The organism is Cryobacterium sp. M15 (assembly GCF_002929675.1).
Lineage (GTDB): Bacteria > Actinomycetota > Actinomycetes > Actinomycetales > Microbacteriaceae > Cryobacterium > Cryobacterium lyxosi.
The window spans coordinates 1-85,847 of sequence record NZ_PJJW01000027.1 but is presented as its reverse complement, the minus strand read 5'-3'; the positions used below and the strand labels follow the sequence as shown (position 1 = coordinate 85,847).

69 protein-coding genes and 4 pseudogenes are annotated in these 85,847 nt (G+C 64.8%); 29 read left to right on the top strand and 44 right to left on the bottom strand.

Annotated elements, in window-relative coordinates; translation table 11 throughout:
- Positions 1-359: 359 nt before the first annotated feature.
- Positions 360-737 (top strand): TM2 domain-containing protein, encoded by a 378-nt coding sequence (locus CXY83_RS02425; RefSeq protein ID WP_198416577.1) that lies wholly within the window; start codon positions 360-362, stop codon positions 735-737.
- Positions 738-836: 99 nt separating this feature from the next.
- Here CXY83_RS02425 and CXY83_RS02420 read toward each other — a convergent pair whose 3' ends face one another.
- Positions 837-1,604 (bottom strand): SDR family oxidoreductase, encoded by a 768-nt coding sequence (locus CXY83_RS02420; protein WP_104195822.1) that lies wholly within the window; start codon positions 1,602-1,604, stop codon positions 837-839.
- Between the two features lie 143 nt (positions 1,605-1,747).
- Between CXY83_RS02420 and CXY83_RS02415 the strand changes: the two genes are divergently transcribed.
- The 4 genes and pseudogenes from CXY83_RS02415 to CXY83_RS02400 form a co-directional block, all read left to right on the top strand.
- On the top strand, positions 1,748-2,629 hold the full coding sequence (locus CXY83_RS02415; RefSeq protein ID WP_104195821.1) for a helix-turn-helix transcriptional regulator: 882 nt from the start codon (positions 1,748-1,750) through the stop codon (positions 2,627-2,629).
- Positions 2,630-2,703: 74 nt separating this feature from the next.
- Positions 2,704-3,006, top strand: a complete 303-nt coding sequence (locus CXY83_RS02410; protein WP_104195820.1) for a hypothetical protein — start codon at positions 2,704-2,706, stop codon at positions 3,004-3,006.
- A 31-nt stretch (positions 3,007-3,037) separates the two neighbouring features.
- A complete protein-coding gene (locus CXY83_RS02405; protein ID WP_104195819.1) occupies positions 3,038-3,340 on the top strand; it encodes a hypothetical protein in 303 nt (100 codons plus the stop codon).
- A 74-nt stretch (positions 3,341-3,414) separates the two neighbouring features.
- Positions 3,415-3,669, top strand: a pseudogene (locus CXY83_RS02400) (hypothetical protein); the annotation flags it as partial.
- 793 nt (positions 3,670-4,462) lie between these two features.
- On the opposite strand, the pseudogene CXY83_RS17305 reads toward CXY83_RS02400, so the two are convergent.
- The 18 genes and pseudogenes from CXY83_RS17305 to CXY83_RS02310 form a co-directional block, all read right to left on the bottom strand.
- Positions 4,463-4,843: pseudogene (locus tag CXY83_RS17305) on the bottom strand (site-specific integrase); the annotation flags it as partial.
- Between the two features lie 133 nt (positions 4,844-4,976).
- Positions 4,977-6,179, bottom strand: coding sequence for a flagellar hook protein FlgE (locus CXY83_RS02390; protein WP_104195817.1), 1,203 nt, complete (start codon positions 6,177-6,179; stop codon positions 4,977-4,979).
- 80 nt (positions 6,180-6,259) lie between these two features.
- The gene (locus CXY83_RS02385; protein ID WP_104195816.1) at positions 6,260-6,742 is read right to left on the bottom strand and encodes a flagellar hook capping FlgD N-terminal domain-containing protein; all 483 of its coding nucleotides are present in this window, start codon (positions 6,740-6,742) and stop codon (positions 6,260-6,262) included.
- Between the two features lie 12 nt (positions 6,743-6,754).
- Positions 6,755-8,368 (bottom strand): flagellar hook-length control protein FliK, encoded by a 1,614-nt coding sequence (locus CXY83_RS02380; RefSeq protein ID WP_104195815.1) that lies wholly within the window; start codon positions 8,366-8,368, stop codon positions 6,755-6,757.
- Positions 8,365-9,048: a C40 family peptidase gene (locus CXY83_RS02375; protein ID WP_104195814.1), complete on the bottom strand. Its 684-nt coding sequence runs from the start codon at positions 9,046-9,048 to the stop codon at positions 8,365-8,367. The genes CXY83_RS02380 and CXY83_RS02375 overlap by 4 nt, the downstream gene beginning before the upstream one ends.
- Entirely contained in the window at positions 9,045-9,509 is a 465-nt protein-coding gene (gene fliJ, locus CXY83_RS02370) for a flagellar export protein FliJ (RefSeq protein ID WP_104195813.1), read from the bottom strand. Before fliJ ends, CXY83_RS02375 begins: the two co-directional genes overlap by 4 nt.
- Entirely contained in the window at positions 9,506-10,843 is a 1,338-nt protein-coding gene (locus CXY83_RS02365) for a FliI/YscN family ATPase (RefSeq protein ID WP_104195812.1), read from the bottom strand. Before CXY83_RS02365 ends, fliJ begins: the two co-directional genes overlap by 4 nt.
- Complete coding sequence (locus tag CXY83_RS02360) at positions 10,840-11,457, bottom strand: FliH/SctL family protein (protein ID WP_104195811.1); 618 nt, start codon at positions 11,455-11,457, stop codon at positions 10,840-10,842. Before CXY83_RS02360 ends, CXY83_RS02365 begins: the two co-directional genes overlap by 4 nt.
- On the bottom strand, positions 11,447-12,463 hold the full coding sequence (gene fliG, locus CXY83_RS02355; RefSeq protein WP_104195810.1) for a flagellar motor switch protein FliG: 1,017 nt from the start codon (positions 12,461-12,463) through the stop codon (positions 11,447-11,449). Before fliG ends, CXY83_RS02360 begins: the two co-directional genes overlap by 11 nt.
- Positions 12,460-14,076, bottom strand: a complete 1,617-nt coding sequence (gene fliF, locus CXY83_RS02350; protein WP_104195809.1) for a flagellar basal-body MS-ring/collar protein FliF — start codon at positions 14,074-14,076, stop codon at positions 12,460-12,462. The genes fliG and fliF overlap by 4 nt, the downstream gene beginning before the upstream one ends.
- Positions 14,076-14,390 carry a flagellar hook-basal body complex protein FliE gene (gene fliE / locus CXY83_RS02345; protein ID WP_104195808.1) on the bottom strand — a complete coding sequence of 105 codons (315 nt, stop codon included), beginning with the start codon at positions 14,388-14,390 and terminating at the stop codon, positions 14,076-14,078. Before fliE ends, fliF begins: the two co-directional genes overlap by 1 nt.
- Positions 14,390-14,779 (bottom strand): flagellar basal body rod protein FlgC, encoded by a 390-nt coding sequence (locus CXY83_RS02340; protein WP_104195807.1) that lies wholly within the window; start codon positions 14,777-14,779, stop codon positions 14,390-14,392. The genes fliE and CXY83_RS02340 overlap by 1 nt, the downstream gene beginning before the upstream one ends.
- Positions 14,776-15,117 (bottom strand): flagellar basal body protein, encoded by a 342-nt coding sequence (locus tag CXY83_RS02335; protein ID WP_104195806.1) that lies wholly within the window; start codon positions 15,115-15,117, stop codon positions 14,776-14,778. Before CXY83_RS02335 ends, CXY83_RS02340 begins: the two co-directional genes overlap by 4 nt.
- 157 nt (positions 15,118-15,274) lie before the next feature.
- The gene (locus CXY83_RS02330) at positions 15,275-15,646 is read right to left on the bottom strand and encodes a hypothetical protein (RefSeq protein ID WP_146069825.1); all 372 of its coding nucleotides are present in this window, start codon (positions 15,644-15,646) and stop codon (positions 15,275-15,277) included.
- Positions 15,627-16,055, bottom strand: a complete 429-nt coding sequence (fliS, locus tag CXY83_RS02325) for a flagellar export chaperone FliS (protein ID WP_166786207.1) — start codon at positions 16,053-16,055, stop codon at positions 15,627-15,629. Before fliS ends, CXY83_RS02330 begins: the two co-directional genes overlap by 20 nt.
- Before the next feature lie 11 nt (positions 16,056-16,066).
- A complete protein-coding gene (gene fliD / locus CXY83_RS02320) occupies positions 16,067-17,446 on the bottom strand; it encodes a flagellar filament capping protein FliD (protein ID WP_104195804.1) in 1,380 nt (459 codons plus the stop codon).
- 163 nt (positions 17,447-17,609) lie between these two features.
- Positions 17,610-18,788: a flagellin gene (locus CXY83_RS02315; protein WP_104195803.1), complete on the bottom strand. Its 1,179-nt coding sequence runs from the start codon at positions 18,786-18,788 to the stop codon at positions 17,610-17,612.
- Positions 18,789-18,978: 190 nt separating this feature from the next.
- Entirely contained in the window at positions 18,979-19,803 is an 825-nt protein-coding gene (locus tag CXY83_RS02310) for a sigma-70 family RNA polymerase sigma factor (protein ID WP_104195802.1), read from the bottom strand.
- 290 nt (positions 19,804-20,093) lie between these two features.
- Between CXY83_RS02310 and CXY83_RS02305 the strand changes: the two genes are divergently transcribed.
- Genes CXY83_RS02305 through CXY83_RS02290 form a run of 4 tightly spaced genes read left to right on the top strand, consistent with a single transcriptional unit; the run spans position 20,094 to position 23,384 of the window.
- Entirely contained in the window at positions 20,094-20,579 is a 486-nt protein-coding gene (locus CXY83_RS02305; RefSeq protein ID WP_104195801.1) for a flagellar protein FlgN, read from the top strand.
- Between the two features lie 40 nt (positions 20,580-20,619).
- Complete coding sequence (gene flgK, locus CXY83_RS02300; RefSeq protein WP_104195800.1) at positions 20,620-22,068, top strand: flagellar hook-associated protein FlgK; 1,449 nt, start codon at positions 20,620-20,622, stop codon at positions 22,066-22,068.
- Positions 22,069-22,071: 3 nt separating this feature from the next.
- Positions 22,072-22,989, top strand: a complete 918-nt coding sequence (gene flgL / locus CXY83_RS02295) for a flagellar hook-associated protein FlgL (RefSeq protein ID WP_104195799.1) — start codon at positions 22,072-22,074, stop codon at positions 22,987-22,989.
- On the top strand, positions 22,986-23,384 hold the full coding sequence (locus CXY83_RS02290) for a flagellar assembly protein FliW (RefSeq protein WP_104195798.1): 399 nt from the start codon (positions 22,986-22,988) through the stop codon (positions 23,382-23,384). Before flgL ends, CXY83_RS02290 begins: the two co-directional genes overlap by 4 nt.
- A 30-nt stretch (positions 23,385-23,414) precedes the next feature.
- Here CXY83_RS02290 and sufU read toward each other — a convergent pair whose 3' ends face one another.
- Together sufU and CXY83_RS02280 are read right to left on the bottom strand one after the other, a co-directional pair.
- The gene (sufU, locus tag CXY83_RS02285; protein WP_104195797.1) at positions 23,415-23,894 is read right to left on the bottom strand and encodes a Fe-S cluster assembly sulfur transfer protein SufU; all 480 of its coding nucleotides are present in this window, start codon (positions 23,892-23,894) and stop codon (positions 23,415-23,417) included.
- The gene (locus tag CXY83_RS02280) at positions 23,891-25,231 is read right to left on the bottom strand and encodes a SufS family cysteine desulfurase (protein ID WP_104195796.1); all 1,341 of its coding nucleotides are present in this window, start codon (positions 25,229-25,231) and stop codon (positions 23,891-23,893) included. The genes sufU and CXY83_RS02280 overlap by 4 nt, the downstream gene beginning before the upstream one ends.
- 96 nt (positions 25,232-25,327) lie before the next feature.
- Here CXY83_RS02280 and clpS point away from each other — a divergent pair, with 96 nt between their 5' ends.
- Together clpS and CXY83_RS02270 are read left to right on the top strand one after the other, a co-directional pair.
- Complete coding sequence (clpS, locus tag CXY83_RS02275) at positions 25,328-25,612, top strand: ATP-dependent Clp protease adapter ClpS (RefSeq protein WP_104195795.1); 285 nt, start codon at positions 25,328-25,330, stop codon at positions 25,610-25,612.
- Positions 25,609-26,145, top strand: coding sequence for a DUF2017 family protein (locus tag CXY83_RS02270; RefSeq protein ID WP_233200529.1), 537 nt, complete (start codon positions 25,609-25,611; stop codon positions 26,143-26,145). Before clpS ends, CXY83_RS02270 begins: the two co-directional genes overlap by 4 nt.
- Here the strand turns inward: CXY83_RS02270 and CXY83_RS02265 are convergent.
- Complete coding sequence (locus tag CXY83_RS02265; RefSeq protein ID WP_233200528.1) at positions 26,127-27,620, bottom strand: NAD(P)/FAD-dependent oxidoreductase; 1,494 nt, start codon at positions 27,618-27,620, stop codon at positions 26,127-26,129. The two genes, CXY83_RS02270 and CXY83_RS02265, sit on opposite strands and share 19 nt — an antisense overlap.
- A 264-nt stretch (positions 27,621-27,884) precedes the next feature.
- Between CXY83_RS02265 and CXY83_RS02260 the strand changes: the two genes are divergently transcribed.
- The 4 genes from CXY83_RS02260 (at position 27,885) to CXY83_RS02245 (ending at position 33,817) form a co-directional block, all read left to right on the top strand.
- Positions 27,885-28,706, top strand: coding sequence for an FAD binding domain-containing protein (locus tag CXY83_RS02260; protein WP_104195794.1), 822 nt, complete (start codon positions 27,885-27,887; stop codon positions 28,704-28,706).
- A 35-nt stretch (positions 28,707-28,741) separates the two neighbouring features.
- Positions 28,742-31,558: a molybdopterin cofactor-binding domain-containing protein gene (locus CXY83_RS02255; RefSeq protein WP_104195824.1), complete on the top strand. Its 2,817-nt coding sequence runs from the start codon at positions 28,742-28,744 to the stop codon at positions 31,556-31,558.
- A gap of 129 nt (positions 31,559-31,687) precedes the next feature.
- Positions 31,688-33,100 carry an amidohydrolase family protein gene (locus tag CXY83_RS02250; RefSeq protein ID WP_104195793.1) on the top strand — a complete coding sequence of 471 codons (1,413 nt, stop codon included), beginning with the start codon at positions 31,688-31,690 and terminating at the stop codon, positions 33,098-33,100.
- A 48-nt stretch (positions 33,101-33,148) separates the two neighbouring features.
- Positions 33,149-33,817 (top strand): NTP transferase domain-containing protein, encoded by a 669-nt coding sequence (locus CXY83_RS02245; protein ID WP_104195792.1) that lies wholly within the window; start codon positions 33,149-33,151, stop codon positions 33,815-33,817.
- Between the two features lie 12 nt (positions 33,818-33,829).
- Here CXY83_RS02245 and CXY83_RS02240 read toward each other — a convergent pair whose 3' ends face one another.
- From CXY83_RS02240 to CXY83_RS02230, 3 genes are all read right to left on the bottom strand, one after another.
- Positions 33,830-35,167 (bottom strand): nucleotide disphospho-sugar-binding domain-containing protein, encoded by a 1,338-nt coding sequence (locus CXY83_RS02240; RefSeq protein ID WP_104195791.1) that lies wholly within the window; start codon positions 35,165-35,167, stop codon positions 33,830-33,832.
- Positions 35,164-37,512 (bottom strand): glycosyltransferase, encoded by a 2,349-nt coding sequence (locus CXY83_RS02235; protein ID WP_104195790.1) that lies wholly within the window; start codon positions 37,510-37,512, stop codon positions 35,164-35,166. Before CXY83_RS02235 ends, CXY83_RS02240 begins: the two co-directional genes overlap by 4 nt.
- 399 nt (positions 37,513-37,911) lie before the next feature.
- Complete coding sequence (locus tag CXY83_RS02230) at positions 37,912-39,306, bottom strand: OFA family MFS transporter (RefSeq protein ID WP_104195823.1); 1,395 nt, start codon at positions 39,304-39,306, stop codon at positions 37,912-37,914.
- Between the two features lie 208 nt (positions 39,307-39,514).
- Between CXY83_RS02230 and CXY83_RS02225 the strand changes: the two genes are divergently transcribed.
- Positions 39,515-41,815, top strand: coding sequence for an FdhF/YdeP family oxidoreductase (locus tag CXY83_RS02225; RefSeq protein WP_104195789.1), 2,301 nt, complete (start codon positions 39,515-39,517; stop codon positions 41,813-41,815).
- Positions 41,816-41,958: 143 nt separating this feature from the next.
- Here CXY83_RS02225 and fdhD read toward each other — a convergent pair whose 3' ends face one another.
- The 7 genes and pseudogenes from fdhD to CXY83_RS02190 form a co-directional block, all read right to left on the bottom strand.
- Complete coding sequence (gene fdhD, locus CXY83_RS02220; RefSeq protein ID WP_104195788.1) at positions 41,959-42,810, bottom strand: formate dehydrogenase accessory sulfurtransferase FdhD; 852 nt, start codon at positions 42,808-42,810, stop codon at positions 41,959-41,961.
- A 49-nt stretch (positions 42,811-42,859) separates the two neighbouring features.
- The gene (gene moaA, locus CXY83_RS02215; RefSeq protein ID WP_233200530.1) at positions 42,860-43,876 is read right to left on the bottom strand and encodes a GTP 3',8-cyclase MoaA; all 1,017 of its coding nucleotides are present in this window, start codon (positions 43,874-43,876) and stop codon (positions 42,860-42,862) included.
- A 232-nt stretch (positions 43,877-44,108) separates the two neighbouring features.
- A complete protein-coding gene (gene fdhA, locus CXY83_RS02210) occupies positions 44,109-45,326 on the bottom strand; it encodes a formaldehyde dehydrogenase, glutathione-independent (protein WP_104195786.1) in 1,218 nt (405 codons plus the stop codon).
- Between the two features lie 181 nt (positions 45,327-45,507).
- On the bottom strand, positions 45,508-47,538 hold the full coding sequence (locus CXY83_RS02205) for a PhoX family phosphatase (protein WP_369831116.1): 2,031 nt from the start codon (positions 47,536-47,538) through the stop codon (positions 45,508-45,510).
- Positions 47,539-47,778: 240 nt separating this feature from the next.
- A pseudogene (locus tag CXY83_RS02200) lies at positions 47,779-49,136 on the bottom strand (GntP family permease).
- 35 nt (positions 49,137-49,171) lie between these two features.
- On the bottom strand, positions 49,172-50,344 hold the full coding sequence (locus CXY83_RS02195) for a glycerate kinase (RefSeq protein WP_104195784.1): 1,173 nt from the start codon (positions 50,342-50,344) through the stop codon (positions 49,172-49,174).
- A 75-nt stretch (positions 50,345-50,419) separates the two neighbouring features.
- Positions 50,420-51,457, bottom strand: coding sequence for a sugar diacid recognition domain-containing protein (locus tag CXY83_RS02190; protein WP_233200527.1), 1,038 nt, complete (start codon positions 51,455-51,457; stop codon positions 50,420-50,422).
- Between the two features lie 420 nt (positions 51,458-51,877).
- On the opposite strand from CXY83_RS02190, the gene CXY83_RS02185 reads away from it, so the two are divergent.
- Complete coding sequence (locus CXY83_RS02185; protein WP_104195782.1) at positions 51,878-52,150, top strand: hypothetical protein; 273 nt, start codon at positions 51,878-51,880, stop codon at positions 52,148-52,150.
- On the top strand, positions 52,147-55,581 hold the full coding sequence (gene dnaE, locus CXY83_RS02180; RefSeq protein WP_104195781.1) for a DNA polymerase III subunit alpha: 3,435 nt from the start codon (positions 52,147-52,149) through the stop codon (positions 55,579-55,581). Before CXY83_RS02185 ends, dnaE begins: the two co-directional genes overlap by 4 nt.
- Positions 55,582-55,644: 63 nt before the next feature.
- Here the strand turns inward: dnaE and CXY83_RS02175 are convergent, their stop codons facing one another.
- Both CXY83_RS02175 and CXY83_RS02170 read right to left on the bottom strand, forming a co-directional pair.
- Positions 55,645-57,969, bottom strand: a complete 2,325-nt coding sequence (locus CXY83_RS02175; protein ID WP_104195780.1) for a transglycosylase domain-containing protein — start codon at positions 57,967-57,969, stop codon at positions 55,645-55,647.
- 379 nt (positions 57,970-58,348) lie between these two features.
- Positions 58,349-59,935 (bottom strand): flotillin family protein, encoded by a 1,587-nt coding sequence (locus CXY83_RS02170; protein ID WP_104195779.1) that lies wholly within the window; start codon positions 59,933-59,935, stop codon positions 58,349-58,351.
- A 206-nt stretch (positions 59,936-60,141) separates the two neighbouring features.
- Between CXY83_RS02170 and CXY83_RS02165 the strand changes: the two genes are divergently transcribed.
- The gene (locus tag CXY83_RS02165) at positions 60,142-60,996 is read left to right on the top strand and encodes a TIGR00645 family protein (protein ID WP_233200526.1); all 855 of its coding nucleotides are present in this window, start codon (positions 60,142-60,144) and stop codon (positions 60,994-60,996) included.
- A gap of 195 nt (positions 60,997-61,191) precedes the next feature.
- Here CXY83_RS02165 and CXY83_RS02160 read toward each other — a convergent pair whose 3' ends face one another.
- Positions 61,192-62,895 (bottom strand): AMP-binding protein, encoded by a 1,704-nt coding sequence (locus tag CXY83_RS02160; protein ID WP_104195777.1) that lies wholly within the window; start codon positions 62,893-62,895, stop codon positions 61,192-61,194.
- Between the two features lie 239 nt (positions 62,896-63,134).
- Here CXY83_RS02160 and CXY83_RS02155 point away from each other — a divergent pair, with 239 nt between their 5' ends.
- Both CXY83_RS02155 and CXY83_RS02145 read left to right on the top strand, forming a co-directional pair.
- On the top strand, positions 63,135-63,635 hold the full coding sequence (locus tag CXY83_RS02155; RefSeq protein WP_104195776.1) for a GNAT family N-acetyltransferase: 501 nt from the start codon (positions 63,135-63,137) through the stop codon (positions 63,633-63,635).
- 689 nt (positions 63,636-64,324) lie between these two features.
- The gene (locus tag CXY83_RS02145) at positions 64,325-65,866 is read left to right on the top strand and encodes a phosphotransferase (protein ID WP_104195774.1); all 1,542 of its coding nucleotides are present in this window, start codon (positions 64,325-64,327) and stop codon (positions 65,864-65,866) included.
- A gap of 86 nt (positions 65,867-65,952) precedes the next feature.
- On the opposite strand, the gene CXY83_RS02140 is transcribed toward CXY83_RS02145, so the two are convergent.
- Positions 65,953-66,792, bottom strand: coding sequence for a Ku protein (locus CXY83_RS02140; RefSeq protein ID WP_104195773.1), 840 nt, complete (start codon positions 66,790-66,792; stop codon positions 65,953-65,955).
- A gap of 71 nt (positions 66,793-66,863) precedes the next feature.
- Here CXY83_RS02140 and CXY83_RS02135 point away from each other — a divergent pair, with 71 nt between their 5' ends.
- From CXY83_RS02135 to CXY83_RS02125, 3 genes are read left to right on the top strand one after another with little or no spacing between them, the layout of a single operon-like run.
- A complete protein-coding gene (locus tag CXY83_RS02135; RefSeq protein ID WP_104195772.1) occupies positions 66,864-69,356 on the top strand; it encodes an ATP-dependent DNA ligase in 2,493 nt (830 codons plus the stop codon).
- Between the two features lie 36 nt (positions 69,357-69,392).
- Positions 69,393-69,707: a hypothetical protein gene (locus CXY83_RS02130; RefSeq protein WP_134573073.1), complete on the top strand. Its 315-nt coding sequence runs from the start codon at positions 69,393-69,395 to the stop codon at positions 69,705-69,707.
- A 42-nt stretch (positions 69,708-69,749) separates the two neighbouring features.
- On the top strand, positions 69,750-70,751 hold the full coding sequence (locus tag CXY83_RS02125; protein WP_104195770.1) for a glutathione S-transferase family protein: 1,002 nt from the start codon (positions 69,750-69,752) through the stop codon (positions 70,749-70,751).
- Between the two features lie 59 nt (positions 70,752-70,810).
- Here CXY83_RS02125 and CXY83_RS18510 read toward each other — a convergent pair.
- Both CXY83_RS18510 and CXY83_RS02115 read right to left on the bottom strand, forming a co-directional pair.
- Positions 70,811-70,906, bottom strand: a pseudogene (locus CXY83_RS18510) (ATP-dependent DNA ligase); the annotation flags it as partial.
- 43 nt (positions 70,907-70,949) lie between these two features.
- The gene (locus tag CXY83_RS02115; RefSeq protein ID WP_104195769.1) at positions 70,950-71,783 is read right to left on the bottom strand and encodes an aldo/keto reductase; all 834 of its coding nucleotides are present in this window, start codon (positions 71,781-71,783) and stop codon (positions 70,950-70,952) included.
- A gap of 397 nt (positions 71,784-72,180) precedes the next feature.
- Between CXY83_RS02115 and CXY83_RS02110 the strand changes: the two genes are divergently transcribed.
- Together CXY83_RS02110 and CXY83_RS02105 are read left to right on the top strand one after the other, a co-directional pair.
- Positions 72,181-72,669 (top strand): DUF427 domain-containing protein, encoded by a 489-nt coding sequence (locus tag CXY83_RS02110; RefSeq protein WP_104195768.1) that lies wholly within the window; start codon positions 72,181-72,183, stop codon positions 72,667-72,669.
- A gap of 98 nt (positions 72,670-72,767) precedes the next feature.
- Positions 72,768-73,085 (top strand): DUF6457 domain-containing protein, encoded by a 318-nt coding sequence (locus CXY83_RS02105; protein ID WP_104195767.1) that lies wholly within the window; start codon positions 72,768-72,770, stop codon positions 73,083-73,085.
- Between the two features lie 9 nt (positions 73,086-73,094).
- Here the strand turns inward: CXY83_RS02105 and CXY83_RS02100 are convergent, their stop codons facing one another.
- Positions 73,095-75,386 (bottom strand): FdhF/YdeP family oxidoreductase, encoded by a 2,292-nt coding sequence (locus CXY83_RS02100; protein WP_104195766.1) that lies wholly within the window; start codon positions 75,384-75,386, stop codon positions 73,095-73,097.
- A gap of 158 nt (positions 75,387-75,544) precedes the next feature.
- On the opposite strand from CXY83_RS02100, the gene CXY83_RS17785 reads away from it, so the two are divergent.
- The 3 genes from CXY83_RS17785 (at position 75,545) to CXY83_RS02090 (ending at position 76,926) form a co-directional block, all read left to right on the top strand.
- Entirely contained in the window at positions 75,545-75,709 is a 165-nt protein-coding gene (locus CXY83_RS17785; RefSeq protein ID WP_166786205.1) for a hypothetical protein, read from the top strand.
- A gap of 172 nt (positions 75,710-75,881) precedes the next feature.
- Entirely contained in the window at positions 75,882-76,358 is a 477-nt protein-coding gene (locus CXY83_RS02095; RefSeq protein WP_104195765.1) for a DoxX family membrane protein, read from the top strand.
- A gap of 34 nt (positions 76,359-76,392) precedes the next feature.
- Positions 76,393-76,926 carry a GNAT family N-acetyltransferase gene (locus CXY83_RS02090; protein WP_104195764.1) on the top strand — a complete coding sequence of 178 codons (534 nt, stop codon included), beginning with the start codon at positions 76,393-76,395 and terminating at the stop codon, positions 76,924-76,926.
- Positions 76,927-77,009: 83 nt separating this feature from the next.
- Here CXY83_RS02090 and CXY83_RS02085 read toward each other — a convergent pair whose 3' ends face one another.
- From CXY83_RS02085 to CXY83_RS02065, 5 genes are all read right to left on the bottom strand, one after another.
- On the bottom strand, positions 77,010-77,627 hold the full coding sequence (locus CXY83_RS02085; protein WP_146069824.1) for a hypothetical protein: 618 nt from the start codon (positions 77,625-77,627) through the stop codon (positions 77,010-77,012).
- Between the two features lie 214 nt (positions 77,628-77,841).
- Positions 77,842-81,213 carry an ATP-binding protein gene (locus tag CXY83_RS02080; RefSeq protein ID WP_104195762.1) on the bottom strand — a complete coding sequence of 1,124 codons (3,372 nt, stop codon included), beginning with the start codon at positions 81,211-81,213 and terminating at the stop codon, positions 77,842-77,844.
- The gene (locus tag CXY83_RS02075) at positions 81,210-81,893 is read right to left on the bottom strand and encodes a DUF4194 domain-containing protein (protein ID WP_104195761.1); all 684 of its coding nucleotides are present in this window, start codon (positions 81,891-81,893) and stop codon (positions 81,210-81,212) included. The genes CXY83_RS02080 and CXY83_RS02075 overlap by 4 nt, the downstream gene beginning before the upstream one ends.
- Entirely contained in the window at positions 81,886-83,433 is a 1,548-nt protein-coding gene (locus CXY83_RS02070) for a DUF3375 family protein (protein ID WP_158251808.1), read from the bottom strand. Before CXY83_RS02070 ends, CXY83_RS02075 begins: the two co-directional genes overlap by 8 nt.
- 59 nt (positions 83,434-83,492) lie before the next feature.
- A complete protein-coding gene (locus CXY83_RS02065) occupies positions 83,493-85,655 on the bottom strand; it encodes a prolyl oligopeptidase family serine peptidase (protein ID WP_104195759.1) in 2,163 nt (720 codons plus the stop codon).
- Positions 85,656-85,847 lie beyond the last annotated feature (192 nt).

The following is an 85,847-nucleotide window of genomic DNA, read 5'->3' as shown; positions in this document are numbered from 1 at the left end:
CTGACCATCCCACGGTGGCTCCTCGCGTTGGCGAAGCAACGCTCAAGGCCGGGAAACTCCACCACTCAATGGGACATGACCGTCGCGAAAGCCCAAATACGGGTTCAGAGTGGTCATCGAAATTCTCCTCGGTGAGTGTGCGCTGACTGCTGGATTCAGCCATTATGTCCCGGTTCCCCCGGTTTTTCAGCGCGTGGCCGAGCGCTCATTGCGCTGCGCACGCGGTGAATGAAACCCGAGTCTGAGGGTCGACAGGCACCAGCGGAGTGGCCAGAATAGGGGCAACGTTTTGCTCGTCGTTGACGTGCCTGTGTCGAACCGGCGGCGGCAACGGCGTGGTCCCGAAGACGAGAAGTCCGATGAGCACAGGAAAAGCCGACCGCGCCGCGCGCAATCTGTCTGCGAGTCACCCGCCGTACCCCGCATCTTCCGGCTACGCCCCCGTGTCGGATCGCTCCTTCGTAGCAACCTGGCTGTTCTCCTGGTTGCTCGGATTTCTCGCCGTGGACCGGTTCTATCTGGGCAAAGCAGAGACCGGAACACTCAAACTGATCACTCTGGGAGGCTTCGGCCTCTGGTGGCTCATCGATCTGATTCTCGTGCTGACCGGTTCACAGCGTGACAGGCAGGGCCTGCCCCTGTCCGGTTTCGACGCGAACAAAAAAAACGGCCTGGCTGGTCACGGTGGTGGGGGTCCTCGTGTCGGCCGCCGTGTCGGGCCTCAGCGCGATCTTTGACGTGCTGGTGGGAGGCTGACTGGCTCACCTCACCCATCACACCGAAACGCCCCCGGCCTCGGTACAGGAGGTCGGGGGCGTTTCGGTGCTGCGGCTGCGTTACGAGGGCTGTCCGGTGGGAAGGACGGCGATGTGCTGCAGATTCACGTGTGCGGGGAGGCTCACCGTGAAGGTGATGATTTCGGCGATGTCTTCAGCGTTGAGCAGTGTGATGCTGTCGTCAGCACCGGCAATCCAATCCGACACGCCGGCGTCGGTCACGTGACCGGCCAGTTCGGTCTTCACAAGCCCCGGTGCGATCGATCCCACGCGCACGCCCTGTGCACCGAGCTCCACACGCAGTGTGGTGGTCAGGTGCGTGACGAACGCCTTCGTGGCGGAGTACACCGAGAAGTTGGGAAAGATGTTCTGCCCGGCGATGGAGCTCGTGTTGATGAGGTCCGAGGGGCCGCCCTTCGCGGCACTGACAACGAGCTGGTCGACGAACGCACCGATGGTGGTGACGAGCGCCGTGACGTTGAGGTCGATCTGGTGCTTCCACTGATCGACGGCGTGCTCCTGCATGGGGGCGGGGAGCATGATGCCGGCGTTGTTGAACAGGATGCTCGTGGTGCCGAGCTCCTTCTCAACGGTGGCGGCGGCGCGGCTGATGGCGTCGGCATCCGTCACGTCCGCGACGATCACGAGCGCGGTTCCGCCGGCGGCGGTGATCTCAGCGGCGAGCGCTTCAAGCTTGTCAGCGCGACGCGCGATCAGTGCAACCGATGCGCCGCGGGAAGCGAGCTGACGTGCAGTTGCCTCACCGATTCCGCTCGACGCGCCGGTGATGACCGCGACGCGGCCGTTGAGGTTTGCGGACAAAGTCATGGTGTTCCTTTCGTGCGGACGTGAATGCCCACACCTAGGGGAACCATCGGAGCGCCCGGATATGCCCGCACAACCGCGCCCCCGTCTTCCTAGGACAAGTTGTCCCCGGCTGATGTGCAGCCGGCCTGGGCGATACTGGAGTCATGGACACCGCTGGCACCCTCACTGATTTTCTGCGCTCTGCCCGGGCTCGGCTTGCGCCCGGCGACGTGGGACTGCCCCTGAACCGGACCGTGCGGCGGGTGCCGGGATTGCGCAGGGACGAAGTTGCCGGAATAGCCGGGGTGAGCGTGGATTATTACGCCCGCATGGAACAGGGCCGCGTGACCCAGGCATCCGACGCGGTGATCAATTCCCTGTCCGTGGCCCTGCGCATGAACGAGACCGAGCGCACCTACCTGTTCACGCTGTTGTCAGCGTCGACGGGTGGGCGGCTCGACGTGCGGGGACGCACGAGCACGGTGCGCGCGCCGCTGCAGGGCATCATGGATTCCCTCACCGGCTCCCCCGCCTTCGTGCTGGGACCGGGGATGCAGGTTCTGGCCATGAATTCCCTCGCGGTGGCGCTGATGGCCGACTTTGGCGCTCGCACGGGTCACCGGCGGAGCCTGGCGCACTGGACCTTTCTCGACCCGTCTGCACGGTCGTACTACCAGGACTGGGACCTGATCGCAGCGGATGTGGCCGCGATCCTCCGACGGGACACGTTGAGGCACCCGCACGACCCCGCCATGACAATGCTGATCAAGGAGCTGATGGAGCAGAGCCCCGAATTTGAAGCGATGTGGGCCGAGCATCGGGTCTACGAGTGCACCTTCGGCATCAAACGGCTGGTGCACCCCGTCGTCGGGCGCATCGATGTGGACTTCGAGAACTTTGCCGTTGCCGGAGAACCGGATCAGGAATTGTTTGTGTACAGCGCCCCGGTCGGCTCGCCGTCCGCCGATGCGCTGAGCATTCTGGCCGCCTGGAACGTGCAGCAGACACGGCCGGCGCGGAGCCCAGAAACCACCGTTGCCGGGTGACCGGGCACCAGCAGCGCTAGGGTCAGGGTATTCGGCTCGACCGCGTTGATCAGACGCGTTATCAGAGGAGACCCATGCGCTATCAGGCAACGATCATTGTGGTGGCGGCCGTGACCAAGCCGGAGGCGCTGAGCGCGATTTCTCAGGTTGTGGGCCGGCCCGTGCAGGGTAGCGCGGCGCATCCGTTCGTCGCGTTGCCCGACGGGGGTCGCGTCACGGTGGAGGTACCGAAGTTCGGCGAAGCGCCCCCGTTGGCCATCGACGTTACCGATCCGCGGAGTGACAGCGACGCCCGGGCTGCTGCTGAGACGCTGCTGGTCTCCCTCGGCGGCGCCACCGGGTGGGCCATTCATCATCTGCAGGCCTCGGCCGAGTAGCCGATACAGTGATCTTCATGGAACGATCATCATGAAACTCACCGACGTTGGCGCCCCGGATCGCAGCTTTTCGCGGTGGCTGAGCGACGACGAGATCGGCCAGGTGATCGCGCATAAGCGCGGCTGGCGGCTGGCTCCAGACGGGCGGGTCATTGCCGGCAAGATTTTGCACCGCACCATTGCCTCATCGCTGGCCGCGTTGAGCAGCGCGGCGGTCGCGAACCGTTGGGCGTCTCGCCCGGCCGAGCCGCGCAGCGACGGCAGCGGCCCCACCCACATGATGTGGGGCATCGTCGACGCCCGTTCCGACGCGGAAATCGCCGAACAGATCTAATCACCCGGTGCGCTACGCACCGGCAGGCAGGAACACACCGGCTGGCACGGAGGCATTCGTTGTAGCGTGAGAGCATGACCAACCTGACGCCCCGTTACATCGAACCCGGCCAGCCCTTCGATCGCGACACCAACTACATCGAAGATTGCATCACCCGTGACGCGCGGGACGGCTGACCCGTCGAGACCGGTCGATATCGCCTTGTGGCCGCGCGGGCATGCCCCTGGACGAACCGCACCGCAATCGTGCGGCGGTTGCTGGGTCTTGAAGGGCGCTGCGGATGTCGACGCGTTGGGGGTTGCCGTGCATGTCACGGCCGGCGCCGGTGGCGACGCCGAGGAAGAACAGCGCGGCGAGATGGGTGGCGTAGGTGTGGCGGAGGTCGTGACTGTGGACGTGCGGGAAGAAGGTGCCGCGCTTGTGGGCGTTTGTTTCGGCCATGGCGGACACGTCTCCGGTGATCTCTTGCGCGGTAGCGTATTGCAGTGGTGCGCCGTCGCGGGTGGAGATGAAGAGCATGGCGGGTTCGCCGCTGGGGGTGACGAGGCGGCGGCGTTCGCTGGCGGTCATGGTGTTGAAGAGCCGGGCGGTGCCGGTGGTGTCGATGATGCCGCGGAAGGTGGGTGTGGGCAGTTCGGCGACGTGGATGGGGTCGGCTGGTGTCCAGCCTTTGAGAAGTGCGTTGCGGGAACCACCGTCGGGGTTGGCGTAGTCGTGGACGCGTTGTAGGTGGTGGCGGAAGGCTGGGAGGCGCACTTCGCGGCGGATTTTGCTGGTAGCGCCGGGGAGGTACATCTCGACGAGGTCGCCGGGGCGGCTTTGGTCGGGGAGTTCGTAGATGGTGAGGTGGGCGAGTGTGTCGACGCGGCCGCCGCAGGCGACGCCGAGTGCGATGAAGGCGGCGTCGCGGGCGCCGGTGAGGGTTCCGGTGGTGGCGCGGTTGGCGCCGTGGATCCAGGCGGTGCCGAGGAGTTCGTCAATCTGTGGTGGCTCAAGGGGGGTGCCGGCGGCGCTGGCCTTTGGTACGTTGCGGCCTTCACGCATGGAGGTTACGACGCCTCGGGGCGTCCGGATGTTGTCGAGGGTGATGGGGACTTGGATGCGGTGGGTGTCGCGCAGCCACACGTAGAACTGCTTAATGGCTGTGCGGTCGCGGCTCCAAGTTGTTCCGGCGACGCGGGTTTGGTCGTTGACGGTGCGTTGGTTGACGTAGGCCGTGATGTGGACGTTGGTGGCGCCGCGGAGAGAAGTGTTTCGGTCGACGAGGAAGGCGACGTACTGGGAGAGGCTTTCGGCGTAGCTGACGGACGTCTTCGTGCTGTAGGGACCGCCCGTGCGGGCGGCGACGTAGGCGAGCCATGCTGAGGCGTCAGGTTCGATGTGGCCGTCGATGGTGAGGACGGGGGCGAGCAGGGGTGGGATGTCGAGCGGGGGTTGGCCGAGGTCCTGTTCGATGAGGTCGGGGTCCCAGACGCCGCCTTGTTGGATCCGAACCCGTCGCATTTGGAGCCTCTCGTTCTGAGTGACACCAGTATGACGTGAAGCAGAATTGAGGGATAGTCGTGGTCCCGGTATTTACCCGGGACCATGACTTGGAGCAGCTCTGGATTAGGAGACAGACGACATTCCCGGAGATTTACCGCTTCAGGTTGGTGAGCTCCTGCAAGACCTCGTCTGAGGTGGTGATGATTCGGGCGTTGGCCTGAAAGCCGCGCTGGGCGACGATCAAGTTGGTGAATTCCTGCGACAGGTCAACGTTGGACATTTCGAGTGCACCGCTGGTGAGGGAGCCGAGGCCAGCCGCGCCCGGGGTGCCCAGTTCGGCGCCACCAGAATTGAAGGTCGCGCGGTACGCGGAGGAGCCAGCCTTCTCGAGCCCGCCGGGGTTGACGAAGGTGGCCAGGGCTATGCGACCGATGGCCTGCTGTTCGCCATTGCTGAACAGGCCGATGAGCGTGCCGTCGGCACCGAGCGTGTAGCTGTTGAGCGTGCCGGCCGCGCTGCCGTCGTCGGTGTTGCCGGCAACGGTGGGGAGACCGGCGAAGCCCTTGAGGTCGTTCAAGTTCATGGCGATCTCGTCAACCGTCAGGTTATTCAAGCTGGTGAAATTACCCGTGGCCTTGCCTTGCGCGTCGACCTCAGCGGTGAGCTGCAGGGTTTGAGCAGCGTCGTCATTCGTGTTCGACACAATCCAGCCATCAGCGCCGGGCTGGCCGGTGCGGGTGAACGTCAGTGACACCGTTCGGGAATTGCCGAGGTCATCGTAGACATCGACGGTGCGTACAAGGGACTCGCCAACCGGGGAATCCGCTGGCAGGTTTCCGGTGAAGGTCGCGCTGAGTGACCTGACCGCGGGAACAATCGCGCCGACGGGTAGCGTGATGTTGCTGACCGGTCCGCCAGCGTTGACGACGCCGTTGACGGCGCCCCAACCCTGTACGATCGCGCCGTCGGGCGAGACCAGTCGGCCGGCCGAGTCGAAATTGAAGGAACCGGCGCGGGTGTAGAGGCTTTCACCGCCGAGAGACGTGATGAAGAAGCCATCGCCGGAAATCATAAGGTCGGTGGTCTTGCCGGTAGATTGCGCGGAGCCCTGGGCGAAGTTCGTGGAGATTCCAGCGACCTGCACACCGAGGCCGACCTGGGCCGGGTTGGTACCACCGGTGGTGGCCGTGGCGCCGCCGGCGGCCTCGGTCAGCTGCGACAGGGTGTCTTGGAATTGAGTGGCAGACGCCTTGAACGCCGTCGTGTTGACGTTGGCGATGTTGTTGCCGGTCACGTCGAGCATGGTCTGGTGTGAACGAAGGCCAGAGATACCGGAGTAGAGAGAACGAAGCATGAGATGCAAGCCTTTCGAGAAAGAAGGAGTACGCGGTGAAGTTGGTGAAGTGACGGGATCGCTGAGCTTGGGGCCGGGGGTCAGGCCGCGGTGGTCGACTCCGCGGGGTCTTTAGCGACTGCGGTGTCGTCGGTGACCGTGGGGCTGGTCACGCCGGAGATGACGTCGAGGGCCACCGGTTCACCGTTGACGGTGACCGTGGGAATGGGGCCGGCGAATGATACCGACGAAGCGAGCCCTGTGATTTCGACGCCGTCGGCGTCGGTATAGGTGACCGTCTCCCCCACCAGGGCTGTCGCCGAGGTGCGCATCTGCAGGGAGAAGCCCTCCTCGCTCGCGGTGGCCATTTCGGTGAGCTTTTCCATCATGGCGAGCTGGGTAGTCTGGGCGATCATCTCGTTGGTATCCATCGGGGAGCTGGGATCCTGGTTTTGCAACTGCTTCACGAGAAGCGACATGAACACCTCCGAGTCCATGGACTGTTTGGGGGTGCGCGTCGTAGTTGTAGACGAGTACATTCCGGTCGGAGCGGCGGCAGTGGCCGCCAGGGCGTCGATAGTCACGGTTTTCTCCTTCTAAGCCAGTACGTCAATGGTGTGGGTAGATCCGAATTGGGGTGGTCGTTGCTCGCGCGGAGTATCCGGTGCTCGGCCGTCTGGGCTACGAGCGTCGCTATTGCGTGCGTTAGCCTCGGAGCGCGGCTGACGGGTGGCGCTCGGATCGCCGGCCTGGCTATCGGACGACAGGTTGAGCTGGGCGCTCAGCCCGGAACCGGCGAGGTCACGACGTAGGTCGGGCAAAATCACGCGCAGGGCGTCGCGGGCCAGGTCTGTAGGAGCGAACAGCTCCACCCGAATACCCTCCCCCGTCACATGCGCCCGCACGGTGACCGGTCCCAGATTGTCGGGCGACACGCTGATGGTCAGCACGTGCTCACCGGGGGCCGCGGTGGTGAGCGAGAACAGTGGCTTCATGATCTGGGCGGTGAGCGGCATGGCGTTGACCGAAGCGGGCGCGGCCACTACAGCGGTTGTGGGGGTCGACACCACGGCCGGCAACCCGATGGGCCCAGCAGTGGGCAGGGCGGATGCCGCGGGCGCCAATGATGCCGAGTGCGCGACGGCGTCGGTGTCGGTGTCGGCAACGGCGTCGGCGCCTCGCCCGGTCAGCCGCACGGAGTCGGGCACCGCGAAGCCAGACGCCCCCGCGATGGTAACCGCGGTGTTCAGCGTGGCAGTGTTTCGCACCGCACCGGCCTGTGCCGCACCAGCCTGCGCCGCACCACCTGCCGCAGTTGCCGGGACGTCTGCCGCAGTTGCCGGGACACCTGCCGCAGTTGCCGGGACACCTACCGCAGTTGCCGGGACACGTGACGCAGTTACCACTCCGGAGATTGCTGAGGCGGGCGGCGGAGTCGTCGACGCTGTCACAGACGCTGTGACATCCGCTGTGACTTCAGCCGTGGTGAACGCCGTGGGTGTGGCATCAGCCGCGGACGCTGCCGTGACGGTGGCACGGCTCGAGGCCGCCGCCGCTTGAGCCGCAGCGGTCGGAGCTGCGACGACGACGACGGAGGCGAACGTCGTGGCGGTCGGGGCTGCTGCGCCCGCATCGCCGGTGGGGAGTACAACAGCGATAGTTCTTGTTGCAGGGTCGGGCGTACGAAGTGCGGGGATCGTTGCTACGGCGGCCGAAGCAATCGACGCCGCTGAACCCGCCGTGACACCGAACGTACCTGCCGTTGCGGCCAGTGCCGCAACGGCCGCCGTGACAGGTGCCGCCGCATCGAGTGCGTTCCAGTGAGCAGCCGAAACGGAGGTTACCGAATGGCCAGTGCCGTCGGCTACCACTGCGGCCGTGTTATCCCACGCAAAAGCCGCCGGGAACGACACGGGGACGACCGGAATGGTGGCATCCGCTGCGACGAAATCAGGGTGCACTACGGACAACGACGACGTCGAACCGGCTGTGGAATCCGCAGCATGATCCCCCGTCGGCTCCGGCGGCTCCGTCGACACCGGCGGCTCCGTCGGCTCCGGGGCCGATGAAGCGCCAGTGCGCCCCGCAAGGGCGTCATCCATGATCGACCCGAAGGCATCGGCGCCCGGCGACACCGACCTCGTCTCGCGCGCGGCGACGGGCGCAGACGGCGCTGCGGCTGGGCGAAAGTGACCGAGAATGAGAGTCATTGTGCGCTTCCCGTGACTGTTGGGTTCTGCTGGGCGAAAGCGGTAAAGGCTGCGTTGAGCATGTCGGCAGGGCCGGCGCCCGTGACAGCGGTGTCGGTCGGAATGATGCGGCGGATGGTGGTGATGTCGGCATCCGTCATATACGCCTCGCGCAGGCAGACGGTGCGGCCTGGATACGGCGCGTGAATGACCTTGTTGTCGCCGGCGTAGATGAGAATGTGGTCGCCACCACTGGTGACGATGAGGTCGCCCGGCTGGGCTTCCGCAAGGGAAGCGACCTCCGTTCCCATCTTCATCTGCCCCGACACGAGTCGCGGCAGTTCTATACCGATATCGGCATAGACGGTCTGCACGAGTCCGGAGCAGTCCATTCCGCTGGAATCTTCACCACCGAACACGTAGGGCACGCCGAGGTATTTCTGTGCGGAGGCGACCACGTCAGTGCCGCTTGCGCCCGTGCCCGATCCGGTCACGCTGGTTGCGGTCGTGCCGGCAGTGCCGAGCGCCGCCGCCAGGGTCGCTGCAAAGCTACCAGCCGAAGCGGATGCCGCACCGGTCGTCGCCGCTGTGGCCGTTGTCGCTGTAGCCGTTGTCGGTACCCGGTCTGAAGCCACGCTGGAGAGCTGCTGCAGTGTGGCCTGGATCTGGCTGATTCGCCCCATGGCCGCGATCATCGTCATGGTGTCTCCTCCTCGTTCATCGTGGCGGTATTGTTCGTACCGGGATGGGAGCGGTGCCACCGCGCCCCGGCAATTTCGTCGAGCACGGTCTGCTCGGCGTGCAGGTCTTGCGCCAGCAGCGCGGCAGCGTGCCGCTCGTGCAGTTTTTCGAGCGCGACCGACTCGGCCCTGGCCGCGTTGTACGTAGTCTGGGCCGAGTCCAGGCTCTCCTGGTGGTTGCGGCCAACGGCTTCAAGCTCGGCAAGCATGCTGCGCGACGACGACCGCGCCGCGGCCATGGCGTTGAGAGCAGCGATGGTCTGCGGGGAATTGCCGAGGGAACCGAGCGCAGTGCGGGCGCGCCCATGGCGGGCCTCGATCGCCGCCACCCGGGCGTTCGCTTCGGCCAGGTCGAGGGCAGCCTGGTCCTGCTGCAGCTTGCGCAATCGCAGCAGTCCGGCAAGAGGAAAGAGGCGGCTCATGCGACAGACCCGAACGCACGGGTCAGTCGGGTGAGCTGGGCCCAGGCCTGCTCGCTGGGAGTCTGGTCGTTCATCCGCTGCTTTAGGAAAGCTTTGATGGCCGAGTCATTCTCAACGGCCACATCGACCATTGGGTTGGTGCCGGCCCTATACGCTCCGACGTCGAGCAGGTCCTGGGCGCCCTGACGGGCCGCCATCACCGTGCGCAGGGCCGTCGCGATCGCGTTTCGTTCCGGACTGTTCACCCGCGAGGCAACGCGAGAAATGGAGGCGAGCACATCGACCGACGGAAAATGGCCGGTGACGGCAAGCTTACGGTCGAGCACAACGTGACCGTCGAGAATAGACCGCGCCGCATCTGCAATCGGTTCGTTGTGGTCATCGCCGTCGACGAGCACGGTGTAAATTCCAGTGATCGAGCCGGTTTCACCAGTTCCGGCGCGTTCGAGGAGTCGGGCCAGCACCGAGAAAGTCGACGGCGGATAGCCACGGGTAGCCGGCGGTTCGCCGACCGAAAGGCCGATTTCGCGCTGGGCCATGGCGACGCGGGTGAGCGAGTCCATCATGAGCATGACGTCGGCGCCCTGATCGCGAAACGATTCGGCGATGCGGGTCGCGGTGAACGCGGCGCGTAACCGCATCATTGCGGGTTCGTCTGAGGTGGAGACCACGACGATGGAACGGGCCAGGCCTTCCGGGCCCAGGTCGTCTTCGAGAAACTCCCGAACCTCACGCCCGCGTTCCCCCACCAGCGCGATGACCGATACCTGAGCATCCGTTCCACGAGCGATCATCGACAGCAATGACGACTTTCCCACGCCGGAACCGGCGAACAGTCCCATGCGCTGGCCGCGACCGACCGTCGTGAGCGTGTCGAGTACGCGTACGCCCAGGTGCAGCGGGGTCGTGATGCGTGCCCGGTGCATGGCCGACGGGCTGTCGTGTTCGAGCAAAACGGCACCGTCGGAATCGAGCGGTCCCTTGCCGTCGATCGGGCGGCCGAGACCGTCGATGACGCGCCCGAACAGGCCGCGACCGGTGGGCACGAGCAGGGACGAACCGGCTGATCGCACCCGGGCCCCCGCCTGCAACCCGGTGATACGGCCAAGCGGCATACACCGAATGCTGGTCTGGGTCGTGGCGACGACCTCCGCATCGATTCCTTCGTGGCCTGGACGGGCGTCGAGAGTGACAATGTCGCCGATTGCCGAGCGCAGGCCACGCACCTCCACGCCGAGCCCGACGATGGACGACACGATACCGACCCGCTCAGGGCGGCCGGCTTCGATCGCTTGTGCGAGCTGCGCGGTGCGTGGACGCCAGGCTGTGATCATGCTTCGACCTCGGCAAGGGCGGCCTTCGCGCGGGCGAACGCCGTGCTGATGCGTGCGTCGAGAAACCCGTCACTGAATTCCGTGATGGCGTCCCCGCGCTTGAGCTCGGAATCGGCGACGAAGCGGATGCTCTCCAGCGCCCGCGTCTGCGCGTGCAGCACGACAAGGTCCTCCGGGTGCATGCGAATGCTGTGGACCTCGCTGCGATCGAGTTGGTCAGGCTGGTACAGGGCGCGTTCCAAAGCCCGGCGAGCCGACGGCTCGGTGTGGCTGAGTTCGCAGCCCAGAATGGCTTCGGCCAGTTCGAGCGACGTGTTCACGAGGGTGGATTCCGCCTGCTGAATAAGTGGGATGCTGCGTTCGTCGAGGGCTCGGGCGGCGGCAGCGAGCAAACGCACCACGTGGTCGATCTGCGTTTCACCGTAGCGTTCGTTTTCGGCGTGTTCGGCGTTGATCTCTTCGGCGCGGCGCGCGACATCCCCTGCGGCCAGGCGCAGCCCTTCGGTATAGCCGGCGGCGTGGCCTTCTGCGCGCGACTGCTCGGCAGCACGGTCCTGTTCTTCGTCGTGCAAACGCGGAAAGGCCATACGGCCGAACCCGGTGTCAGTTGACATATTCGTCCTCGGCACCGCGCTGCACCGTGATATTTCCCTGCGCTTCCATATCGCGAATAGCGCGGACGATTTCGGCGCGGGCGTCTTCGACCTGGCGCATGCGCACCGGACCGAGGCTCTTGGTCTCGTCGTCGAGCACATCGCGGTTGCGCTCGGAGAGGTTGGCCCGAATGACCTCGATGACGGCGTCGGTGCTGCCCTTCATCGCCAGGGCCAGCACATTCGTGTCGATTCCGCGTAGTACCTGCTGCACGTCCCGGCTTTCGAGCTTGACGATGTCGGCGAAGGTGAGCATGCGTGAACGAATCTCTTCGGCGAGGGCGGGGTCGCGTTCTTCGAGACTTTCCAGCAGCGCCCGCTCGGTAGCGGCATCCGCTCGATTGATGATGTCAACGAGCGGCTGGATACCGCCGATGACTTCTGCGCTCGCGCGCGCCACGATCTTGCCGGTGCGCAGTTTGAGTGTGTCTGTGACGATGCGGATGGCCTCGGGGGTTGCGCTGGACATCGTGGCGATGCATTGCGCTACGTCGGTGCGCAAACTGGCTTCCATGCCGGCCAGAACAGCCGATGCCTGATCGCGCCTCAAGTGCGCCAGAACGAGAGCGACGGTCTGGGGCATTTCGCCATCGAGCAGGGTGAGTACGTCGCCGGGCTCTGATGGGTCTAGAAACTCGAAAGCTTTGCCGGCCATCGACGTGGCGACCCGGTTCATGACACCGGCCGCGCGCTCAGCGCCGAAGGAAGCCTCGAGCAGGCCGATCGCGAAGTCGTGCCCGCCCCTGGACAGACGGCGGCCCTTGAGGCTAATTTCGTGAAACTCGTTCAGCGTGGCTTCGGCCAGTGCCGGATCGACGTTGCGCAGTTGAACGATCTCGCCCGCGATGACCTCGGCTTCGATATCGCTGAACTCTTTCATGACCTCGGTCGCGCGCTGACGGTCCATGTTCATGAGCACGACGGCGACCTTCTGGGTGCCGCTCAAGACCGTAAGTACATCGCTCATGCTGGCTGCCTGTCATCCATGAGTCCGCGCAGGAACTCCGCGGTGCTGCGCGGGTCGCTCTGGGCGAGGGCGTCAATTTCTGCACGACGGATGTCGGTGTCGCTGGGCACGAACGCCACGGTCGGGAGGATCTGGGTCGGGGTGTCATTGCCCTGGTCAAGGAACAGGGTTGCCGGTGACGCGGTGACCGACAGCGGTGTCGGTGCTTCACCGAGCGCGTCCTGCACTGGGGCAAGGTCACCGATCTCGACCGATTCCCGGCTCTGGCGCCGTGATCGGCGTGCATACAGAATCAGGCTGACAACGAGCGTGATGACAATGCCGGCGGTGATCACGGACACCCGCAGAATATCGGCGAACCGTTCGGCGGCCGCGGCATCCGCTGCCGCTTGGAGCGCCGCCGCTGCCGCTGCCGCACCGGCGGTGTCAAAGGCCATGACCTCGACGGTGACTGCGTCACCGCGAATGGCGTCGATTCCAGCAGCGGAGGTGACGAGGGACGTGATGTCGACCACGTTGAGATTGGCGGCGGCATCCGCGTCGACGGCCACGGAGACCGTCTGTCGGGTGATTGCCCCGGCCGGGATAGTACGGCTCTCGGTCACTTTATTGACCGCGTTATTGCGGGTGGTCGATTCGCTCGAGAACGTGCCGTCGGTGGCACCATCGGCCGCGACGGCCGCCTCTGCACCGAGCACACCGGCGGCGTTGCCCCCGGTTCCCGTATAGGTTTCCGTGTCAACGGATTCGTTGAGGGCCGGAGTCTCGATCGGGGCGGTGAACGACTCTTCCACCCGTTCGGCCGATTCATAGCTCATGTCGGCAGCAACGACGACGGTGGAGTTGCCGGCACCGACGACCTTGTCGAGCATGGCCTGCACGGCGTTACCGACACGAGATTCATAGTCAGAGGCCTGTTGCTCCGCTCCCCCCGTGGCGCCGATTCCAACGGCGGAGAGAACGGCGCCGGTCGAGTCGACGACAGCTACGTCGGCTGCGGCCATGCCGTCGATCGAGGCGCTCGTCAGGTGGACTATCGCCTGCACCTGGTCGTTGGAGAGCGAAACGCCGTTTTCAGTTTCAACGAAAACGGAGGCCGTCGGGTCGTTCTTTTCCGATACGAACACACTGTCTTCGGGGATCGCCAGCCGTACCGAAGCAATCTGAACGCCGTCGAGCGCACCAATGGTCTTGGCAAGTTCGCCCTCGAGTGCGCGCTTATACGTTACCGACTGCTGAAACTCGCTCGACGTGACACCCATGGTGTCGAGCAGGGAATATCCCCCGGTGCTCGATGTGGGCAGGCCGGCCGAAGCCGCCTTGATGCGTTCGTCGTAGACGTTCGCTTCGGGCACCAGAATGGTGGAGCCGCCATTTGCCAGTTCGTACTCCACACCGTCAGTCCTCAGCTGTTCGACGATGCTATTGGCGTCCTCGCCGCTAAGACCGGAGAACAGGGGCGTGAAAGCCGGCTTGGTCACCCACATGCTGAGCGCGGCTATGCCGAGTACGAGTACCGCGACGCCAATGATGGCGACTGTGCGCTGGGCGATGGTGAACTCGCGAATGGCGTTTCCGAAGCGCTTGAACACGCTGGTGACCTGCCGGGGCATCAGGCCTGCATCCTCATGATCTCGTTGAACGCGTCGACGCCTTTGTTACGCACGGCGGCGACGAGTTCCATGGTCACCTGCGCGCGAGTAGACGCAATCGTGGCGGTGTGAATGTCATTGAGGTCACCGGTCACGGCCTGAATGGCGAGGGCGTTCGACGTTCCTTGCAGCTGCTGCAGGTTATCGACGGCGCCCGAAAGCGCGGTGCCGAAGCCGGAGCCATCCATGCGCTGCGTGGGGGTCGTGGCAGAAGTGCCCATGACGCCGGAGAGCGACGTTGCGGCGGTGGTTGCGTTGATAGCGCTGAGCGGCATCAGCCACGTCCGATCTGTAGTGCGGCTTCGTAGGCAGTCTTGGCCCGGTCGACGACGGCGGCGTTGGCCTGGTAGCCACGCTGGGCCATGATGAGGTTGCCCATCTGCTTCGCCAGGTCGATTTCGGGGTACCGCACATAACCGTCGGCATCGGCCAAAGGATGCTCCGGCTCGTAGACGAGGGTTCCCTCGGCACCGCCAAATGCGGCGCTCGTGCTGGCTCCGACGTTGCCGACACCTTCCTGCGCCACGACGTAGCGTTCCTGGAAAGCAGCGTCGTTGGTTGCCGTGGCGGTATTGGCGTTGGCGAGGTTGTCGGCGATGGCGTCGAGCCATTTGCGGTGCAGGGTCATTCCGCTTCCGGCGATACCGATGGCGTCGACCATCAGGCGGTCTTCATCGCGGCGCGCATTGACGTGGCCGGCCCCTCGACTGCCCGAGCCGCGAACTGGTAGCGCAGCAACGCGTCGAAGTTGGCGAGGGTCTCGGTGTCGAGGTTGACATTGTTGCCGTTCAGCAGGGTCGGATCGAGTGAGCGCTCGGTTGTGGCCGCCGCCAGGCCACTGCCATCGGCGACTGACTGGGCCAGAGCGCTCTCGAAGGAGACGACCTTTGCGTGATAGTTGGGCGTATTGATATTCGCGATGTTGTTCGCGATCGTGCGCTGGCGCAGGGCCAGACCGTCCAATGCGCTGGTGAGGGCTAGGGAGGTCACGGAATCAAGCATTCGTACCCGCTTCGTCGACGAAAGACACGTCGGCCGATCCTTGGCCTGATTATGAGCACTCCGTGCTCACCACTTGCTATCGGTCAGCCCGACAGAACCGTAAGCAGTTCGTGAGAACATTCTCCCGGATTGTTGCGCTACGGATGATGGCTGTTGTTCAACCGGCAACATCCAGATACACGGATGCCCGCGCGTCGCGCTTGGACGGTACCAACCGTACGGCCGTGAGGTGTTTGAGTGTGAGGCTTCGCGCCTGTTCGAGTTCGATGATGAGTTTTTGCTGGTTGGAGAGCAAGTCACTGGCTCGAACGACGAAGTCGGCAGGCAGGGTGCCGAGGCCGACCGGCGGTGTCCAGGTCGTCAGTGCCGACGCGAGTTCCCCCTCTGCGCTGGTTGACCCTGACATGGTTGACACCGCAATGGTTCGCGCCGCAGCATCAAGCGAGAGTTCGAGCGCGTCAAGGGCGGCCGCCCATGCAACACGAGCGGCGGCATCCGTTGTGGCGGTCTTAGCCAATGCCGAGCTCACCGCTTCGGCCTGTGGCTGGCGCTGGCGTGGCCGGCAGCAGATCGGCCGCTTCGTGCCAGGTCTGCCGCAACGGCTCGAGCAGCACGATGCACTCGTGCGTACGGGCGGGATTGCGGCTGGTGTTCGCGCTGACCATAGCGGTGGAGACATAGGTATAGAGCGAGAAGAGTCCCTCGCCGCCGTCCCACGCCTCGACGATGAGCGACGTGCTCAACTCCGACACGATTGCCTGGGCGTGCAGCAGATTGTCTGACGCCGTCTGCCAGTCCTGACGCTGCTGGGCCGCTTCGGCGCGGTTCAGGTCGAGCAGCAGGCGGTCGTAGAGCATCGTGAGCAGCCGAACCGGGGTGGCTGAGAGCACCGCGTCGCGGTTGTAGCGCGAACGCTGGGCATTGGATCCTGCACTCATGGTCATCGTCATCATTTCGAGGTGGAGCTGGTTAAGGCGCTGACCTGGGCGGTGAGCCAGGCCGACTGAGCGTTCATGTTGCTGAGCTGCACTTCCATCGCAGCGTAGGTGCGTTCGAGGGTAGACCGGCGCGATGCCAGTCGAAGGTCCCAGCTGTCGATCTGGGTGCCGAGGCTCTTCACCAGAGACTCCTGCCCGGTGATCTTCGACGTGATCATGCCGTCGTACTTGTCGGAAGCACTTGTGGCAGCAGTAGCGACGCGACTGGAGATCTCACTGAGCACCAGCTTGACGAACTCGGGGTCGTTCTTCATCGCCGTGGCGAACTTGTCGGCATCGAATTCCAGGGTGCCGGTCTTGGTGATGCTGATGCTGATTTCACTCGGTGAGCGGCCGTCGACTGGAGCCGACGCCGCGTTCAGAATGAGCTGCTTGACATCGCGCACGGTGCTGTCACCGCTGAACACGCCGCCCGAGACGATAGCTTTTCCGGTGCTGTCGGTGCTGTTCACAACGGCAGACTTCGTCGAGATGAGCGCGAAGACACCGTTGAGTGAATCGACGAGACCCTTGGCGAGCGAGCTGACCGCTGCATCATCACGACTCACCCTCACCGTGACCGGGTCCGTCGACACGGCCGACACCGTGACCGCAACGCCCGGCAGCAGGTCGGCGAAGGTGTTGGTGGATGACGTGATCGCCTGCTCGGCGGCGGTGCCCTTCCACAGGGTGACCGAGGCGTCTTGGGCGGTGCGAATCAGTGCGGCACCGGGTGCCGTGAGCATATTGCTCGAGGTGCCATCGGCCACCATGGCGGAGGTTCCGGCATGCAGCGCGAAGGCGCCGCCCCGGCCGGTCTCGTCGGCAATCAGCTGGAGACGGTATTGCGTCACGCCCGCGGCGTCGGTGCCGGAGGCGATCTTGGTGGCGGTGATGCCGGCCTCTGCCGCATTGATGGCCGTGACGACGTCGTCGAGCGCGGTCGTGGCGGCGGTGATTGCTGTTTCGGTGCCGTCGTTTGCGACCAGGGTGTAGTCGACGGTCGATGCTTCGGTCATCGCGGCGGTGACGCCCGACTGCGCCTGTGCGAGCTGAGCGACGACGATGTCGAGCGAGCCGGTGGCGGCGTTGCTCGACGCGGAGGTCGTCACCGTCGCGGAGCTGCTCGTGGCAGCGTAGATATTGAGGGAGTCGGTTGTGGCGCTCTTGTTGGCGAGCGTGGCGAGCGAGGCGATTGAGGCGTTCAACCCCTGGAGCGCGGTTACCAGGGTGTTCGAGCTGGAAACCCTGGCCTTCAGCTGATTTTGCGGGCCGGCCTCGAGGGTCATCAGCGAGTTGATGAGCGCGGTGGTGTCCAGGCCGCTGATCAGGCCATCGACTGCGAGAGACATTGCGTGACCTTCTCTGGGTTTAGTGCTCTGGTGCATTCTGACAGAGCAGATGCCCGTGCTGGTGTGAAAAAAGCCTGGGGCTGCCGAGGCGCGTATCCAAAACGCGCCTCGGCCGCCACCAAGCTCAGATCAGGATCGATCTGGTCGTGCGATTCAGCGGGTGTTACTGGAGGAGCTGAAGAACGCCCGAGTTGCTCTGGTTCGCCTGCGCGAGCATGGCGGTACCGGCCTGCGACAGGATGTTCGCACGGGTGTACTTGACCATCTCTTCAGCCATGTCGGTGTCGCGAATACGCGATCCAGCAGCGGTGAGGTTCTCCTTGGAGACGGCCAGGTTCTTGATGACGCTCTCGAACCGGTTCTGGTTTGCACCAAGGTCGGCGCGAGCCGTGGAGACCGCGGAAATCTCCCGGTCGATTGTCGTGATAGCCGTCGCCGCGTTGACCGCACTGGAGAAATCGAGATCCCCTACGACTGCATTCCCGGCAGCACCTGCCGTAAATCCAGCAGCCGTTACTGCGGTGTCGGTAGTGCTGGCGGCGACCGAAATGGCGCCAGCCGCAGTCCCATCCTTCGACACGATCGTGTACTTGCCGGCTGTTGAATCGGCGGTTACTGTGAAAGCACTTCCCACTGCAGTCTGCAAGGTGGACAGCACTTCTGCATCGGTGCGGGCGGCCTTGGCTGCCCCAAAGACAACCGCAACAGTCTCACCACTTGCCTGCTTGATATCGAATGTTCCGGCAACGGTGGCGGCAGCGAACGTAACGCCAGAGGACAAAGCGGCACCCTTGAGCGCAACACCGTTGGCGTCCAATCCGCTGAGCGCGTTCGTGACATCTCCAACGTCGGTCAGGTTGACCGAGATCTGGCTGCTAGCGTCGCCATTTGCGCCGACCTGAAAGCTCAGCGAAGTCTTGCTGCCGTCCAGCAAGTTGGTGCCGTTGAAGTTCGTTGAATCGCTGATACGAGTGAGCTCCTCGCGAAGAGCGTCTACCTCGGTCGTGATCGCCTCGCGCGACTCGACGTTGTTCGAGTCGTTACCGGCCTGAACGGCGAGGTCGCGCATCCGCTGCAGGATCGAGGTGACCTCGTTGAGCGAACCCTCAGCGGTCTGGATGACGCTGACGGCGTCCTGGGCGTTGCGGGCGGCGACGGTGAGGCCACCGACCTGCGACTTCAGGCCTTCCGAGATTGCGAGGCCGGCTGCGTCATCCGCTGCACGGTTGATACGAAGACCACTGGAGAGCTTTTCCAGCGACTTCGACAGGTCGTTCTGTGTTGTTGCGAGGTTGCGGTACGCGTTGTTCGCCGCAATGTTTGTGTTTACCTGCATGGCCATGATGAATCCTCCGTGATTGGGTCGAATACACCGGCCCATCCATGGGCCAGCACTTTGAGCTATCGGCCAGTTTCGGAGGCGGGTTAGAAATCCGCAGGGACTGTTTTGTCAGCACCGTGCGTGGGCTCACTGGGGAGCGTGCGCGATTGCGGCGCCACAACAGGCGCCGCCGTGCAGCGTCAGGAAAGAGTCAGGATGCAGCGCGGGCGGTGTCGAGACGTTGGGGTTCCTGCGCGGTACGAGTCATTCCCACGCTTGCCAGGCCAGCGAGGCGGGCCAGGTAAGCGCTGCGGCGGGCCGGCGCGATGCGGGACTCCGGCTTGAACTCTGCCACGGTCTCGTCGGAGTAGTGCGTGACCAGCCCGTCGCGCAGCAGGCGAATCGCTTCGGCGCGCGTTTGCGACACGGCGGAGTGGGTGGTGCCTAGCTCAGCCGCGATGTCCTTGACCGAGCGATCATCGAAATAGACCTGCTCGACGATGGCACGCATCTTGTCGGGCAGGGCGCCGACCGCTGCACGCAGGTAGACCAGGCGTTCGGTGGAGAGCAGTGATTCTTCTGGCATGGCCGTATCAGCCACGAGAAACTCGGCGGTTGTGTCGTCGAGAGCTGAGAGGGTCCGGGCCGCATCGGCCAGGCCCGCCGCTGCGGTATCGCGGTCGACGCCAAGAGCGTCAGCGATCTCGTTCACACGGGGGGTGCGCCCGAGCGCTGCCGAGAGCGTGTCCTGCACGGCGAGTGTTTCTTTGATGCGACGGCGAGCCGAGCGGGTTGCCCAGTCGCTCGAGCGCATGTCGTCGGCGAAAGCGCCGATAATGCGGCGGCGAGCGAAGGCACCGAAGGGAACTCCGAGAGCGGGATCGAAGGCATCCGCGGATGTGATCAGTGCCAGGGCGCCGGCCGACGCGAGGTCGTCGCGGGAAAGGTGACGAGCTTTGGCCCAAACCTCGGATACGAGATAGCCGACAAGCGGCAGGTTCTCCACGACAAGCGCATTACGGTCTTTCCGATTCACAGCGGCCCCCGAAACATGTCACGTGTCTCCAGCGTGGGGAGATGACCTGATCACCCCAACGCGAGGCACATCGGCCTCAGGGTCAAAGCTACCCCAGTTGTGGGCAAATGGGGACCACTTAATGCCCATTTATGGCATAGTTTCGTCCTCTCTTTAGAGGACACGCTCGCTATTCTCACCGTGAATTCCCTAACCGGCATGACACGGTGGCCGATAGTGTTCACGAATGAACCGGACGGCACGCATTGGTGTGACGCTGGCCTAGGCCAAAAATGATGGGTGGAGTGGTCATGGGCGCCAATGAACTGTCTGCGCTGCTGTGGCGCGAACGCGAGCTGTTGGAGCTCCTCATCTTTAAACTCCAGGAGGAGCAGTTGTTGCTCCAGGGCGGCAAATCGCGCTGGCTGCAATACGCCACACGGGAAGTCGAACAGGTTTTGATGTTGGTACGGGAAGCAGGGCTCGCCCGCACGGTCGAAGTCGCTGCGCTGGCCACCCAGTGGGGCACTTCCGAGGACGCCACTCTGAGCGAACTCGCTGCACACTCCCCGGCCGGCCCGTGGGGCGAAATCTTTGCCTCTCACCTGAAGGCCATGGGCGATCTCACCCTGCAGATCAGGGAACTGCGGGACACGAACGAACGATTTATTCGTGCAGCCGTTCGCTCCACTCAGGAGACTCTGAGCACGTTGAACGTCAACACCCGTACCTATGATGCGAGTGGCGCAACCGCCGCTCCCGAAACCGTCGCTCGCATCTTCGACCGCAACCTCTAAGGCACCTTATGACCTATAAGCGACAGGACTGGACCACCCGGTGAGCACTTTCGGCGGTTTGAACACCGCGTACACTGGCCTCGTCGCCGCGCGGCAAGGCCTGAACGTGGTCGGGCAGAACATCGCCAACGCCAATACAGACGGCTACACCCGGCAACGCGTGTCAACCTCTGCTCTCGGCGCCACGGCATCGACCGGCGTCTTTTCGCAGGGCGCTCGAGTCGGCGAAGGGGTAGCCCTGGTCGGGATCGAACGCCTCGCCAGCACCCAACTCGACTCGCGGGTGCGAGCCACTGCGGCAACCGCCGGTTACACGGCGGTACGTGCGAATGCGCTCGCCTCGATCGAAGACTCGCTGAATGAACCCGGCGAGAATGGCATCTCCGCCAAGCTCGACGAATTCTGGGCCGGCTGGCAGACACTGTCCAATGGCACGGACACAGCCGCTCCCGCCGCGCTGCTGCTTGGAACCGCCGGCGAACTGGTCACGCAGATCTCGGAGGGCTACCGGGCCGTCTCGACTGAGTGGACTTCGGTGCGCACCGACCTAAACAATATGGTCTCCGAACTCAACGGCGCGGCCACTCAGGTCGCCGCACTCAACGTGCAGATTCGTCAGAGCCTCGCCACGGGCGGTACGGCCAATGAACTGCTCGACCAGCGCAACTCCCTCACCACCACGATCGCCGCCCTCACCGGAGCCACCGTCACCGAGCAGGCCGACGGCACCGTCAACGTGCTCGTCGGCGGTAACGCGCTCGTCTCCGGGGAAACGGCTCATCAGCTAGACGTCACTGGTGCACGGGTCATGCAGGACAACGTGTCCGTGCAGCTTGAGTGGAGAGGCAGTGCTCGGACACCGGTCTCAGTAGACGGCGGCGAAATCGCCGGCGCGCTGTCATTGCTGGGCCCAGCCAGTCAAGACACTCTGGCCACGGGTGGTGCTTTGGCCGAAGCCGCAGATGCTTATAATTCGTTCGCCCAGGACCTCGCCAAAAAGGTCAACGATATTTACGAGACCGGCTTCACGCAAGCCGGCGAGACCCAGCAAAAGTTCTTCGCCATCGCGGCGGGCACACCGGCCGCGCAGGCTCTCAGTATTGTGCCGAAGGCATCCGCTGATATGGCCGTTCGCGCGTCAAATGATTCTGGCGCGTACGACAGCACAATAGCGGATGCAATCGCCCAGCTGGGCGCCGGATTCGCTCCGGATGGCAGCGTCATCGTCTCACCGAGCACGGTCTGGTCGGACTTCGTGACGAAGACCGGCGTGCTCACGCAGAGCGAGCTGCAGTCGGCAGCGCTGGCCAGCTCGACGTCGTCGGGGGCCGCCAACCAACAACTCGCCAACTCCTCGGTCGACCTCGACGAAGAGAACGTGAACCTGCTCATGTTCCAGCACGCGTACCAGGGGGCGGCTCGCATGATGACGGCCGTCGACGAAATGCTCGACACCCTGATCAACCGCACCGGATTGGTCGGGAGGTAGATCATGATCGATCGGGTGACCAACCAGACCCAGATGCGCGCGGCCCAGCGCAATCTACAAGAGAACCTGAGCCAGCTGGCGCGCTTGCAGGAACAAGCCAGCACGCTGAAGACCATCAATCGTTCCTCAGACGACCCGACCGCCGCCGCGGCAGCGATGTCGGTGCGGGCCGAGATACGCGCGGTCGACCAGTACAGCGCCAACGCTGACAACGGCAACAACTGGCTGACCACGATCGACTCCGCCCTATCTTCGGCCACCGACATCATGAACCGCGTGCGCGACCTCACGGTGCAGGGCGCGAACTCCGGAGCGCTCACGGCTGCCGCGAAGGAGGCGATCGCCGTCGAGTTGGAAGGTCTCAAGACCGACCTCGCAACCCAGGCCAACACGACGTTTCTCGGCCGTAGCGTCTTCGCCGGTAATTCGGATGATGCCACGGCGTTTATCGCGCTGGGCACGAACCCGGAGACATACGACTATATGGGTGGCACGGGCAGCGTCGAACGGCGCATCAGCGCCACCAGCACCGTACGGGTCGACGCCGACGGCGGCGCGATCTTCGACGCTCCGACCAGCCCGGACTCCGGCTCGGTGTTCGACCTGCTCGACGACATCGTGCGAGACTTGCGCTCGACGACGCCCGTTGATGTGGGAGCACGTCTTACGACTATTGATGAACGGATGGCAGTCATGGTTGGTCAGCACACAGAAATCGGCGCCCGCCAAGTACAAATTGAACGCGCCCAGTCCACCCTGCTCGAAAAAGCCGGCACACTGGATGCCCAGCGCTCCGGCATCGAAGACGCCGACCTCGGCCAGGTCATCCTCGATTTGAAACTCCAGGAAATGACCTATCAGGCTGCGCTCGCTGTCACTGCCCGTGTACTCCAACCGACCCTGATGGACTTTCTCGCATGAGCAGTACTCTCACCAGTCCGACTCTGAGCTTTGTGTCTCCCCCACCCGGGTTGGCTCCGCTCACCGACTTTGTGCTCGACGAGATCGACGGAGCCGCTGGTCTGTACTCGCTGCAGGCATCCGCTCAGCCGACCACGCGCCTGTTCGTGCTCGACGCGGCCATCTTTCTACCGAGTTACACCCCGGCGATCTCCAGCGAGCAGTCCATGGCCCTGTCGCTGACGACGCCCGACGACGCTCTCGTGCTCGTCGTCATCAACCCCGGCGAGAGCACCACGACGGTGAACCTGATGGCTCCCATCGTGGTCAACGCCCACACCGGTGCCTGCGCCCAGGTCATCCTCGATGACCAGGACTGGCCCTTGCACGCCGAGCTCGGCGCCCTTGCCGCCTAGCTTCGACTGGTTACCCGGTGCACGACTCGGCTAGCGCGACTCGGCGTCGATCAGCGCAGCCTCGAAGGCGACCCAGGGCAGCATGGCGCACTTGACCCGGGCCGGGTAGCGCGACACTCCCCCGAATGCGGCGGCATCACCGAGAATCTCCTCGTCGGGCTCGATCTTGCCGCGGGAACGCAGCATCTCGCGAAAGTTGTCGAGCAGGGCGCGTGCCTCGATCGTGCTGAGGCCGCGCAGGGTGTCGGTGAGAATAGAAGCGGATGCCTGCGAGATCGAGCAGCCCTCACCGGTCCAGACCAGGTCGGTGACCGTCTCGGCGTCGATCGAGACACGTAGGGTGACCTCGTCACCGCAGGTGGTGTTGATCTGGTGCGATTCGGCCACCCGCAGGGCACTCGCCGTGCCGATCGCTATGGCGTCGGCCAGCGGCGTGAGCTCGACCGCCCCGTGGCGGGCCTTCGCGTGCTCGAGAATGATCGTCTGGTAGAGCTGCTGCAGGTCACTCATGGCTTGACACCGAAGAAGGGGGCGACTTCGGCGAGGGTGGCCAGAAACAGGTCGACCTCGTCGGTGGTGTTGTAGAGGTAGGTGCTTGCCCGGGTGGATGCGGTCACACCGAGCCGACGGTGCAGCGGCTGGGCGCAGTGATGGCCCACCCGCACGGCGATGCCGGCATCGTCAAGAAACTGGCCGACATCGTGGGCGTGTACTCCGGCGACATCGACGGCGGCGAGCCCGAGCCGTTCCACGCCGAGCCCGGGGCCGAGCAGGCGTACGCCGGAGATCTCGGCAACCCCGGCGACCAGGCGCTGGCCCAGCTGGGCTTCCCAGGCAGCGACCCGATCCATGCCGGTTTCGCTCAGGTAGTCGACGGCCGCCGCCAGCGCGATCGCCTGCGAGATGCGCTGCGTACCGGCTTCGAAGCGTTGCGGCGGCGCGAGAAACTCGGCAGTGTGCATGTCCACGGTGGTGATCATCGATCCGCCGGTCAGAAATGGCGGCATGTCGGCGAGCAGCTCGGCCCGGCCATAGAGCGCGCCGATGCCGGTGGGGCCGAGCATCTTGTGGCCGGAGAAGACGGCGAAGTCCACATCGAGCGCTTTCACGTTGACCGGCAGGTGCGGCACGGTCTGGCAGGCGTCGAGCACGACCAGTGCCCCGACTTTACGAGCCAGCGCCACGAGTTCGGCGACCGGGTTGATGGTTCCGGTGACGTTCGAGCCATGGGTGAAGGCGAGGAGCTTCGTGTGTTGACCGACGATATCCGCTGCGGCCAGCAGATCGAGGCTGCCGTCATCGAGCACGGGAATGAAACGCAGGGTGGCCCCGGTGCGCTGCGCCAGTTGCTGCCAGGGAATGAGATTGGCGTGGTGTTCCATCTCGGTGACCACGATCTCGTCGCCGGTGCCCAGGCTGAACCGGCGCGCGGCCGGGCCGCCGAGGCCGAGCGAGGCGTTGGAGAAGCTGTAGGCGAGCAGATTGATGGCCTCGGTGGCGTTGGAAGTCCAGACGATCTCATCGGTCCCTGCGCCGACGAAAGCGGCTACTTTGTCGCGGGCGGCTTCGAACCCCTCCGTTGCCTCGACGGCGAGCGTGTGAGCTCCGCGGTGCACTGCGGCGTTTCGCTGCTCGTAGTATTCCTGCTCGGCTTCCATCACGCTGATCGGGTTCTGCGAGGTCGCTCCCGAGTCGAGATAGACGAGCGGATGCCCATTCACCGTCTGGTGCAGCACCGGAAAGTCGTTGCGAATGCGTTCAACGTCAATGTTGGTCAGCGGAGCCAATTTTGGGTGCTGGGCGGCATGGGCTGGGGAATTGGCGGACGATGGGGCAAAAGACGTCATACCCCAAGGATATTCCCTCGCCCCGAACGTGGGCACCGCAAAGCGGAGTATGACACAGCGGTGGAAAACCCGGCGGTAGCATGTGAGGCTTGAGGGATGACCAAGACTGCCGAAAACACCGAGCTGCGCGAGGAGGTATCACTCGACCGGCCGTGGGTGACCCTGGTCTGGGACGACCCGGTCAACCTCATGTCGTATGTCGCCTACGTTTTTCGCAGCTATTTCGGTGTCACCCCCAAGCAAGCCGAACGACTCATGCTGCAGGTTCACAACACCGGCCGGGCCGTCGTAGCTACCGGCAATCGCGAATCCATGGAACGCCACGTCGAAGCCATGCACGGTTATGGTCTCTGGGCGACACTCGCGAAGGCCGACGAATGAGCGTGCCCCGGCGCTTCATGCCGCAGCAGGACGGCCGGTTGCTCGGCCGCTTCGAACCGATCGAAGCAGACCTCCTACGCCTGGCCACCACCCAGCTTCTCGAAATGCTCGACTCCGGCACCACCGACCCGCAGCTCGCCGCGAGCGACGGAGTCTTCGGCCGGCTGCTGCCCGACGCCTACCGAGATGACGACGAAGCGGCGGCCGAGTTTCGCCGCTTTACGGCGACCGGCCTGCTCGAACGCAAAGCCCTGAATGCCCAGATCGTGCTGGACTCATTGGGTGCCAGCGAACCGGATACCGCCACGCCCGACAGCGGCGATCGCCAACCGGTCGTGGTCAGTATCGACTCCGACGCCGTGCAGGCCTGGCTGCGCAGCCTCACCGACCTGCGCCTGACCCTCGCCGATCGATTGCAGATCTCCCCAGACGGAGTCGTGCACCTCGCCACCGAGGACACTCCGTTTCTGCGCGAACTCTATGAATGGCTGGGCATGCTGCAGGAAGAACTGGTCTACGCGATCGACGTCTGACCGTCCAACGTGACCGCGCTATCGGCCTGCTCGGCCAGCAGGGCTCGGGCAGCGAGCCCGATCACGGCGCTGTAGGTGGGGTAGGCGAATCGCACGTTTGCCAGCGTGGCCAAGTCGATCCCGGCGGCCATCGCCGTCGTGACGGACTGGATGACCTCGACGGCGTTCTCGCCGACCGCGTGGGCGCCGAGAATCTGCTCCCGGCGGCGGTCGGCGATGAGCTTGAGAAATCCCCGCTGTCGATCATCGATCACCGCCCGATCCAGCAACGAATAGGGCACCACCGTGACGACACACAGCTCGTCGCGACTCCGGGCGTCAACCTCGGTCAGGCCGACGCCCGCGTAGTCCGGATCGGTGAACCCACCCGCAGGAAGCAGGTGGTGCGGGGTTCGTCGGTTGGCATCCAGCACGGCGTTCTCGGCTGCGGCCTCTCCTTCGAATTGTGCGGCCTGCACGAGCATGTCTTGGCCGTTGGCGTCACCAACGGCGAAAATGTGCGGTATCGAACTTCGAAAATTCGCATCGACGGGAATGGACGACCTCGTCGTGACCACACCGGTATTTTCCAGTCCGAGGTCACCGATATCTGCCGGCCAGCCGGTTGCCATGATCACCGCGTCGTAGCTGCCTGTATTTTCGAGTCCATTCTCACGCCAGGTAAGGGAGATCGAGCCGTCAGGGGCGCGTTGCAGTCCGTCAATACCGTCAATGCCCAGTCGGACAATGACACCTTGCTCGACGAAAGCCTGGGCGACAGCCTGCGAAACGGACTCGTCAGACGTTGCGAGCACGCGGCCGGCAACATCGAGCAGGGTCACAGCCGAGCCGAAGGAACGAAACACAGTGACCAGTTGGGCTCCGGTGTTTCCGCCACCGATCACGGCCAGGCGAGCGGGAACATTCGGGAGGTCGAGCACGTGCTCTGGTACCGTTGCGAGCTCGGCTCCGGCAACCGGCAGCCGCCGGGAGTGACCACCGACGCACACGAGTACGGCACCGGCCGTCACCCGGCGCCCAGACTCCAGCCTGAGCGTGGAGGCATCCAGAAACCTGACGCGTCCCTCAAGAATGAGTTCCACACCGGCGTCAGCGAACCGCGTTGCCTCATTTTTCATCACACGCACCCGGTCGACTGTTTGCCGTACGCGGGCGACCGTGGCCGGCCAGTCGATCGGGCGTTCAGTCACTGAGATGCCATAGGCGTCGGCGGTGCGAATCTCTCGCATGAGCCGAGCCGTTTTCGCCAGCACGCGGGTGGGTACGCATCCAGTGTTCACGCACGTGCCGCCCAGGCGGTCAGATTCGCAGACGGCGACGGATGCGCCGAGCTCCGCCGCACGCAGGGCTGCAGCCGTTCCAGCCGGGCCGGCACCGATCACGACCACATCGAAATGATCAGGAACGAGCCCGCTCACATCAGCATGCTGCTGTTCGAACGGCATCGTGTGTTCGGGGGTTGGGGCAGCGGTCATCTCGGTCTCCCACCGTCGTAATCGACGAAATACTGACAGTGTCGGCTGGGAATCAACCTGCGCCAAAGTGACCGAGACACCCCTGTTTGGGGGTGCTCTCTTCCCTGCTAATCCCGGGCCTCCACAGGTAGTCTGGTCGCGACCCGGTGGGGCACCCGTTACCACGGCTGGTTCGCCCCGGGCCGTCAAACCGTGTGCCAGTGACGCTTGCGCGGATGCGCCACCGCCTCTCAAATTGGCTTCACGACATGCCACGGAAGACATATGGACCTCAGCACCCTGACCCACATCACCGCAGCACGGCAGCGCAGCGACCTCATCGCGCTCGGGCCGAGCGTCGTACCGCTAGCCGGCGGATCCGAGCTGTTCGCCGACCCGCGCGTGCACCTCACGGCACTCGTCGATTTGCTGACCCTGGGGTGGCCGGCGCTCACGATCACCGAGGATGGTCTCGAGATTGCCGCCACATGCACCTTCGCCGAGCTTTCCCGGCTGCCGATGCGGGTGGGCTGGGCGGCGCATCCGCTGTTCTACCAGTGCTGCACGGCCCTGTTCGCTTCCTTCAAGGTGTGGAACGTCGCGACGGTCGGCGGCAACCTGGCCACCTCACTACCGGCCGGCCCCATGACCACCCTCGCGGTCGCCCTCGACGCCGAACTGCTGGTCTGGCGGGCTGACGGCAGCGACGCCATCGTGCCGGCCCGTTCGTTCGTGACCGGCAACATGACCAATGCGCTCGCCGACGGCGATGTGTTGCGCTCCATTCACGTGCCGCTCGCCTCGCTGCAGGCGCAGACGGCGTACCGCAAGATTGCCCTGTCGCCGCTCGGGCGCTCGGGCGCAGTGCTCGCCGGCCGACTGGACGCGCTCGGTGCTTTCGTGCTCACGGTGACGGCAGCGACGCTGCGACCGGTGCAGCTGCGCTACCCGGCGCTACCCGCCGCCCACGTTCTCGCCCGTGATATCACCGCGATCGACTGCTGGTTCACGGATGCCCACGGCGCCGCCGACTGGCGACGCGCGATGGGTCTGCTGCTCGGCGAAGAGATTCGCGTCGAACTCGAACTGGCCGGAGGCCGCCAATGACGCTGGAACAGGCGAAAATCGAGGCTGTCGGCGCCATGACCTTTGAGGTCAACGGCACCCGGGTCGAGGCGACGCCGCCTCCCGGTCAGTGCCTGCGCACGCTCCTGCGCGAGCACGAACACTTCGAGGTGAAAACGGGCTGTGATACCGGCGACTGCGGTGCCTGCACGGTGCAGGTCGACGGCACGCCCGTGCACTCCTGCATCTTTCCCGCGTACCGAGCCGCGGGAAAGCACATCACGACGGCGGCCGGCCTCGGCCAGCCGGGCACCCTCTCGCCCCTGCAACAACGTTTTGTCGACTCCGCTGGCTTTCAGTGCGGCTTCTGCACCCCGGGCGTGATCGTCACCGCCACCGCCATCGAAGCGGATACCGGTCTGAGCGTCGACGACCTGCCCCGTCTCTTGAAGGGAAATCTCTGCCGGTGCACCGGCTACCGCTCGATTTCCGATTCGATCGTCGGCGAGCACACCCCGCTGGACGGGTCCTGCCACACCGCGCCGGGGCGCGAGCACACCGAGACGTCGAGCCTGGGACCGGTGCGGGCGACCGGGCGCACCGGGGCTTCGCGCGCCGTCGGCCTGGTCGGCACCTCCCCCGGCGCGATCGCCGGGGAGCGCGTGGTGAGCGGCCTGGAGCCCTACACCCTCGACGTGGCCGTCCCCGGCCTGCTGCACCTGGCCGTGCTGGGTAGTCCGCACGCCCACGCACGCATCCGATTTCTGAATGTCGCCAAAGCTGCCGCGCTGCCGGGCGTGCACCGTGTGCTCACCCATGCCGATTCCCCCACCACCCTGTTTTCGACCGCGCGACACGAGAGCAGGTTCGACGACCCCGACGACACCCGGGTCTTCGACCAGACCCTGCGCTTTCGCGGCCAGCGGGTGGCGGCAGTCGTGGCCGATTCGGTGGCGATCGCCGAGGCGGCCTGTCGGTTGATCGACGTTGAGTACGACCTCCAGGACGCCGTGTTCGATCCGAAGCTGGCCCGACAACCGGGGGCTCCCCTCGTGCACGGCGATAAAGATCCGGTCGTCTCGCGCCTGGCAGATCCCGGGCTCAACCTCGTCGCTGAGCTGCACGGCGAATACGGCTCCGTCGAAGCCGGTCTGGCCGAGGCCACTACCGTCGTCTCGGGCAGCTGGCAGACCCAGCGCATCGCGCACACCCACCTCGAGACCCACGCCACGATCGGCTGGCTCGACCACGGCCGACTGGTATTGCGCACGAGCTCGCAGGTTCCGTTTTTGGTGCAGAAGGAGATCTGCCGCCTGTTCAACCTCGACCCGGCCGGGGTGCGCGTCTTCACCGCGCGAGTCGGCGGCGGCTTCGGCGGCAAGCAGGAGCTACTCACGGAAGACCTCGTCACCCTCGCCGTGCTCGCAACCGGCCGCCCGGTGCAGTACGCGTTCACCCGCACCGACGAGTTCACCATCGCCCCGGTACGACATCCGATGACGATCGATGTCACTCTCGGAGCAGGGCGGGACGGCCGTCTCACCGCGTTGAAGCTGGGAGTGCTCGCCGATACGGGCGCCTACGGCAACCACGCACCCGGCGTGATTTTTCACGGTACGAGCGAATCCGTCGCGCTCTACAACGTGCCCAACAAGAGAGTGGATGCCCAGAGCGTCTACACGAATAATCCTCCATCGGGTGCCTTCCGCGGCTACGGTCTCGGCCAGATCACCTTCGCAATCGAATGCGCCCTCGACGAGCTGGCCCGCGAACTTGCTGTGGACCCATTCGAACTACGGCGGCTCAACTCGGTGCAACCCGGAGATCCGCTCGTCGTCACCCACGAAGAAGGCCCCGACCTCGTCTTCGGCAGCTATGGCCTCGACCAGTGTCTCGACCTCGCTGAAGCGGCCCTGAAGCGCGGCAATCGGGTCGTCCCACCGGCCGGGTCACAGTGGCGGTTCGGTACCGGCATGGCGTCGTCGATGATCGCCACGACACCGCCGCGCGGCCACCGCTCGCAGGCATCCGTTCAATTGATGCCCGGTAGCCGTTACCTGGTGCGGGTCGGCACGACCGAATTCGGCAACGGCACCACGACCGTGCACGCGCAGATCGCCGCGACGGCGCTGTGCACGACGATCGACCGAATCGATCTGGTGCACTCCGATACTGACGCCGCCGGGTACGACTCGGGTGCGTTCGGCTCGGCCGGTGTCGTCGTTGCCGGCAAGGCCGTTCTGGCCGCGGCGTCGGCGCTGGCCGAATCGCTCGCCGAGGCCGCGGCGTCATGCACCGGGGTTGACTCAGCGGTGGCCTGGCAGCTGGAGCGCGACGGACTCCGAGCCGTGGAATCAGACTCCGGGCTTCTCTCGCTTGACGAGCTGGCGCTCTGGGCCGCAGCCAACGACGTGGACCTGACCGCCACGCGGCGAGAAAACGGTGCGCTGCGATCCCTGGCCTTCAACGTGCACGCGTTTCGAGTGGCGGTGAACACCGACACCGGTGAGGTGCGCATTCTGCAGTCGATCCAGGCCGCGGATGCCGGCTTCGTCATGAATCCCGAGCAGTGTCGCGGACAGATCGAGGGCGGGGTGGCCCAGGCGCTCGGCACCGCCTTGTTCGAGGAGGTTGTCCTCGATGGCGCCGGGGCCGTGACGACTCGGGTGCTGCGTAATTACCACGTGCCCCAGCTTGCGGATCTGCCGGTCACGGAGGTCTATTTTGCGCAGAGCCACGACGTGCTCGGGCCCTACGGTGCCAAATCGATGAGCGAATCGACCTACAACCCGGTCGCGCCGGCGCTGGCCAATGCGATTCGCGACGCGATCGGCATCCGCCCGACCGAGCTGCCGATGTCGCGCGACCGCATCTGGCGGCTGTTGCACGGCTGAGCAGGCGCTGCGCGTCGGCCGGCAGCATCGGCCGGCAGCATCGGTGTGGTGAGTGTCGGTGTGGAGAGTGCCGCCGAAACGGAAGGAATTGTCCGCTGCATCCCGTGAATGAGGATATTCTACGTAGATATGTACGAATCAGCGGGTCACGAAGTTTTTCGCGGTCATATCTTTCACATTGCTGGCGCTCCGACTGTCGGTGAGGCTCGCCAACACCTCGTCTCGATTCCCGATGGCGCCCTCGTCACGGATGAAGATGGAAGCATTGTCTGGGTCGGCTCGTTTGCCCAGCTGCCGACGGCGTTCGCCCAGCTGCCGGTGACCCCAACCGGATTCATCCTGCCGGGCTTTGTCGACACCCATATCCATTTTCCGCAGACCTACACCACGGATGCCTACGGCGGCGGCCAGCTGCTCGAATGGCTCGATGAGTGCGTGTTCCCGGCCGAGTCACGGCTGGAAGACCCGGGGTTCGCGCGCCAGGTGGCGCGCGATTTCACGCGGCGGCGGGCATCCGTCGGTACGACGAGCGCCCTCGTGTTCGGGTCTGCGTTTGCGCCCGCGCAGGACGCCCTGTTCGAACAAACGCAAGCGGCCGGCCTGCGGCTGGTGAGCGGACGCGGTATCCAGACCGTCGGCACCGACTCCGCTCGCGCGCTCATCACAAGCGAGCAGGCGGCGATCGAGCTCAGCATGGCCGAGATAGACCGCTGGCACGCTGTTGATACCGGTGACGCCCGCACCGCGCTGCTGCAGGTCGCGATCGTGCCGCGATTCAGCCTGTCGGTGACGCCGACGACCTTGGCCGGGCTCGGTGAACTCTACGACTCGGTGCGCGGCCGCGGGGTGTACTTTCACAGCCATCTCAACGAGAACGATCGGCCAGGCTCCGGGGAGATCGACGCCGTGCGCTCGGTGTTCGGCACGAAGACCTACCTCGACACCTATGACGGATACTTCCTGCCGGGCTCGCTTCGCGGCGGCTCCAGCTTGCTCGGTCCCCGCAGCATTCTCGCCCACGCCGTGCACTGCCAGGACAGTGAGCTGGCCCGTCTTGCCGACACCGGCACGTCGATCGCGCACTGCCCCACCTCGCAGGCGTTCCTCGGGTCGGGCACCATGCCGTGGCGCCGCACTACCCAGTTCGGAGTGAACGTCGCGATCGGGACGGACGTCGGCGGCGGCGACGAATGGCTCGTTTCACGGGTACTCAACGACTGCTACAAAGTACACCTGTCCGAGCCGGGAGATGCCGGCGTGGCACTCGATCCGGCCGCGCTGTTGTTCACCGGCACCCTCGCCGGGGCACGCGCCCTCGACATGGAGGAACGGTTCGGTAACTTCGACCTCGGCAAGGACGCGGACTTCCTGCTGATCGACCCGGGCTGCTGGGAACCCCTCGCACTCGTCCTGGAGAACGCTGTGCGCGCCGACGACGCCGCGCTGGCGGCCGAACAGACCCTGTTCGCACTGCTGCTGGCCCTGCGCGAGCCCGCGATCACCGGCGTCTATGTACGGGGTCGCCGCGTGAGCGTGGATTAGGCCGGGCTTGGTTTCGCAGGCCGCCACAAAAACTCTACGATGACAGTCATGTTTCTTCCGCCGTCGCCCAGCCGCGTGGCTGGGCTGGTGCTTGCCGCCGGTGCCGGTTCGCGCTACGGCATGCCCAAGGCCCTCGTGCGCGACGGCGCCGGGCGCTCCTGGCTGCAGCGCGCCGTCGACGTACTGGCCGAGGCCGGATGCTCCCCCGTTATCGTCGTGCTCGGCGCCTGCGGGTCCGAGGCGGCGTCCCTGATCGACGCTGGCGACGATGACCCCTCCAGTGCACCAGCTTGGGGCAGGGACCGGCCACCGGCATCCGTTCGCATCGTGCAGGCCGCCGACTGGGCCGAAGGGCTCTCCGCGTCCCTGCGTGCCGGTCTGCGCTGCGCCATCGAACACCCCGATCTCAGAGCCATCGCGGTCATTCCGGTGGACGTGCCCGATCTGAACGCTGCCACGGTCGAGCGAATGGTTGGCACAAATTTCGGCACCACGGCTGCACCGGGCGCGACCGTTCTCTCGGCCAGCACTCTGCGCCAGGCCCGGTTTTCCGGCCGACCGGGGCATCCCGTCGTCATCGGCCGGGAGCACTGGACGCCCCTCCTTGATACCCTCGCCGGTGACACCGGTGCCCGCCCGTACCTGCGCACGCACCCGGTCGAGCACATCGAGTGCGGTGACCTGGGAACGGGTGTCGACGTCGACCGGCAGAACTGACCGGTTCCTCACCTAACTCCGGGCGGGCACCCGGGTGAGGGCTGCGTAGGCCCGCTCGGCCCCGGATTGCCGGGTCAACGACAGCGCGAGCGCGTCGAGGCGGGCGCGCGGGGCGCCACTCGGGTCGGCACTCGAGTCAGCGCTCAGGCGCAGCATCCGCTCGCAGGCGGCCCGGAGCTCGAGAACCGTAGCGGTATTGGGCGGCAACGAGATGCCGAAGCCCGCGTCATCGAGGGCGGCCGCGCCGGCGAACTGGTCGGTCGAGAACGGCAGCACGACGAGCGGAACTCCGGCCGTCATCGCCTCGGTGACCGAATTGTTGCCGCCGTGGGTGACGGCGAGCACGGCCTGTTGCAGCAGGCGCACCTGCGGCAGGAACGCGCGCACCAGCCAGGCTGCTGGCAAGGCCCCCAACTCGGTGGGGTCGGTCGCCCCGGCGGCGATGGCGACCCGCACCGGAAGGCCGTCGAGGGCGGCGACGACGCGGGTGAGCACGTCACCACGCACCGAGAGAAAACTTCCGAAACTGACGTAGACAACGGGCAGCGAATCGGCTGCCAGCCAGGCCTCGACCTCGGGGTCGACGGACTCGGAGCGCACGGCAGACCCGAGAAACACGTGGGGCGGCAGCTGCCTCGTTCGCGCCGGTGCGTGCAATTCGCCCGGGTAGTTGAGCAGTAGCACGTCGCCCGATTCCTGAAAGGCGTCCCGGCTTGGCTCGGCATGCGGGTCGAGCTCGCGCAGGGCGTTGTTCCACTGGGCCGTGAAGGTGTCGCGCACGGCCGCGCACTGCCCGTGGAGCAGGGCCAGTTCCGAGGCTGCTGGCGAGAACACGGCGGGCCAGGCCGGCGGGTAACCGTAGACCTCGGCGGCCACGGGCAGTGCAGACGGATGCCCCAGTACGACATCCGCGTGCGCGACGCCGGCACTGAGTAAGCCCAGCCGTGCGCTGAAGGCCAGGTGGTCGACGATGACCTGGTCTGGCTGCACCCGGGCGACGATGCGCTGCACCTCGCGCGCGATGACGACCGGGTTGTAGAGCAGATCGCTGCTGCGCGCCTCAGCCTGAAATCGCAGAGTGTCGACCATTCCCCGGCGGGTCGCGTTGAAAAAACCCCGCAGGGCGTCGTCTTCGCCAGCGGGCTGCTGCTCGGCCCGGATCGTGCCGGGGTTGGAGCCGCGGCCCAGTTGGAGATGCTCCCGTTCGAACCCGAACTCGGTCACGATATCGGCCGTGGCCGGCCCGCTCGCAACCACGACGCGTTCGCCGGCCTGCGCCCACGCAACACCGAGCGTTGCGAGTGGGTATAGGTGCGAGGCGTAGTCCGGGCTGATGATCAGCAGGGTCACGAAACGCTCAGTTCCCAGGCGACCGGCTCGGTCGCCACGGCGACGCCGCGGTAAACCTCACCGAGTGCCGACGCCATTGCTTCGATCGTGAACTTGTTCGCGACCATGCTGCGGGCCCGTGCCGCATTGGCGCCACCCTGCGCGCCGCCAGCGAGGTCCAGGGCCTTCGCAATGGAGCGAGCGAGAGCGGCGCCGTCACCGGTGTCGACAAGAATGCCCGTCACTCCGTGCTCGATGTACGTGGCCGGTCCGCCTCCATTCGGCGCGACCACCGTGAGTCCGGTGGCCATCGCCTCGAGTAGAGCGATTCCGAATTCCTCTTTCATACTCGCGCAGACGTATACCCCGAACGGTGCCGCCAGGCCCGGGCGGCCGTAGCGTACGGCGGCCAGCCACCGAGCGACGGTGTCATTGGGGCGATGACCGGCCAGCAGCAGGCCCCGGGCAGCCAGATCGGCCAGGGCGCCACCGGCCAGGTCGCCGCCGGGCAAGATGTGGGTCATGCGCCGCAACTCGATGCCTTCATCACACGACGGATGCTCGAGGTCGCCTCCCACAATCAGCAGGTTGCAGCGAGCTCGCAGTTCGGCGTCAGCGTTCCACGCCTCGACCAGGCTGGCCATACCCTTCACGCGGTGCAGCCGACCGACGCTGATCAGCACTGGCAGGCCTCGCCGAGCGGTCGGAAGCGTCCCGAGCAGGTTGTCGAGCTGGGTGAAGGCCACCGCCGCGGGTTCCGCCGCTGCTCGGGTATGCGCATCGGCAGAAACCAGCAGACTTCCGCCGGTCAGTCCGAGAGACCCGAGAGCATCCGTGCGGGAGCGGTCGATCACCGCGAGATCGATTCCCTCGGGAATGACCGAGTGCCGTTCCGGGTGCGCGTCAATGTCGATTCCCGTCAGGCGTTCCATATCTTGTTGCAGTCGCGGTCGCGGAAACAGCACGGTGTGAGCGGCATCCGCCGCGAGCCGCTGCACGAGGCGAGCCCGAAACCAGAAGTGCTCGACGGCATCGACGGTGCCGAAGTTGGCCCGGGTCAGCGCGCCACTCGCGTCGAGGGAGTCGATCACGCCGTGCGGGTCTGGCGCGACGGTGAAGACGACCGGAATGTCCAGGTCCCGCGCCACCGTTGCAGCGGCGAGGCTGCCGACGTCGGCCATGCGCAGGTGAATCGCATCGACCACACCGGCCGAGCGGAGGATGCGCCGAATGCCGCGCTGCGCGGCAACCCGTCGAGGCCACGCATCGATCGAGGGGACTGCGCCGCCAACGAATGGAATCGCCGCGAATGAGTGCCCACGCCGGGTCTTCCCGATATTGGCCAGGCCGCTCAGCGCCGACTCGTGCGTGCCACGCGACATGGTGATGACCCGTTCTACCGATTCCGTTTCTTTCGCGCGGCCAGCGCTGAAACGGCTGCCGACGAAAGGCGCACGAAGAGCGGATGCGGCGGCGCTCTGCGTTTCGCCGCCCGGCCGGACGGTTGGCCGGGCAACGAGGGCGTCACCGAGCCGTACCAGCAGGGTCGCGATGCCGCCGTTGTCGCCGACGCCCACCGTGGAGAGTTCACCGTCGATGTCGGCGTGGAGGAACAGCTGGGCGATCGTGGTACCCCGGTTCCATTTCGGCCGCGGCGTGTTCGTCGCCGTGAGATCGAACAGAGCCAGCCGGGCTACGGCTGCGAGTTCGATCTCGTCGCCGGAAGCTGCGTTGTCTTGCGTGAGACCGCTGAGCAACCCGAGCACGGCTTCGCTCGGGGAACGATCGCCGAGGCCGGCAATTGCGGCGGTACGAGCATCCAGGCTCTCGGCGCTGTCGGTAGCCACCCGACGCAGCAGGCGTTCGGGAACGCGGCCGGGAATCAGGCCGATGGTCTCGATGAGGCGGGCGCGGGCATCCGTTTCGGAGATGCCGAGCAGCGAACCCTCCAGCAGCAGGGCCACCTGGTCCGCAGCCGAAGAACCCCACTGTTCCAGGGTGCGCTGAGCGAGCATACCGGAAAAGCCACCCTGCCGAACCAGGGTGACCAGGCCGGCGATAGCGTCATAGCGCGGCAGCCGGGCGCCAAACGCCCAGGCGGCATGCTCGCGCAGAAAGGCGGAGTCGTGGTACAGGAGGGCCACCAGCACCTCATCGGCGGAGTCGTCGAAGACCTGGGCGAGGGCGTGAACAGCAGCGATAGCGGTGAGCTGGTCGCTCAAATCGGTCGCGGCCTGGGCGAGCAGTCGCACAGCGCGGGCGCCCCCATCGCGGCTGGCTGCCACGGTGAGGTCATCGGCGCGTCGAATTCCCTCGAGCAGCGTTGCGGCGGATCGTTGATCGTCGAGTGCGGTGTGGGTAGCCATCGGCTGCTCCTTTTCGTGAAACTCCGCGGATCAATCGTGGCGATTCGGGGTTGCCACGAGTGAACATGGTGAATTTCGGTACTTCCGGTTCGAGAAATGTTGAGGAGCCCGAACACGAAAGCGCACGAATCAGGTTTAGCTAGCTAGGCTAGCAACTTCCCCACTCGCCATCATTGCATGAATGAGAGCAGCCGGGCTGACAGAGTGCCCTAATCGGCGCCGAGCGCTCGATACGCAAAAAAGAGCCACGCCCCAGTGAGTGGGGCGTGGCTCTATGTGTTTAGGTCTGCAAATGTCGGGTTTATCCGAACAGCGCTGTTACCTTCGCGAGTGTCTGAGAAATACCGAAGGCCAGCGGGATTCCCACCAGCGCCCAGGCCAGGATGACTTTTAGGACCTTCATGCGTGCGCCTTCTTTGCTTGTGCACCGACGAGCGGCTTTTCGGGTTCGTGAAAGTCGGTGTGAACCGGTCGCACGAACAGGTTCGCCACAAAACCGACAACGAGCAGCCCGACCATGGTGAGCAGGGCCGGCTGATAGGCCGCTGCCGTCAACGCACCCGGAGCTCCCTGAGCATCCAGGAACGAGTTCACGATGAGCGGACCGGCAATACCGGCCGCCGACCAGGCCGTCAGCAGCCGGCCATGGATGGCCCCCACCTGAAAGGTTCCGAACAGGTCCCGCAGGTAGGCCGGAGCGGTAGCGAAACCGCCACCGTAAAACGAAATGATGATGAAGGCCAGAACAACGTACAGCGCTGTCGTGCTTGACCCGACGAGGGCCAGCAGCACGTACAACACCGTGCCAACGCCGAGGTAGACCATGTAGATGTTCTTGCGTCCGGTCTTGTCCGACGTAGCCGACCAGGCGAATCGTCCGCCCATGTTAGCGAGCGACAACAGGCCCACAAAACCTCCGGCAACGGCCGCCGAGACCAACGAGTTGCCGTCGCTCTGCCGGAAGAAGTCCTGGATCATCGGTGCGGCCTGCTCGAGAATGCCGATACCGGCCGTGACGTTGCAGAACAAGACGACCCAGAGTAGCCAGAATTGACGCGTTCGAATGGCGTTCTTGGCTGAAACATGGTTGCTCGTGACGAGGGCCTTGACCCGTACCTTGGACGCATCGAATCCGGCCGGTACCCAATCAGCAGCTGGAACCTTGATCGTGAAAGCGCCGAACATCATGTAGGCGAGATAGATCACCGCGAGGGTGAGAAAAAGCTTGCCCACGGAATCGCCGCTCGCCACCCAGTTCGCTGCCCCGGAGTTGGGGTCATAGATGCCGAGTAGCGCCGTCGACACCGGGCTGGCGATGAGGGCGCCGCCTCCAAAGCCCATGATGGCCATGCCGGTGGCGAGTCCCGGGCGGTCCGGGAACCACTTGATGAGCGTCGAAACGGGCGATATGTAGCCGATGCCGAGCCCGATGCCGCCGATGAAGCCGTAGCCGACGTAGACCAGCCACAGCTGGTTCGAAAAGATTCCGAGCGAACCGATGAGGAATCCGCCCGACCAGAACAGAGCCGCGACGAACATGGCCTTGCGCGGCCCGTTGGTGTCTACCCAGGTACCCATGATGGCCGCCGACAGGCCGAGCATCACGATAGCGATCGAGAAGATCACCCCGACCTGCACCAGGCTGGCGTCGAAGTGCGCCACGAGTGCCGTCTTGTACACACTCGTGGCGTAGGCCTGGCCGATACAGAGGTGTACGGCCAGTGCGGCGGGCGGAATCAGCCAACGGTTGAATCCAGGTGGGGCGATGGTGCGGTCTCGGTCGAGCCAGCTCATGGAGATGTCCTTGCTGCCGGTATGGCGATAGCGACTCTGCTGTGCGTTTCGGCTGTCCACGATGGCCGTGGACGTACTCCGCAAACGGATAGATTGAATAGTCTGCGGAGATTATCCTAGACGATTCACCGTGCAAATTTCGTCCCCAAAATCATACCCATTTCATATTTCGGGGGAATTCCCCTTTGCGGCAAGGCAGGATAGGTACATGACACGTTCAGCTCCCATCGAAGACATCAACGAAGATAATCTCGTTGTCACCGCCCCCAAGACCCACGCGGCGGGTGTCGGAGCCGTAGTGGTGGCGCTCGATCGAGGTATCGCCCAGGCTGGTGTCATGCGCACCGCGCGGTCACTGCTGCGCCTGAATCAGCGCGACGGCACCGACTGCCCCGGATGCGCGTGGCCGGAATCTCAGGGACATCGCAAGACCGCGGAGTTCTGCGAAAACGGCGCGAAGGCCGTCGCTGAAGAGAGCACGCTGCGCACGGTGACGCCCGAGTTCTGGGCAGAGCATTCCATCGCCGAGCTGGCTACGAAAACGGAGTATTGGCTCGGAAACCAGGGCCGCATTACGCACCCCGTCGTCATTCGCCCGGGCGACACGCACTACTCGCAGATCTCCTGGGATGATGCATTCGAGCTCATCGGTGAGCAGATTCGCGCCACCGTGCCCGACCGCACCGTCTTCTACACGTCCGGCCGCACCGCCAACGAGTCGGCGTTCATGTACCAATTGTTCGCACGGTCCATCGGCACCAATAACCTGCCGGACTGCTCCAATATGTGCCACGAGTCGTCGGGCTCAGCGCTGAACCCCACGATCGGTATCGGCAAGGGTACGGTCTCGCTCGAAGACATCCACCGGGCTGAACTCATTTTGGTGGTCGGCCAGAACCCGGGCACCAACCACCCGCGCATGCTGTCGGCTTTGGCCGAATGCAAGGACAACGGCGGCAAGATTGTGGCCGTCAACCCGCTGCCCGAAGCCGGACTGTTCAACTTCATGGACCCGCAGACCCCGAAGGGCGTCGTCGGCAAGGGCACCAACCTGGCTGATGAGTTTCTGCAGATCAAGGTCGGGGGCGATCTGGCCCTGTTCCAGGCGCTCGGCCACCTGCTGCTCGAAGAAGAAGCGCGCGTGCCAGGGTCGGTCATCGATCATGAGTTCGTTGCCGCGAACACCGACGGAATCGAGGCCTATCGGGCAGCCCGATCGGTGATCGACTGGGACGAGACGAAGAAGGCCACCGGCCTGGACCGTGCCGCAATCGAGACCGTGGCGCAGCTGCTCATCGCGAGCAAAGCCACCATCATCTGCTGGGCGCTCGGACTGACCCAGCAGCCACACTCGGTGAACACCCTCAAGGAAATCATCAACCTGCTGCTCCTGCAGGGCAACTTCGGCAAGCCTGGCGCCGGCGCGTGCCCGGTGCGCGGCCACTCCAACGTGCAGGGCGACCGCACCATGGGTGTGTGGGAGAAGCCGAAGGAGCCCATGCTCGCCGCCCTCGATGCCGAGTTCGGCATCGTATCCCCGCGGGAGCATGGCCTCGACTCCGTCGACACGGTGGATGCCTTCGTGCATGACCGCGTCGACGTGTTCGTCTCCATGGGCGGCAACTTCGCCCTGGCCTGCTCCGATACCGACCTGCTGGAGAAAGCCATGCAGCGCGTCGGTCTCACCGTGCACGTCTCCACCAAGCCGAACCGCTCGCACGTCGTGCACGGTTTGACCTCGCTCATCCTGCCGACGCTCGGCCGAACGGATACCGATGACAAGCATCCGTCTGGCCGCCAGGTGCTCTCGGTGGAAGACTCGATGTCGGTCGTTCGCACCACCCAGGGACGCCTCGAGCCGGTGTCGGAGCACCTGCTCGCCGAACCGGTGATCATTGCCCGCATGGCCCACGCCACGCTCGGCGACGACCACCCGGTTGACTGGAAGGCCATGGCGGATGACTACGACGTCGTTCGTGACCACATCTCCCGCGTCGTGCCCGGCTTCGTCGATTTCAACGTTCGGCTCAAGACCAAGAACGGCTTCGTGCTGCCCAACCCCCCGCGCGATACACGCAGCTTTGCCACCGACATTGGTCTGGCCCGGTTCTCGGTGAGCCCGATCGAGTATTTGTCGGCGCCAGAGGGCCACTTGATCTTGCAGACCATCCGCAGCCACGACCAGTACAACACCACGTTCTACGGGCTTGACGACCGCTACCGCGGCATCAAGAACGGTCGTCGCGTCATCCTCATCCACGAAGACGACGTGACCGAGCTGGGCTTCGCCGACCGCGATATGGTCGACGTGATCAGCACGTTCCAGGGCGTTGAGCGCCGAGCCGACACGTTCCGCCTCGTGGTCTATCCGACACCGCGCGGCTGCGCGGCGGCGTACTTCCCGGAGGCGAACGCGCTCATGCACCGCGAGCTCGTGGCCCGTGAATCGAACACCCCCGGTTACAAGGCCATGACCGTGCGCTTCGTTCCAGCCGGCGCCGCCGCTTAGCCGCCGCCTAGCCTGGGCCAGGCGACCGGATCATCACGCCGTGCGTCGATGATCCGGTCGTCGTCACCGCCTAACCGGGGCCAGACGGCCTGCTCGTCACGCTGTGCGTCGATGATCAGGCCGTCGTCACCGCCTAGCCTGGGTCAGGCGGCCTGCTCGTCACGCTGTGCGTCGATGATCCGGTCGCCGCCGGCGTAGACGACCATGGAGTTGCCGCGGAGAAAACCGACCAGGGTCATGCCGACCTCGGCGGCGAACTCCGCGGCGAGTGACGACGGCGCCGAGACTGCCGCGAGCACCGGAATGCCCGCCATCAGGGCTTTCTGGGTGAGTTCGAAGCTCGCCCTGCTCGACACCATGAGAACCGTGCCGGTCAGCGGCAGCCTGTTCTCCTTCACTGCCCAGCCGATGACCTTGTCGACGGCGTTGTGCCGGCCGACATCTTCGCGCAGCACCAGGAGTTCGCCGGTGGCGGCATCGAACAGTCCGGCAGCGTGGATGCCCCCGGTCTTCTCGAATACGTTCTGCCCGGCGCGCAGCTTGTCAGGAAAAGTCGTGAGCGATTCGGCAGTCACGTGCACCGCGTCATCCGCTATCTCGAAGACTGATTTGGTGCGCACGGCATCGATACTCTCCTTGCCGCACAGGCCACAGGAGCTGTTGGTGATGAGGGAGCGCTCCAGGCTGGGTGCCGGTGGCGCGACGCCGGCACCCAGGGTGACGTCGAGCACGTTATAGGTGTTGACTCCGTCGATCGCCCCGGCGCAGTAGCGGGCCGAATTGAAATCGTCACCCCGTGTGATGACGCCCTCCGAGACCAGAAACCCAGCCGCAAGGTCGATATCGTTGCCCGGGGTACGCATCGTGACGGCGAGGCGGCGGCCGTTCACTCGAATTTCCAGGGGTTCTTCAACCGCCAACAGGTCTTCGCCAGCCAGAGGCTGGGCACCGACGGTGATTCGGGTAATTTTGCGTCGCGCGGTAATTCTGCTCATTCTTAAAGTCTCCCACGCTGGTGCTGTTACCGCACTCCAGCGCTATTGATTAACCGCCGATGTAGGACATTTCGATTTTCTTGGCACCGGATGCCCGTAACTCACTGGTCTTTGCGCTGCGCAGCTGCGAATAGCGGTCAGTGCGCTCCCGCCAGAGGTGTGCCATGACGGTGGACAGTTCGGCGTCGGAGCAGCCGCCGCGCATGAGTGCCCGCAGATCGTGGCCCTCGGTGGCAAACAAACAGGTGAACAGTTTGCCGTCGGTGGAGACGCGGGCGCGGGAGCAGGACTGGCAGAACGACTGGGTCACGCTCGAGATGACGCCGATCTCGCCGCCGCCGTCCTGGTAGCGCCAACGCCTTGAGGTTTCACCGCTATAGTTCGGGGCGATCTCTTCGAGCGGCAGCTCGGCATGGATGCGCGCGATGACGTCCTTCGACGGCACGACCGCGCCCATCTCCCAGCCGTTGCTGGTGCCGACATCCATGAATTCAATAAACCGTAAAATGTAGGGGGTGTCCTTGAAGTGGCGGGCCATGGCCACGATGTCCTGATCGTTCTTGCCGCGCTGCACCACCATGTTGACCTTGATCGGGCCGAGCCCGACCGCCTCGGCCACGTCGATGCCGTGCAGTACCTTCGCAACGGGAAATTTCACGTCGTTCATGGTGCGAAAAGTCGTGTCGTCGAGCGAGTCGAGCGACACGGTGACTCGTTTCAGTCCGGCGTCCTTGAGCGCCTGCGCCTTGACAGCGAGCGCCGACCCGTTCGTGGTGAGCGCGATGTCAATCTCACGGCCGTCGGGAGTGCGCAGCTCGGCTAGCTGGGAGATGAGATCTTCGAGCCCCTTACGCAGCAGCGGCTCTCCGCCGGTCAGTCGGATCTTCTCAACGCCGTGGGCGACGGCTATACGCGCGAGCCGGGTCAGCTCCTCGAAGCTGAGGAGTTCGTCGTGCTCCATGAACGCGAAGTCGCGACCAAAAATCTCTTTGGGCATGCAGTACACACAGCGAAAGTTACAGCGGTCGGTCACGCTCAGGCGCAGGTCATGCAACGGCCGGTTCATCCGGTCGGTCACGGTCCCTGTGGGCGTTTCGAGGTTCAACGGAATGTCCGCGCGTTCTCGATAGAAGCGCGGAGCTGATTGTGCAAAGTCGGCGCCGGTCATAGTTCCAGCCTAACCCCGCGCCCCGCACGGGGATGCCCAGAACACCAGTTCTGAGCGGATGCTGATCAATTCCGAAACAGGGATGGCCCGCCCGGGAGAATCCCCGGGCGGGCCATCCGCTTACCTGCTGCTAACCCTTGACGTAGCCATTGGGGTTCAGCACGTACTTCGTCGCCGCGCCGGCGTCGAATTCGGCATAGCCACGCGGGGCATCTTCGAGGCTGATCGCCTGGGCGTTGACGGCCTTGGCGATGTGTACCTTGTCGTACAGGATCGCCATCATCAGCTGGCGGTTGTACTTCATCACCGGGCACTGGCCGGTGGTGAACGACAGCGATTTGGCCCAGCCGAGTCCCAAACGAATCGACAGCGAGCCCACCTGGGCTGCCTTCTCCTTGGCCCCCGGGTCACCCGTGACGTAGAGGCCCGGGATGCCGAGGGCACCACCGGCCGCTGTAACCGTCATGAGTGAGTTGAGCACGGTGGCCGGAGCCTCGTGGTCAGCGTCCTTACCGTGGCCACGCGCTTCAAAGCCCACCGCGTCGACGCCGGCGTCAACCTCTGGCACACCGAGGATCTGTTCGATCTGCTCCCCCGGCTCGCCTTTGCTGAGATCGATGGTCTCGCAGCCGAAGCTGCGGGCCTGCGCGAGTCGCTCCGCGTTCATGTCACCGACGATGACGACGGCCGCGCCCAGCAGCTGCGCCGAGACGGCGGCCGCGAGGCCCACCGGGCCGGCACCGGCCACGTAGACGGTCGATCCGATACCGGCACCGGCAGTGTAGGCGCCGTGGAATCCGGTCGGGAAGATGTCGGACAGCATGGTGAGGTCCATGATCTTCTCGAGCGCCTGGTCCCGATCGGGAAACTTCAGCAGGTTCCAGTCGGCGTAGGGAACCAGCACGTACTCGGCCTGGCCTCCCACCCAACCGCCCATGTCGACGTAGCCGTATGCACTACCCGGACGGTCCGGGTTGACGTTGAGGCAGATGCCGGTCTTGCGTTCCTTGCAGTTGCGACAGCGACCACAGCTGATGTTGAACGGTACCGACACGATGTCGCCGACCTTGATGAATTCGACGTCGGGACCAGTTTCGACCACTTCACCGGTGATTTCGTGACCCAGCACCAGGTTCGCCGGTGCGGTCGTGCGGCCACGCACCATGTGCTGATCGGAGCCGCAAATATTGGTGGTTACTGTTCTGAGAATGACGCCGTGCGGCACCTTCCGGCCGATGTTGGCCGGGTTGACCCCCGGTCCATCTTTGAGTTCGAACGTGGGGTAGTCGATGTCAATGACCTCGACGACTCCAGCACTTTTGTAGGCAACTGCTCTGTTCCCCGTCATGAATTACCTTCCTCGTTTTTCTTCGCGGAGCAGGCCAGACGACCTTCTCCACACTGGGTGAGCGCTGCCATTTCTGACAGCAGCCCCTTTACTTCACCACGAATCTCAGAAATTACAATCAGCAAACTCCCAGTTCGTGGCCCCCGTTCTGGCTACAGGAACGGCCAGAACGGGGAACGACTCAGGGCTTCCAGACCTGCACGACGGATGGCCGCGGCCCGGCCCACGCGCCAGCCGGAGCGGTCGCCCCCAGCGCAACATAGTCCGGGAATCGGCTGGCCTGGGCGGCCCAGCTGCCGTCCTCCCCCGGATGCTGCACGGCGACATAGACCATCGACTGCTCCGAGCGGATAACCGGTCCGCAGGTCTCCGCCTGCCGCGGCACCGCGAGGAACTGTTGCACCCGCCCGCGCTCGGGTCCGACGAGCGGAACCTTGAACAGTCCGTCGCAGAATCCGATCGTGCTCGGTGCGCCGTCGGTGGAGATCCACAGGTTGCCTTCGGTGTCGAAGGCCACGTTGTCTGGGCAGGATATCGGCGACACCTTGTCGCTCGGGAAACCGGCGAAGTAGGTGCTCGTGTTTGTCTTCGGGTCGCCGCAGACCAGCAGCAGGTTCCAGTCGAAGGTCACCGAGGTGGCATCGGATCCGGTTTCAGTGATCTCCACGATGTGACCGTCGCGGTTGATCGCCCGCGGGTTGGCCTCGGTGGCACCCTCCTTGCCGAGCCGGCCGCGATCGCTGTTGTTGGTGCAGGCGACATAGATCTTGCCGGTCACCGGGCTCGGCTCGACGTCTTCGCAGCGGTCCATTTTGGTGGCGCCGACGGCATCCGCGACCAGGCGGGTGTTCACGAGCGCATCATCCGTGGTGAAGCCAGCAACCTGGCAGACGCCGTCGATGACGAGCGCCACCCACTGGCCGGTGCCGTCGAATTGGCCGTCGGCGGGCAGCTGGCCGGTGCCGGTGATCTCGGCGGCTGGCGAGTTGCCCGTGAACCGGGCCACGTACAGGGATCCCCTGGTGAGCAGGGACTTGTTGTGGGTGCGCGCCTTCGGGCTCTTCTTCTTGTCGAAGCGGTCGTGGGAGACGAACTTGTAGAGGTAGTCGAAGCGTTCGTCGTCGCCCATGTAGGCGGCAACATGGCCGGTCTTTCCAACGATCACGTTGGCGCCCTCGTGCTTGAACCGGCCGAGCGCAGTGTGCTTGACCGGGGGCTCGTTCGGTGCTTCCGGGTCGATCTCCACGATCCAGCCGAATCGGTTGGGCTCGTTCTCGTTTCCGGCGACGGTGGCATCGAAGCGGTCGTCGATCTGCTCCCAGAGCCGACCGGTGGGGCGGTTGGCCAGGCCGTAGCGGGCATCAGCTGTGCTGGTGCCGTTGGCGCGGAAGTATCCGTTGAAATTCTCCTCGCCGGAGAGCACCGTGCCCCAGGGGGTAGTGCCACCGGCGCAGTTGCCGAGGGTGCCGAGCACGGTGCGGCCGGTGGGGTCGCCCTTCGTCTTCAGCAGATCACTGCCGGCGGCCGGACCGGTGACGGTGAACGGCGTACTCGCGGTGATGCGCCGGTTGAGGCGGTCACCCACCCGGTAGGTCCAGGGCTGCCCGGCGCGCTTTCGTTCGAGGGCGACCACGGACATGCCGTGGGCCATCATGGCAATGCGACGCTGCTCATCTGCCTCGGCCGGCGTCGTGGCGGGGGCGAACATGATGTTCTCGTTGGTGTATTCGTGGTTGGTGACGAGGATGCCGTCCCGCCCTTTGCGCCCCGGACCCTCGAGGATGTCGAGGTAGTCGTTGTTGTAGCCGAACTGGCGCGCCTGCGAGGCGGCCGTCTGGTGTTCTGGGTCGAACCGATCAGTGGCGGCGAACAGTGGGTCTCCCCAGCGGATGATGGGGTTCCAGGAATAGCCGGCGGGCACCGAGAAGGCGTCGACTGCGGCCGGAACGGGCGCGATCGGCGTGAATGCGAGGCCACGGCTGACCGGACCGCCGGATGCCGCCAGCGCGGGTACCGACTGGCCCGACCCGAGTACGATCGCCGCAGCACCGACGCCCACACCCACGAGCAGGGAACGGCGGCTCAGTGCAGCGCCGACGATGTCACGAAAGTAGTCGTTCTTACTCTCGTTGGGTACCGGGTGAAAACAGGCGTCAGCGCACTTGAGGTGGCAGGTGACTGCGCTGCGCTTGCCGAGCGTGTGCCCCTCCATGGGCAGCAGCGGCAGCAACGGCCGATCACGATCGGTCGTGTGCTGACGGGGGCCGGTGGATTCACGATTCAACATGCGAGCGCTCCTCATGGTTAGGGTGAGCCCCGAGCTAGGGGTGAGTCTACCCTCCCGCCGCGCGGTGTCTCAAGGGTTAACCGAACATGAACGCTCGGTGTCGCCGGGCACACAGGCCCATGGTCACACAGGACTACAGTCACACAGGTCTACAGTCACACAGGCCTACAGAACGATGAGGCCGATCACCCAAACGGCGGCGAAACCGGCGACACCCTGAATTGCCGTGGCCGGGGTGAGCGTGCGGTACGCGGTCGCTACTGGAATGCGGCTGAGCTGCGACACGACCCAGAAGAAGCTGTCGTTGGCGTGCGATACCACCATGGCGCCGGCGCCGATCGCGAGCACTGAAAGCACCTTGCCCAAGTCAGAATCAAGGCCGAGCGCCGGCAGCAGGGGCAACAGCAACACCGAGGTGGTCACCATCGCTACCGTAGATGAGCCCTGGGCAGTCTTGAGCGCGGCCGAGATCAGGAACGGCACAGCGAGCCCGAGACCGAGGGTCGACAGGGAGCTGCCGAGGAATTCGGTGAGGTCGGAGGCGGCGAGAACGGCTCCGAAGGCAGCACCGGAGGCCGTGATCAGCAGGATGGGTGCCGAGATGCGAATGCCCTCTGTGACGCGTTCGCCGAACATGTCGAGCTTGTCCTTGCCCCGCAGTAGAAACAGAGAGGCGAGCAAGCCGACGGCCAGGGCGATGACGGGGTGCCGAGAAAGACGACGGCTATGTACAGGCCGGACTCGCCGAACGGTAGACCGGGAAGCTTGGCGATCGAGGCGATGCAGATCAGCAGGATCGGCGCGAGAATCGGCAAAAAGGCCATGAACGCGTTGGGCAGTTTGCCGTAGGAGGCGCGAATCTTGTCGTAGTCCTGCTCATCTTCTTCGCCGACCACTTCCGGCATGAGGTCGATGTTCTTCTTCAGGAACCGGTTCGCCCAGAGCAGCCCGGCCACCGCAGAAACCGCAGCGGCGATCAGGCCGAATCCGATGATCAGTCCGAGCTGGTCGATGACGTTGAGATTGCCGGCGGCGGCGAGCGGTCCGGGGGTCGGCGGCACGAACACGTGGGTAGCGTACAGGCCGGTCATCAGCGCGATCGTCATCGCCACCAGCGACACTTTGGCGCGGGCGGCGAGCGATTTCTTGAGCGAATTTAGAATGACGAAACCGGAGTCACAGAACACCGGGATCGACACGATGAAGCCGATGACGCTCATGGTGAGGGTCGGGAACCGGGTGCCCAGCACCCGAATGAGGGCTTCGGCCATGGCGATGGCGGCGCCGGTGCGCTCGAGGATCACCCCGATGATGGTGCCGAACAGAATGATCAGACCGATGTTGCCCAGAGTGGCGCCGAAGGCCGTCGTGATGGTCGGGGCGATCGTGTCGACTGGTAACCCGAATGCGAAACCACCGACTAAGGCGGCGGCGAGCAAGGCGAGAAAGGGATTGATCTTCAGCTTCGCGGTGGCGAAGACGATGGCGGCGACGAGAGTCACCAGGATGGCAATGCTCAGCATTGAGACGATCTTTCTATTTCTGGGTGGAGCGGTAACTAGTGGGACTGAAGAAAGAGGGCGACGGCCTGCGCCGTCGTGTCGCGCACACGTTCGGCCGCGTGGTGCTGCAGGTCGTCGAGGGTCGCCGGTCCCCCGGCGATCGAGAAGGCGGCGGTGACCCCGGATGCTGCGGTGTCGGCCGCAGGCAATGACACCCGTCCCGCGATGACGACGACCGGGCATCCTGCCGGGGCCAGACGAGCGACAGCCACGGCTACCTTGCCGCCGAGGGATTGGGAGTCGAAGCTGCCTTCACCGGTGAGCACGAGGTCGGCGTTGGCGATTTTGTCGGCGAGGCCGACGGCATCCGCTACCAGGGTGGAGCCGGGAACCAGCTCGGCGCGAAGCAACGGCACCAGAGTGGCCGGCATACCGCCGGCCGCTCCCGCACCGGGCCGGTCGGTCATGTCCTCGCCGGTTTCGCCCAGAACGATGGCGGCGAGGTGGGCCAGACCGGCGTCGAGCTCGGCAATGTCACTCGGCGCGGCACCCTTTTGCGGGCCGAACACCGCGGCGGCGCCGGTCGGGCCGCAGAGCGGATTGTTCACGTCGACGGCGACACGCCAGCGCACGGCTCGGGCGTGCGGGTGTAGTCCGGCGAGGTCGATCGACTCGATCTGCGCCAGTCCGGCCCCGCCGGGAGCGACGATTTCGCCGGCCGCATCGAGGAAGCGTGCGCCGAGCGCGGCGAGCAAGCCGGTTCCACCGTCGGTGCTGGCCGAGCCGCCGATGCAGAGCAGAATCTCCTCGACATTTTGATCGAGCAATTCCCAGGCGAGCAGACCGACGCCGAAGGTGTCAGCGCGCTGGGGCTGGGGTGCGGTATCCGCTACCAGCGGCAAACCATTGGACTCGGCTGCCTCGATCAGGCCGACCCGGCCATTAGCTGACCGGGCATAGCGGGCCAGTCGGCTGCGGCCAAGCGCATCGACGGTGGGCATGGTGCAGGGTTCGACGCCCCAGACAGCGGCGATGGCATCGAGGGTCCCCTCACCGCCGTCCGCCATCGGACAGAGCGTGATCTGGGCCTGCGGTTGACCGAGGGCGATGGCGGCGTCGCGGGCACCGTCGGCCATGGCGGCGGCGGCGGCGGAGGCGCTGAGGCTTCCCTTGAACGAATCCGGCGCGATGACTATTGTGAGCGGCTTCAATGCCGGGCGACCGTTCATTAGTTCAGGCTAGGTCACAATCGCGCACATATTCAGGTGGAGTGAACCCATATTTTTCGCTAAGTTTCGAGACGATTACTGTGCACCGTCCACATAGAGGGCGTCGTCGGCCGCCAGTGCGACCCGCATCGAGACGGCGGAACTGAAATGCCGCATGTTGAGGGTCGTGAGCACTTCGATGCGGTCGAGTCGCTGCACGACGGTATTGCGGTGCACGCCGAGCGCTCGCGCAGCGCCGGCGATCGACAGTTCGTTGCCGAGAAATACCCGGGCGGTTTCGCGCAGGGTGGCACTGAGCGGGGCGAGTACCGACGCGGCGAGGTCGTCGATCATGGCGTCGGACAGGCCGGCGATCGCAAGTTCGAGCCCCAGTGAGTCGAGTCGAATCTCGGGGCTGGCCCGCGTGGTGAATGGGACGAGCAGTCCGGGCCTGGCCATCAACGTGCCGAGGCGCTCCGCGTCACCGGTGAGTTGCGGCATCGTCGCGCCGACCCGCCCGGTCAGAAACCACAGGGGCTGCGCGCGGGACTGTTGCAGGCGTTGCCGGAGCAGGGACAGGCCGATCGCCGTCGACGATCCGCTCAGCACCCAGACGGCGCCGTTGATATCGGCGGCCACCACCCCGGAGAGCTCGCGCAGCTGGCGCAGCAGCGACACCGACGAGTTCGCGCCGGGCGCTGTGTTGAAGACCCCGGTCAGGTTCCACGGCGGCTGCAGGGGCACGTCGATGCCCCGCAATCCCGATACCAGGCGGCTTTCGGTGAGTTTGCCCAGCGACAAAGTCGAGAGGATGTCCCGGGTCGCCGATTCTCGCCACGATGCGTTGTCGCGCAGTCGTTCCTGGGTGAGCAACATGTGAACGGTCAGCACGAGCACCTGCGCGACCGGCAGAACCTCTGCGGGGGTTCCGGTGACCCCCACGACCGCGACGACGTAGCCGTCGAGGATCAGCGGAATGTTCACGCCCGGCCGGGTACCTTGGTGTTCGTCACCGGGGGCGATGTGTACCGCTTCGCCGCGGAACGCCGCCTCCCGGGCTCCATCGTGCCGAGTACCGATGCGGGCGGCGTCCATCGAGCCAATAATCATGCCGGTCGCATCCATGATGTTCACGTTGTGCACCAGGCTCGGCGCAAGTTGTTCGACCAGACGCTGGGCGAGCTCCCTGGTGATCTGCNCAGACGCTGGGCGAGCTCCCTGGTGATCTGCGCTGTGCCGGGTGAGCTGCCGGTCGGTGCAGTGCCGGTCGGTGCAGTGCCGGTCGGTGCAGTGCCGGTCGGTGAGCTGCCGTTCGGTGCAGTGCCGGTCGGTGTTACTTCGATCATCTGGCCATCGTAGATCGCGAGCGTCAGCTGGGCCGCAGGCAATCGCCCATGGCGCATGTCGGTGGGGTGACATACACTTTTATCTAGAAGAGATATTCGATAGTGATTGGTTTCAACGAGATTTTGTTCGAACTCATTGTGGGTTTTTTTAACCGTCGCTCATCAGGTTTTTACCATTATCACCCGTCACGAGCCTAGGGAGCCTACCTTGCCCCAAATTATTGATGCACCGGTCGACGTTGAGTTGTCCCCCGACGGCGACCCGCGCGCATTCATCTGGAATCGGTTCGAACACACCGTCATCGGACAACCGCAGGCGGTGTTCAAACGTACCCGGTGGTGGGAAGACGCGGGAACCCCTACCCGCATCGACACCGAGCTGTGGCGGCTCGACGCCAGTCGCGGCGGCGAAGAGCAGCACCGCTACGACCTGCGCCGTGGCATTGATGGGTCCTGGACTCTGGCATTGGACTGGGGATGAGCAACGCACCGGCGACGAGCTTCGCGCACCTACACGTCGCGAGCGCCTACTCGACCCACTACGGGGTTACGCTTCCCGAAGCCCTGGCCGAGCAGGCGGCCGCGCAGGGCGCGAATTTTCTGGCCGTCACCGACCGTGACGGACTCTACGGCGCCGTCAAACACGTGCGAGCCTGCGTAGCCGTGGGTATCCGCCCCGGGCTCGGCGCCGAACTCGCCGTACACGACGAGGAGTATCGCCCGCTCGGTCGAGTGGTCGTGCTCGCCCACGGCCACACCAACGGTCGCGGGTACGCCGCGCTCTGCCGGGCGGTCAGCTCCGCCCACGACGGTGGTTCCGGTCAACGCTCCGCGCTCACGCCCGGCAGCACCGGACCGAGCATTTCGCGCGATCGCCTGGCCGACCTGGCCGGCCTCGCCTCGCTCACCGTGCTGCTCGGCCCCGACTCCGACGTCGGTCTCGCCATCGCCCGCCGCGACAATGCGGATGCCGCGGCGCGGCTCACCCACTGGCAGCGGGCCCTGCCCGCCCAGGCCGTCGTACTCGAAATCGTCTGTCACCTGGCCGAAAGCGGCACCATCGGCAGCGTGACGCCGGCCACGCGCATGCTCGCCCTCGCCGAGAACGCCGGGCTCCCCGCCGTGCTCAGCAATGCCGTGCGATACGGCACGCCCGGCGAGGCAGTCACCGCCGATCTCGCCGATGCCGCACGCTTTCTGCTGCCGCTTGCCGAACTCGAAACTCCCCAAACCAACGGCCAGGCCTGGCTCAAACCGGCCAAAGCGATGCACCAGGTGGCCCGCATGGTCGTCGATGCCGGCCTGCACGATGACGGGGCGCTCGAACGACTACTGCGTGACACCGAGCAGCTCGCCGACCGGTGCAGCCTCGACCCGGTTCTCGATATCGGGCTGGGGCGCCCGCGCATGCCGGAGGCGCGCATCATCGGCGTCACCGGCGACCCGGTCACCGAACTCTGGCGGCGCGCCACAAGCGGCATCGCCGACCTGTACTCGGCGAGCGGCTCCCGCGCGGTCGAAGCGGCCCACGCCCAGCTCGCCCACGAGATGAAAACGGTCGAACACTTAGGCTTTGCCAGCTACTTTCTGACCGTGTCACGGGTGGCCGACATTATTCGCGGGATGGGCATCCGCATTCAGGCGCGCGGCTCGGGGGTCGGCTCGGTGCTCAACTACGCGCTGCGCACCTCCTCGGTCGAACCCATCGGCAACGGGCTGCTCTGGGAGCGTTTTCTCTCCCCCGAACGCCAGACGCTGCCCGATATCGACATCGACGTCGAGTCGGCCAGGCGCCACGACATCTACCGTGAAGTGTTTCGTGCCTTCGGCAGCGACCGGGTCTCGCTCATGTCGATGACCAACGCCTACCGCGGCCGTGGCGCCGTGCGCGACGCCGGTCTCGCCCTCGGCCTGCCCGATGCCCAGATCAACGTGATCGCCAAGCAGATGTGGCGATTCAACGCCCGCGACTTTCGCCGCGCCCTCGAAGAGAAGCCCGAACTCGAAGCCCTCGCCGCCGAGGTACGTGAGTCGCAACAGCTCGACCTGCTCGTCGACCTCACCGCCAAACTCGACCGGCTCCCCCGACACATCTCGGTGCACCCCTGCGGCGTGATCCTCTCCGACGCGAGCCTGCTCGACCGCACCCCGGTGCAGGCGAGCGGCATGGGCCTGCCGATGTCGCAGTACGACAAACACGACATGGACCCGATGGGGCTGATCAAACTCGACATTCTCGGCGTGCGCATGCAGTCAGCGATGGCGCATGCCGTTGAAGAGCATCACCGACTCACCGGCGAGAGTATCGACCTTGACCGGGTGCCACTCGACGACCCGAAAACCTTCGAGCTCATTCGGTCCACGCGCACGCTCGGTATTTTTCAGATCGAATCGCCCGGTCAGATGGAGCTGGTCGGCAAGCTGCAACCGGAGGTGTTCAACGACCTCACTGTGGAGATCTCGCTGTTTCGGCCCGGCCCGATGAAAAACAACATGCCGCTGAAATATCTGCAGGCCCGACACGGCGAGGTCGCCCCCGACTACATTCACCCCCGGTTCGAGCCGATTTTGCGCGAAACCAACGGCGTTGTCATCTTTCACGAACAGGTGATGCGGCTATTCGACGAACTCACCGGCTGCGGCCTGGGCAAAGCGGATGTCTTTCGCCGCCACCTGGGTAAACCCGAGCAACTCCCCGAGATCGAAGAGTACGTGCGCGAACGGGCGCTTGCGCGCGGGTTCAGCGTTGCCGTCATCGACCAGGTCTGGACGGTGTTGGCCGGGTTTGGCAGCTTCGGCTTCGCCAAAGCGCACGGCGCAGCCTTCGCCTTGCCCACCTACCAGTCTGCCTGGCTGAAAACCCATCACCCGGCCGCTTTCCTGGCCGGGCTACTCACCCACGATCCCGGCATGTGGCCCAAAGACCTCATTGTCGCCGAGGCCCGGGTGCTCGGGGTACCGGTACTCCCCCTCGACGTGCAGTCGAGTGCGCTGGACTACCGGGTGGAGGATCTCGCCGACGGAAGCCAGGGCATCCGTCTGGCGCTGCCCGAACTGGTCGGTAGCACGGAGACGGAGCGGGAGCGCATTGCGCAGCACCAGCCGTTTAGCTCACTGCAGGACTTTCGTGACCGGGTGCACCCGAGGCGGCGCACCTTCGAAGCACTCGCCCGAGTGGGCGCCCTCGACACGTTCATCGGCTACGACCGGGCCCGGCGGCACGAACTGCTCGCGCATATTCAATCGCTGCGCGGCACCGCCGTGGTCATTCGCGCCGACCAGCTAGCGTTCGAGGTGGAGCTGCCGGTGCCGCAGTACTCGGGTGATCGCGCCGGCGCCATCACCTCACTCGAACTGCGCGGCCGCACCCAGACCGATCTAGAGCTGCAGGACCTGAACCTGGCCGTCGGATCACACCAGATGAAACGCTTTCACGCCCTGTTCAGGGAGTTGGGGGTGACCCCGGCGAGCGAGCTCGGTAACCTGCCCGGCGGCACCGAGGTGCTGCTTGCCGGAGTTCGGCGGGCCACGAACACGCCTCCGATGCGCGGCGGCCGCCGCGTGGTGTTCATCAGCCTCGACGATGGCACCGGCCCGGTCTCCAACGTCGTGTTCTTTCACGACGCGCAGGAGCGGGTCGGCGGGCACGTGTTCCAGACCAATTACATGCTGGTGCGCGGTCGCACCCGGCGCTCCGGTGCGCGCGGCGTCTCGGTGACCGGGGAGAATCTGTGGGACCTGTTCGATGTGGCCCGCCAGGTGAAGGAGCGGCACGCCGTTGAACGGTTGGCTGCCGAGGAAGCGGCCAGCGCAGCGGCCTACGCGGCCGAACTCGCCGCGCAGCCGGCGGCTCAGCTGTCATCGCGCCCCGGCGGCACCCTGCACCATCTCAATGCGGCGCAGAGCGCGTGAGGCGGCGCTAACGGCCCACCCCCTACTGGGCGGTGCTAACGGGCACACCACTCCGAAGCGGCGCTACTGGTCAGGCGTGATGGGAGCGGCATCCGGCGGCGCAGGCGCTGCCGGCGGAGCTACCGGCGGAGCTGCTGGTGGAGCGACCGGCGGCGCTGCCGGTGGAGCTGCCGGCGGCGCCACCGGTGGCGCCACCGGTGGCGCCACGACCACGGGCGGTGGAATGTACTTGGGGGCGAGTTCATCGAAGGCATCTCCGCCGTACTTGGCGTTGACGACCGACATCACGACCGGCCACATTCGGTGCCGGGCCGTCGCGATCTGGTCACGTCCAAAGAACTGCCGCCGCTGGCTGAGCGCTCCGGTCAGACTCACCACGGCGACCACCGTGGCCACCTTGGTACTGGCGCCACTCATCCAGGTGTCTTTGGCACCGTCCGTCGTTCCGGTCTTGCCGATCATCGGCACCGCAGGCAGGGCGTTGGCGTTGGACTGCCGCCCGGTACCGCTCGTCATCACCCGATGCATCGCGTAGGCCATGCCGGCCGCGACCGTCGCATCGACCGACTGCGTGCAGACCGACGGGGGCACCGTAATCTCCACCCCACCCGGACCGACGATGCGATCAATGGCAATCGGCAAGCAGGTCACTCCCTTGTTCGCGATGCCGGCAAAGGCAACAGCCATGGTCAGCGGGGCGATCTCGTTCGTGCCGATAACGGATGCCGCGGACTGCGAGAGCGGGTTGCCATCGGCCCGGTGCACGCCGAATGCCTCAGCCGTCTGGCGAATGCCGCACAGGTCGAGCCGCTTGGCCATTCCGATGAAACCGGTATTGATCGAACCGACAGTGGCCTGCAGCGCGCTGTAATTGGCGCCGGATTCGTTTGCATCGTTGCGCGGGTTGAAGCCCTCCTTGTTGTAGTTCTGGGGTCCGAGGCAACTGTCCTGAAAATTACCCCAGTTCGCTTTGCGCCTCGAGTCGACGCGCTCGTTGAGGGAATGGCCCTCCTTGAGCCACTCGGCCAGGGTGAAAACCTTGTAGGTCGATCCGGGTTGAAACCCGCTCGAGCCACCCTCGGCGAAGTCGGTGGCGTAATTGATGCCGGTGTAGTTGGCTCCGGTCGCCTGCACCGTGGGGTCCTGGCTGTAGTCCTTGTTCTGGGTCATGGCGAGGACTCGACCAGTGCCGACCTGCACACTCGTGATCACCGCGCCGACATCGCCGCCAGCGTAGACCTTGGGAACCTGCTGGTTCATGGTGGTGACAGCCGCGTTCTGCACGTCGAGATCAAGGGTTGTATACACGTCGTAGCCGCCCCGGCGAAAGTTGAGCATACGAGTGGCAGCGTCGGTGCCGAAAGTGGGATCGTTCTGCAGAATCTTGGTCACATAGTCGCAGAAGAACGCGTTGGCCGCGGCAGTCTGGCAGCCTGTGCTCGGTTCGGTGATCACGGGTTCGACCGGTAACGCTACGGCGGCGTCATAGTCGGAATTCGTGATCTTCTTGTACCGCAGCATCTCGCGCAGAATGTAGTCGCGGCGTTGTTTGTTGGCCGCGTAACCGTTTGCGGCCCCATTGGTCTCGCTCGCGGGTTTGTCAAGCTGAAACTTCACCGGGTTGTTGACGATCGCGACCAGGCTCGCCGCCTGCGTCAGGGTGAGGTTGGCCGCGGTGGTGTTGAAGTAGTAATTGGCTGCAGCTTCGATGCCGTAGACCGTGCCCCCGAAGCCGGTGATATTGAAGTATTGCTGCAGTATGTCGTGCTTGCTGTATTTCTTCTCGACTCCGATGGCAAGCCGCATTTCCTTGAGTTTACGATCAGGCGTGGTCTCGGTCGCCGCTCTGTAGCACGCGTCGTGCGCCCGCTTCTCGGTGAGCAGCTCACACTTCTGCACGAGCACATTCTTCACATACTGCTGCGTGATAGACGACCCACCCTGCGTGTTTCCCCCGGCCACAGTCGTGGCCGTTGCCCGCAACGTGCCCTGCAGATCCACCCCGCCATGCTCGAAGAATCGAGGGTCTTCTCCCGACACCGCGGCATCCTTCGCAAACTGGCTGATCGCATCCCAACTCACCTCGATGCGGTTTTGATCGTAGAACGACGCGAGTAGTTCGACCGTTCCGTCACTGCGGGTGGCGAAGATGTCACTCTTCTGCGACAGAGGCTCGATGTTGACGTAACCCGGCAGATTCTCGAACACCGAGATCGTGTTGGTCGCAGCTATGCCCGAGAGCGCCACGACCGGGGTCACCGACACGGCAACCAGAATGCCCGCCGCTGCGCTCATGGCGACGAACCCGAGCAGGCCGCCCAGAACGCCATGAAGAGAACGCCGCCATGATTGGGCCGCGCCAGCCGGAACCTCGGTCACCTGAACCACGTTTACCCCCCACCGAATGCACCCGATACGAAAGCCCACGCCAACACATCGGTACGTGACTAAACGTCATGTTAGTCATATGTGGGCACCCATGGGGTTGGCTGGCCGAGCTGAGAAGATATCGGCTTGATACCGTTTTTTCAGGCTCAACCCGCGCCGCCATGCTCGGGCAGGTGCTGACCGCCAAAGCCCGCAACGTCCACCCCCACGATCCCGGCTGCTGTTGCCGAGGCGCGCCGCACGACCACCTTCCGCCAGCCTTGCCGATTGACAGGTAGAAACCGCGCCTGCGGTACCGCGCGAGCACTCGCAGGATTATGCCGCCTCTGGCCCATCATTGTGATGTTTGGCTACCCCTGCGGCCAGCCGGGCGTATTCGCTACGGCAGCAGGTGGTCGCCTTCTTTTCTGGGGAGCCGGGCCGCAGCGGCGTCCGTCGCCGCCGATGAAGACACTGACGACGGAACAACCGCCGGGACCGCTGCTGCCGGTGCGGCGGCGGTCGATGTCGAGGCTGGCGTCGTGTCATAACCGGCAGCGCCGGTCGCAGTCGAACGCGTCGACGCGACAGTGGGTGAAACGGATGCACCGGCGTGGGCCGGCGCGGCGTTCCGCAGGGCGGCTCCGGCTGTTCCGCCGAGCAACCCGCCGAGAAGGTCCTTGATGCCGATTCCCATGGTGGAGCCGAGCACGGCGTCAACCTCGCTGAAGCCCGACGCGACGTTCTTGGAGAGTTGGCTGGCGCCATCCGTTGAAATGACGGTGAGCTGGTCAATGTTGCCCATCGGGGCGGCGAGCTCGTGCGCAATCTGCGGAAGCATCTCCACCAGGCGCAGCTGAATGAGCGCCTCCGACTGCTGCGCGACGGCCTCGGCGGACAGGCGGGTGGCCGTGGCCTCGGCGGTACCACGGGCGAGAATGGCATCGGCCTCGGCCTGACCCTCGGCGCGGGTGGCATCCGCGTTGGCGACACGACTGTCGCGATCAGCGGTGGCCTTGGCGACGGATGCCTCGGCGGCAGCAATGGCGGTCACCCGGATGCGGTAGGCGTCGGCGTCGGCGATCGCATTGACTTCGGATTCCAGCTCGGCCTTGCGCAGGCTGGCGCGGCGCTGGGCGGTGAGTTCCTGCTCCTGCACGATGGCCTGCTGCGCCTTCGCCTCGGCGAGGGGCCGTGACGCGGCGGCCTCAGCGGAGGCTTTGTCGGTGTCGAGCTGCAACGCAGCTTTACGCAGGGCGAGCGTGTTCTGCGCTTCGGCAATAGCCTGCTCGGCGGTGATCAAAGCTTCCTGTGACTCGCGGTTCGCCACGTGCTCGGCCACCTCCGCCTGACGACGAACCTTGGCCTGCTCGGCACGGCCGATGTCGCGGATGTAGTCGTTCTCGTCGGTGATGCCCTTGATCTCGAATGAGTCAACGTCGAGGCCCTGATTGGCGAGCGACTCCCGGGCGGTGGCGAGCACCGAGGTGCCGAGCTCGTCTCGCTTTTGAATGACGGTCATCACGTCGGTCGCGCCGATCGACGAGCGCAACGAGCCGCTCAGTACTTCCTGTGCGAAGCCGTCGATGTTCTTGTCCTGGCCGAGAAACCGCTGGGCTGCGGCACGAATCGACTGCGGTGCGTCCCCGACCTTGACGATGGCCACGGCGTCGACGGAGAGCGTGATGCCGTTGCGGTCCTGAGCGACTGCAGTGATCTCGATCGCCCGGCTGCGCAGGCTGATCTTGAACGCCTTCTGGAAGAAGGGAGTGATGAAGACGCCCTGTCCGTGCACGACGCGCTGGCCGGACTCCTCGAGCGTGGCACCATCGACGATGGTTTTGCGACTCTTCTTGCCGGTGATGATGAGGGCCTCATCGGGCCCCGCGTTTTTATAGATCGTCTTGGCGTAAATCAGGCCGATGAGCAGAATCGCAACGATTGTGAAAATGATCCCGGGGATCGGGCTGAACAGAAAATCGAGCATGGAGTCCTTCCGAAGCGCGTGGCGCCTACGTCGTTTCGGCGATCCGGTCTGTCTCCCGTGTCGCCGAGCTGTGAGTCCAGTCTCGCAGGCCCCTGCGCCGGATGCGGAGGGTGTCGGGACAGCACCTGCTCGGGCGCTGCCACCTCGAGCACCTGAGCCCTCCGCTCACAGGGGGTTCACACTCGGGCTCCATTTATGATCAACCGGTGATTGAAACAGCCCTCCCCCGCCCTTTTCGCCCTCAGTCCCGCTGGGTACGCAGCGTCGGGCTCATGATCTTCTTCAGCCGCTGGCTGCAGGCACCCCTCTATATCGGACTCATCATCGCGCAGATCATCTACGTGATCGTGTTCATGGTGGAGCTCATCAACCTCGGCGGCGACGTCTGGACCTCATTGACCGTGCCCGGCGACGACGGTGGCATCCACGTCGAAGAAGCAGCGATCATGCTCTCCGTGCTCGGCCTGATCGACGTCGTGATGATCGCGAACCTGCTGATCATGGTCATCATCGGCGGCTATGAGACGTTCGTCTCGCGTATCCGTTTAGATGGCCACCCCGACCAGCCGGAGTGGCTCAGCCACGTCAACGCGAACGTGCTCAAGGTCAAACTCGCCATGGCCATCGTGGGAATCTCGTCAATTCACCTGCTCAAAACTTTCATCGAGGTCGGCGATCTGGCCGCGCGCGGCACCCCGATCGATTCCAGCCCGAGCGAGACCATCACCGGCAACGTCTACACCTGGGACGGCGTGCTCTGGCAGGTCATCATCCACATGGTGTTCATCCTCTCGGCGATCGCGCTGGCTTGGATCGACCGCATGTCCCAGGCCGGGCACGCAGTCCCACCCACACCATCACCCGCGGTCGCGCATGGGCCGGCCATCGCCCCGGAGCCGGTCACGGCCCTGAATGCCGCGCCCATCCGTCGCGAACTCGCGCCAGCGGCATCCACCGGTATCGCCCTGCACTTGACCCAACTGGGGCAACTGCGTGACGCCGGCGTCGTCACGGACGCCGAGTTCGTCGCGAAAAAGACGGAGCTGCTCGCCCGCTACTAAGACGCGGGCCCTTTGCATGAGTTCTTTCAGGGCGCGTACCTACTCGGCGTTCTCCTCGCGGCAACGAATCACGCCTTCGGCACTCGGTTGCTCGTCGAGTGCGACGCGGTTCTCCGAGAAGGGTCTTGCCTCAACGGTATCGGAGCCGCCGGGCCGCGACACGGGACGTGAGCCCCGTCTTTCCAGCGGATGCTGTTAGCGCTTGAGTCCCGGAAACTGGTCGTCGCGCCACTCGTCCGGCAGGCGGGTGCCCGAACCGGCCGCGTCGTCTTCACGCTCGCGCAGCTCGACCCGGCGAATCTTGCCCGAGATGGTCTTGGGCAGGTCGAAAAACTCCACCCGCCGCACCCTCATATAAGCCGGCAGCCCGGTGCGGGCGTGTCGCAGCACGGCTTCGGCGGTCTCCGCCGTCGGTTCCCAGCCCGGTGCGAGATGAATGTAGGCCTTGGGAATGTTCAGCCTGGTTGCGTCGGGAGCGGGAACGACAGCGGCCTCGGCAACAGCGGAGTGTTCGAGCAGAACGCTCTCCACCTCGAACGGCGATACCTTGTAGTCGCTCGACTTGAAGACGTCGTCGGTGCGGCCGATGAAGGTGAGGTAGCCATCGGAATCCATCGTGGCGACATCGCCGGTGTGAAAAAATCCGCCGCGAATGGCGTGCGCAGTGAGGTCGGGTTCGCCGTGGTAGCCGCTCATGAGGTTGACCGGGCTCTGCGAGAGGTCGAGGCAGATTTCGCCCTCGTCGGCGGGCAACTCGGTGATCGGGTCGAGCAGCTTGATCGCGACGCCGGGCAGGGGCAGGCCCATCGACCCGGCTTTCAGCATGGATCCGGGACCGTTTCCGACGATTGCGGTGGTTTCGGTCTGGCCGAATCCGTCGCGAATGGTCAGTTTCCAGCCGTTGTCGATCTGCCGGATCACCTCGGGGTTGAGCGGTTCTCCAGCCGAGAGCAACTCGCGGAGGCTAGCCGGGCGGGCGCCGATATCCGCTTGGATGAGCATGCGCCAGACTGTCGGCGGTGCACAGAACGTGTTGACCTGAGCGCGGTGCAGCTGCGCGATGAGGGCAGCCGGATCGAACTTGGAGTAGTTGTAGACGAACACGGTGGCCTCGGCGATCCACGGGGCGAAGAAACAGCTCCAGGCGTGTTTGCCCCAGCCGGGCGAGCTGATGGCCAGGTGCACGTCGCCGGGGCGCAGCCCCAGCCAATACATGGTGGAGAGGTGCCCGACCGGGTAGGAGGTCTGCGAGTGCAGCACCATCTTCGGCTTGCTCGTCGTGCCCGAGGTGAAGTAGATCAGCGAGGGGTCGGCGGATTCCACGACCGTGGTGATGGGTTCCGGGGTCACCCGATAGGCATCCGCGAAGTCGGCCCACCCAGGGCGGGCCGCGCCGACAGCGATGCGGGTGTAGTCGCCGGGAACGTCGTCGAATTTGACCGCGTCGGCCGAATTGGCGATCACGTGGGCGACGCCGCCGCGCTGCACGCGGTCGGCCAGGTCGTGCGAGGCGAGCACGGCGCTCGTGGGCATGATGACGGCGCCGACCTTCATGATGGCGAGCATCGCCTCCCAGATCTCCCGCTGGTTGCCGAGCATGAGCATGACGTGGTCTCCACGCCCGACGCCGTGGTGGCTGAGCCAGGTAGCGACTTGGTCGGATCGATGAGCCATCTCGTCAAAGGTGAGCTTTTGCTCGCTGCCGTCTTCTTCGACGATCCACAGCGCGATTTTGTCGTTGCCGCGGGCGAGCACGTCGAACCAGTCCGTGGCCCAGTTGAAGTGTTCTCCCACATCTGGCCAGCGAAATTCCTGCGCGGCGCGAGCGTGATCGTCGCGCAGGGCCAGAAGCTGGTCGCGTGCGGCACGGTAGTTACTGGTGCTCACCTGGTGAGTCATACGCCGTTGTCTCCTTGAACGAGCCGCCACGAGCGAAACGGCGACAGTCCATTCTCTCAGGGCTGTAGCTCGGCCCGCACCGGGCCTGGCCTGGCCGATAGCAACGCGCCCGAATCGGATGCCTGCGAGCGTGCCCGAGCCGAGGAACGGACCCAGCCTGATGACCACGTGTCACTGCGGGATGTGGCGACCCAAGCCATGAACAGCAGACTTATCGTGCACTGGCCTATCGTTGACGGGTGACCTACTCGATTCGTTCCCTGATTTCCACAGATCTGCCGCTCGTACTCGCGCTCAACAATGCTGCGGTTCCCGCGGTCAACGAGTTGGATGCCGACGCGCTGGCCGCGCTCGTCGAGCACAGCAATCTTGCCGTTGCTGTCGTCGACGACGATACGTCCGACATCGCCATCGGCTTCGCAATTCTGTTCATCGCCGGGGCCGAATACGCGAGTGAGAACTACCGCTGGTTCTCCAGCCGGTCCACCGATTTTCTCTATGTCGACCGCATCGTCGTGGCCGACGGGCATCGCGGGCAGGGCCTCGGCCAGGTGCTCTACGACGCGATTTTCGGGGCCGCCCGCCGTCTGAAGCTCTCCGAGGTGTTTTGTGAGGTCAACCTGGAGCCGCCGAACCCGGGCTCGCTCGCCTTTCACGGCCGCCTCGGCTTCGCCTCGGTTGGCCAGCTGTCAACCAAGGCCGACACCGTCGTCGTGAGCCTGCTCGCGGCGACCGTTTAGGGAAGACCGCTGTCACTGATAGTGGCTAGTCGTTCGTCACGGCGATGTTCGCGTCGATTCTCTGTATACACAGTCGCAGGTCGCTGAATCCATTCGTTTGACCAGTTGCAGAAGAAATGGCCTTGCGTTCGCGAAAACGGGGGCAGACATACTGGTCTGTATACATAGATCAGCTGAAAGTTCAAGGGGGCGCGGCAACAGGTAATTGCCCCCTATGGTCTAGTGGACGCGAGTTACCGCTTGCGCAGAACCAAGCCAAGGGACAACCCTCGATGCGAATTACCTGCCCGTTTTGCAAGTCACAGGCCGACCTGAAACCGAACCCCGCGCAAGCCCTCCGGCTCTCGCTCCCCCTCTACGTTCTCAAATGCACGGGTTGCGAGCGCACCAGCATCCGTGTTGAACCCGTGCGTCTGCCGCACGCCCTCACCTCCGCTTAACTGCTCGACCGCGACGTCCTGCCCCCGGCTCCTCCCCCACATGTGCCGTTGACCCATCAATCCGACCGGTCAGCGGTGCACCTGGGGCGAGTCGCGCGAGTCTGTGACAGTAGCTCAGCGCCTCGCGATATTCGTGAAAGCCTATCTCGGCTCCCAGCGGCGCTGTCGCTGGCACCCATTGCGCGAAACACGGGCGACGGCACGCCCGAACACTCGGCTTAACCCGGGCGGGGAGGATACGCTGGCGGCATGATCGATGGAGACAGCGCCCCGAATGCAGGCCCCGCCGCTAATCCCGACCTCGCCCCGGCCCATCGGGGCATTCCGATGCCCGATTATGTCAACGCGTGGGTATCGACACAGCGGTGGTTCGGCAACAAGGGGCAGATGCCGGTTCTTCGCAGCATTGGCCATTTCTCTCTAGACTCGGTCGACCCGGACGTCACCATTCGCGTCGACCTCATGTTGGACACGGCGAGCCTGGGCCTCACCCTCTACCAACTGCCGACCACGGAGCGGGCTTATGAACTTGCCGGCTCAGCCAATGCCCTGATCACCGAGCGCAAAACCGGCTCCGACCGAGCACGCTTCATTTATGACGCCGCCTATGACCCGATCTTCGCCTCTGCAGTGCTCAGCTTCATGGAACTGCAGGGCGTGACGAGTTCGACCGGTACTCCGGCACATGACCGTACCGCCGCCAGCGCGCACGGCGAAGATTTGAGACCGGATTCCGCCTCCCCTCGGGAGGCTGCTGTGGTCTCCAGCCGCGTCCTCGAAGGTGAGCAATCCAACACCTCGATCGTCGTGCACCGCACGGACGCAACCGGTACGCCGACAACGCCGATCATCTGCAAGATTTTTCGCATCATTCATGCCGGTGAAAATCCTGATGTAGTGGTGCAGGCCGCACTGTCCAGCGCCGGATCAGAGCGGATCCCGCTCCCTTTCGGTGACATTCTTGGCCAATGGGACGACCCCGCCGAACCTGACAGTCGGGCCGTCGGCCATCTGGCGTTCGCCCAGGAATTTCTGCCCGATGCCCCCGATGCGTGGCGCACAGCCCTGGTCGCCGCGGCTTCCGGCAGCGACTTCACGGGTCCGGCTTTTCGACTGGGACAGGCTACCGCCGATGTGCACCAGGACCTCGCCCGCACTTTGCCGACGCTGGATGTGACCCCCGCGGTCATCGCCGACGAAATGGCCAAGATGCGGCAGCGTTGCCGCCAGGCCCTGCACGAAGTACCGATTCTGACCCAGTACGGCGCTGCCATCGAGACGGTCTTCGCTCGCGCGGAGACGGCGACCTGGCCGCGATTGCAGCGCATTCACGGTGATTTCCACCTCGGCCAGGTGCTGGACGTGCGGGGTCGTGGCTGGGTATTGCTGGACTTTGAGGGGGAACCTCTGCGCACCCTGCGGGAACGGACTCGGCCCGATATCCCGCTGCGCGATATCGCCGGAATGCTGCGATCGTTCTCCTACGTTGCGGGTGCTATGACGGCAGCGACGGGCGACTCGACCAGGGCGGTGGCGCCGGGCGAACCAGTCGCCGGTGAATCGACGGCTGCCGGAGCCACTATTTTCCAGTGGGCCATGGCCTGCCGCACTGCCTTCCTCAACGGTTACGCGGAACGCTCCGGCGTGAAACTTGCCGATCAAAGAACCCTGCTCGATGCGTTCGAACTCGACAAGGCACTCTATGAAGCCGTCTACGAGATACGTAACCGCCCGACCTGGCTGCCGATCCCTCTCGCCGCGATCGAGCGGCTGGTCGAAGTGTCGAACTAACTGCCGTTGTGGAAAATGCCGAGGTGCGGTGACACCATCCGTTGGGCCTGGAACCAGACCTGGTCACGGTCGGTGAGCAGACCGATTCAGGAGGCCGACCGGGACTGCTTCGCCGTGCGTTTGCGCGTCGGCTTGGCTCGTTCACGGCTAGCCTCGACGCTGCGTCGCAGGGCCTCCATCAGGTCGAGCACCTCGCCGCCTTCTCCCTCTTCGGCGGCTTCGCCGTGGGTCGCCTCGGTCGACACGGCATCACCACTTTTCAGCCTGGCTGCGATCAGCGCCCGTAGCTCATCCTGATAGTCGTCGCTGAAGGCATCCGGTGCGAAATCCGCCGCGAAGGACTCGACCAGCGCCGCTGACATGTCCAGTTCCTTGGCGCTGATTTTCACCCGCTCATCGAGGGATGCAAATTTGGCCTCTCGCACCTCGTCGTCCCAGAGCAGGGATTGCAGCATCAGCACATCACCGTGTACGCGCAGCGCGCCGAGGCGCGTCTTCTGTCGCAGCGCAAAGTGCACAATAGCCGTGCGATCGGTCGCTTCCAGCGTGCGCCGCAGCAACACGTAAGCCTTCGACGATTTACCGTCGGGTTCGAGAAAGTAGCTTTTGTCGAGCATGATCGGGTCGATCTGGTCGCTCGGTACGAATTCGACCACGTCGATCTCTTTGCTGTGTTCGGAAGGCAGTGAGGCGAAGTCCCCGGAACTGAGCACAACCGTATGGTCGCCGTCGTCGTAGGCCTTGTCTATGTGGTCGTAGGGAATAACCTTGGCGCAGATCTCGCAGCGACGTTGATAGCGGATGCGCCCCCCATCCGCATCGTGAACCTGGTGAAGTGCGACGTCGTGATCTTCGGTGGCGCTGTATACCTTGACGGGCACATTGACGAGCCCGAAGGTGATCGCACCGGTCCAGATGCTTCTCATACATCCAGTACACACCCGAATGAGACATTCGTCGTCTAGTAGACCCAGAGTTTCCGCGGCACAGTTGACGCATGAACGCCAGCAGCCAGGTGGTCTCCATCGAGGGACACCGCATCACGCTCACCCATCTCGACAAGGTCTTATACCCGAAGACCGGAACCACAAAGGCCGACGTCCTGGCCTATTACGCGGCGAGCGCCGATGTGCTCATCGGTCATGCCGCGAACCGCCCGGCCACCCGCAAGCGCTGGGTGCATGGCATCGGCACGATCGAAAGCCCCGGCGCGATGTTTTTTCAGAAGAATCTGGACCCATCGACGCCGAGCTGGGTGAAACGGTACCAGATCCTGCACAAAGACCATGTGAACACCTATCCACTGGTGAACGACCTCGCCACCCTTACCTGGCTCGGGCAGATGAGCACCCTCGAAATCCACGTGCCACAGTGGCAGTTCGGCCGCACCGGTACCCCGCGCAATCCCGACCGGCTCGTGCTCGACCTCGACCCGGGGCCGGGGGTTGGACTGCTCGAGTGCGCCGAGGTTGCGCGGCTGGCCCGCGCGATTTTGCACGATATGGGGCTGGAACCGATGCCGGTGACCAGCGGAAGCAAGGGCATCCACCTCTATGCGGCGCTCGACCTGTCATACAGCTCTGACCAGGTCTCGGCGGTGGCGCATGAATTGGCGCGCGCCCTTGCGGCCGACCACCGTGACCTCGTGGTCAGCGACATGAAGAAAAGCCTCCGACCTGGCAAAGTCCTGGTGGACTGGAGCCAGAACAACGCCGCGAAGACCACCATCACGCCGTACTCGCTGCGAGGGCTCAGTCACCCCATGGTCGCAGCCCCGCGTACCTGGAAGGAGCTCGCCTCGGCCGACCTCGAGCAGCTCGACTACAAGCAGGTACTTGCGCGCCTGAAACGACGGGAAGATCCGCTCGCGCAGCTCACAGCCGGGTCTTTCGAACACTCGGTGAGTGACGCCGGCGCAGCGAGCAAAGGCTCGGCCCCGGCGCTCGTCACGCCGGACCGGCTGACGGCGTACCGCGGCAAGCGGGACGCCGCGAAGACACCCGAACCGGTTCCGGTCTTGTCAGTTGCGGCATCCGCTGGCTCGTCGTTCGTTATTCAGGAACACCACGCCCGCAGCCTGCACTGGGACTTTCGGCTCGAACACGACGGGGTACTCGTGTCGTGGGCGTTGCCCCGCGGCGTGCCGGTAACCCCCGCACAGAACCGGCTCGCGGTCCACGTCGAGGATCATCCCCTCGAATACGGCGGCTTCGAGGGAAATATTCCGGTCGGAGAATACGGCGCCGGCGACGTGTCGATCTGGGACCACGGCGAGTACGAACTCGAAAAGTGGCGCGATGACGAGGTCATCGTGACCCTGCACGGCGAACCAGACGCCGGGCTCGGCGGCACCGCCCGGTTTGCCCTTATTCGCACGAGCGAGAGCTACAGCAGCAAAACAACGAACAACTGGCTGATTCACCGCATGAAACCGAACATTTCGGCCTCGGGCGGCTCGCGCACGAATGCCCGGCCGCACAGTAGCGCCGCGGCTACCCCGACGCCCGCACCACCGAAGAACGCCTACTCTCCCATGCTCGCCGCTGCTGGTTCCGAAGCCGACCTCGGCGACGAGGGGTGGGCCTTCGAAATGAAGTGGGATGGAATGCGGGCCCTCGCCTACGTGTCGCTGCGAGATCAGGCTGTTCGCCTGGTCACCCGCAACGGGCATGATGTGACCGCGTCGTATCCAGATCTCGTGGCCGACCTCCTTGCTGCGGTAGCAGCACGGTCAGAAACGGATTCCGCGGTGCTTGACGGCGAGATCGTGGCCGTCAATAAACGCGGACGGCCCGATTTCGGCCTCCTGCAGACGCGGATGAAACTTACCGAGGCTCGGGAAATCGCGTCGGCGACCGCGACAGCGCCCGTGCAGTTCCTGCTGTTTGATCTGCTCGAAGAGAACGGGCACCCACTCACCGACCTGACCTACAGAGCGAGACGCGACCGGCTCGAGTCCGCGGTCACGGCAACCGGCTCAACCCAGGTGCCGCCGCGGTTTGAGGGTGACTTTTCCGAGGCATTCCACACCAGCCGACGACTGGGGCTGGAGGGGGTCATGGCCAAACGGCTCGACGGGCGCTACGCGATGGGTCGCCGGTCCCACGACTGGGTGAAGATCAAACATTATCGCAACCAGGAAGTGGTGGTGGGCGGCTGGCGACCCGGCCGCGGCAACCGGTCCGGCGCGATCGGCTCGCTGCTGCTCGGGGTACCGACCGACACCGGGCTGCGCTTCGTGGGCCGGGTCGGCACGGGGTTCGGGGAACGCGACCTGACCGACATCCGTTCCCGACTAACCGGACTCGTTCAGAAGACCACTCCGTTCAGTGACATTGCGCCAACGGATGCCCAAGGCGCGGTCTGGGTGCGCCCCACGCTCGTCGCTGAGGTGGAATTCGCCGAGTGGACCGTGACCGGCCGTCTGCGCCAGCCATCCTGGCGGGGGTGGCGTCCCGATAAAACCCCCGGCGACATCACGATCGACTAGTGCGGGCCGGGAGATACGGGCGGGTACAGTATGGGCATGAAGCTGATCGCCATCGACCCGCCCACCCGTAGTTTTTCGCGCTGGCTGACCGACGAAGAAATCGGTCGGGTACTCGCCCACAAGCGCGGCTGGCGTCAGGCACCCGATGGCAGCGTGTTGGCTGGCAAGATTCGCAAGGTGCTTGTCAGCGCCTCGCTTGCGCAACTCGGCGCCGCTTCCGTCGCGCACGGCTGGGCCAGCCGACCACGGGTCGAGCCGAGCGACGGCAGCGGTCCCACCCACATGATGTGGGGCATCATCGATGCGCGCACCGACGCCGAGATCACGGCGGAGTTGCGCGGGGAAGTCTAAATTGGCCCGGCCAGTTCGACGCCAGTCGCGTAGCGTGGATGCATGAGCCTCAACCCCAGCTACATCAAGCCCGGCCTGGACTTCAACCGCGACACCAATTACATCCAGGACCGCATCACCCGGGATGGCCGCGACGGCTGGCCGGTTGAACCGGGCCGCTACCGACTCGTTGCGGCCCGTGCCTGCCCGTGGGCGAACCGCACTACGATCGTGCGCCGCCTTCTGGGCCTCGAAGGCGTCATTTCTCTCGGCCTGCCCGGCCCCACCCACGACAAAAACAGCTGGACCTTCGACCTCGACCCGGGTGGGGTCGACCCGGTACTCGGCATCGAACGTTTGCAGCAGGCGTTCTTCACCCGTTTTGCCGACTACCCGCGCGGCATCACCGTCCCGGCGATCGTCGATGTGCCAAGCGGAAAGGTCGTCACCAATAACTATCCCCAGATCACCCTTGATTTCGAGCTCGAATGGACAGACCACCACCGGGCCGGCGCCCCTGACCTCTACCCGGAAGCGTCACGGGCCGAAATCGACGAGGTTGCCAACCTGATCTTTCACGACGTGAACAACGGTGTCTACAAGTGCGGCTTCGCTGGCAGCCAAGAATCGTACGAGCGGGCTTACGACGCCCTCTTCGCCCGGCTGGATTGGCTCGAACAACGCCTGGCGGGGCAGCGGTATCTTGTGGGCGACACGATCACCGAGGCGGACATCCGCTTGTTTACCACCCTCGCCCGCTTCGACGCGGTGTATCACGGGCATTTCAAATGCAATCGCAACAAGCTCAGCGAGATGCCCGTGCTGTGGGCCTACGCCCGCGACCTGTTTCAGACGCCCGGTTTTGGGGACACGATCGATTTCGAGCAGATCAAAAGGCACTACTACGTGACCCACGTCGATATCAATCCCAGTGGCATCGTGCCGAAGGGACCGGATGCTGCTGCCTGGCTGGCTCCGCATTCTCGCGCTGATCTCGGCGGCCGTCCGTTCGGCGCCGGCACGCCGCCCGAGGCGCCACTGGCCGCTGAACGAATCGTGCGCTGAATGATCGTCGGACCGTAGCGCCCTGGCTCGTTTGGATTGCGCGCCCGGCCCTGGTGCGCGCTGAACCGTTGCAGTGACAGCGCACGGTCACCGTTGGCCCGCACGAACGCCTCGCCCACCACGATGACGTGGTGGGCGAGGTCGAGTGTGGTGATTCCTAGTTGGCAGCGTCAGCCTTCAGCTGTCCTGAACCAGGGACTACGGGATGTAGTTGAACTCGTCAGGGTTCGGGCCCGTGCGCTCATCGCGGTTCAGGGCAGTGATCGCGGCGATATCCGCTTCGGTGAGGACGAAGTCGAACAGGGCGAAGTTCTCGTCGACTCGGCTGCGGGTAACCGACTTCGGGAAGACGATGTCACCCCGCTGCAGGTGCCAGCGCAGGGTGACCTGAGCGGCAGACTTACCGAGACGGTCGGCGATCCCTGTAATCACCGAGTCGGAGAGAACTGCGCCCTGCGCGAGCGGCGACCAAGCCTCGGTTGCGATGCCGTGCTCGGTGTTGAACGCCCGCAGCGCATCCTGCGTGAGGTACGGGTGGACCTCGATCTGGTTGACGGCCGGCACGGTTTCGGTCTCGTCGAACAGACGCTGCAGGTGCTCTCGCTGAAAGTTGCTCACTCCAATGGTGCGCACGCGACCCGAGAGCTGCATTTCCTCCATTGCCTTCCAAGTCTCGACGAAGTCTCCGACAGCCGGGAGCGGCCAGTGGATGAGGAACAGGTCAAGGTAATCGAAGCCGAGGGCGTCCATGGTTCGATCGAAGGCGGCCAGCGCGTCGGCACGGTCATGGAACCCGTTGTTGAGCTTGCTCGTGACGTAGATCTCGGACCGGTTCAGCCCCGACTCAGCGACGGCTTCACCAACCTCTTTTTCATTGCCGTACATCTCGGCCGTGTCAATGTGTCGGTAGCCGGCCGCAAGAGCGGCAAGAGTCGCCGCCTTGGTCGTCTCCGGCGTGACCTGGAAGGTGCCGAATCCGAGCTGCGGAATCGTTGTGCCGTTATTGAGGTTGACGGTGGGGACTACGGTCATGGATGTATCTCCTCGTTCGATATTTGAGTGCGCCGCTATCTGTCTCGCCGATCACTTTGCCGCTGGTGTTACACAGGGAAAGCTTGCTCGGTCACATCAGGGACGTCAGCCGTGTCACGGTGAACGTGCCTAACGGCGTGCACGTTCATCAAAACCAGCCTACCGACGGAGATATTCCGCACGCCTAATGGCCGGTCACACTCCCAGCCCGCACACAGTATTGGTGCACGGGCACACGCTGCCGTCGTGAATCACGCGGGACACCTCGTCGACGGTCAGCTACAACGCATCGAACTGGTGCGCGTTCGCCCGCCCGGTCCGGGAGCGCAAATCCGCCGGCTGGAACGGGCATTCGCCCGGCAGCGTTCTTCGCAGGTTGCCGTTCTAGCATCGGATCATGATTGAGCGAGTGCAACGCGACCCCATCCGCCCCGGCCAGGAATCCGTCTGGGACTACCCACGCCCACCCCGCGTCGAACATACCGGGGAACACCTCACCATCGAACTCGACGGTGTGATCATCGCCGACACGAGAGATGTCGTGCGGGTGCTCGAGACCAGCCATCCACCGGTGTATTACCTGCCGCGGGGTGCCTTCACGCCGGGCGTGCTTCAACCGGATGCCGGTCATTCTTATTGCGAGTTCAAGGGCGCTGCCGGATATCTCTCGGTCGGCTCCCGCGCCCGGTCCGCCTGGTTTTATCCCACACCAAATGCGGGTTTCGAGTCTCTAACCGACCGCGTCGCTGTTTATCCGGGGGCGATGGACCAGTGCACGGTCGACGGTGAAGCGGTGCGCGCACAAGACGGCGACTTTTACGGCGGCTGGATAACCGAAAAAATCGTCGGGCCGTTCAAGGGCGCGGCGGGCACCATGGGCTGGTAGCCCACGGTTCGACACAAGTTCATCGCACGGAATTTCTCAGCTTGGGGTAGCCTCGGACAAGCTAGGCATCCGACGTACTCGAAACTGAAGGAGTTGCTGTGACCCACAACGCCGTAGACGAAGAGATTCTCAAGCAGTGGACCCGTCGCCTCAGTCAAGCACTGCAGATTGTGGACCTCGAGATAGACAACGACCTCGTTCTCACCGTTGCCGATGAAGCCGCCCACGCGGTGAATCCGATGGCCGCCCCGATCACAACGTTCATGGTCGGCTATGCCGCCGGTCTCGCCGCAGCCAACCCGGCGATGCCCTCAAGCACAGCCGTGGCCCGGGCTGTGGATGTGGTCACCGCCGTCTGCCAGCAGCCCGAGAAGGAACACCCCGACGCCACCGGCTGGGTGAACACCGCGCAGTAGCGTCAGGAGTCACGCAGCACGCTCCAGTCGAATGATGACAGCCTTCGACACCGGTGTGTTGCTGCCGTCGGCGACACTATCGAGCGGCACGAGCACGTTCGCCTCCGGATAGTAGGCGGCGGCGCAACCGCGTGGTGTCGGGTATGCAACCAGCCGATAGCCGCGTAACACCCGGTCGACGTTGTCACTGAACTCACTGTGCACGTCGACCAGATCGCCATCGACGAAACCTAGGGTGAGCAGATCTTTCTTGTTGATGAAGACAACATGACGACCCTTCTTGATACCGCGATAGCGGTCATCGAGGCCGTAGATGGTGGTGTTGAACTGGTCGTGACTGCGCAGCGTCTGCAGCACCAGACGCCCGGGCGGTACTTCAAGATACTCCAGGGTGTTCGTGGTCAGCATGGCCTTGCCGATCGGGGTGTTGAAGGTGCGCGAGTCCCGGGGCCCGTTCGGCAACATGAATCCGCCCTCCTGCCGGATGCGTTCGTTATAGTTCTCAAATCCCTCGACCACGTGGGCGATGTGATCACGGATACGGTCGTAGTCGGCCTCGAATCCAGCCCAGTCGACCGCGACCGAGTCGGCGAGCACAGCGCTAGCCAGTCGCGAAATAATCGCGACCTCCGAGAGCAGGTTTGGTGCGACCGGCTTGAGCTTTCCCCACGACGGATGCACCGCGCAAACCGTGTCCTCCACGGAGACAAACTGCACCCCGCCGGCCTGCTCGTCGATTTCGGTGCGCCCCAGGGTCGGTAGTATCAGCGCCTCCTCTCCGGTTACAGCATGCGAGCGGTTCAGTTTCGTGGAGATCTGCACGCTCATTTCGGTGCGTTGCATGGCGGCCTCGGCAATGCCGGTGTCGGACATGGCGGCAACGAAGTTGCCGCCAAGCCCTACCCACACCTTCAACTTTCCGTCGCGCATCGCACGCACTCCGTAGACGGCATCAACGCCGTGCCCGCGTGGCGGGTTGAAGCCGAACTCTGCTTGCAGGGCGTTGAGGAAAGCCGGCGGCATCTGCTCCCAGATACCCATGGTGCGGTCGCCCTGCACGTTGCTATGGCCGCGAATCGGTGAGGCACCGGCACCGGGCTTGCCGATGTTGCCGCGCAACAGCAGCAGGTTGATGATTTCCTTGATGGTATCTACGCCTTTTTTCTGTTGCGTCACCCCCATCGCCCAGGTAATGATCACCCGATCAGCGGCCAGGTAGCGTTGGGCCAATTCGTCGATTTGTGCGGCCCGCAAGCCGGTCGCGGCCAACACCATTTGCTCGTCAAGCTGGGAGAGATGTTGCCGCAGCTCGGTCAGCCCGTGGCAGTGTTTGTCAAGGAAAGCCTGATCGAGGACGGTTCCAGGGGCGGCGTCCTCGGCGTCGAGCACCCGCTTCGAGACGGCCTGCAGCAACGCCATATCGCCACCGAGGCGAATTTGCAGAAACTGGTCTGCTATCTCGGTGCCATGGCCAATCACTCCACGCACCCGCTGCGGGTTCTTGTAGCGGCGCAGACCGGCCTCGGGCAGCGGGTTGATCGCAACGATCTGCGCGCCAGCATCTTTAGCTTCTTCGAGCGCGGTGAGCATACGCGGATGGTTGGTACCGGGGTTTTGGCCGATGATGATGATGAGGTCGGATTTCGCAAAGTCGTCGTAGCTGACCGTGCTCTTGCCAATACCGACGGTCATGCCCATAGCCCAGCCAGTGGATTCATGACACATATTGGAGCAGTCCGGCAGGTTGTTGGTGCCGTACGCGCGCGCGAACAGCTGGTAGGCGAATGCGGCCTCGTTGGAGGCGCGGCCACTCGTGTAGAAGGCGGCTTGGTCAGGCGAGTCAAGACCGTTGAGCTTAGCGGCGATCATGCGAAACGCCTCGGGCCAGCTGACCGGGCGGTAGTGATCACTGCCGGCTGGCTTGTAGACGGGTTCGACCAGCCGACCCTGCATGCCGAGCCAGTATTCGCTCTTCTCGTACAGGTCGGGCAAGGAATGCTCGGCCCAGAAAGTTGTCGGGATGGTGATCGGGGTGGCCTCCCAGGTGACAGCTTTGGCGCCGTTCTCGCAGAACTCAAAGGCCTTGCGGTGCCCGGGGTCGGGCCAGGCGCAGCTCATGCAGTCGAATCCGTCTTTCTGGTTCATCGCCAGCAGGGCGCGCATTCCCCGCGCAGCGCCCATCTGCGTGATCGCCGGCTGCATGGAATGCAGCACGCCCGGTACGCCGGCGGCCCAGGATTTGGCGTGGGTGACCTCGATGTCGATGTCGGTGACGTCGTTGATCGGGGGTTCACTGCTCATGCTGCACCGCTCTCGTTGCGTTATCGCTTCGCCGCCCATACGGTCGACGCTGGCACGATACACCCATGGGGTTGGAAGCATCCGGTAGTGCCGTGATTATGCCATTTATACCCCCATGGGTATAGCATGGAGGTAATCCCGAACGAAAGGCACCCATCATGTGCAGAGCCGTCACCTGCAAGACCTGTCAGAAGACCACCTGGGCCGGGTGCGGCCAGCACGTCGACCAGGTCATGAAGGGTGTTCCACGCGCCCAGCGGTGCGAGGGCCATGTGCAGGAGAAATCCACCGGCGGCTTCTTCGCACGCCTGCTCGGCCGGTAGCCGCGGAGCCCAGGCCGGCCCGGGCGCCGCAGCCGAAACCTCGACTTGTTCCGGGGCCGGGGGTTCACAGACACGCCGAGTAACTCGGTCGCCTCACCCCCGATTCGATGTGCGCACCATGATTGGGAGCGTCCTGGTCAAACGCTCGACCGAACACTTACACTCAAGGCACATGACTTTTCCGGAAATTGGCGGTGCCGCATCGCGCTCGCGCCGTTCGCTGCCACGGCTGCTCGGCCGGCTGGCCCTCGGTGCCGCGCTGCTTTTGGCTGGAATCAGCCACCTCACGTTCAACCGGGAGGCATTCCAGGCTCAGGTTCCGGCGTGGGTTCCGTTGGACGCCGACCTGGTCGTCGTACTCTCCGGAATAGCCGAAATAATACTGGGAACCGCATTGCTTACGCTGCACCGGTGGCGGGTACCCGTCGGCTGGGTCGTCGCAGCGTTCTTCGTGGCAATCTTTCCCGGCAACATTTCACAGTTCGTCACGGCAACTGACTCATTCGGACTGAATTCAGATCTGTCGCGAGGCATCCGCCTCGCCTTTCAGCCACTGCTCGTGCTGTGGGCGCTCTGGGCTACCGATGCATGGCGAACGTGGCGAGCCCGGCGCAGCCGGGTTGCGGCCCGGCCTCTGTCACACCGATAGCGGGAGTATGCCCGCCATCGATAGTGTGGGCCAAATGGACCCGCTAACCTTTCGTCGCGCCACGACCGATGATGTTTCGGCCTTACTGGTCTTGGTGACAAGCGCCTATCGGGGCGATGCGAGCCGGCAGGGCTGGACCTGTGAGGCCGACCTCATCGACGGGCAGCGCCTCGACGCCGACGTACTCCGTGGAGATCTCAGGCGTGCTGACAGCGTCGTTCTTCTCGGTGAACGCGAAGGCGATCTGGTGGGGTGCGCGCATATCGCGAAGGATGTGGGCGATACGGCCTATTTCGGTATGTTCGCCGTGCGCCCGACCGGCCAGAGCCAGGGCGACGGCAAACGTATCCTGGCCGAAGCTGAACGCCTGGCTGTCTCGGAATGGGATTCAACTGTGATGACGATGACGGTCATCGATGTGCGAGACTCCCTCATCGCGTTCTACGAGCGGCGAGGTTACCGCCGAACGGGCGTGCAGAAGCCCTTTGACTTCGACACACGCTTTGGAGTACCCCGGCGCGACGACCTACGTCTCGAGGTGCTCGAAAAAGTTCTGCAGCACGGCTGAACATCCCGCCTTTTCGAGGCGCGAACATCAGCCGGTGATCGCGCCCCGTGTGGGTTGTGACGAATGGCAGGCCGCTTTCCGCATCAGGGCGCGGTACTGGTGGGGCGTGAGCGCAACCACATGCCCGACGGGGGCTGAAACGGCAGCAGGAAATGTAGGAGGAGTCCGGACAGCGCCGTGACGGTTACCGCTCCGATGGCGCCGAAATTCGTGAACTGTGCCTCGACGTTGACCCCGGCCAATGTCGTCACGGTCCATCCGAGTGCCCACAGTGTGGCCATGCCCAGGGCCCAGAGCCAGCGTCGGCGCGTGCGCGGCGGTAACCCCATGGCCTGCGCGGCACCGAGCACGATCCCGGTGATCGCTCCCATCAGGGCCAACTCCGGCAGCGTCGTGCGATAGTCGACCACCGTCGAGCCCAGAAGCAGACCCAAACCCAAACCAATCCCGGTCAGCGGAACCCAGTTCAGCGGATTGAGACGACGCCGACTGACCAGCACCTGGCCGAAGCCGATGACGACCCCACAGACCGCGCCACCGATAAGGGCCGACACGGGGTTACTGACGCGCCCCCCGACTGCCGTGCCGGCGAAACCCGCGATCGGGAACGCGAGAAATCCCACGCTCCACAGCAACCAGGTCGAGAAGAATGTGGGGTTTCGGAAGCTGGGATTGCGATGGAGTCGCCGTATTCTGGTCACGTTTCTACTCCAGTCCAAGGTACTGGTCGGTCAGTGCAGCCCAGGTCATTGAGAAGAATCTCGGACCGGCATGCAGACATGCTACGCCCAAGCCAGTGCGGCCCGACAGCGTGCGGGGATAGCCGAACAACGAGGCACCTGATCGTCGAACGCCGCTTGGACGACGGCGCGTGCGTTTTCGCACGCAGCACCGCCCGCACTACGCGGCCGGCGCTTAGGCCACCAGTACCTCCGGGGATGCCAAGGGAGTGATGTAGGAGTAACCGGTGGCCGTGTTCTTGGTGATCGACAGCACGAGTTGCATGGATGGTTCGAGGGCGGTGACCTTGTCAAGCGGAGCTCCGACGATGAGTTGAAAGCCGAGGCCCTTCCACGCGGCGACGGCTCGGCCGGCGAACTCAGCGTCGGATTTGACGAAACCCTCGTCGAGAAACACCGGCGCGAAGCGCGGCCGGGTGCGGCTTTCATCGCCGAGCTGAAAACGCAGGGCTGCGCCGACCACGAAGGCCACAAGCTCCTGCGACTCGCCACCGCTCTTTCCGCCGAGGGACGAGTAGGTGCTGACGCGGGCACCGTCCTGCGTCACGCGAACAGCCGTGATCTCAACGTGCTGGCGTACATCGAGCAGCACATCGCGCTGGGAGGTAGTGGTGCCGTCAGAACGTCGAATCACAGCCATGAACTGCTGCAGCCGGGTGAACCGATCCTCGGTTTGATCGTCGGTGAATTGTTCCGTCGCACCGGAGGAGAGCGCTTTGAGCTCCTTGCGGAACGCGGTCGCGTCGTCTCGGTGCAGTCGTCGCAGCGAAATCTGTAAGCGGTCGCGGGTTGCGCCGAACGGCAGGGTCGCGAGGATCTCATTGATTGGCCGCAACCGGTCTTCGATCTCTTCGATGGCCGTGTTGAACGCACCGGTGAGCGGCACGAGGTCCTGCCCGCTCCACGCGGAGAGCCGGCGTTTCCATTCTTGGCGACGCTCGGAAAGACCGAGGGTGCGGATGGCGTCGAGAATATCGGTGTAACTCGTGACCGATTCGAGCGCGACACCGATATTCGGGTCGGGCCAGCGAGCCTGGTACGTCTCGAAGATGCCGATCATGGTGGCACGGTCGCGCGCGGCACCGTCACGATCCTGCGCCGACTGATTGATCAGTCGCTCACGCAGACGTTTCAGGCCGCCGGGGAAAGTGGCGAGGTCGTTCTGGTCGGTGACGCGCGCGAACTGCTCATCAAGGTGCAGAGAATGTTCCGGCGACAGGGTCAGCGTGTCGCTGTGTTCGATCTGTTCGAGTCGATCATTCACCGCGTCCTGTGCGTCGACGATGCTGCCCTGCTCGTCATTGAGCACCGCCCCGGCCTGCTCGGTGCTGTGCTTGAGTTTCTGGGCAGCATCCAGCTCGAGGGCGAGCCGTGCCCCTTCGTTACTCAGAGCGCGCAGAATATCGCTGCTGGCCAGCATCCGCTCTTGTTCCGATTTCTTGCCCTGGATGCGTTCGGCTGCTGCCGCGACGTCAATGGTCAGCCAGTCGGTGTCGAGAATGTACTGGTGAGCGGCCTGTCGGTCGCGCAGTGCACCGAGTTGCTCGGTAACAGCGGATGCCCGCCCCGCGATCGCGTCAGCGGCCAGCCCCTGCGCGGCCAGCTCTCCAGCAATGTCATCGAGCCGGGCCCGGCTGGAAAAACCGATGATCGACTTCTGGCCGGTGTTCCAGCCATGGGCGCCGCGGGAACCGTTGCGCGTCTGTCCGCTCGGCGTCACCCGTGCACCCTCACCAACCAGCTCGGACGGGTTGGCCACGCAGAGCGCGTCGAGGCTCGACGACCGAAGGCGCGCCTGCACCCAGCTGCTGAACGGCGAGTCCTTCAGGTCGAGCTTGCCAGACACATAGCGGGCGTCGCCGGTCACGGCCTGGTGCTGCTTCAGCGCCACGCCCTCGAAGTGGATGCGCAGAGGCAGCTGCAGTGGGTCGATCGCCGCGCTCAGGTGTGCGAGGCGAGTCTCGTCGACGAGCAGAACCCGAACGACCGACGACAGGGTCACCTCGGCGGCCTGCCGCCACTGTTCCTCACCTGCGGTGATGTCGATGAGTTCGGCCACGAACGGGAGTTCCTGGGCCGGAATTCCCGACGCTTCGGCGATCAGCAACCGGGCCTGGTGCAGGGGCTGTGGCACCAGGCTTTCGCGCCCGGTCAGAAATACGCGCTCTTTTTTGAGGGAGCGGATGCCCTCCTCCACGGGGTACGCCTCACGCTGCAGTGCCGCGCGCGTCGCCTCCAGGGCAGCCTCGGCGGCGGCGAATTCGGCGGTGAAGCGGTTGGCCTCCTGCTGGGCGGCGGCGAAGCTAGCAGCGGAATCGATCGATGCCGCCAGAATGTGCACCCTTTGGCTGAAACTCTCGTGCTCCCGAGCCACAGTGTCGCGTTGGTCGCTGAGGTGCACGAGCTCGGTTTGCAGCCGTTCGAGCACATCGCCGCCGTTGTCGCGCTCCTGCTGTTGCACGTCGACGACCCGAATTTTCAGCGCGGTCTCGGCGTCGCGCGCCTCTACGAGGGCGGTCTGGTTGTCGCGGCGGGCTGCCCGGTTGGTGTCGGCGGCATTCTCGAGCAGGGTGTGCTCGGTGAGCAGCTGCCACAGCACAAACGGGGTGTCCCCAGCTCGGTGCACCCCGAAGGTGTCGACCAGTTCGGCCTTGGCGGTTGCGACCTGGTAAGCCTGCTGCAGTTCGGGCAGGCGTTCGAGCACCTGGGCCTTCTGCGCTTCGGTGACCATGGCACCGTAGGAACGTTCCAGGTCTTCGAAGTGGTCGACGGCTTTGTCGGCGGCAGCGAAGGTCGCAGGCTCTTCGAGCACCATCGACTTGTAGAGTCCGTCGACTGTTTTCACCTGCTGGCCGGCCTGGATGCGGGCGAGCAGGCGCAGGGCCTTGCCGCCCTCGCCGTTGGCGCCGATACCGAGCCGGGTGTACAGGGTTTGGGCGAACGCCGCGTAGGTATCGAATACGTCGAGGCCCTCGAAGCGGGCCTTGAGGGCGCGCTTGTCGAACCGGTTCTCGGCGCAGGAGGCGAGGTCGCGCAGGTCAAGGCATCCGTCGGTCGTGGCCATTTTCATGGCGACGTCGGCGAATTTATGGGCGCCACGCGGTACGAAGTAGACCCGCAGCACGGTGAACCGGCGCTCGTTGTCGTCGATGAAGGTCAGGGCGATGGCGCCCCAGGTAGCCTCGTGCGCGCCGCGCAGCACCTGGTCGGTCAGCTCGCCGGTTGCCGCTTCCCGGTTGGCGTCGGTCTTGCCGCGCAGGTAGGTCATCAGGTTGCGCTGGTCGTGGCTGCGGGCACGGCCCGAGCCGGCATCGTTCGAGGCACCGTTGAACGGGGTGTCCGAGGGCATCATCAGCGCCAGGTAGGCATCGAGCAGGCTGCTCTTGCCGGTGCCTGAGGCACCGGAGACGAGCGTGGCCGCGGCACTGAAGTCGATCGTGTGGTGACCGTGAAATCCGCCCCAGTTGACCAGTTGCATGGATTCGGCCCGCCACTGGGTAGTGCCCTCGGTGGCGCCATCGATGTAGAACAGCGGGGAATCGGTCATGCGATTGGCTCCAGGGGCGAGGCGGCGAGCGGTTCGGTGTCGTCAGTACGGTTTTCCTGACGCAGCCAGTCGAGCAGTTCGCCGAGGCGTTCCACCGACAACAGCACTTCGATCACGGCCGAGATGCGAAACCGGTCTGGGTCGCTGGTCTTCAGCAGCACCCTCGCCTTGGCGAGACTATCGACCGCGGCAGCGGCCTTTCGGGCATCACCGGAAAGGTCGGTGGCGTGTTCCGGGCGAAAGTGCGCAACGTTCTCGACCAGGTTGTCCCGGTCGACGAGTACGATCTCCTGGCCGTTGGCCCGTTCACTGCGAAAGCGTTGGCGCAGCAGCACGAGCAGAATTGTCTCCTCGCGGGTGTAGGCCACGTCGTGCAGCAGGGTGGGAAACCGCTCGCCGCCTTCCGCGAGGGCCTGCCGTTTGAAGGCGACCTCGTAGTGGTGGTCGACATGCAGGTCGAGGAAGACGTCGTTGAGGCGGGACTTGAGCAGGCTCTGCGACTTCAGCAGGGTCTGCCATTCGGCGGGCTGCAGGGCTGCCGAGATATAGCGGTGTTTCAACAGCAGCACGAGGGTACGACGCTGCTCTACGCTCAGCCCGCCCTCGTCGCCCTCGAACAGGGACAGGGTCTGGGGGTCGCTGTCGATGGCGGTGCCCTCAGCCGAAAAGTCGTCAATCATGCTGGGAACCCAAATTCTGGGCGGCCAGGGCCGCCGTGTCGTCGTCGGTCAAGATGCGTCGCGGCACGTCGAAGACCCGCACCGAGCCATCCGGTCGTATCGCTTCGAAACTCTCCAGGCTTACCGGGCCGGCCGACGTGCCCAGCTGCGCGGCCAGTTGGAGCAGGCCGAGAATTTCAACCGGGCGGCGCAGGCTCACGCCGAAGCTGTTGAACGCGCTGCCAACGGATGCCGCCTCCCCCGCCGCAACAGCAGCCACGAGGGCGTCGCGCAGGTCTTCGAGCAGTGGCCCGCCCTGCAGGCGCAGGTCGCCCAGGCTCGGTGCTGCAGGCGCAGCGTCAGACACATCGGCCAGCGCGGGCGGCCCAAGGTGGGCAACCGGATCGTAGAACCGTTCGCGCAGGTGTTCCACCTCGAGAGTGCCGGGCATGAGTTCGGTGGTGACAGTGGAGCGCGGGCCGGCGGTCTGCATCCAGACGGCGAGTTCGCGGTTGACGCCGCGCAGCACGAGCTCGAGCTCGCGGTCTTTCACCACGTCGTGATTGACGATGTGCTCGCGCAGGGTGGTCGAGAGCCCGGTGCGCTGGGTCAGAACGTCATCGATGCCCTTGCGCAGCAGCGTCACCGTGCTCATGAAGCTGCGACGTTCGTTCAGGCTCAGTTCGAGGGCGAATGGGTGCAGCAGGATCGACTCCAGATCGGCCTTGAGCCCCTGCATGAGCGTGTCGTTGCGCAGCAGGGTGAACGCCCCCTCGAAGGCGCGCCCCTCAGCCGTCGACGACATGAGGGCATCCGTTTTGGCCAGATAGTCGTCGAGAACCTCGCTGATGGGTCGTTCCTCGCCGCGAAAGTCGTTGACGATCTGCCGGTGCATGGCCGCGACCGATTCCTCGACCCGTTTGAAGTCGCTCGGAAGTTGCTGGATGAGGTCGATGAGGTTTGCGTAACCCTCATGCATCTGCTCGTTCGAGGCCGCTTCGACAGCGCCGCCGCGAGCGAGACGATCACGCTCGCTGGTCAGTTCATCGATCTGCTGCTCGAGACGGCGAACCCGCTCTTCGCGATCGGGGTTGGCCTCCGTGGCCCGGTGGCGCACGGTGTCGACGATCGTCGAGAGCCTGGACTCGCTGATCAACGCCCGATCGCGCGCGAGGCCGTCCACGAGAAGCAGGGCTTCAAGGGCGTGGCTGGTGAGTGAGTAGTGCTCCACATTCTCGTCATCGCTGCCACCACCATTTCCGCCGCCATTTCCGCCGCCCAGATCGCGCACTTCGCGGTACAGCCAGAGGTCGTTCATCCACTGCACGCACAGGGCACGGCCGGTCTTCTCGGGGGCGTCGACACCGGTGCTGCGGAGGTCGGCGAGGTAGGCATCCACTTGGGCATGCAGCAGCTCGCACGCCACGCTGCGGCGGTCCCGGCTGAACGAGCTCTTGAACACCGCGAGCACGAACGGCGCCCATTTGCGGTCGAGCAGGCGCAGAGTGGGTTTGTCGAAGGCTTCGCGTACCCGCGCCAATTCGCTCGCAATATCACTCAACAGCTGGTTCCTCTCCAGCTCTCCACTTTAACCGACTGGGTGGGTTGCCCCTGACCCGCTCAGCCGAGCAGGCGCGGCCTCTTCCAGTCGGCGCCGTGCACGTGCTGGTCGAGAAAGGCGAACACGGTCTGATACCAGAGAACAGCGTGTTGCGGTTTCAACACCCAGTGGTTCTCATCGGGAAAGAAGAGGAACTTGTGCTGGGTACTGCCGTCGGCAGTGGCGTGGTGTTCGGCGAGCTCCGACCACAGTCGCAGGCTTTCGCCGATCGGCACCCGGTAGTCGTGATCGCCGTGAATCACGAGCATGGGCGTGACAATGTCGCGCACGGCCTGGTGCGGCGAATTGTCGACCATGCCCTGCGGGGAAAAGATGCTCTGCCAATACTCGGAGTTGTCGGTCGTGCCAGCGAACTGGTCGAGCGACCAGAGACTCGCGTGGCTGACGATGGCGCGAAACCGGTCGGTGTGCCCGGCGACCCAGTTGGCCATGTAGCCGCCGAACGATCCGCCCATCGCCGCGGTCAGTGTCGCATCAATCTCGGGGCGGGCCTCGGCGGCGTCGGTGATCGCGAGCAGGTCGGTGTACGGCTTAGCCCCCCAGGCGTTCCAGCCGCGCGCGATGAACTCGAGGCCGTATCCGGTCGACAGCGCGGGATCGGGCAGGAGTACCGCGTAGCCGCGGGCCACGGCGAGCAGCGGGCTCCAGCGCCAGCTCCAGGCGTTCCAGCTGTTCAGCGGGCCGCCGTGGATCCAGAGCAACAGCGGGGCCGGATGCTGCGCCGAGGCTCCGTCAGGCAGCAGCAGCCAGGCGCGCACCCGGGTTCCGTCTTCGGCGAGGGTCTCGATCTCGGTGATCGTGCCGGGAACGTCGGGCAGCGCGGCCGGTGTGGCCAGCGTGATGATGGTGCCGGAACGGCTGATGCGCACCGGATGCGCTGGTGCGATCCAGGAGGAGCGCAACGCCACGAGGTCACCGGTCTGGGCATCGACGCACACATTGGTGTAGGTGAAGTCATCGGTGGTGAGCTGTTCGGGGGCCCCGCCGTCGAGCGGTACCCGGAAGATGGGTCCGCGGCCGTTGTGGTCGGCGGTGACGATGAGGGCCGGGTTGGATTCACCCGGAGCGCCGCCGTGCGGCGCGTCGAAGACCAGGCTGGTCGGCCAGCGGTCCCACTCGGCGGCGAGGCGGCGTGGGTGGCCGCCGTCGAGGTCGGCAACCCAGATTTCCTGGTCAGCCGGACCATGCGGGGTACTGACGGCGGACCGCTCGAAGGCGATCAGTCGTCCGTCGAGACTGACGGCCGGTGACTCGAAGTCAACCTTCGGTTCGTTGAACAGCGTGGTCTGGATGCCGGTCGAAACGTCGATCGAAACCAGAACGTACCGGCCGGAGCGCTGCTCGGCTATCCGCCGGGCCACGATGAGCGTTGATCCGTCGGGGGTCAGGGCCTGGCCGGCGGTGTCCATGGTGCGGCCGGGGGTCGGGGTGAGGTCTCGGGGGCGTGGCAGATCGGCCGGGTAGGGAGCGGGGGCATCACTGTCGCTGTCGCTGTCGCTGTCGCTGGCACGGTCGCTGTCGCTGTCGCCGTCACTGGCACGGTCGCTGTTGGGAAGTGTGACGGTGTCCTGTAGGTCGGCGAGGTCGAGGGCGAGCAGGTGCGGCTCGGCGGGGCCGAGGTCGTGGTCCCAGTAACGCACGGGGTAGCTCTCGTGCAGAATGGCCGCGACCTTCTTGTCGGCGCGCTCCTTGCGTGCAACGCCATCCGATTCGAGGTCGGTGGCGCTCGGCAGCAGGTCGGCGGCGATCACGAGTGAGGGGGCGATCGCGGCGACAGCGGCGATGCCGGATACTCCCCCGGCAAGGCGGGTGATAGCGCGGGCCTCCCCGCCGCCAGCGGGCAGCAGCCAGAGCTGGGCGGCCTCGGTGTCTTTTTCTGCAGCAGCATCGGGCCGGCTGGAGACGAACAAAACGTCGCCCGCGGCGGTGAAAGCCGCCCCGGATTCTCCCTTGGCCGACCGGGTCAGGCGGATCGGAACACCGGTCCCGTCGGAGCAAACCGACCAGAGTGCCCGCTCGTAGGTCGTGCGATCGCGGGTGAGTGTGGCGACGGTCAGCACGACGCGCACCCCGTCGGGCGAGAGGGTGAGACCTTCCACGCGGGGCAACGCAATGTAGTCGTCGAGGCTGGAAAATGGCGTGCTCTGGGACTCCGATGTCATGGTTGCAGGCTAGCCGATACGGATGCACAGTCTCGTGCTCACCATGAGTGGCACGGTTCATTTTAGTTGCGCCAGTACGGTTCGGGGCTGGGGGTGTTGGCGCGGTGGCTGTGGGCGGGGCGCCAGGTTTGGGTGGGGTCCCACAAGATGGGCCCGCGTACTTGGGGTTTGCCATTGATCATGCGGATTGTC

Coding starts and splice junctions, on each gene's coding strand:
- CXY83_RS02425 (WP_198416577.1), top strand. CDS start 360: ATGAGCACAGGAAAAGCCGACCGCGCCGCGCGCAATCTGTCTGCGAGT.
- CXY83_RS02420 (WP_104195822.1), bottom strand. CDS start 1,604: ATGACTTTGTCCGCAAACCTCAACGGCCGCGTCGCGGTCATCACCGGC.
- CXY83_RS02415 (WP_104195821.1), top strand. CDS start 1,748: ATGGACACCGCTGGCACCCTCACTGATTTTCTGCGCTCTGCCCGGGCT.
- CXY83_RS02410 (WP_104195820.1), top strand. CDS start 2,704: ATGCGCTATCAGGCAACGATCATTGTGGTGGCGGCCGTGACCAAGCCG.
- CXY83_RS02405 (WP_104195819.1), top strand. CDS start 3,038: ATGAAACTCACCGACGTTGGCGCCCCGGATCGCAGCTTTTCGCGGTGG.
- CXY83_RS02390 (WP_104195817.1), bottom strand. CDS start 6,179: ATGCTTCGTTCTCTCTACTCCGGTATCTCTGGCCTTCGTTCACACCAG.
- CXY83_RS02380 (WP_104195815.1), bottom strand. CDS start 8,368: ATGACTCTCATTCTCGGTCACTTTCGCCCAGCCGCAGCGCCGTCTGCG.
- CXY83_RS02375 (WP_104195814.1), bottom strand. CDS start 9,048: ATGACGATGATCGCGGCCATGGGGCGAATCAGCCAGATCCAGGCCACA.
- fliJ (WP_104195813.1), bottom strand. CDS start 9,509: ATGAGCCGCCTCTTTCCTCTTGCCGGACTGCTGCGATTGCGCAAGCTG.
- CXY83_RS02365 (WP_104195812.1), bottom strand. CDS start 10,843: ATGATCACAGCCTGGCGTCCACGCACCGCGCAGCTCGCACAAGCGATC.
- CXY83_RS02360 (WP_104195811.1), bottom strand. CDS start 11,457: ATGTCAACTGACACCGGGTTCGGCCGTATGGCCTTTCCGCGTTTGCAC.
- fliG (WP_104195810.1), bottom strand. CDS start 12,463: ATGAGCGATGTACTTACGGTCTTGAGCGGCACCCAGAAGGTCGCCGTC.
- fliF (WP_104195809.1), bottom strand. CDS start 14,076: ATGCCCCGGCAGGTCACCAGCGTGTTCAAGCGCTTCGGAAACGCCATT.
- fliE (WP_104195808.1), bottom strand. CDS start 14,390: ATGCCGCTCAGCGCTATCAACGCAACCACCGCCGCAACGTCGCTCTCC.
- CXY83_RS02335 (WP_104195806.1), bottom strand. CDS start 15,117: ATGCTTGATTCCGTGACCTCCCTAGCCCTCACCAGCGCATTGGACGGT.
- fliS (WP_166786207.1), bottom strand. CDS start 16,055: ATGAGTGCAGGATCCAATGCCCAGCGTTCGCGCTACAACCGCGACGCG.
- fliD (WP_104195804.1), bottom strand. CDS start 17,446: ATGTCTCTCGCAGTCGATGGCCTGATCAGCGGCCTGGACACCACCGCG.
- CXY83_RS02315 (WP_104195803.1), bottom strand. CDS start 18,788: ATGGCCATGCAGGTAAACACAAACATTGCGGCGAACAACGCGTACCGC.
- CXY83_RS02305 (WP_104195801.1), top strand. CDS start 20,094: ATGGGCGCCAATGAACTGTCTGCGCTGCTGTGGCGCGAACGCGAGCTG.
- flgL (WP_104195799.1), top strand. CDS start 22,072: ATGATCGATCGGGTGACCAACCAGACCCAGATGCGCGCGGCCCAGCGC.
- CXY83_RS02290 (WP_104195798.1), top strand. CDS start 22,986: ATGAGCAGTACTCTCACCAGTCCGACTCTGAGCTTTGTGTCTCCCCCA.
- sufU (WP_104195797.1), bottom strand. CDS start 23,894: ATGAGTGACCTGCAGCAGCTCTACCAGACGATCATTCTCGAGCACGCG.
- CXY83_RS02280 (WP_104195796.1), bottom strand. CDS start 25,231: ATGACGTCTTTTGCCCCATCGTCCGCCAATTCCCCAGCCCATGCCGCC.
- clpS (WP_104195795.1), top strand. CDS start 25,328: ATGACCAAGACTGCCGAAAACACCGAGCTGCGCGAGGAGGTATCACTC.
- CXY83_RS02270 (WP_233200529.1), top strand. CDS start 25,609: ATGAGCGTGCCCCGGCGCTTCATGCCGCAGCAGGACGGCCGGTTGCTC.
- CXY83_RS02265 (WP_233200528.1), bottom strand. CDS start 27,620: ATGACCGCTGCCCCAACCCCCGAACACACGATGCCGTTCGAACAGCAG.
- CXY83_RS02260 (WP_104195794.1), top strand. CDS start 27,885: ATGGACCTCAGCACCCTGACCCACATCACCGCAGCACGGCAGCGCAGC.
- CXY83_RS02255 (WP_104195824.1), top strand. CDS start 28,742: ATGACCTTTGAGGTCAACGGCACCCGGGTCGAGGCGACGCCGCCTCCC.
- CXY83_RS02250 (WP_104195793.1), top strand. CDS start 31,688: ATGTACGAATCAGCGGGTCACGAAGTTTTTCGCGGTCATATCTTTCAC.
- CXY83_RS02245 (WP_104195792.1), top strand. CDS start 33,149: ATGTTTCTTCCGCCGTCGCCCAGCCGCGTGGCTGGGCTGGTGCTTGCC.
- CXY83_RS02235 (WP_104195790.1), bottom strand. CDS start 37,512: ATGGCTACCCACACCGCACTCGACGATCAACGATCCGCCGCAACGCTG.
- CXY83_RS02230 (WP_104195823.1), bottom strand. CDS start 39,306: ATGAGCTGGCTCGACCGAGACCGCACCATCGCCCCACCTGGATTCAAC.
- CXY83_RS02225 (WP_104195789.1), top strand. CDS start 39,515: ATGACACGTTCAGCTCCCATCGAAGACATCAACGAAGATAATCTCGTT.
- fdhD (WP_104195788.1), bottom strand. CDS start 42,810: ATGAGCAGAATTACCGCGCGACGCAAAATTACCCGAATCACCGTCGGT.
- moaA (WP_233200530.1), bottom strand. CDS start 43,876: ATGAACCGGCCGTTGCATGACCTGCGCCTGAGCGTGACCGACCGCTGT.
- fdhA (WP_104195786.1), bottom strand. CDS start 45,326: ATGACGGGGAACAGAGCAGTTGCCTACAAAAGTGCTGGAGTCGTCGAG.
- CXY83_RS02205 (WP_369831116.1), bottom strand. CDS start 47,538: ATGGAGGGGCACACGCTCGGCAAGCGCAGCGCAGTCACCTGCCACCTC.
- CXY83_RS02195 (WP_104195784.1), bottom strand. CDS start 50,344: ATGAACGGTCGCCCGGCATTGAAGCCGCTCACAATAGTCATCGCGCCG.
- dnaE (WP_104195781.1), top strand. CDS start 52,147: ATGAGCAACGCACCGGCGACGAGCTTCGCGCACCTACACGTCGCGAGC.
- CXY83_RS02170 (WP_104195779.1), bottom strand. CDS start 59,935: ATGCTCGATTTTCTGTTCAGCCCGATCCCCGGGATCATTTTCACAATC.
- CXY83_RS02160 (WP_104195777.1), bottom strand. CDS start 62,895: ATGACTCACCAGGTGAGCACCAGTAACTACCGTGCCGCACGCGACCAG.
- CXY83_RS02145 (WP_104195774.1), top strand. CDS start 64,325: ATGATCGATGGAGACAGCGCCCCGAATGCAGGCCCCGCCGCTAATCCC.
- CXY83_RS02140 (WP_104195773.1), bottom strand. CDS start 66,792: ATGAGAAGCATCTGGACCGGTGCGATCACCTTCGGGCTCGTCAATGTG.
- CXY83_RS02135 (WP_104195772.1), top strand. CDS start 66,864: ATGAACGCCAGCAGCCAGGTGGTCTCCATCGAGGGACACCGCATCACG.
- CXY83_RS02130 (WP_134573073.1), top strand. CDS start 69,393: ATGAAGCTGATCGCCATCGACCCGCCCACCCGTAGTTTTTCGCGCTGG.
- CXY83_RS02125 (WP_104195770.1), top strand. CDS start 69,750: ATGAGCCTCAACCCCAGCTACATCAAGCCCGGCCTGGACTTCAACCGC.
- CXY83_RS02115 (WP_104195769.1), bottom strand. CDS start 71,783: ATGACCGTAGTCCCCACCGTCAACCTCAATAACGGCACAACGATTCCG.
- CXY83_RS02110 (WP_104195768.1), top strand. CDS start 72,181: ATGATTGAGCGAGTGCAACGCGACCCCATCCGCCCCGGCCAGGAATCC.
- CXY83_RS02100 (WP_104195766.1), bottom strand. CDS start 75,386: ATGAGCAGTGAACCCCCGATCAACGACGTCACCGACATCGACATCGAG.
- CXY83_RS17785 (WP_166786205.1), top strand. CDS start 75,545: ATGTGCAGAGCCGTCACCTGCAAGACCTGTCAGAAGACCACCTGGGCC.
- CXY83_RS02095 (WP_104195765.1), top strand. CDS start 75,882: ATGACTTTTCCGGAAATTGGCGGTGCCGCATCGCGCTCGCGCCGTTCG.
- CXY83_RS02090 (WP_104195764.1), top strand. CDS start 76,393: ATGGACCCGCTAACCTTTCGTCGCGCCACGACCGATGATGTTTCGGCC.
- CXY83_RS02080 (WP_104195762.1), bottom strand. CDS start 81,213: ATGACCGATTCCCCGCTGTTCTACATCGATGGCGCCACCGAGGGCACT.
- CXY83_RS02075 (WP_104195761.1), bottom strand. CDS start 81,893: ATGATTGACGACTTTTCGGCTGAGGGCACCGCCATCGACAGCGACCCC.
- CXY83_RS02065 (WP_104195759.1), bottom strand. CDS start 85,655: ATGACATCGGAGTCCCAGAGCACGCCATTTTCCAGCCTCGACGACTAC.